The sequence below is a fragment of the Leisingera aquaemixtae genome (genome assembly GCF_001458395.1).
In the GTDB taxonomy this organism is placed as follows: domain Bacteria; phylum Pseudomonadota; class Alphaproteobacteria; order Rhodobacterales; family Rhodobacteraceae; genus Leisingera; species Leisingera aquaemixtae.
On record NZ_CYSR01000027.1, the window covers coordinates 1 to 115,343 of the forward strand.

At 65.4% G+C, this 115,343-nt stretch carries 89 protein-coding genes, 1 tRNA gene and 2 pseudogenes; 35 read left to right on the forward strand and 57 right to left on the reverse strand.

The genetic code is table 11. The features are described from left to right. A partial coding sequence (locus tag PHA8399_RS12790) for an integrase core domain-containing protein (RefSeq protein ID WP_145977036.1) occupies positions 1-406 on the forward strand: 406 nt, incomplete at its 5' end. 39 nt (positions 407-445) lie between these two features. On the opposite strand, the gene PHA8399_RS22345 is transcribed toward PHA8399_RS12790, so the two are convergent. The 4 genes from PHA8399_RS22345 to PHA8399_RS12805 form a co-directional block, all read right to left on the reverse strand. Beyond that, on the reverse strand, positions 446-1,528 hold the full coding sequence (locus PHA8399_RS22345; RefSeq protein ID WP_145977037.1) for a hypothetical protein: 1,083 nt from the start codon (positions 1,526-1,528) through the stop codon (positions 446-448). A 672-nt stretch (positions 1,529-2,200) separates the two neighbouring features. After that, positions 2,201-3,961 carry a DUF1998 domain-containing protein gene (gene drmB, locus PHA8399_RS12795; protein WP_058286535.1) on the reverse strand — a complete coding sequence of 587 codons (1,761 nt, stop codon included), beginning with the start codon at positions 3,959-3,961 and terminating at the stop codon, positions 2,201-2,203. Next, the gene (locus tag PHA8399_RS12800; protein ID WP_208856305.1) at positions 3,958-7,098 is read right to left on the reverse strand and encodes a helicase-related protein; all 3,141 of its coding nucleotides are present in this window, start codon (positions 7,096-7,098) and stop codon (positions 3,958-3,960) included. The genes drmB and PHA8399_RS12800 overlap by 4 nt, the downstream gene beginning before the upstream one ends. Beyond that, positions 7,088-9,394 (reverse strand): UvrD-helicase domain-containing protein, encoded by a 2,307-nt coding sequence (locus tag PHA8399_RS12805; RefSeq protein WP_082649543.1) that lies wholly within the window; start codon positions 9,392-9,394, stop codon positions 7,088-7,090. Before PHA8399_RS12805 ends, PHA8399_RS12800 begins: the two co-directional genes overlap by 11 nt. 105 nt (positions 9,395-9,499) lie before the next feature. Here PHA8399_RS12805 and PHA8399_RS12810 point away from each other — a divergent pair, with 105 nt between their 5' ends. Next, on the forward strand, positions 9,500-12,439 hold the full coding sequence (locus PHA8399_RS12810; RefSeq protein WP_058286537.1) for a hypothetical protein: 2,940 nt from the start codon (positions 9,500-9,502) through the stop codon (positions 12,437-12,439). Continuing rightward, on the forward strand, positions 12,436-15,222 hold the full coding sequence (locus tag PHA8399_RS12815) for an SNF2-related protein (RefSeq protein ID WP_058286538.1): 2,787 nt from the start codon (positions 12,436-12,438) through the stop codon (positions 15,220-15,222). The genes PHA8399_RS12810 and PHA8399_RS12815 overlap by 4 nt, the downstream gene beginning before the upstream one ends. A 227-nt stretch (positions 15,223-15,449) precedes the next feature. On the opposite strand, the pseudogene PHA8399_RS12820 reads toward PHA8399_RS12815, so the two are convergent. From PHA8399_RS12820 to PHA8399_RS12850, 8 genes and pseudogenes are all read right to left on the reverse strand, one after another. Beyond that, positions 15,450-15,842: pseudogene (locus PHA8399_RS12820) on the reverse strand (integrase core domain-containing protein); the annotation flags it as partial. Between the two features lie 261 nt (positions 15,843-16,103). After that, a pseudogene (locus tag PHA8399_RS22920) lies at positions 16,104-16,244 on the reverse strand (DUF6538 domain-containing protein); the annotation flags it as partial. Between the two features lie 157 nt (positions 16,245-16,401). Beyond that, positions 16,402-16,476: transfer RNA gene (locus PHA8399_RS12825), tRNA-Gln, on the reverse strand. Between the two features lie 298 nt (positions 16,477-16,774). Further along, positions 16,775-18,706 (reverse strand): acyl CoA:acetate/3-ketoacid CoA transferase, encoded by a 1,932-nt coding sequence (locus PHA8399_RS12830; RefSeq protein ID WP_058286539.1) that lies wholly within the window; start codon positions 18,704-18,706, stop codon positions 16,775-16,777. A 226-nt stretch (positions 18,707-18,932) separates the two neighbouring features. Then, positions 18,933-20,966, reverse strand: coding sequence for a peroxidase family protein (locus tag PHA8399_RS12835; RefSeq protein WP_082649544.1), 2,034 nt, complete (start codon positions 20,964-20,966; stop codon positions 18,933-18,935). 237 nt (positions 20,967-21,203) lie between these two features. Continuing rightward, positions 21,204-23,585, reverse strand: coding sequence for a hybrid sensor histidine kinase/response regulator (locus PHA8399_RS12840; RefSeq protein ID WP_058286541.1), 2,382 nt, complete (start codon positions 23,583-23,585; stop codon positions 21,204-21,206). A gap of 25 nt (positions 23,586-23,610) precedes the next feature. Beyond that, positions 23,611-24,609 carry a cytochrome-c peroxidase gene (locus tag PHA8399_RS12845; protein WP_058286542.1) on the reverse strand — a complete coding sequence of 333 codons (999 nt, stop codon included), beginning with the start codon at positions 24,607-24,609 and terminating at the stop codon, positions 23,611-23,613. Between the two features lie 121 nt (positions 24,610-24,730). Next, on the reverse strand, positions 24,731-25,924 hold the full coding sequence (locus tag PHA8399_RS12850; protein ID WP_058286543.1) for an NnrS family protein: 1,194 nt from the start codon (positions 25,922-25,924) through the stop codon (positions 24,731-24,733). A gap of 241 nt (positions 25,925-26,165) precedes the next feature. On the opposite strand from PHA8399_RS12850, the gene PHA8399_RS12855 reads away from it, so the two are divergent. Continuing rightward, complete coding sequence (locus PHA8399_RS12855; RefSeq protein ID WP_058286544.1) at positions 26,166-26,861, forward strand: Crp/Fnr family transcriptional regulator; 696 nt, start codon at positions 26,166-26,168, stop codon at positions 26,859-26,861. Between the two features lie 209 nt (positions 26,862-27,070). Here the strand turns inward: PHA8399_RS12855 and PHA8399_RS12860 are convergent, their stop codons facing one another. The 4 genes from PHA8399_RS12860 to PHA8399_RS12875 all read right to left on the reverse strand — a co-directional run bounded on the left by PHA8399_RS12860 (position 27,071) and on the right by PHA8399_RS12875 (position 28,374). Continuing rightward, complete coding sequence (locus tag PHA8399_RS12860) at positions 27,071-27,271, reverse strand: hypothetical protein (protein ID WP_058286545.1); 201 nt, start codon at positions 27,269-27,271, stop codon at positions 27,071-27,073. A 135-nt stretch (positions 27,272-27,406) separates the two neighbouring features. Further along, positions 27,407-27,637: a DUF982 domain-containing protein gene (locus PHA8399_RS12865; protein ID WP_008554123.1), complete on the reverse strand. Its 231-nt coding sequence runs from the start codon at positions 27,635-27,637 to the stop codon at positions 27,407-27,409. A gap of 140 nt (positions 27,638-27,777) precedes the next feature. After that, a complete protein-coding gene (locus PHA8399_RS12870; RefSeq protein ID WP_008553396.1) occupies positions 27,778-27,984 on the reverse strand; it encodes a cold-shock protein in 207 nt (68 codons plus the stop codon). A gap of 177 nt (positions 27,985-28,161) precedes the next feature. After that, positions 28,162-28,374 (reverse strand): hypothetical protein, encoded by a 213-nt coding sequence (locus PHA8399_RS12875; RefSeq protein WP_058286546.1) that lies wholly within the window; start codon positions 28,372-28,374, stop codon positions 28,162-28,164. 124 nt (positions 28,375-28,498) lie between these two features. On the opposite strand from PHA8399_RS12875, the gene PHA8399_RS12880 reads away from it, so the two are divergent. From PHA8399_RS12880 to PHA8399_RS12900, 6 genes are read left to right on the forward strand one after another with little or no spacing between them, the layout of a single operon-like run. After that, positions 28,499-28,951, forward strand: a complete 453-nt coding sequence (locus PHA8399_RS12880) for a c-type cytochrome (protein ID WP_058286547.1) — start codon at positions 28,499-28,501, stop codon at positions 28,949-28,951. 13 nt (positions 28,952-28,964) lie between these two features. Beyond that, positions 28,965-30,308 (forward strand): cbb3-type cytochrome c oxidase subunit I, encoded by a 1,344-nt coding sequence (locus PHA8399_RS12885; RefSeq protein ID WP_058286548.1) that lies wholly within the window; start codon positions 28,965-28,967, stop codon positions 30,306-30,308. A 3-nt stretch (positions 30,309-30,311) separates the two neighbouring features. Next, the gene (locus PHA8399_RS12890; protein ID WP_058286549.1) at positions 30,312-31,106 is read left to right on the forward strand and encodes a CbbQ/NirQ/NorQ/GpvN family protein; all 795 of its coding nucleotides are present in this window, start codon (positions 30,312-30,314) and stop codon (positions 31,104-31,106) included. Positions 31,107-31,110: 4 nt separating this feature from the next. After that, complete coding sequence (locus PHA8399_RS12895; protein WP_058286550.1) at positions 31,111-32,988, forward strand: nitric oxide reductase activation protein NorD; 1,878 nt, start codon at positions 31,111-31,113, stop codon at positions 32,986-32,988. Between the two features lies 1 nt (position 32,989). Then, positions 32,990-33,163 carry a hypothetical protein gene (locus tag PHA8399_RS22660; protein ID WP_167592837.1) on the forward strand — a complete coding sequence of 58 codons (174 nt, stop codon included), beginning with the start codon at positions 32,990-32,992 and terminating at the stop codon, positions 33,161-33,163. Next, entirely contained in the window at positions 33,160-33,384 is a 225-nt protein-coding gene (locus PHA8399_RS12900) for a hypothetical protein (protein ID WP_058286551.1), read from the forward strand. The genes PHA8399_RS22660 and PHA8399_RS12900 overlap by 4 nt, the downstream gene beginning before the upstream one ends. Before the next feature lie 122 nt (positions 33,385-33,506). Here PHA8399_RS12900 and PHA8399_RS12905 read toward each other — a convergent pair whose 3' ends face one another. The 9 genes from PHA8399_RS12905 to PHA8399_RS12945 form a co-directional block, all read right to left on the reverse strand. Beyond that, positions 33,507-33,755, reverse strand: coding sequence for an EF-hand domain-containing protein (locus PHA8399_RS12905; protein ID WP_008554669.1), 249 nt, complete (start codon positions 33,753-33,755; stop codon positions 33,507-33,509). A gap of 384 nt (positions 33,756-34,139) precedes the next feature. Then, a complete protein-coding gene (locus PHA8399_RS12910) occupies positions 34,140-35,282 on the reverse strand; it encodes a M56 family metallopeptidase (protein ID WP_058286552.1) in 1,143 nt (380 codons plus the stop codon). After that, positions 35,272-35,688 carry a BlaI/MecI/CopY family transcriptional regulator gene (locus PHA8399_RS12915; protein ID WP_008555282.1) on the reverse strand — a complete coding sequence of 139 codons (417 nt, stop codon included), beginning with the start codon at positions 35,686-35,688 and terminating at the stop codon, positions 35,272-35,274. Before PHA8399_RS12915 ends, PHA8399_RS12910 begins: the two co-directional genes overlap by 11 nt. 303 nt (positions 35,689-35,991) lie before the next feature. Next, positions 35,992-36,270 carry a DUF2160 domain-containing protein gene (locus PHA8399_RS12920; RefSeq protein WP_027236659.1) on the reverse strand — a complete coding sequence of 93 codons (279 nt, stop codon included), beginning with the start codon at positions 36,268-36,270 and terminating at the stop codon, positions 35,992-35,994. Continuing rightward, positions 36,270-37,067, reverse strand: a complete 798-nt coding sequence (locus PHA8399_RS12925) for a carbohydrate ABC transporter permease (RefSeq protein WP_058286553.1) — start codon at positions 37,065-37,067, stop codon at positions 36,270-36,272. The genes PHA8399_RS12920 and PHA8399_RS12925 overlap by 1 nt, the downstream gene beginning before the upstream one ends. Positions 37,068-37,080: 13 nt before the next feature. Then, positions 37,081-37,944, reverse strand: coding sequence for a carbohydrate ABC transporter permease (locus PHA8399_RS12930; RefSeq protein WP_058286554.1), 864 nt, complete (start codon positions 37,942-37,944; stop codon positions 37,081-37,083). Next, positions 37,944-39,038, reverse strand: a complete 1,095-nt coding sequence (locus PHA8399_RS12935) for an ABC transporter ATP-binding protein (protein ID WP_058286555.1) — start codon at positions 39,036-39,038, stop codon at positions 37,944-37,946. The genes PHA8399_RS12930 and PHA8399_RS12935 overlap by 1 nt, the downstream gene beginning before the upstream one ends. A gap of 7 nt (positions 39,039-39,045) precedes the next feature. Beyond that, positions 39,046-40,110, reverse strand: a complete 1,065-nt coding sequence (locus tag PHA8399_RS12940) for an ABC transporter ATP-binding protein (RefSeq protein ID WP_058286556.1) — start codon at positions 40,108-40,110, stop codon at positions 39,046-39,048. Positions 40,111-40,266: 156 nt separating this feature from the next. Continuing rightward, positions 40,267-42,000, reverse strand: coding sequence for an ABC transporter substrate-binding protein (locus PHA8399_RS12945; RefSeq protein WP_058286557.1), 1,734 nt, complete (start codon positions 41,998-42,000; stop codon positions 40,267-40,269). Positions 42,001-42,279: 279 nt separating this feature from the next. On the opposite strand from PHA8399_RS12945, the gene PHA8399_RS12950 reads away from it, so the two are divergent. Beyond that, positions 42,280-43,398 carry a THUMP domain-containing class I SAM-dependent RNA methyltransferase gene (locus PHA8399_RS12950; protein WP_058286625.1) on the forward strand — a complete coding sequence of 373 codons (1,119 nt, stop codon included), beginning with the start codon at positions 42,280-42,282 and terminating at the stop codon, positions 43,396-43,398. 67 nt (positions 43,399-43,465) lie between these two features. On the opposite strand, the gene PHA8399_RS22665 is transcribed toward PHA8399_RS12950, so the two are convergent. Continuing rightward, the gene (locus PHA8399_RS22665; RefSeq protein WP_058286558.1) at positions 43,466-44,779 is read right to left on the reverse strand and encodes a hypothetical protein; all 1,314 of its coding nucleotides are present in this window, start codon (positions 44,777-44,779) and stop codon (positions 43,466-43,468) included. A 362-nt stretch (positions 44,780-45,141) separates the two neighbouring features. Here PHA8399_RS22665 and PHA8399_RS12960 point away from each other — a divergent pair, with 362 nt between their 5' ends. Together PHA8399_RS12960 and PHA8399_RS12965 are read left to right on the forward strand one after the other, a co-directional pair. Further along, positions 45,142-46,155, forward strand: coding sequence for a hypothetical protein (locus PHA8399_RS12960; RefSeq protein WP_058286559.1), 1,014 nt, complete (start codon positions 45,142-45,144; stop codon positions 46,153-46,155). 91 nt (positions 46,156-46,246) lie between these two features. After that, entirely contained in the window at positions 46,247-47,047 is an 801-nt protein-coding gene (locus PHA8399_RS12965) for a TIGR03084 family metal-binding protein (RefSeq protein WP_058286560.1), read from the forward strand. A gap of 337 nt (positions 47,048-47,384) precedes the next feature. On the opposite strand, the gene PHA8399_RS12970 is transcribed toward PHA8399_RS12965, so the two are convergent. After that, entirely contained in the window at positions 47,385-48,236 is an 852-nt protein-coding gene (locus tag PHA8399_RS12970) for a 2-dehydro-3-deoxygalactonokinase (protein WP_058286561.1), read from the reverse strand. 356 nt (positions 48,237-48,592) lie between these two features. Here PHA8399_RS12970 and PHA8399_RS12975 point away from each other — a divergent pair, with 356 nt between their 5' ends. The 4 genes from PHA8399_RS12975 (at position 48,593) to PHA8399_RS12990 (ending at position 53,205) form a co-directional block, all read left to right on the forward strand. Further along, positions 48,593-49,609 carry an AraC family transcriptional regulator gene (locus tag PHA8399_RS12975; protein WP_058286562.1) on the forward strand — a complete coding sequence of 339 codons (1,017 nt, stop codon included), beginning with the start codon at positions 48,593-48,595 and terminating at the stop codon, positions 49,607-49,609. Between the two features lie 485 nt (positions 49,610-50,094). Next, positions 50,095-50,796, forward strand: a complete 702-nt coding sequence (locus PHA8399_RS12980; protein ID WP_244270224.1) for a sugar transferase — start codon at positions 50,095-50,097, stop codon at positions 50,794-50,796. A gap of 159 nt (positions 50,797-50,955) precedes the next feature. After that, positions 50,956-51,807: a CpsD/CapB family tyrosine-protein kinase gene (locus PHA8399_RS12985; RefSeq protein WP_342027520.1), complete on the forward strand. Its 852-nt coding sequence runs from the start codon at positions 50,956-50,958 to the stop codon at positions 51,805-51,807. A 147-nt stretch (positions 51,808-51,954) separates the two neighbouring features. Next, positions 51,955-53,205, forward strand: a complete 1,251-nt coding sequence (locus tag PHA8399_RS12990) for a GumC domain-containing protein (RefSeq protein ID WP_058286564.1) — start codon at positions 51,955-51,957, stop codon at positions 53,203-53,205. 54 nt (positions 53,206-53,259) lie between these two features. Here the strand turns inward: PHA8399_RS12990 and PHA8399_RS12995 are convergent, their stop codons facing one another. Further along, entirely contained in the window at positions 53,260-54,630 is a 1,371-nt protein-coding gene (locus PHA8399_RS12995) for an oligosaccharide flippase family protein (RefSeq protein ID WP_058286565.1), read from the reverse strand. A gap of 237 nt (positions 54,631-54,867) precedes the next feature. Here PHA8399_RS12995 and PHA8399_RS13000 point away from each other — a divergent pair, with 237 nt between their 5' ends. After that, positions 54,868-56,073 (forward strand): glycosyltransferase, encoded by a 1,206-nt coding sequence (locus PHA8399_RS13000; RefSeq protein ID WP_058286566.1) that lies wholly within the window; start codon positions 54,868-54,870, stop codon positions 56,071-56,073. A 167-nt stretch (positions 56,074-56,240) separates the two neighbouring features. On the opposite strand, the gene PHA8399_RS13005 is transcribed toward PHA8399_RS13000, so the two are convergent. From PHA8399_RS13005 to PHA8399_RS13040, 8 genes are all read right to left on the reverse strand, one after another. After that, positions 56,241-57,077, reverse strand: a complete 837-nt coding sequence (locus PHA8399_RS13005) for a glycosyltransferase family 2 protein (RefSeq protein ID WP_058286567.1) — start codon at positions 57,075-57,077, stop codon at positions 56,241-56,243. Beyond that, complete coding sequence (locus PHA8399_RS13010) at positions 57,074-59,578, reverse strand: hypothetical protein (protein WP_058286568.1); 2,505 nt, start codon at positions 59,576-59,578, stop codon at positions 57,074-57,076. Before PHA8399_RS13010 ends, PHA8399_RS13005 begins: the two co-directional genes overlap by 4 nt. Next, positions 59,575-60,513: a hypothetical protein gene (locus PHA8399_RS13015; protein WP_058286569.1), complete on the reverse strand. Its 939-nt coding sequence runs from the start codon at positions 60,511-60,513 to the stop codon at positions 59,575-59,577. The genes PHA8399_RS13010 and PHA8399_RS13015 overlap by 4 nt, the downstream gene beginning before the upstream one ends. Then, positions 60,510-61,199, reverse strand: coding sequence for a 4'-phosphopantetheinyl transferase family protein (locus PHA8399_RS13020; protein WP_058286570.1), 690 nt, complete (start codon positions 61,197-61,199; stop codon positions 60,510-60,512). The genes PHA8399_RS13015 and PHA8399_RS13020 overlap by 4 nt, the downstream gene beginning before the upstream one ends. Further along, positions 61,196-65,761 carry a MupA/Atu3671 family FMN-dependent luciferase-like monooxygenase gene (locus tag PHA8399_RS13025; RefSeq protein WP_058286571.1) on the reverse strand — a complete coding sequence of 1,522 codons (4,566 nt, stop codon included), beginning with the start codon at positions 65,759-65,761 and terminating at the stop codon, positions 61,196-61,198. The genes PHA8399_RS13020 and PHA8399_RS13025 overlap by 4 nt, the downstream gene beginning before the upstream one ends. Next, positions 65,758-66,774, reverse strand: a complete 1,017-nt coding sequence (locus PHA8399_RS13030; RefSeq protein ID WP_058286627.1) for a glycosyltransferase family 2 protein — start codon at positions 66,772-66,774, stop codon at positions 65,758-65,760. Before PHA8399_RS13030 ends, PHA8399_RS13025 begins: the two co-directional genes overlap by 4 nt. A 5-nt stretch (positions 66,775-66,779) precedes the next feature. After that, the gene (locus tag PHA8399_RS13035; RefSeq protein WP_058286572.1) at positions 66,780-73,229 is read right to left on the reverse strand and encodes a type I polyketide synthase; all 6,450 of its coding nucleotides are present in this window, start codon (positions 73,227-73,229) and stop codon (positions 66,780-66,782) included. Positions 73,230-73,490: 261 nt separating this feature from the next. Beyond that, positions 73,491-74,954 carry a hypothetical protein gene (locus PHA8399_RS13040; RefSeq protein ID WP_058286573.1) on the reverse strand — a complete coding sequence of 488 codons (1,464 nt, stop codon included), beginning with the start codon at positions 74,952-74,954 and terminating at the stop codon, positions 73,491-73,493. A 190-nt stretch (positions 74,955-75,144) separates the two neighbouring features. Here PHA8399_RS13040 and PHA8399_RS13045 point away from each other — a divergent pair, with 190 nt between their 5' ends. Further along, positions 75,145-75,897: a WecB/TagA/CpsF family glycosyltransferase gene (locus tag PHA8399_RS13045; protein WP_058286574.1), complete on the forward strand. Its 753-nt coding sequence runs from the start codon at positions 75,145-75,147 to the stop codon at positions 75,895-75,897. 137 nt (positions 75,898-76,034) lie between these two features. On the opposite strand, the gene PHA8399_RS13050 is transcribed toward PHA8399_RS13045, so the two are convergent. The 4 genes from PHA8399_RS13050 to PHA8399_RS13065 form a co-directional block, all read right to left on the reverse strand. After that, complete coding sequence (locus PHA8399_RS13050) at positions 76,035-76,985, reverse strand: glycosyltransferase family A protein (RefSeq protein ID WP_058286575.1); 951 nt, start codon at positions 76,983-76,985, stop codon at positions 76,035-76,037. After that, the gene (locus PHA8399_RS13055; RefSeq protein WP_244270220.1) at positions 76,982-78,031 is read right to left on the reverse strand and encodes a glycosyltransferase family 2 protein; all 1,050 of its coding nucleotides are present in this window, start codon (positions 78,029-78,031) and stop codon (positions 76,982-76,984) included. Before PHA8399_RS13055 ends, PHA8399_RS13050 begins: the two co-directional genes overlap by 4 nt. A 215-nt stretch (positions 78,032-78,246) precedes the next feature. Further along, complete coding sequence (locus tag PHA8399_RS13060) at positions 78,247-81,876, reverse strand: translocation/assembly module TamB domain-containing protein (RefSeq protein ID WP_082649545.1); 3,630 nt, start codon at positions 81,874-81,876, stop codon at positions 78,247-78,249. Next, the gene (locus PHA8399_RS13065; RefSeq protein ID WP_058286578.1) at positions 81,873-83,675 is read right to left on the reverse strand and encodes an autotransporter assembly complex protein TamA; all 1,803 of its coding nucleotides are present in this window, start codon (positions 83,673-83,675) and stop codon (positions 81,873-81,875) included. Before PHA8399_RS13065 ends, PHA8399_RS13060 begins: the two co-directional genes overlap by 4 nt. 564 nt (positions 83,676-84,239) lie before the next feature. Here PHA8399_RS13065 and PHA8399_RS13075 point away from each other — a divergent pair. Both PHA8399_RS13075 and PHA8399_RS13080 read left to right on the forward strand, forming a co-directional pair. Continuing rightward, positions 84,240-84,506: a hypothetical protein gene (locus tag PHA8399_RS13075; RefSeq protein ID WP_244270221.1), complete on the forward strand. Its 267-nt coding sequence runs from the start codon at positions 84,240-84,242 to the stop codon at positions 84,504-84,506. 64 nt (positions 84,507-84,570) lie between these two features. Beyond that, positions 84,571-85,179 (forward strand): hypothetical protein, encoded by a 609-nt coding sequence (locus tag PHA8399_RS13080; RefSeq protein WP_058286581.1) that lies wholly within the window; start codon positions 84,571-84,573, stop codon positions 85,177-85,179. A 23-nt stretch (positions 85,180-85,202) separates the two neighbouring features. Here the strand turns inward: PHA8399_RS13080 and PHA8399_RS13085 are convergent, their stop codons facing one another. The 3 genes from PHA8399_RS13085 to PHA8399_RS13095 form a co-directional block, all read right to left on the reverse strand. Next, positions 85,203-86,186 (reverse strand): type I glyceraldehyde-3-phosphate dehydrogenase, encoded by a 984-nt coding sequence (locus PHA8399_RS13085; RefSeq protein WP_208856309.1) that lies wholly within the window; start codon positions 86,184-86,186, stop codon positions 85,203-85,205. A gap of 121 nt (positions 86,187-86,307) precedes the next feature. After that, positions 86,308-86,619 carry a hypothetical protein gene (locus PHA8399_RS13090; protein ID WP_244270222.1) on the reverse strand — a complete coding sequence of 104 codons (312 nt, stop codon included), beginning with the start codon at positions 86,617-86,619 and terminating at the stop codon, positions 86,308-86,310. Positions 86,620-86,690: 71 nt separating this feature from the next. Beyond that, a complete protein-coding gene (locus tag PHA8399_RS13095) occupies positions 86,691-87,467 on the reverse strand; it encodes an IclR family transcriptional regulator domain-containing protein (protein ID WP_058286584.1) in 777 nt (258 codons plus the stop codon). A gap of 215 nt (positions 87,468-87,682) precedes the next feature. Between PHA8399_RS13095 and PHA8399_RS13100 the strand changes: the two genes are divergently transcribed. The 3 genes from PHA8399_RS13100 to PHA8399_RS13110 all read left to right on the forward strand — a co-directional run bounded on the left by PHA8399_RS13100 (position 87,683) and on the right by PHA8399_RS13110 (position 90,545). Continuing rightward, positions 87,683-89,131, forward strand: a complete 1,449-nt coding sequence (locus PHA8399_RS13100; RefSeq protein WP_058286585.1) for a glutamine synthetase family protein — start codon at positions 87,683-87,685, stop codon at positions 89,129-89,131. Positions 89,132-89,330: 199 nt separating this feature from the next. Beyond that, positions 89,331-89,690, forward strand: a complete 360-nt coding sequence (gcvH, locus tag PHA8399_RS13105) for a glycine cleavage system protein GcvH (RefSeq protein WP_058286628.1) — start codon at positions 89,331-89,333, stop codon at positions 89,688-89,690. Between the two features lie 138 nt (positions 89,691-89,828). Continuing rightward, complete coding sequence (locus PHA8399_RS13110; protein ID WP_058286586.1) at positions 89,829-90,545, forward strand: flavodoxin family protein; 717 nt, start codon at positions 89,829-89,831, stop codon at positions 90,543-90,545. A gap of 113 nt (positions 90,546-90,658) precedes the next feature. Here the strand turns inward: PHA8399_RS13110 and PHA8399_RS13115 are convergent, their stop codons facing one another. The 3 genes from PHA8399_RS13115 to truA all read right to left on the reverse strand — a co-directional run bounded on the left by PHA8399_RS13115 (position 90,659) and on the right by truA (position 93,423). Beyond that, positions 90,659-91,594 carry a 2-hydroxyacid dehydrogenase gene (locus tag PHA8399_RS13115; protein WP_058286587.1) on the reverse strand — a complete coding sequence of 312 codons (936 nt, stop codon included), beginning with the start codon at positions 91,592-91,594 and terminating at the stop codon, positions 90,659-90,661. A 100-nt stretch (positions 91,595-91,694) separates the two neighbouring features. After that, complete coding sequence (locus PHA8399_RS13120; RefSeq protein ID WP_058286588.1) at positions 91,695-92,432, reverse strand: NYN domain-containing protein; 738 nt, start codon at positions 92,430-92,432, stop codon at positions 91,695-91,697. Positions 92,433-92,655: 223 nt separating this feature from the next. Next, positions 92,656-93,423, reverse strand: a complete 768-nt coding sequence (gene truA / locus PHA8399_RS13125) for a tRNA pseudouridine(38-40) synthase TruA (protein ID WP_058286589.1) — start codon at positions 93,421-93,423, stop codon at positions 92,656-92,658. Between the two features lie 200 nt (positions 93,424-93,623). Here truA and PHA8399_RS13130 point away from each other — a divergent pair, with 200 nt between their 5' ends. From PHA8399_RS13130 to PHA8399_RS13140, 3 genes are read left to right on the forward strand one after another with little or no spacing between them, the layout of a single operon-like run. Continuing rightward, positions 93,624-95,039 (forward strand): YcjX family GTP-binding protein, encoded by a 1,416-nt coding sequence (locus PHA8399_RS13130; protein WP_058286590.1) that lies wholly within the window; start codon positions 93,624-93,626, stop codon positions 95,037-95,039. Continuing rightward, positions 95,036-95,491, forward strand: coding sequence for a GNAT family N-acetyltransferase (locus tag PHA8399_RS13135; protein ID WP_058286591.1), 456 nt, complete (start codon positions 95,036-95,038; stop codon positions 95,489-95,491). The genes PHA8399_RS13130 and PHA8399_RS13135 overlap by 4 nt, the downstream gene beginning before the upstream one ends. Then, positions 95,488-96,480 (forward strand): YcjF family protein, encoded by a 993-nt coding sequence (locus PHA8399_RS13140; RefSeq protein ID WP_058286629.1) that lies wholly within the window; start codon positions 95,488-95,490, stop codon positions 96,478-96,480. The genes PHA8399_RS13135 and PHA8399_RS13140 overlap by 4 nt, the downstream gene beginning before the upstream one ends. A gap of 107 nt (positions 96,481-96,587) precedes the next feature. Here the strand turns inward: PHA8399_RS13140 and PHA8399_RS13145 are convergent, their stop codons facing one another. Continuing rightward, positions 96,588-97,010, reverse strand: a complete 423-nt coding sequence (locus PHA8399_RS13145) for a group III truncated hemoglobin (RefSeq protein WP_058286592.1) — start codon at positions 97,008-97,010, stop codon at positions 96,588-96,590. 159 nt (positions 97,011-97,169) lie between these two features. Here PHA8399_RS13145 and PHA8399_RS13150 point away from each other — a divergent pair, with 159 nt between their 5' ends. From PHA8399_RS13150 to PHA8399_RS13175, 6 genes are all read left to right on the forward strand, one after another. Next, positions 97,170-98,477, forward strand: a complete 1,308-nt coding sequence (locus PHA8399_RS13150) for an SDR family oxidoreductase (protein ID WP_058286593.1) — start codon at positions 97,170-97,172, stop codon at positions 98,475-98,477. 1 nt (position 98,478) lies between these two features. Further along, complete coding sequence (locus tag PHA8399_RS13155; RefSeq protein ID WP_058286594.1) at positions 98,479-98,967, forward strand: DUF2269 family protein; 489 nt, start codon at positions 98,479-98,481, stop codon at positions 98,965-98,967. 234 nt (positions 98,968-99,201) lie between these two features. Next, positions 99,202-102,204: an isoleucine--tRNA ligase gene (gene ileS, locus PHA8399_RS13160; protein WP_058286595.1), complete on the forward strand. Its 3,003-nt coding sequence runs from the start codon at positions 99,202-99,204 to the stop codon at positions 102,202-102,204. 489 nt (positions 102,205-102,693) lie between these two features. Then, on the forward strand, positions 102,694-103,257 hold the full coding sequence (locus tag PHA8399_RS13165) for a hypothetical protein (protein WP_244270223.1): 564 nt from the start codon (positions 102,694-102,696) through the stop codon (positions 103,255-103,257). Between the two features lie 151 nt (positions 103,258-103,408). Then, on the forward strand, positions 103,409-104,488 hold the full coding sequence (locus PHA8399_RS13170; protein ID WP_058286597.1) for a LysM peptidoglycan-binding domain-containing protein: 1,080 nt from the start codon (positions 103,409-103,411) through the stop codon (positions 104,486-104,488). Positions 104,489-104,501: 13 nt separating this feature from the next. Then, positions 104,502-105,524: a transporter substrate-binding domain-containing protein gene (locus PHA8399_RS13175; protein ID WP_058286598.1), complete on the forward strand. Its 1,023-nt coding sequence runs from the start codon at positions 104,502-104,504 to the stop codon at positions 105,522-105,524. 27 nt (positions 105,525-105,551) lie between these two features. On the opposite strand, the gene PHA8399_RS13180 is transcribed toward PHA8399_RS13175, so the two are convergent. After that, positions 105,552-105,908 (reverse strand): hypothetical protein, encoded by a 357-nt coding sequence (locus PHA8399_RS13180; RefSeq protein WP_145977039.1) that lies wholly within the window; start codon positions 105,906-105,908, stop codon positions 105,552-105,554. Between the two features lie 148 nt (positions 105,909-106,056). Beyond that, positions 106,057-106,446, reverse strand: coding sequence for a hypothetical protein (locus tag PHA8399_RS13185; RefSeq protein ID WP_058286600.1), 390 nt, complete (start codon positions 106,444-106,446; stop codon positions 106,057-106,059). Between the two features lie 182 nt (positions 106,447-106,628). Between PHA8399_RS13185 and PHA8399_RS13190 the strand changes: the two genes are divergently transcribed. Next, entirely contained in the window at positions 106,629-107,081 is a 453-nt protein-coding gene (locus tag PHA8399_RS13190) for a methylated-DNA--[protein]-cysteine S-methyltransferase (RefSeq protein WP_058286601.1), read from the forward strand. Positions 107,082-107,216: 135 nt separating this feature from the next. Here PHA8399_RS13190 and PHA8399_RS13195 read toward each other — a convergent pair whose 3' ends face one another. The 7 genes from PHA8399_RS13195 to fsa form a co-directional block, all read right to left on the reverse strand. Next, complete coding sequence (locus tag PHA8399_RS13195) at positions 107,217-107,576, reverse strand: hypothetical protein (RefSeq protein ID WP_058286602.1); 360 nt, start codon at positions 107,574-107,576, stop codon at positions 107,217-107,219. A 194-nt stretch (positions 107,577-107,770) separates the two neighbouring features. Further along, positions 107,771-108,481, reverse strand: coding sequence for a CDP-alcohol phosphatidyltransferase family protein (locus PHA8399_RS13200; protein WP_058286603.1), 711 nt, complete (start codon positions 108,479-108,481; stop codon positions 107,771-107,773). A gap of 39 nt (positions 108,482-108,520) precedes the next feature. Beyond that, positions 108,521-108,733: a hypothetical protein gene (locus PHA8399_RS13205; RefSeq protein ID WP_058286604.1), complete on the reverse strand. Its 213-nt coding sequence runs from the start codon at positions 108,731-108,733 to the stop codon at positions 108,521-108,523. 131 nt (positions 108,734-108,864) lie between these two features. Continuing rightward, positions 108,865-109,092, reverse strand: coding sequence for a GDCCVxC domain-containing (seleno)protein (locus tag PHA8399_RS13210; protein WP_058286605.1), 228 nt, complete (start codon positions 109,090-109,092; stop codon positions 108,865-108,867). Positions 109,093-109,142: 50 nt separating this feature from the next. Further along, positions 109,143-110,063 carry a tyrosine recombinase XerC gene (locus PHA8399_RS13215; RefSeq protein ID WP_058286606.1) on the reverse strand — a complete coding sequence of 307 codons (921 nt, stop codon included), beginning with the start codon at positions 110,061-110,063 and terminating at the stop codon, positions 109,143-109,145. After that, positions 110,060-110,767 carry a DUF484 family protein gene (locus PHA8399_RS13220; RefSeq protein ID WP_058286607.1) on the reverse strand — a complete coding sequence of 236 codons (708 nt, stop codon included), beginning with the start codon at positions 110,765-110,767 and terminating at the stop codon, positions 110,060-110,062. Before PHA8399_RS13220 ends, PHA8399_RS13215 begins: the two co-directional genes overlap by 4 nt. Positions 110,768-111,176: 409 nt before the next feature. Next, positions 111,177-111,830 carry a fructose-6-phosphate aldolase gene (fsa, locus tag PHA8399_RS13225; RefSeq protein WP_039183490.1) on the reverse strand — a complete coding sequence of 218 codons (654 nt, stop codon included), beginning with the start codon at positions 111,828-111,830 and terminating at the stop codon, positions 111,177-111,179. An 81-nt stretch (positions 111,831-111,911) separates the two neighbouring features. Here fsa and PHA8399_RS13230 point away from each other — a divergent pair, with 81 nt between their 5' ends. Continuing rightward, positions 111,912-114,107 (forward strand): primosomal protein N', encoded by a 2,196-nt coding sequence (locus tag PHA8399_RS13230; protein WP_058286630.1) that lies wholly within the window; start codon positions 111,912-111,914, stop codon positions 114,105-114,107. Between the two features lie 141 nt (positions 114,108-114,248). Here PHA8399_RS13230 and PHA8399_RS13235 read toward each other — a convergent pair whose 3' ends face one another. Further along, positions 114,249-115,310, reverse strand: coding sequence for a YeeE/YedE family protein (locus PHA8399_RS13235; RefSeq protein ID WP_058286608.1), 1,062 nt, complete (start codon positions 115,308-115,310; stop codon positions 114,249-114,251). Positions 115,311-115,343: the final 33 nt, after the last annotated feature.

Here is a 115,343-nt window from a genome sequence, read left to right on the forward strand (position 1 = left end):
TGATCTGCTGAATGATCGCGTCCTGCCATTCCACGATGAACACGACCTGCCGGTGCTGCGGATCATGACGGACCGGGGCACGGAATACTGCGGCCGGGCCGACAAGCACGACTACCAGCTCTTCCTGGCCATCAATGACATCGACCACACCAAGACCAAGGTGAAATCGCCCCAGACCAACGGCATCTGCGAGCGGTTCCACAAGACCATTTTGCAGGAGTTCTATCAGGTCGCGTTCCGCAAAAAGCTCTACGACAGCATCGGTGCGCTGCAAACGGACCTCGACGAATGGCTGCATAACTACAACCACCAACGCACTCATCAGGGCAAAATGTGTTGCGGCAGAACGCCGTTCCAGACCATGATTGAAGGCAAGCAGATCTGGAAGGAAAAGTTCGTGAACTGAACTTGGCCTGACAGACGCCGCCGGAAAAACGGCCAACTGTCAGATCACATCTGAACCACTACAGTATATGCGCCGCGCAACTTCACGATAATCGTACCCCAAACGCCCAAACTTATGAAATGATGATGCTGGAAACGACCGAAAACTCACTGTCCCTCTACCTGTATATGTCGTATCCGCTCCAGACCGGCCGGCATTGCCGCTTAGCGCTGCCTCAATATCCACTTTTGTCATCTCACGCCCGATTACAGCAGCCCGATTACGTGCCTTCAGGTCGTTTAACAGGTACATTGACCCCACCTCCTTTGACCAATGAGGTTTCACAATGAGAGTATGCATCGAACGTAGCCCACATTCGACTAAATGCTGGATCAGCCTCAGTTCACCATCATTGATACCGAAGGATAGCCTGCCACCTCGATCCATCGGAAATTTGTGCTTGATTTCGAAATGCCAGAGCTGGTTTTCACTGAGGAAAACGCGATCAACATTCCAGACGTGACGAAACCAAGGCTGAATCCCCCAATTCAAGAAAATCCGCGAGAGCACAACATTTACACCCAGCTCCGACCCATGCCGCTCGGAAAGATAGCCCCAGAAACTCTGATTAATCCGGTTGCGATCTCGTACCTCGTTCTGGATCTTCGAAAATGAGCTGCCGGTCCGGCGTCCGGTGACGCTTGTCACTTCTTGCAAGGGAAGTTTTTCCCCGCGGAGCTCTCCATCAATGCATTTAATAGCAACGAACTCACCTTCGAGAAATTCGACAAACCACACAGGCATGCGAGAGTTTAGCGCTTGAAGATATCGGCCCAACCCATTGCCACGACTGCGCGCCCATACAAAAGCAGCAACACCTGCGTTCTGACCTGGAAGGCTCACCACTGCGGTGTCTACATCGACCAATTGAAACGTTTGACCTGTTTCCTCAGTCAAGGACAAGAGATATTGATCGAAGCAACTTTCGAAAACCAAGCCTTCGATGAGCTGGTGTTTATCCTCAGATAGAATGCGGGCGCATGTACCGTGATCTCTGAGGTCCAGGTCCTTCAATAAGCCAAATGGTGTCTGCATAAGTCTGTCTTGGGTACGCCGCTCACAAAGTATCAGCAGATATTTCATGGCAAAATCAGGGACGCAACCCAAGGCTGTTCTATGTTATTGACGAAATCACTGACAATCGGCGTGGAGCTTTGGCTCTGAAGCAGATTTGGTGCAGACCAATATGCCAAGGGCCATATTTCGGAGGGCTTTGGATGAGGTTGCCGATGGCGTCACAGTTTTAACGGCGAGATTTCCTGCCGACAGGTCTCAAGGCCAATCGGCCGAGGTTGTCGGGAGCACGGTCCGGATCCACTCCCATACCGCCAAAGCCGCGTCGCTGTGCCGCGCTGCGGCACGGTTTACGCCACGTTCACAGCAGGTACCGTCGCCGACCTGCCGATCTTCCTGCGCATGGCCGGAAGGTGGAACTGGTCCCGTGATGCCCGCGGGCCGTAGGCCGCCGCTTCGAGGCCGCGTTCCTAAATCTTGCGCACTGTCTTGCGGTCACAGCCAATTTTCCGCGCAATCGCGGAATTTCTGAGACCCTGTTTCTTCAGATCATGGATCAAAACGATCTCCCTCAGCCCCACTACCTGCCTGCCCCTGTCACTCTCTGTTTGGAGCATCATGCCCCGCCGCTCATGGCTGGGGATTTTTCAAACGGCGGATTTTGGGGAGATTACGTCCGGCGATTACAGTGCATGGCCGTCCGGGAAACCGGACGGCAGCCAAAGCCAAGGGTGCTCAGCTTCAATCGAGCAAACTCTTGAAGAAAGACAGCGGCCCGGCGCTCAACAAGCTGCGGTCAAGAAAGCCGTTCCAAGCTTCGCAACTGGTCTCTGGTAAGAACACGCAATTGTGACAGGCCGCGTGGTTTCCGTTCGAGCCACTCCGCGCCACCCCCTCGGAACAGAGCGGATCAGCGGAGCAGAGCTCATGGTCAGCCAGCGCCTGCAATACCAGTTGTTCCATCCTCGCCGGTCGTGCCTGCCGTGAAAGCCCGCCCATCGTTCCGTCTGCGTCTGGCGTCGAGGTGTAGATTAGAAGTCCCGCCATGTCCGGCCCGACATACAGGCGTTCACGCAATGCACTTGAAGAATAGCCGCTGTCGAGTGACAGGCGCGCGATGAGTGCATGCGCCAGGGTGTGGACCAGCATGTATCGCGCGTTGAGTTGGGACGGCGCACCATCCGCCTGCTTCCCCTCGGCTCGAGCCGTGTCCATGTGTGTTTGAATGAGCCGCTGAAGGTGCTCGACCACATCCGGCCGCCCCTCCCAGTTGGCAATGGCCTCGAGGTTCAGCGAGAGGAACACGCCTTCACCATGCATCGTAACCGCCGGCAACCATGACAGGTCAGACCGGGACAGCGGTACCGCATCCGGGTTGCCGCCAACCTGCGCCTTCAGCCTCGTGAACCCCGTCAAGGCCCGCACTTCCCGCAAGCGTTCTACCGAAGAAATCCAGGAAATCATTTCTGAGAATACGTCGGGCACAGGTTGTTGACGGTTCAGCAGGGTCAGCGCGTTTTCGTCGGAAGATGACGTGTCAGTCAGCAGCATCCGGAACTCGTCGCTTCGAAGGTTCTCTTCGGTCCCCAAATTGTCTTTCTTCATCTCCTTGAAACGACGGGCGATTTCCTCTGCACTCTCGGTGCCGTCCCAATTCGGCAGGACCTTCTTCTTGATGAAGGCGATCATCATGTCCTCGTCATCAAGGAAATCGAGCATGTCGATAAAGTCCGTGATCTTTTCCCTGAAGGGCACCTTCCAGTCCGGAAGAGTGATCGCGCTCTGCTCGATCGAGAAGTAGACATTGCTTGCGCCCCGCTGAGTGATTCGCGGCGCGGCCTCGCATCCAGTCTCGCGAACGCCAAACCACGGCCTGCCGCCTCGACACGCATGGTTCGGAATACCCTTGGGCGAGAATGCCTCAGCCATGGAACGCCCCGCACCGCAGGACTTGCAGGTCAGCAGCAGTCCGCCAATGCCGGCGCCGACCGTCTTCAACGCCAAGACTGGCTGGGAACATCCGGTCTCGTGCGTCAGCCACGACGTCCAGGGGAAATCGTCGAGGTGGCCATTCTCGCAAATCGTGACGAAACGGACAGGCACTACCGCAGGTTTGCCACGGCATTGGCCGCAATGCAGGCTGTCGCCGTTCCGCGAGGGTGACCATTGCCCGGAACGGTTGATGACATGGCACCTGGGACAGGAGAGCCAGTCGGGAAAGCGTTCGATCGGAAGCACACGGTCTTTGGTCTGTCCGTCCTTAAGGTAGGTTCCGACTGGGGGTGCCCTGAAATGATCGACGCCCAAAAACGCCTCGAGGCGTGGTTCCCGAACGATATCCTGCTTGTAGCCGCCTTTTGTGTAGGCCTCCCAGGCTTCCAGGCCTTGCATGACCCCTGAAAGCAGTGCTCCGCTTCCGGGCAACCGGAAGTCGACAATTGCCCCCGGACCGAAAGTCGAGATGATCTGGCTGCGGCGGATGCTGCCGACATTCTTGCTCATTGGATTTCCTCAGCCTCCGACGACGCAATTTCCTTGATGACGAAGCCTGTTGATGGCTCGACTGCGCGCAACGTTCCCGGAGTGGCCCGTGCGAGCCCCTTGGTGAATCCGGATGCATTCGATGTCGCCTGTGCGTCAGCCGAGACCAGCAGAGCGTTGTCCGACCAGTTGTCCCAGTATTTCGGCAGCGATCCGCGACGCAACCAAAGTTCCAAGAATTTATCGAGTTCATGGCGGGCGGCGGCGGCTTCACCCGGGTCTACGTTGGATATCCGCTGACATATCATCTCGATCAGTGCTTTGAGTTCGGCCTTGTGTTTCGCCGCGGCCGACGGTGTGTCCAGCATGCCTGGCACCAAGTGCCGCGCCATGGCAACGAAGGGAGCATGGAGCGCCTTGTCGCGCGCCCTCGGTGCGAAGGGAGTTACCCCCGTCGCTTCTACATCCCGATAGAGGGCACCATGCCAGGTCGGGAAGGTCTCATAGCGGCTTCGGTCGCGGGACTTGCTTGCGTTGTAGAGCGTCACGACCAGCCCAGGCACCTTTCCGCGCCCGACACGGCTCGTCGCCTGGATGTATTCTGCGATGGTCTTTGGCTGACCGTTCACCAGCATTAAGCCCAGACGCCCGACGTCGAGACCGACCGAGATCATGTTTGACGCGAGTACGACATCAGCCGCCTCGCCGCTGTCTCGGGTTGCATCCAGTTCCAAGAGCTTTTCACGGATCTCGTCAGACTTGACCCGACTCGTCAGTTCGGTCGGCGGATGAAGGTGGCGGGGCTCTTCGTCACGCCGTGCCGAAACCAGTTCGAGGCCGTGTGTGACGTCGTCCTGCATTATAATCGACGCACTGCCGAGTTCGCGCAATGAGTTGAAGTAGCCGACGAGGGTCCAGTAGTGATCCTCCTCCACGCTGGAGAATGAAGGATCGGCAGCCGCCTGGAGGAGCGACGACGCGATGGCCTGATAGATGTAGCTGCCGGTGCGGCCCGCCGTGGTAATGCCCAAGTACAGCCGAGCGGGGCTGTCCTCTTCGACACAGGCAAAGCCTGAATTGGAATGATGCAATCCTGGTGGTGGAAATTGCATGACAGTGCGGTCGAACAGGTTCAGTACCTGATCCGCCGCGCGCCGGATCGTGGCCGTTGAGCCAATGACCTTTGGCCGTCGGTCGTCTCTGGTACACATTGCGTCGATGGCCGTCTCAAACAGGCCCGCCATGCTGCCCAAGGGGCCGGAGATGAGGTGCAGTTCATCTTGGATAATGAGGTCAGGCGGCAGGCGCCCAGCGTCACCAAGTCCGAAGAGACGACCGGTTTCTTTCTTCGTCACGATTTGGACGAACTTGTCTGCTGTTCCCAGAAGCAGCGTCGGAAGCTCGCGGTAGATGTCCTCGTCGACAGTCCAGAACGGAAGGTGATCGCGCGCCTGGCCCGATCTGCATGTGGTGTCGCGACAGCATGCATGGATCCGGTCGCCGCTTTCAGCTATGTTCCAGTCCAACTGTGACCCACAGTCCGGACAATGTTCGATCTGTGCCGGGGAGCCGGTTTTTTTCGACTCAATTACCTTGTTCGGTGTCGTGTCCCTGCCGACCCAGAGGCCGATGGAGATGGGCGCACCTTGCGCGAGTGACGGTGGAATGCTGATACCGGGGCAGTCACAGTCGCCTGTCCGCAACAAATCGCAGGCGAGGATCATTGCTGCAGCCCGCTGGAACTGCTGTGCCGTCAACAGCCGCAACGTGTAACGCATCAACACGGTTACGCCATCCGTTTCCTTTGCGCCCTGCTGGCGACGAAGGAAAATTGTGTAGGCGGTCAACAGAAGATAGGCTTCTGTCTTGCCACCTCCGGTGGGGAACCAAAGAAGGTCCATCACACCTCGTTCCGGGTGATCCCTATCTCCTGTAGATGCCATGCAAAGAAGGACGAAGGCCATCTGAAACGGCCGCCATACCAGCGGAGAAACTTGGGAGTCCCGTTTCCGCTTCCATTCGTTCTGCTGCCACAGTGCGCGATTGGCGAGACGGAATGCGAGCATCTCTGGCCCATCTTTCTTGAGGAGATCGACGCCCCCTCGCATCCTCTTGAGCACGTTCCGACACTCATCCATATGTCGGCTCGCCGTTTTCTGAAACGTTGATAGCAGTGTGCCCACCTCGGGCTCACGGGCCGAAATCCAGTCGTCGTAACATGCGCAGAGCTCTTCGAGCGCAGCACATACATCAGCAGCGGGCGCAACGGACAGCCACTCGGACCCCAAGGCTCCCTCCAGCTTCGTCGCAACGAGCTTTGCAAAGTAGGTTGGATCTCCCTCCAGGCCGGGCGACCTGACCAGCGTTGACGGCAGCCACTCGGTCGAGAGCCTTACCGTTCCATCCGGAAGATTTTCGCTTCGGATAGAGCACGTGTGTCCAGCACCATAGTCCGGCGCATCGCGATACAGCAGTGCCGCTGTGGCGCGGTCTTCGTCGGGCACCCGCTGCAACGGATCCGGGCGTGGAACGATAGCGGCAAAATCCGGATCGGCTTCGACGCTAAACCCGACCTGATGCAGGTTTCCAACATCCCGAAATCCGCGCTCAGGTATGTCTGGCATCACGTTCTGGTTCAGAAGGATAATCGTTACAAGGTACAGGTCGCCATGCCTGCGAGCGCGCAGCCAGAGAGCCAAATCCGGGATGTCAGGGACATCGTATTTACCGTCCCTGTCGCCAGGAAGTTCGATGGACATCAGTGCCGTCAGGGGCTTTCGTGTCCAGTCAAGACGCGGCCGACCATCTTCGGATTCGGCACGTGGACTGGCCTCGTACCGGGATGCCGAGATGTCCAGGCTTAGCAGGACATTTTCGCCATCGTTGGGGCGCACCGCGAATGACAGTCCAGCCGAGCTTGGGCGAAACGTGTCCGGCGGCACGCGGGAACCAGCATCATCTTCCTCATCAGATGCAAATACCGCGCCCTCCGTCTCATCTGCCCTATGGGGGCTTTTCTGGGCAAAGAGGATGCCGGTCATGTAGATTTCTGACGGGCTGTCATGCAGGATCTCGTTTACGGAAAGAGGTCCCATCAGATCCTGTCTGAGGCGCTCGACCATACGCTGGCGTGCAGCGTCTGCGACGTTACCTGTCATTTTCAATTCCCTCATTTCCAATGCTTCGCGCAACGCCCTGAAGCACCGGCAGCAAAGCCACCGCATTGATTCTGCCGTCGCTCCGACGGTCAACAACCGTTGATGCCCCGACAACCCGAATGGTGCCAGAAGCGATACCTCCCCTCGTGGCTTCGATATGATCGAGGCCATCAGCCAGCGTTCCTTGCACCTCGGCCAAAGGCTCTCCACCTTCGGAGACGAGATGCCAAGGCGCGCCCTCGGTAAGCGCAGCCCTCCGGAACGAGCAGCTCGGTTGCCGGAATGCTGCTTCCCAGACAGACAGGGCCGGTGCGACCCCGGAAAGAGGGCGTAAACCCTCCGTGCCGGACAAAAGAAGGCCTCCAGAACTGCCGCGCAACCATCGGCTGCCGTTCCGCCCGGGCCGAACAATGGCTGATTGCGCTCTGCCAAGATAAAGGTTCGTTGACGCCCTTGTCGCACCTACGAATAGAACCCGGGCTTCCTCCTGCCAGTCGACATCGTCACCAGATGGAACAGGTGGCAGCATGAGGAGGACGTTTGACGCCTCTCGGCCTTTCGCACCGTGGATCGAACCCAGCAACGGACCTGCGGTGCCGACATGATCACATGTATGTTCCACCGGTTTCCGATCAATTGTTTCGCCGATGTCCTGTAGGCGCGTCGCAGGTCCATTCCCGAGGGCTTGGAGGTCGGAGAGCACGTCCTCTTCGGACAGCTCGAAAGGCGCAGGGTGAAGGCTTGCAAGTCGCCGTCGCACATGCTCGAGACGAACTGTCGAGCCGGGAGCAAGTCCAGCACAGATCGCGCCCAACAGAGGATTGCAAACCGTGGTCTGGCCAGAAAGTTTCAGGCGATGCGTACGGGCGGCCCGCGTCAACCGAACTGAAGCTGCCTCTGTTGCGGCGCGTCCCCGAAATAGGATCAGGCTGTCATCCCGCCACGGGAACACCGGCCCGGTCAGGCTCACGTTCGGGTCCGTCGCCACATCCTCGAGCATGTCCCGGAGTTCGAGGTAAGTCGAACGCGGGTCACCTCCGGCCTCAAGCAAAGCCCGGGCATACCCAAAGAACTGTCGCAAGGCGGCCGACCTTGTCCGATGGTTCGCGGTCAATTGGCGGCCTTCCCAACCGCGTCCATCCCGAAGGTCGGCGTGAAGGGATCCTCCGCCCTCTTTGTCACCCGCCCACGATCCGTAGATTGCCTGTGCACTGTCGCCCAGTATAGTGACGCCGACGCTCGCAGGTAGGGCGTCGATCATGGCGTGGCAGAACATCCGCCGTTCGCCGACGATATCCTGCGCCTCGTCAATCACCAGATGCGCTATGTGCGACAGCTGATCCAGCATGGCCTGCTCACCTTCAGCGATCGACTTGCGCGCGGTGCGGATGATCCGCTCATGTCCGCCGGGAGGGGCATCGCCGAGTGTCGTCACAAGGTTCCACGCCAGCGAGTCGATGGTCCCGCACATGACGCCGCCCGAGTAGGTATGTTCGCCCAAGGTGTCTGATATACGACGACCCACCTCTTCCGCTGCGACCCGGGTGAACGTGATGATTCGGATACGTGCGGGAGAAAGCCCCTGCTGCACAAGATGGATGACGCGTTCGGTGGCCGTGTGTGTCTTGCCGCTGCCGGGCCCCGCTGTGACGATCTGCCGAGCGCTTGCGGGGCGCTCGATGACGGCTGACTGCGACAAATCGGCGGCATTTTCCTCTGCCCGAGGCCGAGGAAAATGCTCGCGCAACCAGGTTGATGCGTTCTCAGGGACCGGCTGGCCAGGCACGACGCCAGCCAGACACAGTACGCGTGTTACTGCATCAGAGGGCCCAGCATCCAAGGACCAGACACACGTATCCAGAATCTGCCATAGACCGGCAACATCAGCATCGGAAAGTTGCCCGACCAAATCGAAGAAACTGACTGCATCGGTCGGAACCAGATCCGTTTCGCGTAATAGTCCATGAGGCTCGCCTTGCGACGGATCGCCACCCAGTAGGATGCATCGGTCCCCTTTGCACAGTACCGACACCGCTCGCCGTTTGACGAGGACCCTGTCACCGTAGGACCGGCCGGAACCGAGATCGCCACACTTCACCAGCGCGGATACGACAACTTCGGCCTGCCGCTTTGCTTCTGTTTCAGCCATTCCGTCGGCAACGGCAGCGGCGCTCAGACCTGTGATTGCCCGCGATGCAGCCACGGCGCCCAGATCAAAAAGATCCCTGCGCAACTGTGCCGCGAGTTTCTGTCCCAGGGCGAGAGTGTACAAGGTATCGGCATCGGTATTTTGCATTCCGCGTTCTACTCGACCTAAAGTAATGACACGCCTATTGAAAAGTGCCTCGAACCGCTCCAATCATGTGCCATATTATTGGCGTCTGCGTGACGAAATGAAAAGATGAATGACTTGATCGCCGGTGAAAATCTGCTGGCGCAGATTTTTTCAGATCTGTCCCGGCAACGGGACGGTAGAAATATCTACCTGATAGAGCACGGGCTTGACCGCGACAAAATCGAGGAATTGCTATACCTTGTCGGCCTTAGGGCCGGGCTGCACCAATTCACGAAACAGGCCTGGCAAGACTTCCCACTGTCGCTATGTGTGACCGTGACCGAAATTGGCTATGAATACAGGGGAACCGGAACTGACTTCTGGCCAATGATTGAATCAGCAATCAATGTCGAAATCCCAATCCCACAACGTGGTGTGATCTCCGATTTGTTCCGGGACTGCGCCAGACGCTTCGGAACAGTGCGACCACTTGACGATGCGTGGTCCTCGGTCTTCCCACACATTGCATGGCCGATCCGCAATGCCATGGTTCCCCGTGAAGTCCACGGCCCCTTGGCACGCCTTGTCAGGGAATTCCTGAGCCAGACCCGAAGCATGAGCGTGACCCGGACCATGCTGCCTGGCCTTTGGGAACTCGCGCGCGGCTTCGATTCCCGACGACTTGAGTCCTGGCTCCAGGATGATGACCTTGCGCTCGCGGTGATCGGCCATCTCGTCACTGGACGGGCGGGCGACCTGAGCATGGAACCCGGTTTCATGCAGCGTCTCAGTGAAGACCTCCGCTCCGAGAGCGAAGTTAGACGCCTCGAACGCGCCATTAAAGCTCGGCGGCTTGCCCGGTATCAGGGGCTGGGAAACCTTCCCAAGGCAACCTACGAGCTTCTGCTTGATGAGGCTGAAGCATACGGTCTGGCCGTCAGGGGGCCGTGCCTCACCCCCGCAGAAATCGAAGCCGTCAGGTCCGAGCTCGATACTCCATTGTCTAATTTAACCGTAACCGTCGGAGCGAGATCCACGACACTCGAGCGTTTCCTCAGTGGCGATGCCGTCTTCATCGGGCGGCCCATTAGCGAGGTTCCTCAACCGCAAGTCACCGGAATTGATGAGCCCGAATGGTTGGAAGCCGTCATCGTTCCTGCTCAAGGTCTGCTCTTCCGAGATGAAGGTGACGACGGGTACCAGACGCAACTCAGACCCACTGACAGGGTGACTTCGGGATTGTCATTCTACGAACTGGTTCTTGAAGGGCTAACCTCCAATGAATGGGGAGACGGGCTGTACCATTTTGTGAGCGGAACTCCGGAGGGCGATGACGTGCTGGCCAGGCATGGGATCCATGTCAAAGCCGAGCCTCTTATTGATTTTCTCGGAGGCCTGACCCTACAAAATGACGCAGCCACCGTGAGTCAGGCTTTTGGACGCCCGGTTCAGGCGCGGACCAGGATCCCAGTTGCGATCATCGCAGAGCGCCTTGACCAGTCGGAGAGCATTGAGTTCCGGCTTGATGACGACCGTTGGCACACATTGCCGATGACAGAGGGGATCTGGACCCTATCCCCAATCGACACCTCGAAGGCCCCACCAATCGATCTTGTGTTCCGCGATATCGAGCCACCAGCCCCCGTGACCCTGTCTCTTCAACCGAATGGCATTGGCCTTTTGGAAATCGCGCGCGGAGCTGGTGTGCTGCATCTCTCGACGCCGATCACATTACACGATGTCGACATTGACATCATGCTGGAATCCAGTGACGGCCAATCCAAAACTGTGCGCATCCGCACACCGGGCTCGCCCACGAGGATCACATTTGACCAACCCGAGTTCTCCGAATTCCGGTCCGCGGCACGTCTTTGGACCGGAGGTGGAATGCATGCCCGTCTGCGGGTCCATGCAGAAGAGCTGGACGCCCGATCTTGGATCTTGGCGGCACCGGAGCCGGAATGGAAGTATGATCGCCGAAGCAGAAAGTGGATAAGGGAAGGCCAGGAACCGGTGGAATCGCTGGTCTGCGATCCCGTGACATCGTGTACCACTTTTCTGCTAAGCAGTCCGTTCTCCACCAATCTGTCGTCGGGATATGGGCTCCTACGCCCGACCGCATCGAGCGATGCTGCGTTGCGAAGTTGCGTGCTGGAAGAGCCGGAAGCGGGCACGATCCTTGAAGGACTGCCCCATTGTGTTGGAGATCAAATTCTTCGCCTCGCGGAAACCCAGGATGATGCCTGCGGCTTGACCAACGGGTTTGAAGCTTATCTCAGTTGGAGCCTCGCCAAGGCTAAAACCGCGATTGGCGAAAGCCTCAGATCGAACGCCTGCCGATGCCTTGAGGATCGGCTGGTCGCCGCGCTCTGCGGTGATCTCTGGATAAACACGGAAAAATCCTGTCGCGGCCTGGGAACCGGTTTCCACCGGCGGTTGGTCGCAGAAGCCTTGAGGGCAGGTCTCGCTTGTGACACCACCGCTTTCTCGCCGCTGAACGAGGATGAGAAGCTTGAGTTGACCGGCTTTCTGGAGGACGGCTTTCGACGCGCTTTGCCCGCACCAGATCTCATCGTCATTCCCGACGGCGAGATGTGGCCGGAAATGGACGATGCGGTTATTGACGCGTGGGAGCGGCTTTCGAAGAAGGCTACATCCAACGGCACTTCGGAGCTCGAATTCGACGCAGGTAACGCCGATGGAAGCTGGCAGAAAGTCGTGGTCCGCGCCCGTGATGCGGCCCGCCTTCCTGAGTTGACCGCGCTCCTGCTACCATCAAAGCGCGCTGCCAACCTCGAAAGGGTTCTGTATGAAAGCAGCCACCTGGACGATCTGATCGCCGCCCTTGTTTCCAGCCACGCAGACGCTCAGTCCCGCAGCGGTCGGTGGATTGCCCCTGCTGACCTGCGCGCCCTGTTGTATCTGTTCCTTGCCCCGGAACGCGTCATGGATGACCCAGAATGGCGGGGCAGATTGCTGCGTTTCGGGGCGGACCGTTTCACTGCACGCGCCGTGCGATATACAGCCCTGCGCTACCGTGCGATGGCGAGAAATGGCCTTTCATGAACACCCTTCATCTCACACAATCGGGTTTTCACGCCCTTGAGCGCTTGGTCGCAGCCGAATCTTGGGAGATGGGTGGAGCCCTTGGCGTCGCGGCTGACCCCTATCCGCATCAGATAGAAAACCTGCGCCGCATCCTTGCTGATACGGAAATCCGCCACCTGCTTGCTGATGAGGTAGGCATGGGCAAGACAGTGCAGGCATTGATGGTCCTGAACGTCCTGCGACGGCGCGATCCGTCGCTGAGGGTAGCAGTCGTCGCTCCGGAGCGGATCTGCTATCAGTGGCAGGTCGAACTGTCAGCTCGTGGACACATCGCAGCCCGCATTCTTTCAGACGCAGATGAAGCCGAGGAACACCCGGATGGCGAAGGCCACGTCCATCTGATCAAGGCTGACATGATCCGCAGACAACCGGCACGCCCTTCGCCGGAAGACTATGACATGCTGATCGTGGACGAGATCCACGCCATGAACCTTGACGACGCAGCTTTCCTTTCCAGCCTTTGCCGTGAGCGCCGTGATGCTCCTCGGTTCAGGCATGTGCTTTTGTTGACTGCAACGCCGCGACTTGGAAATCCTTCTTGGGCGCGTGCTGTCATCGGCGCCATCGAACCCGAACGCACAGAAATCGCCAGTATTCTCGGCCTCGAACCCCTCGACTTTCTTGCTGAAGACGCCGCTGCGGCGCAGGAACGTGTGTTGGACGGAACCCTTTCGGCTGAGGCGTACAAGACGGCGTTCGCGGGAGATCGCCGAATCCTGCGCCAGACACGCACCCAATGGCCGGGCATTGCGCCGTTGAGAAAGGTGCACACTGTCCGAACCGCGCCTTCCGATGCCGAGATGCCGAAGATCTTGCTGCAAAACGCAGTCTGTCGCGACGGTCGGGACAACCCTCTCGAGTCAGCACCATGGCTGCAGTGCCGTCAGATGTTCCGCGCTGCATCCAGTTTGCGCGACGTGCTGCGCCACCGGACGTTCTCGGCGCATTCGGAGCTGCGCGACGAGGTGGAAACGACCCTTTCTCGCAATCCCGGCAATGCGCTGTTTGATGATCTCTGCGATGTATTGCTTGGCTTCTGGCGCAGGGACCCTGAGCGGCGTATCATCATTGTCGCAGGAGACACGCCAACCGTGGATATGCTGGAACGGCGCCTGACCGACATGTTCCCGCACCTTTCAGACGACGGCTTCGCGACCATGCGCGGTCGCCACAACACGGATATGGTGGACGTTGTGGGGGCAATTCAGAGCCAGGCGACGGTGCTGATCATGGAGGAGTTCGTCGAAGCGGGTCTCAACCTGCACAACTTTGCCGCCGACATGATCTTCTTCAATCTTCCATGGCAGGCAGCGCGGATCGACCAACTCATCGGCCGTCTCGACCGGCTGCGTTCCGGCGGGCTCAGCGCCTACTTGAAGTGTCGGAGCGTGGGCACCATCGGTATATGGCGGATGGTCGTCGCCGGCTCGGCAGATGAAAGGGTACTCGAGGCGCTCGACCTCCTTGACGTCTTCGAACATCCCTTACCTTACCTCGATGAAGCGCTGTCCCAACGCATCGACAGGATCATCGCTGATGCGGCGGCGGGACGGGCTGACTTCAGGGAGGCTGCTGTTGCACTGAAAGAGGAGCTTTCCTTCGGTCTGAAGGCGTCGGCAGTAAGTGCTCCCTTGGTCGAACCAGAGGGCGAAGATGAAATCACCAAGATCGTAGACAGCATTCGTGCTGCGGAGCATGCGGGGAATGCTTGGCTGCGCCTCCTGCACGCGAGTGGTGCGTTGAAAGGCGGATTTCCGAAAGCCAACGATGGCGAGCGCGTCGCGACACTATCATTGCCGGAACTCGTGGAAATCTGCCCTTACAACCTTGGTGCAATGACGACGCGGGAAACCGAGGTATTTCGGTGGCGTCGGGACCGACTAGGACGGCCACCAAAAAAGGACGTCATCCTGCCAAGGGATCGGCGGGGCAAACGTGCGCGTTTTTTCTCGACAGGCGATGAATTGCACGACGACCTGGTCCTTCAGGCTTACAATGCGTCCAGAACCCAAACCGTTTCTCCAGTACCTGTTGGTGTCTATTTGTCCGAGGAAGCGTTGGCGGCAAATTTGGTCGGCAAGACGCTGCTCCTCGTTCGCACCGCCTGTAGACCATCGCTGATCCAGGATCGGAAACTCAAGGCCGGCGAAGACAACTCTCCTGCCGTCCGGATAGGACGCGCTGCTGACCGTCGCTGGATGTCCACACTGTTTCCGGACACAGTCAGGACCCGGTGCATTGTGGTCTCTGATGATGGCGAGGTACAAGTCGGTTCGGACAAAATCATTCGGGCCCTCCTGAGCGAAGAGTGCAGACCGACAACGAACCGGCAGATTCAAAAGACTCTTCAGCCGTTCCACGCAGCCCAGAAATTTATCACCGTTCTTGAACGGAAAATGGCGCAAGAGGAGCGCCAGCGCCTTGCCACTTTGCGCGATGCGGCGTTGATCGCGCTTTCGGATAGAAGGCAGATCCTCACGTCCGAAACCGAGACTTACGTTCGATGGAAGCTGCGCAGAATCGAACAGCTGCGGTCACGCAATATTCAGGACCAGCAACAAATCCAGATGAACGAAGGGCAGATTGCCGCTGAACAGCGACGCATGGAAACGCGTATCGCAGGGATGACCGATCGGTTGCGGCTTCTGGAGGACGGAGTACTGCGACACTCGGAGCATCTGTCGCCGGAAACCTTGATGATACTTGTTAGAGTGCTGCCGCAGGACCATCTCGGAAACTGAACACCCAGCCCGAGGCACCGGGGCCGGAGTAGACTTTCCCTGCAACACAGTATGTGGTCAAAGGATCGGCACGATCCCGCGACAGGTCCAGATGGCCGCTTGGCCTTTGGTGAAGCGGAAATGGTTTCCACGCGAGTACCCGTCACAGAACCTGTAGGGTAAGTTGTAGTGGTTCAGATGTGATCTGACAGTTGGCCGTTTTTCCGGCGGCGTCTGTCAGGCCAAGTTCAGTTCACGAACTTTTCCTTCCAGATCTGCTTGCCTTCAATCATGGTCTGGAACGGCGTTCTGCCGCAACACATTTTGCCCTGATGAGTGCGTTGGTGGTTGTAGTTATGCAGCCATTCGTCGAGGTCCGTTTGCAGCGCACCGATGCTGTCGTAGAGCTTTTTGCGGAACGCGACCTGATAGAACTCCTGCAAAATGGTCTTGTGGAACCGCTCGCAGATGCCGTTGGTCTGGGGCGATTTCACCTTGGTCTTGGTGTGGTCGATGTCATTGATGGCCAGGAAGAGCTGGTAGTCGTGCTTGTCGGCCCGGCCGCAGTATTCCGTGCCCCGGTCCGTCATGATCCGCAGCACCGGCAGGTCGTGTTCATCGTGGAATGGCAGGACGCGATCCCCGGCCGCGCAAAGGGCAGGCTGCACGAGAGACCAGTCCTTGAACTTCATTGCGTCACGCAATGCCTGGTTCTCGGCCTTGAGGGCCGCAATTCTTTCATCGATTTCCTGGTCGGACAGGGCTGTCTCTGAATTCTGCTCCTGCAGGATGCGATTGAGATCCTTTCGCAGTATTGCTTTCAGCAGAGCCTCTGCTTCACTCGGCGAAATCTCATTTTGTTTCAGGGCGTCCACGATTTCCGGTTCCTTCTGCTCGTAGACCGCGAGCAGGCTTCCGGCCCGCACCACGGCGTCGAGCGGGAACTCGGTACGTAAAGAGAGACGCAAAAACCGGTTTGATACGCCGCCAGAAATTTTTCGGGGCAGGCGTTTCATGAAATAAAACGTACGGCCGCGGCGCATGAGATAAGGGCCGGCGCGGGTGCGTCCCCGGGCGCGGTATCCGATTTTGGAACTGGAGGGGTGTATCCCACCCTGTATCCCATCGTCAGCAGACTGGGATACACGGCGAGTGCAAGGGAGCGATTTTCCCTTGTTTTCCTGAGTTTTCAGAGAAAGTTGGCTGGGGTGGTAGGATTCGAACCTACGGTACACGGTACCAAAAACCGCTGCCTTACCACTTGGCTACACCCCATCGGTGAGGCGCTGTCTAAAGTTTGTTGCGGGGGCGTGCAAGAGGGTTTTTGAAAAAAAATGCAGTTCTTCTCCAAAGGCCCGCAAATAACCCGCCGGCAGGTCTCTGAAGGACCTTGCAGCCAGAGGGTGCCGGGCAGGAAACGGGAATGAATATAAGGAGTTGCCAGCTCCTATGCGATGGTTTTCGGGGTGTGCTCCGGTCCCGGGAGCGGCGCCATCGGGGGCGGGAAGGGCGGGGTGCGGCCGGAGAAATGCGGCGCCGGCCCCATCATGGGCTGGCGCCGGTCGCGGCCGCCTCAGGAGCCCCAAATGGCCTGATGCGCTTCCTCGCCGCTTTCGAAGATATGCGGCTGCACACTGCGGCTGGCGAGCTCGCCCTGCATCTTCAGGCGCATGAAGGCGCTGGTGGTATAATGAGCGATCGAGGCGCTGTTCCTGTCCAGCGTTTCGCCGACTGAGGCGGCATAGTCGTCCTGCAGATCCTCGGCGATGCGGAAGCCGTTCTGGTTCATCACCATATTCACGTCCCGGCCGCTCCGGGCGAAGGCGTCCTGCAGCACGCGGGCCAGATCCTCGACGTCCTGCTTCTTGCGAACGGTCCAGCCTTCGAGGTTGAGGAACATGGTGTGGCGGGCGGCGTCATAGGTGACGCGTTCGGAAAGGTTGAGGTTCAACAGGTCTTTCATCAGCCCCATAGGCTCCTCCCGGAAGATGCGCGCATCCATCAGGGTGACGTTTTCGATGATCGGCTTGAACTCCATCTGATCCAGAATGTCGCGCTGCAGGTCGATGCCGGGGGCGATCTCGATCAGCTCAAGCCCCTTGGGGGTCAGCTGCAGTACGCAGCGTTCGGTCACGTAAAGCACCGGCTGCGAGCGCTGCGAGGCGTAAGGCCCGGAAAAGGTGATCTGTTCGATCAGCCGCACGAATTTCTTGTTGCGGCCTTCCTGAACGATGCGCAGCTCGCCGTTTTCCACCGCAACCTTCAACCCGCCCGCAGTGAAGGTGCCGGCAAAGACCACGGCGCGGGAGTTCTGCGAGATGTTGATGAAGCCGCCGCAGCCGTTCAGGCGGCCGCCGAAGCGGGAGGCGTTGACGCTGCCCTCGGCGTCGCATTCCGCCATGCCGAGGCAAGTGAGGTCCAGCCCGCCGCCATCGTAGAAATCGAACATCTGGTTCTGGTCGATGATGGCGTCAGCATTGGCGGAGGAGCCGAAGCTGGAGCCGCCTGCCAGCACTCCGCCAACGGCGCCGGCCTCGGTGGTCAGGGTGATGTAGGGGGTGGCCTTTTCCTCGTTGGCCACAGCCGCGACACCGTCGGGCGCACCAACGCCGAGGTTCACGGCACCGTTGGGCGGCAGCTCAAAGGCGGCGCGGCGGGCGATGATCTTGCGCTGGTCCAGCGGCATCTTGGGGATGCCACCCAATGGCACCCGGATTTCGCCGGAGAGCGCCGGATTGTGCTGCACGCCGTAATTCATCCGGTGCATCTCCGGGTCATCGGCGACACAGACGCAGTCCACCAGCAGGCCGGGGATCTTCACGTCCTTGGGTTTGATCGAGCCGTCCTCGACGATGCGCTCCACCTGGGCGATGACGATGCCGCCGTTGTTGTGGGCCGCCATCGCCTGGGCCAGGCAGTCCAGCGTCAGCGCCTCGCGCTCCATGCTGATGTTGCCGGAGCGGTCGGCGCTGGTGCCGCGGATGAAGGCAACGTCGATCTTGGTGGCCTTGTAGAACAGCCAGTCTTCGCCATCGACCTGGACGTATTTGACGATGTCTTCTTCGGTCACCTTGTTGACCTTGCCGCCGCCGTGGCGCGGGTCGACATAGGTGTGCAGTCCGACCTTGGAGAACAGGCCGGGCTGGCCGGCGGCGCAGGCGCGGTAGAGCTGGGAGATCACCCCCTGCGGCAGGTTGTAGCCGCATATCTTGTTTTCCTGCGCGGCCTGGGCGACCTTGGGCATGCGGCCGAAATTGCCGGCGATCACCCGCCGCAGCAGGCCGTCGTGATGCAGTCGCCCGGTGCCCAGCCCCTTGCTGTCGCCGGCGCCGGCGCACATGATCAGGGTCAGGTCGCGGGGGGCGCCCTGGTCCAGAAACCGCTTTTCCAGCGCCGCGTGCAGCATCTCCGGGATGCAGCTTTGCACGAACCCGGTGGTGGTCACGACATCCCCGTCCCGGATCAGCGCCATCGCCTGTTCGGTGGTGGTTGTCTTGTCTTTCATGGCGGCGCGTCCTCCCCGATGCCGGTTGCCGTCCGGTCAGGATCGGTGTCCTGACGGCGGGATGATCGGGAATGTTAGGCCCGCGCGCAGGCGCGCCTGTCCTTCGATTGCGTCAGCGGACCGGGGACCTGCGACATCGGCCGGCGCTGGCTGGCGGAAAGTTTCCGATCGGCGCCTGCAATTTCCGCGCTGGGGGCTTTTTGTATACTGCGGCCGGCTGACGGGCTTAGAAAAAGCTTGCCCCGGCGTCCTGCCAGTCGCTTAGCGTGATACCTTCGAACGTCACGGAGCAGCCGTCCGCGAACGCAAAGACCAGCCCGTCGTCCGTGTCCATCGCCTGTGCGCTCCACGAATGCGGGCCGATGATTTTGGTCCGGTCGACGCCAAGCTCGAAGTCTGTAATCGTGTCCGCGCCTGATTTCCGGGTGTTGAACACGAAGCAGTCCGCGCCCTCACCGCCGGTCAGCACATCATTCCCCTTGCCGCCGGCAAGTGTGTCGTTTCCCGTGCCGGCTTCCAGGATGTCGCGGCCTGATCCGCCCCTCAGAACGTCATTGTGGCTGCCGCCTGACAGGAAGTCGGCTGCGCCGCCGCCCTTCAGCCTGTCCGCGCCGCTGCCGCCGTCCAGGCAATCGCTGCCCCGGTTTCCGGCCAGGATGTCCCTGCCGCCGCCCCCTTGCAGGTCGTCATCACCGGACTTGCCGGAGAGGACATCCGCACCCTTGCGGCCAAAGATGAAATCCTGCCCGGAGCCGCCGCTGAGAACATCATTGCCGGCAGTGCCCGCGATCCTGTCCATTGCGGCAAAGGCATCTTTTTGCAGGTTCTGAACATCCGTATTGCGCAGGATAACGTCTGACAGCGTCGTATCCCAAAGCGCCTTCAGCTCGTCTGCCGGGATGCCGTCGCGGCCCTCGCTCCAGAACGGGTCGCCATCGCGCAGCCGGGTAAATTGATCAATCATGACAAGCGAGAACGTCTGCCCCAGCAGCCCGCTGCCAAAGGCGTCCTCGGCCAGGCCGCCGATCCAGGCGTCCACGAGATCGGTATCGCCATAAGCCTCTTCCAGCTTGGCGGCCAGCACCGCGTCGGAGGTAATGTCAGAGAAGCGTTCCGCGCGCGGCAGGCCCAGAGCCTCGCGCAACTCATTATAGCTGGCCACGCCCATGTCGCGCCCGCGCTGGATGTTCAGCGCCGCCAGATCCAGCCCGCCCGCGCCCGGCGGCCCGAACAGGAAGGAGCGCACGTCCTCCACCACTTGGGTGTCGATGGCTTCGGAAGTCTGGGTGGCCGCCCCGCGCAGGACATTTTCGACCATGCCATTCTGGCTGACCAGATGCGGCTGAAAAAACGCATCGCGCAGCGCCAGCGGGTCCAGCTGGGTGCCGTTTTCGGTGACCCGCTGCAGGTTGGCCGACAGCAGGGTGTGCCCGAGCCGGTAGACGGCGCTGGAGAATTCGATCGCAATCCCCGGGTTCACATCCGGGTCATGGCCCTGGTAGGCGCCAAAGGCATTATCGCCCAGAAGGACCGGCAGAAACTCCTTGAAAGTGATGGCTTGCACCAGCGCTTCGACCCGGGCGCGGGCGGCCTCAAACAGCTGATCATCCGTCAGCGACGGATCCCTGTCCGCCAGTTCCTGGACCAGCCGGTTGTGTTCGCGGGTGAACAGCGTGTGCATCGATGTCAGCGCGACGTTTTCAGCGGCGCGGACATCGCCGGTCAGGAAACCGTCGCCTTCGAGGTTCAGAAACTGGTCCTCGGTCATCTTCAGTTTGCCGCCTTCGCCCCGCATCGCGGCAACCATCTCTGCGGTTGAGCCATAGATCATCGAGGCGTCGATGCAGGCGGTGATCTCATTGAGGAATTCACCGTTGTGCTGTTCCACCCGGGTGAACGGAATGATGGCGTTGCCGGTGCCGAAGGGATCAAAGAATGGATCGCCTGCCGGGACTTCTATATCTGCATGCTCGCCGCTCTCGGTGCCGGTCAGCGACAAGTCATGGTCCAGGAACTGGCCCCAGATCCAAAGAAAGTCTGATGCTCCGGCGGCGTTTGCCGTTTCTCCGGTTTGGGCTGACAGTATGTTGGACAGTTCGCGCGGGTTCAGCCGGTCCGCACCCGCCATTTCGCCATCCGGCCCCAGCCCGCTGCCCGCCAGTCTCAGCAGTTCCGTGCCGGTTGCGCCCCAGTCAGGATGGTCTGGATTTGCGGACGTGCCATCGGAGGGCCGTGCGGCCCCAATCTGTAAACTGGACATGTGATCCCCCAATCACTCGTAAAAAAACACTGTCACCGGAATTGCCGTCGCGCGGCCCGAAAGCGCTGTGCCCCCCGTGCCGCCGAACGCCGATATCCCCCGCACATGCACCCCTGCGGGACTGCAGGTTTCAGGTAGTGCTTCACGATTTCGTGTCAAACCGTGTGATCGCGTGATTGCGCGGCGCTGGCAGGGCAAGGCTGCCAAGGGGCAGCTGCCGCACGGAGCGGGGGAGGGTCAGGCTTGCCTGGCTTGCAGTGCGGCGCTCCCGGCGTCCGGGGTGCCTGTCCATTTGGCGATCTGATCCAGCAGTTCCTGCTTGCGCACGGGTTTGGACAGGAAGCCCACCATGCCCGCCGCGCGGCAGGCGGCCTCATCGGTGCTCAGCACATTGGCGGTCAGGGCCAGGATCGGGCAGGGCGCGCGGCCGTTCTCCTGCTCCCACGCCCGCAGCCGGCGGGTCGCCTCAAGCCCGTCCATCACCGGCATCGACATATCCATAAGCACCAGATCGAACGGCTGCGCCGCAAAGGTCTCGACCGCCTCCTGGCCGTTGCTGCAAATGGTCATCTGGATGCCGGACGGGCCGAGCATCTTCTTCAGAACCAGCTGGTTGGTGCGGTTGTCCTCCGCCACCAGCAGCCGCAGGCGGCTGAACCCTGTGCCCGCTGGCGCGGCTGCCGCAGCCAGCGCAGCCGGGGCAGCAGGCTCTGCGCCGGGCTGCAGCGCCTCTTGCAGCATCCGCAGCAGCACCCTGTTGCGGGCTGGTTTCATCAGCACGTGCAAGGTCCTGCACTGCTTGAGCGCCTGGTAGTCCGAGATCAGCCGGCTGCCGACGCAGAACACCACCGGCAGTTCCCGGCAGCCGGGCAGGCTGTGCAGCCGCTGGCACAGCTGTTTGGCCTGTTCCAGCGGCACGCTGTTTTCCACCAGCACCAGATCCGGCTGCTGTTGCCGGGCGGCCAGCGCTTCCACCTGCTCCAGCAGCTCTGCCGCCCCGGGCGGGACCATCGTGTCCGCCCCCCAGTAGGCCAGCTGGCGCAGCCGCACATCGCGCGAGAACGGCAGATCGGCCACCACGGCAACCCGTTTGCCGGCCAGCGGCCTGGAAGGTGCCGGTGACGGAGCCGCAACCGGCAGCGTCAGGCACACAGTGAAGCAGGAGCCCTTGCCGGCCTGCGAGACCACGTCGATGCGCCCGCCCATGGCCTGCGCCAGCCGCGACGAGATGGCCAGCCCCAGACCGGTGCCCTCAAAGCGCCGGGCGGTGGTGCTTTCGACCTGCTCGAAGGCGTGAAAGATCTGGCCGATGCTGTCTTCGGGGATGCCGACGCCTGTGTCGCGGACGTCGATGCACAGCGGAATGTTGTGGCTGGGATCGTAATTCAGCGTGATGCTGATATGGCCTTCCAGCGTGAATTTGACGGCATTGCCGACCAGGTTCATCAGGATCTGCCGCACCCGGCCGCTGTCGCCGATGAACTCCGGCGGCGTGTGCTCGGGGATGTCGATGCAGATTTCAACGCCCTTGGCGGTGGCGCTCGGCGACATCAGCGTGGCCACATCATAGATCAGATCGCGCAGGTTGAACGGCTGCTGCAGCATCTGCGCCTTGCCGGCCTCCAGCTTGGAAAAGTCGAGAATGTCATTGACGATACGCAGCAGCGCCTCGGAGGAGGCGAGGATCGTGCTGGTGCAGGAGGTCTGCTCCGGGGTCAGCCGGGTTTCGTTCAGCACCTCAGCCATGCCCAGAACGCCGTTGATCGGGGTGCGAATTTCATGGCTCATGGTGGCCAGGAAACGGGACTTCGTCTCCGTTGCGGCCTCTGCGCGGGCCTTTTCCTGCTGCAGACGCTCGGCAATCCGCTTCTTTTCCTGCAGGCTCGCGGCCAGCGTGTCGAGCGCTGCGAATACGGCGCGGATCTCGTCTTCGGCCTTTGGCCGGCCGGATTGCTCGCCGCTGGCCAGCCGCTGCAGCTTGGCGGCGGCCGATTGGATCGCCGCTGAAATGGCGTGGGCCTTGCGCATCGAAAATATCAGCGCCGCGGCCATGATCAGCGCGGTACCGGTCAGCCCGAGCACAAAGATGCGGGACAGCGCCTGGTTGGTTGCCGCCACGGTCTGCTCCGCGTGCGCCGCCGCAAGGGCGGTCACCAGCGCGGCCTGCCGGGTGACGGCTTCGCTGCTCATCATCAGCGCGCTGAGCGTGGGGATCTCTTGGGCCGGTTTGATGCTGAGCAGAACCACTGCCATCTGGCACCATTCCGCCAGCGCCTGGTTCAATGCTTCAGCTTCACCGCGGAGCGGCGCCGGAAGGGGCTGCTGCAGCAGGGCGCTCAGATCGCGGTTGATGACCTGAAGATGCGCCTGGAATTCGGCGGCGACGCCCTCCTGCGGGATCAGCCGGGTCATCGCCAGCACGTCCTGGGCATAGGTTTGGGCGGCAGTGATGCCGGTGCTGACGCTGCTGGTGCGGCGGGTGACTTCCAGGGCGGCCTCCAGCACGGCGTCCTTGCGGCTGGACGCATAGACCGCCATGCCGCCGACCAGCAGCACAGCAAACAGCGCCGCAACCGTAATCACAAGAACCGGCAGGACGATGGATCGCTTGATGATCATGAACGGATGCCTTCAGCCGCGCGCATCAATTGGCCGGCAGGATCGGGGTGGGCACATTGGTTTCATTGTCCGTCAGTGTCTCAAGAAAGGCGATCAGGTCTGCAATGTCGCCCTCGCTGGCGGCAAACCCCTTGATGTCCGTATGCCGCTCAATTCCCGCCGCGCCGCCATCGGCGTAATGGCGGAGGACCGCAGGCAGCGACGGCAGCGAGCCGTCGTGCATATAGGGCGCCCGCAAGGCGATGTTGCGCAGGCCCGGGGTCTTGAAGCGGAAGTACCCGGCGGGATCCTGCGGTGACACGCCGCCGCTGCCCAGGTCCGAGGCAGGCAGGCCGATGTCGTGCATTTTGTTGTCGGTGAACATCCAGCCGGAATGGCAGGAAACGCAATTTGCCCGCCCGGTGAACAGCGCAAAGCCGCGTTTGGCGGCCTCCGGCACTGCGGCGTCATCGCCGCTGACCCAGCGGTCAAAACCGGCAACGCCGCTGACAATGGTGCGCTGATAGGTGGCGAGGGCGGTGAGGATGGTTTCCTTGCGGATGCCCTGGCCGGGAAACAGCCGCTCGAACCAGGCCTTGTATTCGGTCACTGCCGTCAGGCGGGCGGTAATGTCCTCAAAACTCGCGTTCATCTCATCCGGGGCGGTGATCGGCCCCACTGCCTGTTCCTCCAGGCTGGCCGCGCGCCCGTCCCAGAACAGCGGCGTGATCCAGGCAGCATTCAGGATCGTCGGCGCATGGCGGTGCACGGGGTTGTCGGCGGCGCCGATCGCCTTGGGTACCGGAGTTTCCCAGCCGAAAGAGGGGTTGTGGCAGCTGGAGCAACTGATGTTCTGTGCGCCGGACAGGCGCGGGTCGAAGAACAGCATCTTGCCAAGGGTGGCAATTCCGCGGTCATAGGGCGCGTTCTCCGGAAACGGCACGGTATCCGGACGCCGGAACGCATCGAGCCCGGCGGGTTGCGCCAGGCTCTGGACGGCCCAAAACAGCAGCGGCACCACGGCGGCGGCAGCTTTCCACTGCATTCAGGACCTCCTCTTGCAATCCATTCCTACCTATCCGGAATGGCAGCTTCTGAGAAGGCCGTTAATTTTACGTGAGCCATGCATGTTTGCTGTGTCAGAGGAGGCGGGCATCCGCCCGGTTTCATGGCTTGCCGGACACTTTCTTGGGGCCGATGCGCCGCGTGATCAGCCAGGGGCCGGTCTTCAGGACCATCAAAGCAAATCCTGCGGTCCACACCACGGCGGAAACCGTGATCCCGTCCCAACCCGCGGCAAGCTCTGCACTTCCCGCAAGACGCAGGGCGGCCGCGCCCAGCAGCAGCATGAAGGCAAGCGTCAGGGCCGGGCCTGCCACCAGCGGGCGGCCGCTGTGACCCATGGTGGCGCGCATCATCACTGCAAGGGTCATGCCGCCGATGGCGCCGATGCCCAGGATATGCGCCGCCGCCGCGGGCTGCAGCAGGCCGAAGGGCACGCCGCCCGCCGCGATCAGCCCCGCGGGCACCAGCGCATAGGCCAGGTGCAGCATCAGCAGCAGCGGATCCGGCAGGGTGGCAAGGCTGCGCCAGCGCGCCAGCCGCAGCAGGTGCAGCAGGCCCGCGGCCAGCAGGAGCGCGCCGCTGACGGCGGCCCAGGGCGCTGCGGTCCAGGCCACCAGCGCCGCCGCGCCAAAGACCAGCGTCACCGCGTCGAACTTGCCAAAGGGCGCGAGCATTTTCGCAGCCCCCTGTTTCGCCAGCCAGTTGCGGGTGAAGCTGGGAATGATCCGCCCGCCGATCAGCATGATCAGAAAGATCAGAACCGCAATGCCCAGGCGGCGCGAGAGATCCGCCGCGCCTTCGGTCATCGCCTCAAGGTGAAAGCATAGGTTGGCGAGGCCCAGCAGGGTGACCGGCACCACAACCTTGAGGTTGCGCCAGTTTTCACCGGCGATGATCTCGCGCGCGATCATCGCGATGACGGCGGCCAGAAAAGCGCAGTCGACCAGCAATACCCCCAGCGCGGGCAGGTCCAGCCAGCCGGCCATCGCCAGCCGCCCCAGCAGCCACAGTCCGGAAAGCAGCGCCAGCGGCCAGCCGCGGGTAGGCATCCGCCCGGTCCAGTTCGGCACCGCAGTGAACAAAAAGCCCGCAACCACGGCGGCGCCGTAGCCAAAGATCATCTCGTGAATGTGCCAGTCTGTTGCCAGGAACGGCCCGCTATACCCCAGGTCGCCGCGCCAGATCAGCAGCCAGGCAGGCACCGAAAGCAGGGCAAACAGGCAAGCACCCAGAAAGAACGGCCTGAAGCCGAAGGAAAATAGAACAGGTCCGGTATATTCGGTTCGCGCAGCCATGGTGGCCTCCTTGCGTCCGGTCAACGAAGGGCGGGCGGCACTGGTCAGGTGCCGCCCGCCGGTTCAGCGCAAGGGACGCAATCTTTCGCCGAACCCCGTGGATCAGCTCCGGCGGGCAGGGTCGAGGGAGGCTTCCCCGGTTCCGGGTGCCGGTTTTTCCCGCACGGTTGTTTCCTCTGGCCTCACTATGCGATAACGGCGGGGAGACCTCTTTGTCCTTCAGCAAACTTGCGGTGCATTCTTGTCCAAGCTCGACGAAAGCCTTCTGACCGGGCTGCCGCCCTTCAGCCTCCTGGAGCGCAGCCAGATCCGCGAAATCCTCGATCAGGCGCTGCCCAAGCGCTATGACGAGGGGGCGGAGATCTTTCATGAGGGCCATGACGCCGAACGCTTCCACCTGCTGCTGGACGGTTACATCCGGGTGGTGAAGACCACTGAAGGCGGCGAGCAGATCATCGCGCTGCATATCTCTCCCGGCCAGCTGTTCGGCATCGCGCCTGCGCTGAACCGCGACACCTATCCGGCCACCGCCATCGCCGCCTCGGAATCGCTGGCGCTGTCCTGGCCGGTGCGGTTGTGGGGGGAGTTCACCGCCAAGTACCAGGGCTTTGCCACCGAAAGCTACAACACCCTGGGCCAGCGGCTCGGCGAGATGCAGACGCGGATCACCGAACTGGCCACGCAGGCGGTGGAACAGCGGGTGGCAGCGGCGCTTCTGCGGATGGTGACCCAGTCGGGCCGCAAGGTGGAGGAGGGGATCGAGATCGCCTTCCCGGTGACCCGCCGCAATATCTCGGAGATGACCGGCACCACGCTGCACACGGTCAGCCGCTTGCTGTCGGCCTGGGAGAAAGACGGCGTGGTGAAATCCACCCGCAAGCACATCGTGGTCACCGCCCCGCATAGGCTGGTGGTTTTGAGCGGGGCGCAGGGGTAGCAGCAGGGGGAGCAACGGGCGGCAGACCGGCCAGTGTTCCGCTATCCGGCTGGTTCCATCACGGACAGAGCGCGGATCAGCCCAAGCATCCCCGGTGGCAGACATGCCTGCGCAACAGCTGTCAGGCCACTTGCAGCAGGTATTGCCGGCGCCGTCTGGCAGCCTGGCTATGCCTTGTGTTCAGGATGGTTGACCGTTCCGGTGCGGACTCACGTGTCTTCGGAGTCCTTCGAGGGCGGGTTGCCGCGCTCATACTGAAGCCGGGAACGTCTCAGGCGCTCAATCTTGTTGCGGCGCATTTCGTTTTCGTCCTCCAGGATTTCACGCGCTGCACGCGCGGTCTTTTCCATCGCCGTCTCCTTGCGGGTCAGGCCGGCAAGTTTCAATTCCTCAGTGTTAAGCTTGGACATCTGTTCACTCCTGCGAGGCTGATTTTGGGAGAGTTCCATTGCGCGCGCGAAAGCTCGGTTCGGACCTTCTCCCGGGTGCGGCAAGGGGCCGATGGAAGCGGCGCAGCTGCGGCGGCGCCGGTAAAGCGTCGCAGGTTACGCGGCGGCGGGGAGATCCGCTTGGAAACCGGCGGTGTTAACGGCCGAGAGGAATGCGTCACGGGCGGCGCCGACAGGCGCCAGACAGTCCATGGCTGCATCGATCTTTTCAATCGCAACATCTCTATTGCGGTCGGAAACCGGCCAAGCTTTCTGCAGCCAGAAATGGGCTTGTTCGATTGTGGTGATTTTTCGGGTCCGGCCCTCGGAAGGCAGGAAAATGGTCATGGGAGTGCCCCAGGAAATTTCTATCAAGTTCTATCTTTCTGTGCTTTTTGGAAAACCGCGTCTGACAGACAGTTTTGGCAGATGCGGGAAACGGGAGCATTGCAACATGCTCCCGCTAGAGGTCTCAGGCCGTCAGCGTCTTATGCGAGGGCAAGATTGCTGGCGGACTCACGTCCGTCGCGGCCGCTTTCGATGTCGAAAGTCACGGCCTGGCCGTCGTCAAGCTGCTGGATGCCAGCGCGTTCCAAGGCGGAAATGTGGACAAAAATGTCCCGCGATCCGTGCTCGGGCGCGATGAAACCAAAACCTTTTTGAGAATTGAACCATTTCACGGTGCCATTGGCCATCGTGTCGTCTCCTTTTGAAATGCTATCCGCAACACGCGATAGCCCGGCCCAGTGTCAACATCGGAACAACTGGGGCCGTGAGGAAACAGAAGGTCGTAGGAAGCGCTTTGCTCCACCAAGGTGGGGTATGCGACTCGCGATTGCAAGGGACCATCAGTGATATCTTCAAAATAGTTTTTATATGGCCCCCATCACGCCCCTTAACTGCTCGCGGAACGCCATCTCCTCCAGCCCGTATTCCTCGCACGCATCAACCAGCGTGTGGAACGGCGCGATCGGGCAGCCGGGGCAGAGCATCTGGCGGTTCATGAACTCGCCCGCGCAGGCCGGCCAATGGTGGAACAGCTCGGAAAGCGGCAGGTCGGGATTGTCGAAATCTGGGCGTCGCATGGCCTGTCCTCCTTTTCCTGCATTTTGCGTGCAGCAATGCGCCCGGTCTTTGCGCTTCAACAACATATCCGGCAGTGCGCGCAGTTAGGCAGGGCCTATCCGCAACTGTACTCAGGACCGCGATATGTCAGAGATACTTACCAAGTCGCGGGCCAGGAACGTGTTCTACGGGGGCTCCTTGTTCTTCGTCGTCGTGTTCGTGGCCATGACCGCGCACAGCCACCGCTTCATCGTGAACACATCCACCGCTGGCATGGAGCTGACCGACGAGGTGCGCCAAGGCAAGCATGTGTGGGAGCGTCATTCCTGCATCAACTGCCACACGCTGCACGGCGAGGGCGCCTATTTCGCACCGGAAGTGGGCAACGTGATGACCCGCTGGGGCGTGCTGGACGACCCAGAAGGCGCCTATGAAATGCTCGATGGCTGGATGAAGGCGCAGCCCTCCGGCGTCGAGGGCCGCCGCCAGATGCCGTACTTCGAACTGACCGAGGAAGAGACCAAGGCCTTGTCCGAATTCCTGCGCTGGGCGGATCAGACCGACACCCAGAACTGGCCGCCGAACGACGCGGGCTGAGGGGAGAAAAGCAATGAAATATCAATCTCAAAAAGTGGCCTATGCCTATTTCATGGTGGCAATGGGCCTGTTCGCCATTCAGGTTCTGGGCGGCCTGCTGGCCGGCTGGATCTATGTCTGGCCCAACACGCTGAGCGAGCTTCTGCCGTTCAACATCGTGCGGATGCTGCACACCAACGCGCTGATCGTCTGGCTCTTGCTGGGCTTCTTCGGTGCCGCCTATTACCTGGTGCCGGAAGAGTCCGAGCGTGAGCTGTTCTCGGTGAAACTCGCCTATATCCAGCTGGCAATTCTTGTCGTTGGCACCTTGGGTGCAGTCGGCTCCTACCTTGTTGGCATCCACGGCGGGCGGGAGTTCCTGGAACAGCCCCTGTGGGTCAAGTTCGGCATTCTGGTTGCGGCGGTGATCTTCCTCGTGAACATCTCCCTGACCGTGCTGGCAGGCCGCAAGACGGCGATCACCAACATCCTCTTGATGGGCCTGTGGCTGTTGTCGCTCCTGTGGATCTTCGCCTTCATCAACCCGGACAACCTCAGCTTGGACAAGATGTACTGGTGGTTCGTTGTCCACCTGTGGGTCGAAGCCACCTGGGAACTGGTGATGGCCGCGATACTTGGATACCTGATGCTGAAACTGACCGGTGTTGACCGCGAGGTGGTGGAAAAATGGCTCTATGTCATCGTGGCACTGGCCCTGTTCTCCGGCATCCTCGGCACCGGCCACCACTTCTTCTGGATCGGCACGCCCGGCTACTGGCAGTGGATCGGCTCGATCTTCTCGACCCTCGAAGTGATCCCGTTCTTCGCGATGATGAGCTTTGCCTTCATCATGGTCTGGAAGGGCCGCAAGAACCACCCGAACAAGGCCGCGCTTCTGTGGTCGCTGGGGGCATCCACCGTGGCCTTCTTCGGCGCTGGCGTCTGGGGCTTCCTGCACACGCTGCACGGGGTGAACTATTATACCCACGGCACACAGATCACCGCCGCCCACGGGCACCTCGCGTTCTACGGCGCCTATGTGGCGATGAACCTGGCGATGTTCACCTATGCGATGCCGCAGCTAAAGAACCGCGATCCCTATAACCAGGTGCTGAACATGGCGTCCTTCTGGCTGATGACCGGCGGCATGGCCTTCATGACCTTCGTGCTGACCTTTGCCGGCACCATCCAGACCCACATGCAGCGTATTGTCGGCGACTACTTCATGGACGTGCAGGACCAGCTGGGACTGTTCTACCTGATGCGCCTCGGCTCTGGCGCGGTGGTGGTCCTGGGCGCGCTTCTGTTCATCTACGCAACCGTTGTGGTCCGCCGCGAAGTCATCAAACCCGGCCCCGTGGCCGTACCGGGAGAGTAAGCCATGAACGCGATGAATATGCCTTCCGTGCCCTTCTACCGTCCTGCAGGCGATGAATGCACCGTCTTTGAGATGGCCCAAGCCAACGGTCTGCCCCTTCTTCTGAAGGGGCCCACCGGCTGCGGCAAGACGCGGTTCGTGGAACATATGGCGGCCCGGCTCGGGCTGCCCCTCCACACCGTTGCCTGCCATGACGACCTGTCCGCCGCCGACCTGATCGGGCGCTACCTGCTGAAGGGCGGTGAGACGGTTTGGGTCGACGGCCCGCTGACCCGGGCGGTGCGCGAGGGCGGCATCTGCTACCTGGATGAGGTGGTCGAGGCGAGGAAGGACGTGGCCGTGGTGCTGCACCCCTTGACCGACGACCGCCGCCGCCTGGTCATCGACCGCACGGGTGAGGAGCTGGCCGCGCCCAAGCCCTTCATGCTGGTGGCCAGCTACAACCCCGGCTACCAGAACATCCTGAAGAAGCTGAAACCCTCGACCCGGCAGCGCTTCCTGTCGATCGGCTTCGACTTCCCGGAGGCTTCTGCCGAAACCGCGGTGGTTACGTCTGAGAGCGGTCTGGACGAGGACCGCTCCGCCGCGCTGGTGCGCTTGGCGGGCCATATCCGCAAGCTCTCCGGTATGGATCTGGAGGAAGGGGTGTCCACCCGCCTCCTGATCTATGCCGCCACGCTGATCGCCAAGGGCATGGGCGTGGAGCGCGCGGTGGAGGCCGCCATCATTGAACCCCTCAGCGACGAGAGTGACGTGCAGCAGGCGCTGCGCGACCTTGCCGCCAGCGTCTACGGGTGATGCCATGATCCACGCTCTCGACCTTCTGGAACCCGAAGAAACGGTTGGCAACCTGTGGCACGGCATGGCCACACGGATCGGCGCCGCAGAGGATGGGGCCGAACACACCGTCCGGTTCGAGGACATGCGCGCCAGCGCGGCGGCGCTGTTCCGGGCGCTGGGCGGGGCCGGGGGCGTGGAAATCCAGGTGGCGCCTGCGGTGCTGTCGGACCACCGCCCGGACCGGCTGCGCCGCATCGGCACCCCGCGGGAAATGGTGCATGTGGCCGGCTTTGACGGCGAGCGCCTGCGCCTGCCGCCGGAAATGGCAGCCTTCCCGAGCCGCGTGCTGAACCGCAAGGCCTACCTGTGGCTGGCCGCAATGGCCGCCATGATCGCACTGCCGGACCGCAACGAGGACCGCTATCAAGCCGACCAGCTGGAGATCGCCGCCAATGCCCGCGCCGCGGACAAGGTGTTTGCCGCCTGTCCGGGGCTGCGGTCTGCCTATGGCGACTTTTGTGCCCATATTGCCGGGACGCGCAAGCGCAACGGACTGCCGCGGTTCGAGGCGCGGATCGAGCGGATGGTGCTGGACCAGATCGGTTCCGACTGCCGGATTGCCGAACCCTGCACCTGCACCGCCCCGCGCGGTTACCGGACGTTTCAGCCGGTGCCGTTCTGGCTGCGCTTGGCTGCACCGCAAGCGGGCAGGGGGGCTGCCCCCGAAGTGGAAGAGATGAAAACCCCTGGCCTTGCCGTCTCTACCCGCAAAACGGCGAAACGGCAGGATCAGGACCAGACCACCCGCAAGGACAGCTTCATCGTTCACCGGTTCGAATCCATCCTGTCCTGGGCCGAAAGCCTGAACATCAACCGGATGGTCGATGACGACGACAACGAGAACGCCCAGAAAGCGGCGGAGGATCAGGACAATCTCACCCTCTCGCAGCACATGAAACGCGCGGCGTCGCGGCTGCGGATCTCGCTGGACCTGTCGCCGCAGGATGCCGAGCACGAGCGGCTGGCGGGGCAGTTCACCTATCCCGAATGGAACCACCGGCTGGGCAAGCACATGCCCGCCCACGCGCGCGTTCTGGAAGCCGAGGGCAAGCCCGCGGACAGCTTCCAGCCCGACCCGCGGCTGGTGTCCCGGGTGCGCCGCCAGTTCGCGCCGCTGCACCCGCGCCGGGTGAAGCTGCCGCGGCAGCTGGACGGCGACGAGCTGGATCTGGAAGCGGTGGTGAAATCCCATGTCGATCTGGCCTGCGGCCAGCAGGGCAGCGACCGGGTCTGGCAGGCCAGCCGCCCGATGGCCCGCGACCTGAGCGTGGCGGTGCTGATGGACTGCTCCCGCTCCACCGAAGCCACGGTCGGCGACCGCCCGGTGATTGAGACCGCCCGCGAGGCGCTGGCAGCCCTGGCCAGCGGCATTGCCACCGCAGGCGACCGGCTGGGCATCTGGGGGTTCTCCTCGCTGCGCCGCGACCGGGTGTTCCTGACCCGCGCCAAAGGCTTCGAGGATCCGATGTCCGAGGCGGTCACCGCCCGCATCGGCGGCTTCAAACCCGGCCACTACACCCGCCTTGGCGCGGCAATCCGCCATGCCTCTGCCCAGCTGGCCGAGGAAGGATCCGAACGCCGCCTGCTTCTGGTGCTGACCGATGGCAAGCCCAACGATCTGGACCACTATGAAGGCGTGCACGGCATCGAGGACAGCCGCATGGCGGTACGCGAGGCGCGCGCCCTGGGCCAGTCGGTGCATGGCGTGGTGATCGACGCCGACGGGCAGGACTGGTTTGCCCGCATCTTCGGGCGCGCGGGGTTCACCCTGCTGCCCGACCCGGACCGGCTGCCGCGCGCGCTGCCGGAAATCTATCAATCCCTGACCATGGAGCACTGAGATGAAACGCATCCTCTCTCTGGCCCTGCTGGCCCCCTCCAGCGCCTTTGCCGCCACGTTCGAGCGGCCTATCCCGCAGCCGCAGACCGAAACCGCGGAGTTCTGGTTCCTGATCGGCTCCATCGCCCTGATCGTCAGCCTGGGGTTTGTCCAATACCTGGTGAGCCGGCGATGACACCGCGGCCTTCCTGGCGGCTGCTGGCGGCGCTTTATCCGTTCGGGGCGGGCGCGGCGGCCGTCAACATCTTCTTTGCCTCGCTGATCGCCAGCTGGGTCGGCTGGCGGGTGCTGACCCCATATGAGTCGGTGGCCTGGGGGCTGCTGCTGGGGGTGCCTTTGACCTATGTCTTTGCCCGCCATATCGAGCGGCTGAAGCAACAGGCGGACGGCGGCTGACCCCGCCGCATGGCCAAATGAAAAGGGCCCTGCACTGCAGGGCCCTTGAACCGTTTGAAACCGGCGGGACTTCAGGTGGCAAGGCGGCTCGGGGGGGATGGGGGAGCCGCCTTGCCGCGGGATCAGCCTTCTGCTGCCAGCAAGCCGGCTTCTTCCGCTGCCTGCACCTCAGCCAGGTCGGCTTCGCCATCGGCGTTGGAGTCGATGGTGGCAAAGGTTTCCGCGGTCAGATCCGGATAGGCCGCCTGCAGTTCCTCCAGCGAATAGGTGCCGTTGCCGTCCGTGTCAGCCTCGGTGATGGATTCCATCGCGGCCAGCGGCGAAGCAGCCAGAGCAGCAACAGCGGCGGCGGTCAGCGCGAATTTTTTCATGTGAGACACTCCATTCGTTTGTTTGGTTTTCTACCTGCGGCCACGGTGTTCCGCGTGCCGTGGCATAGAGCTAGGGCGTGCATGCGCCGGGCGCTATCCCCTTGGCCGCAGGAGAGAATTTCAGGCACCGCACCGCCGGAAACGGGCGCCGGCTTCGGCGCTTTGCCGCCCTGGCGGCCGGCTGGTCCTTTCTCCGCTCAAGCCCGGCAGCCGGTCCCGCAGAATTCTGCCAGTGCCGGCGCAGGCACCGGGCCGCGTCTTGAAACGGGGGAGGTCTGATACGCCGGCTAATGCCGGAGACAGCCGGATTGCCGGCGCCAAGAATGCTTCGCCGCAATGCACGCGGCGGATCTGAACATTTGGCAGAGGACCGGTGTTCCCGGTTTACCGGGCCGGAACGGCAAAGCCGCCGTTCAGGGCGCTGACCGCAAGCTCTGACCCCGTGTTGCGGCTGGCCATCCGCTCCAGGTTGACGATGGTCGACAGCATGATGCGGTCATGGCTCCAGTCGCTGGGCCGCTGCAGCAGCATCGCGGTTGCCAGCACCACCCCGGCCATCGCCAAGGACACCAGCCCCCAGCCCAGCGAGTTCGGCCCCCGCGGCTGAACTGCCGTCACCGCGATAATGCGGCGCTGCAGAGACGCGCCGCGGCGGGTTTCCCGGCGGTCGACCAGCGCCACCGCCGGGCTGCGGCGCATGAACAGGCCCGGGCCGCGGGCGGCATGGGCGCAGGCGCGGATCAGGCATTCGCAATAGGCGCGCACATCGAAACCGGGCCGCGCCATCAAGGCCTGATCGCAGGCAAACTCCCGCAGCAGCCGCACTTCGCGCCGCCACATGTAAAAGGCGGGGTTCCAGAACAGCAGCGGGCGCAGCATTTCCAGCAGAAACTCGCATTCGATGTCGCGCTGGCGGAAGTGCTGCAGCTCATGGGCGATGGTCAGGCGCAAATCGCGCGGGTCATTGAGCAGCGCCGAGGGCAGCACCACATAGCGCCGCAGCAGCCCGCGGGTGGAATAGGCGACGCGGATGTCATCGGACACCATCAGCTGCACCCGGCCGATGCGCTTCCAGGTGAAGGCCCCCGCCAGGTTCTGCCGCAGACGGAAGACGGACGCGGCCACATGCGCCAGGCAGAGCAGCGCCCCGGCGGCAAAGGCCGCGGCAACGGCCTGTGCCCACAGCGGCTGCAGGCTGGTGAGCCCGCGCACCGCATCCTCGCGCAGGCCCAGGGTGGCCTCGAACGTGCCGGCGCTCATGCTGACATTGCCCTGCAGGTACTGCGACACCAGCATGTCGGAAAAATTCGGCGGATGGGCGATGACATAATGGGTGAAAGCAAGGATCAGCACCGGCGAGGCCGCCAGCAGCACAGTCATCCCATTCAAGAGCCGCAGCTGCGGCCGGTAGGCGCGGCCCAGCGGGCTGCGTGCCAGCGCCTTGCGGGCGGCGAACCACAGCAGGGTGCCCGCCAGCAGCAGGATATTCAGGTCAATATAGGCGTTCAGCAGAACATCAGTTGGCATTGTCCCCCAGCCTTTCCTCCAAGAGCGCCCGCATCTCCTCGAGCATCTCGTCGGTCACATCCTCATCATCGACCAGCCGCGCCACCAGGGCGGCGGGCGCGCCGTTGAAAAGCTTGCTCGAAAGGTTTTTCAGAGATGTTTTCTGATACTCTGCCTTGGGAACGGCGGGGCGGTAGACCAGGGAGCGGTCCTTGCGCTCGCTGGTAAGAAAGCCCTTTTGCTCCATAATCTTGAGAACCGTGGCCACTGAGGTATAGGCGCGTTCCTGCACCTTGTTCAGCTCCGCCAGGATATCGCGCACGGTGCCGCCGCCCAGGTCCCAGACGACAGTCATGAATTCCAGCTCAACCTCGGTCAGCAGGGAAGTGTCGTGTTTCTTGCGCATCGCCTCGGCAGTCCGGCTCATTTGGTGGTTCCAGTCATGCTAGGGGAAGGGGGCTCCCGTGAAAACTATTTTCTTAGAAGATGCGCGGCGGCGGGGGGTCTGTTGTTAAAATGTGCGCTGCCGCGCGAGTCTATTCAGCAGGATTGCGGGGTGATGGGCCAGTCTTTGGGACAGCACCTGGCGCATCTGTTCAGGGGGTTGGCTGAGACGGCCTTGAAGGGCAGGTTTGCCTTCAAGGCCTGTCTCCAGTGTGTTTAAGGGTTCCGCGTCAAGGACAAACCGCCCTCGCGGGGCCTTCTGCCTCCTTGACCCGCGGGGGCAAAGTCAGACCTTCCAGAAGCAGAAGATGCCCCAGGCGATCGACAGGCCCAAGGGCCACCAGAGCGGCATCCCCACCAGACCCAGCCAGGCCAGGAAGATGTAGGAGGTGCCCAAGAGGCTGATGAACAGCCGGTCGCCGCGGGTGGTGGTGAGGCCGAGCACGCCCTTGCGGGCCGCGCCGCCGGGGTGGCGGATCTCAGCGATGATCAGCACGCCAATGGCGGTGAAAATACCGATGAACAACAGGGCAGTGGGCCAGGTCCAGGCCATCCATGAAAGCATTACACCCTCCCCATCGCGAAACCCTTCGCGATGTAGTTGCGGACAAACCAGATCACGATGGCGCCCGGAATGATTGTCAGAGTACCAGCCGCGGCCAGCAGCCCCAGTTCATAGCCCGCGGAGGACGCGGTCTTGGTCATGGTGGCGGCAATCGGTTTTGCGGCGACGGCGGTCAGTGTCTTCGCGAGCAGCAGTTCCACCCAGGAGAACATGAAGCAGAAGAAGGCTGCCACACCCACGCCGGCCTTGATCGAGGGCACGAAAATCGTCGCAAAGAAGCGCGGGAAGGAATAGCCGTCAACAAAGGCTGTCTCGTCCAGCTCCTTGGGAACGCCGCCCATGAAGCCTTCGAGGATCCAGACCGCCAGCGGGATATTGAACAGGCAGTGCGCCAGCGCCACCGCGAGGTGGGTGTCGAACAGCTCCACCGCGGAGTAAAGCTGGAAGAACGGCAGCGCAAACACCGCGGCCGGCGCCATCCGGTTAGTGAGCAGCCAGAAGAACAGCTGCTTGTCACCCAGGAAGCGGTAACGGCTGAAGGCATAGGCGGCCGGCAGCGCCACCGCGATGGAGATCACGGTGTTTATCGACACGTAGAGGATCGAGTTGATGTAGCCCCAGTACCAGCTGGGATCGGTGAAGATGGTCGCGTAGTTGTCCAGCGTGAATGTCTGCGGGAACAGCGAGAATCCCGACAGGATTTCATTGGTCGTCTTGAAGCTCATCGCCACCAGCCAGTAGATCGGCAGCATGAGAAACAGGATGTAGACGATGGGGACGATGGATCGTTTTTGCATCGGTCTCCCTCCCTCAGTTCTGATCGTCTTTGGTCATCAGCGTGTAGAACAGCCAGCTGACCAACAGAGTGATTGCGAAATAGATGAGCGACATGGCGGCTGCCGGGCCGAGATCGAACTGGCCAAGCGCGATTTTCACCAGGTCGATTGACAACAGCGTGGTGGAGTTGCCGGGACCGCCGCCGGTCAGAACAAACGGTTCGGTGTAGATGTTGAAGCTGTCCATGAAGCGCAGCAGGATGGCGATGGTCAGCACCGTCTTCATCTTGGGCAGCTGGATGAACCGGAACACCGCCCAGTTGGTGGCGCCGTCGATCTTGGCCGCCTGGTAATAGGCGTCGGGGATCGAGACCAGGCCCGCATAGGACAGCAGCACCACCAGCGAAGTCCAATGCCAGACGTCCATGGTGACAATGGTCACCCAGGCCGCGACGGGATCCTGCGTCATGTCATAGTTGATGCCCAGCACGTGGTTCAGGAAATAGCCCAGCAGACCGATGTCCGGCAGGGTGAAGATATTCCACATCGCACCGACCACGTTCCATGGGATCAGCATCGGCAGCGCCATCAGCACCAGGCAGACCGGCACCCAGAAGCCTTTGCGCGGCATCGACAGCGCAATGGCGATGCCCAGCGGCACCTCGATGATCAGGATCAGGAAGGTGAACAGGAACTGGCGGCCAAGCGCCGCGTGGAAGCGGTCAGAGCGCAGGATCTGCTGGAACCAGTCCAGCCCCTGCCAGAAGAACACGTTGTCGCCAAAGGTCTCCTGCACCGAGTAGTTGACCACCGTCATCATCGGGATCAGCGCGTTGAAGGCGACCAGCGCCAGCACCGGCAGGACAAAGAACCAGGCTTTCTGGTTTTCGGTTTTCATCAGGCCGCTCCTTGTTCGTCTGCAGCGGGGGAGGTGGCAAGCCAGCCGTCCACGTAAAGCCGGGTCATGTCCTGGCGGAAGGCGAGGTGCACGGCACTGCCTTTTTCCGGCGCGGCGCCATCTGTGATGGCGTTGATACGGTGGCCGCCGGCCTCGCATTCCACCACCGTGTGGCGGCCGATGTCAGAGACCTTGGTGACCGTGGCAGGCAGGCCGTGGCCTGCGAGCGAGACAAACTCCGGGCGGACGCCGATTTCGGTCTGGCCGTTTGCAGCACCCTGAATGGGGCCTTCCAGCGCAATCTGCTGCCCGGCGAACAGGGCGGCACCGTGCTGCACGACGCAGGGCAGGATGTTCATCCCTGGCGAGCCGATGAAATGGCCGACAAAGGTATGCGCCGGGCGCTCGAACAGCTCCACGGGGGTGCCGATCTGCACCACCTCGCCCAGCTGCATCACCACCACCTGATCGGCAAAGGTCAGCGCCTCGGTCTGGTCGTGGGTGACGTAGATCATCGTCGCCTTCACCCGCTGGTGCAGCTCCTTCAGCTTGGAGCGCAGCTTCCACTTCAGATGCGGGTCGATCACGGTGAGCGGCTCGTCGAACATCACCACGTTCACATCCTCGCGCACCAGCCCGCGGCCCATCGAGATCTTCTGTTTATTGTCAGGTGACAATCCGGCCGCTTTCTGATCCAGCATCCCGGTCACTTCGAGCATTTCGGCAATCGCCATCACCCGTTTGTGCACCGTGGCTTCGTCCCGGCCGCGGTTGCGCAGCGGGAAGGCCAGGTTGTCGTAAACCGTCATGGTGTCGTAGATCACCGGGAACTGGAACACCTGCGCAATGTTGCGCTGATCCGGGGGCAGGGCGGTCACGTCCTTGCCGTCGAACAGGATCTGGCCTTCAGACGGCACCAGAAGCCCCGAAATGATGTTGAGAAGAGTGGATTTGCCGCAACCCGAGGGGCCAAGCAGCGCATAGGCGCCGCCGTCGGTCCAGTCGAGGTCGATTTCCTTCAGCGCGTAGTCCGAGTCGGACTTCGGCGTCGAAAGATAGCTGTGGCGCAGTTTTGAGAGAGTTATTTTAGCCATTGATGCCTCACGCCGCGCGGCTGCCGTCGGGGGCAAAGAAATATGCCTGCGCGGGGTCCATGTAGAAGTCGTGCAGCTCACCCACCTGATAGGGGTGGACGCCGTGGGCGAGGGACACCCAGCTGCCGGAACCCATGTCGAAATGGGCGGAGCTTTCGGAGCCGGAGAGTTCGGTCACCTGCACCTGTCCCGACAGCTGCACATGGGCGCCGTTCTTTGCCACAGGCAGCACGTGGTGCGGGCGGATGGCGATGGTGTAGGTGCCATCGGCCAGACCGGCGGCGGCGCCGCTCAGCTCCCAGGTGACGCCGGCGCCCAGGCGGGCCATGCTGCCCTGCTTGGTGATCTCGGCGGTGTTGATTGGCGGATCGGAGAACACCCGTGCCGCATCGACGTTGCCGGGGTTGCGGTAGATTTCGGCGGTGGGGCCGAACTGGGTCACCCGGCCGCCGCGCATCAGTGCGGTCTTGCCGCCCAGAAGCAGCGCCTCCTCCGGTTCCGAGGTCGCATAGACCACCACTGCGCCGCGGCCTGCAAACAGCTCGGGCAGCTGGTCGCGCAGCTCCTCGCGCAGCTTGTAATCGAGGTTGGCCAGCGGCTCATCCAGGAACACCGCGCGGCTTTCCTTGGCAATCGCGCGGGCCAGGGCGCAGCGCTGCTGCTGGCCGCCGGACAGCTCATGCGGGCGGCGGTGCAGCATCGGCTTCAGCTGCAGGATCGCAGCGGCCTCTTCCACGCGGCCTTCGATCTCCGATTTCGCCATTCCTGCCACTTTCAGCGGCGAGGCGATGTTTTCGAACACCGTCATATGCGGATAGTTGATGAAGAACTGATGCACCAGGCTGATGTTGCGCTTCTGGGTGCTGAGACGGCTGACATCTTCGCCATCCATCAGCACCTGGCCGCTGGCCATCGGGTCGAGGCCCGCCATCAGTTTAATGAGTGAGGTCTTTCCGGAGCCGGTGGCGCCGAGGAGGACGTTGAAATGACCGGGCTCCAGCAGCAGGGATGTTTCCTTGATGTGCTGAATGGCGCCGACGCGCTTGGTCACACCCTTAAGTTCGAGTGCCATCTTGCTTTGACTTTCCGGCAGGCGGCCTGTTTGCGCGCGGGGGCAGGGCGCGCGGTATCTTGGGGAAGAAGGCCCCGGAAGACAGGAAAGGGTCTCCGGGGCCTGATGCAGCCCGGCCAGATGATGGGGATCGCTGGCCGGACCGGGAGGAGGGGCTTAGTTGGTTGCCCAGCGGGCCACCAGCTCGTCATAGTTGACGGTCTGGCCCTGCGGCTTCTCGTTCTCCAGCGGCGGCTTGGCGCCGCCATTGGCGTGCCACCACTCCGCGTCCTTCTCTTCGTTCAGGCGCGGGCCGCAGCCGCCATAGACATTCGCCTGCTCGTCTGCGCGCTGCATACGGGCCATGGTGATGTCCATTTCTTCAGCCAGACGGTCCATGGCTTCCTGCGGCGTGAAGGCGCCGGAGTTCACGTCACCGATCTGCTGCCACCAGATCTGGGCCAGCTTCGGATAGTCCGGCACGTTGATGCCGGTCGGCGACCATGCCACGCGGTCAGGCGAGCGGTAGAACTCGACCAGGCCGCCCAGCTTGGGTGCGCGCTCGGTGAAGCTTTCGTGGTTCACGGAGGAGTCGCGGATGAAGGTCAGGCCAACGTGCGATTTCTTCACGTCCACGGTCTTGGACACCACGAACTGGGCATAGAGCCAGGCAGCCTGTGCGCGGTCCAGCGGGGTGGACTTGAGGAAGGTCCAGGAACCCACGTCCTGATAACCGACCTTCTGGCCTTCTTCCCAGTAGGGGCCGTGCGGGCTGGGCGCCATCCGCCACAGCGGGTTGCCGTCGCCGTCAACGGTGTTGTTGCCTTCGGACTGCGGTTTCACCATGTCGGCGGTGAAGGCGGTGTACCAGAAGATCTGCTGCGCCACGTTGCCTTGCGCCAGTGCCGGCAGCGACTGGTAGAAGTCATAGGAGGCCGCGCCCGGAGGCGCGTATTTGCGCAGCCATTCGTCCCATTTGCGGATCGCATAGACCGCCGCCGGGCCGTTTGCCGCGCCGCCGCGGGTCACGCTGGCACCAGCCGGGTTGCAGGAGCCTTCTTCCATGCGGATGCCCCATTCGTCGATCGGCACGCCGTTCGGCTCGCCCTTCGACCCAGCACCGGCCATCGACAGCCAGGCGTCGGTCATCCGCCAGCCGAGGTCCGGCGCGCGCTTGCCGTAATCCATGTGGCCATAGATCGCGGTGCCGTCGATTTCCTTGACTTGCTCGCTGAAGAATTCGGCGATGTCCTCATACGCGGACCAGTTGACCGGGACGCCCAGGTCATAGCCGTATTTTTCCTTGAACGCGGCCTGCAGGTCTTCGCGGTCGAACCAGTCCTTGCGGAACCAGTAGAGGTTCGCGAACTGCTGGTCGGGCAGCTGGTACAGGTCGCCGTCCGGGCCGGTGGTGAACTGGGTGCCCATGAAGTCATCCAGGTCGAGGCCGGGGTTGGTCACGTCCTTGAACTCGCCCGCCATCATGTCGGTCAGGTTGTAGGCCAGCTGCAGGCGCGAGTGGGTGCCGATCAGGTCGGAGTCATTGACGTAGGCGTCATAGAGATTCCGCTTGGTCTGCATCTGGGTCTGCACGGCCTGAACGACCTCACCTTCGCCCAGGATCTGGTGGTTCACCTTGATGCCGGTGATGTCCTCGAACGCCTTGGTCAGCACCTCGGATTCGTAGGAGTGCGTCGGGATGCCTTCCGACAGCACGTTGATTTCCATGCCCTTGAACGGCTCAGCCGCCTGGATGAACCACTGCAATTCCGACAGCTGTTCGTCCTTGGTCAGCACCGAAGGCTGGAATTCCTCATCAATCCATTTTTTGGCCGCCATTTCATCGGCATAGCCAATTGATCCCGCAACCATCGCGCAAACGGCGGCTGCGGACAAAAGATACTTCCGCATCTTTTTCCTCCCTGAAAGTCGCTTATAGCCAGCTGTGCATAAGCTGCATCTGACTGCCATAGAGCTTTCATAGGTTGGAATATGTTGTCAAACTAATTTTTTAGTAAGATTCAAGTGGCTGATTTTGTTGGTGAAAAATACGCCTTGAGGCGGCCGCTTTCAACGTGCAGAGGATGCCGCGGCGCAGCATTTCCGGGAGTGACGCAACGCAAATTTTTCGCCGTGCCGGCGGTGAAAAAAGCGGTCGCCGCGCCAGGGCATTCCCGCTACAGAGGCGGCATGACGCAAGACAACACATTCGAGATTTTCCTGACCGCGCCGCCGGGTCTGGAACAGGCGCTGCTGGCTGAGGCCAAGGAGCTGGGATTTGCCGCGCCCAAGGCGGTTCCGGGCGGGGTCACGGTGCAGGGAGACTGGCGCGAGGTCTGGCGCGCCAACCTGTCTGTGCGCGGAGCCGCGCGGGTTCTGGCGCGGATCGGCGAATTCCGCGCCTTCCATCTGGCCCAGCTTGATAAACGCGCGCGCAAGTTCCCCTGGGGCGATGTGCTGCGCCCGGACGTGCCGGTGAAGGTGGAGGTCGCCACCAACAAGAAGTCCAAAATCTACCACGCCGGCGCCGCCGCGCAGCGGGTCGAAAAGGCCATTGCTGAAACCCTCGGCGCCCCCGTCACCAAGGATGCTGCGCTGACAATCAAGCTCAGGATCGAGGACAACCTTTGTGTTTTCAGCGTCGATACCTCGGGCGAGGGGCTGCACAAGCGCGGCCATAAATCCGCCGTCGGCAAGGCGCCGATGCGCGAAAACCTCGCCGCCCTGTTCCTGCGCGAATGCGGTTTTATTGGGACAGAGCCGGTGGTGGATCCGATGTGCGGTTCCGGCACCTTCGTGATCGAAGCGGCAGAGATCGCCAAAGGGCTGCTGCCGGGCCGCAGCCGCAGCTTTGCGTTTGAACAGCTGGCAACCTTCGATGCGGACGCCTGGGCAGAGCTGAAGCAGCAGGGCGGGGCACGCGCAACCGCTCTGCTGTTCCACGGCTCCGACCGCAACGCAGGCGCCGTGGAGATGTCCGCCGCCAATGCGGAGCGTGCAGGTGTGGCGGATTGCACCCGTTTCGCTCAGGCGGCGGTCAGCGATCTGCAGCGCCCGGACGGCCCGCCGGGCCTGGTGATCGTCAACCCGCCCTACGGCGCTCGGATCGGCAACAAGAAACTGCTCTTTGCCCTGTACGGCGCCTTGGGGCAGGTGCTGAAGGAGCGGTTCTCCGGCTGGCGCGTGGGGATCGTCACCTCGGAAACCGCGCTGGCCAAGACCACCAGCCTGCCGTTCTTGCCGCTTGGCGCGCCGGTTGCCCACGGCGGCCTGAAAATCCGCCTGTTCAAGACAGACCCGCTGCCTTGAACAGGCCCGGGAACGCTAGAGGGCGCCCCGCGGCGCCCTCGACAAGGTTCGCATTGTTGAGGCTGGTTCAGCCGATATCGTAGATATCGCCCGTCCCGCCCTCGGTGCCGCCACCGGGCACAGTGCCACCCGCTGGCTGGGTCATTAGCGCCATAAAGTCCTCGGCACCGGGCTCGCCGCTACTGCCCTGAAACTGGCCTGCCAGGTTGGCGTCATACCAGTTACTCAGGCCGTCGCCGGTGACGCCGCCATTGGCATAAGAGCTGCCGCTGCTGGCCGCCCCCGCCGGATCATAGCCGCCTTCCAGAACCTGTTGCGACCCGTCCGGGTTGCTCACCACCAGAGACATGCTGCTGAGGTCGATATCCTCCAGCGTCAGCCCGGCGTCGGACCACAAGGTGAAGTTGGCATTGGTGACGGTGCCGTCGGTGCTGTCCGGTACTTGGCCGAATTGCACCATCGCGTCAAAATTGCCGGGCACGGTGGTGCCGGTGTCCAGCGCATTGACGGAATTGGCATTGGCCTCATGGCCGGTAACCGGCAGCGCGTTTTCGTCCGGGAAGAAGTTCAGCCCGCCAACGCTGGCATCCTCCGCCATGTTGAAGAACAGCCCGTCGATGTCGGCCAGCTCGCCGTCCCAGGAGGTGGGCTCCATCTTGATGAACAGCTGGTTTTCCGGCGTCTGCAGCACCTCGACGGTGACCCGCGGGTCGCCGTTGCCGCCGATCTCGAAGAAAACTGAGGTCTTGCCGGCGGCACCACCGCCATTGCTGCCGTCACCACCGGTCCCCTTGGTCCCGCCGGAGCCGCCGGTTCCCCGGGTGCCTCCGCTGCCTTTGGTCCCGCCACTGCCGGACCCTCCGGTGCCGCCCGAGCCCTTGGTGCCGGATCCGCAGCCGTGCGTTCCGCCCGAGCCGCCGGTTCCGCCGGAGCCGCCGGTTCCACCAGACCCTCCGGTTCCGCCAGAGCCGTTCCAGTCATCTTCCTCGCGGTACCACCAGTGCTTCTTGCCGTGATGGCCCTTGCCGCCGAAGCCCTTGGTGCCGCCAGACCCCCTAGTTCCGCCAGACCCCCTAGTTTCGCCAGATCCCTTGGTGCCGCCCCAGCCCTTGGTGCCACCGGAGCCCTTGGTTCCGCCAGACCCTTTCGTGCCGCCAGATCCCTTGGTGCTGCCAGACCTTTTCGTCCCGCCGGAGCCGTCTTCTTCATCTCTGTCGTCACGCCAAGCCTTGTAGCCCTTGCCTTTCCAGCCAAAGCGGTCTGACAGGTGGCTGTCGTACCAGCGGCCGAAATGCCCGCCTTGCACGCCGCCGTTATAATAGCTGGTGCCGCCGCAAGCCTGCTTACCGCCCCAGCCCCATGAAAAATGTCCCCGGCCCATTTCGCCCCCCAAGCAAACCCTTGAATCCCCATTGCGGAGTGGCCGGCACTTGGGCCGCTTCCGCGCAATTGATCACAGTAGGGAGACGCGCTGGAAGGGCCAAATTTTCGTCACATTTTAGGCGAATTTCATCGTTTCTGGGGGGGCTTTGCGGAAACAATCCGCGGGCGCAGGTTTTGATTGTGCGGCGTCTCCGGCCAATTGCCCTGCGCCGCCCTATCCCGGAGAGCGCGACTCAACCCGCGGCGCGCAGCCGTTGCCCAAATCTGTCCCGAAAATTGCCGCCTTTATCCCTTAGGGCGTTAACCGAAGAGGGGTGAGCTGGCCGGGGCAGGGCAGCGTTCGGGGAAGAGGTGCAGGCAATGGCTGATGGAAAATTCGACGACCGCACCGCGTATATCGCGGCGGCGGCCTGGGAGGTGCTCGGCGAGGAACCGGTGGAAATCACCGCCCCTGGCGGCAAGTCGCGCTCCTCGCTGCGGCTGCATTTCAAGGACCGAACGGCAATTGCCACCCTGCGCGCCAACTTCCGCCGCACCCATCTGGAGGCTTATGTTCTGGAGCAGCTGGCACCGCATTGCGATGACATTCCGCGGGTGCTGGGGGTGCATAAGGACGTGCTGTTCCAGTCCGACACCGGCGAGACACGGCTGAGTGAGGAGATCGTTGAACATGAGGAAGCCGACCAGCTCGACCTGGCGGCTGAGGCCTGCGCTGCGGTTTTCCGCATCCAGGCGGCGGCGCGCAAAACCGCGCTGCATACGGTGCTGCCGCATCTGGGCGCCAACCGCAGCTGGATCCGCAACTTCGTCGGCTCAGTGGCGGCGCTGGAAGCCTGCTCCATGGGCATACCCGATGCGTTCGACTACCCGGCGGTCGCCGGATACATGGAACGGTCGGGGGTGCAGTTCCTGAAGTGGGACTGCCGCGCCGGCAACGCGGCGATCGGCGAGGACGGGTATGTCCGCTGGTTCGATTTTGAATATGCCGGCCTGCGCCACGGCGCGGAGGATTTTGCCTGGCTCATCGGCGATGAGACCTGGCCCGTGGCGCCGGACAAGATGGCCGACGTGATGATCGAAACCTTCGATCCCGGCTGCGGCCATGAGATAGGCGAATACTTGGAGTATCTGTCGGCCTACACCGCCCTGCACTGCATTCAGCGGCTGGAGCTGATCCAGAAAGAGGTCATAAGCCGCGGCTGGCTCAGCCAGGAGCGGGTGCGCAAGTATGACGATGCCGGGGTGCATCCCGCGTTTGCCGCGCAGCTGTGCCGCACCGGCGCCTATTATGCCGCCCAATCCCGGCACACCGCCCCCCTCAGCCGCAACTTCGAGGCGGCGGAGCGCGCCTTTAAGGCAATGTCCGCGGGCTGACGGTTTCTCCTTCCTGTGACGTGCCGTCCGGGGTTCCGGCGATGAGATCCGCGCGGCTATCCTGTTGCCGGTCACACAGGGGGGAGAAGACATGCAGCAGGCCGAAGATTTCCGCGCCGAAAGCCGCGCCTTGGCGGCCATTCTGGAAGATCTGCCAGAGGCGGCGTTCCATGAGGCGACCCAGTTCAAGGACTGGACCATCGACCATGTTCTGGGGCACCTGCACCTGTTCAACGCCGCGGCGGAAGCATCTCTGCAGGGGGAAGATGAGTTCGCCGCCTTCATTGCGCCGGTGCTGCAGGACATGCAGGCGGGAAAGACGATCCTCGAATGCCAGTTCCCCTGGCTCGGCGGCCTGTCGGGCCGCGCGCTGTTTCAGGCCTGGCGGGACGGGGCGGAGCGCTGCGCCGATGCCTATGCTGCGGCGGATCCCAAAAGGCGGCTCAAGTGGATCGGGCCGGACATGAGCGCGTTGAGCGCCATCACCGCCCGGCAGATGGAAACCTGGGCGCACGGCCAGGAAGTGTTCGACCTGCTGGGGCTGCAGCGGCAGGAACACGACCGCATCCGCAATATCGCGCATCTGGGAGTGGCCACCTATGGCTGGAGCTTCGCGAACCGCGGGCTGGAGGTGCCGGAGCCAGCGCCGTTTGTGCAATTGACGGGACCGTCGGGCGCGGTCTGGGAGTGGAACACGCCGCAGGCTGGAAATTTCGTCAAGGGCAGCGCTGTGGAGTTTGCGCAAGTGGTCACGCAGGTCCGCAATGCCGGCGACACCAGCCTGCAGGCGGAAGGCGCCGCAGCGCAAGACTGGATGCGCATCGCCCAATGCTTTGCCGGCCCGCCGGAAACGCCCCCCGGCAAGGGCAGCCGCTTCACCGCAGAGACGTGATGCATGAGTTTTAGGCGCGGGACTTATGTAAGGGCCTGATCCGCCTTGTTCCCTGCTGGATAAAGTCCCGGTTCAAGCAAAATGCAGCCCCGCTGCCGGGCAAGGACAGCGGCGCGCTCCCGCCCGGCTTCGGCCGTCCTGGCGGACGGCCTGTGCCCGTTGGGCGTAGCGCCGCGCCCTGCGCGGCGCTACGCCCAAGGCCGCCAAGGGGGCGCGGCGCAGCCGGGGTCCCTGCGGGCGCGGGAGCGTTTCGCTTTTCCAGGCGCGGGCCTTTAGCGGGCGCCTGATGCGGCACCCTCAAAAGCATCAGTTCCGGCCGGGAGAAAGCCGCCGCCGCTCAGCGGCGGTTCCAGGCGCGGCTCAGCCCCTCCAGCGCCATGCGGCCGGGATCGGCGAGGCTGACCGGCAGCGCCTGCGCCTCCAGTGCCGCCCCGTAGAGCGCCTGCAGCGGCGGCTCTGCGATCAGCGCCAGGTTCTGGCCCAGCCAGTAAGGCCGCGCTGCCGCCAGTTCGGCGCCAAGCAGCAGCCCCCAGATCCGGGCGCGCGCAGCGGCCGCGGGCATCTCATCCAGAACCGACGAAGCCTGGACCGACGCCAGCCGGGCCGCCAGCTGCTCCGGCCTCGCTATCCCGTCCGCTGCCGCCTCGGCCAGCACCGCCTTGTCCCATCCGCCCGCCGCCGCCAGCCCCATCGCCTGCGCCGCTGCCTGCGCCATCTGGCCGGTCAGGGCGCTTTGGAAGCTGACTGCCTCGCGGGCGCTGACCTGCACCCAGTGAGTCACCGCTCCAGGCAGGCACACCACCCCGTCCCAGTCCAGGTTCAGCTGCAGAAAACCGCTGAGCCGGACCAGGGCACCCTGCATCACGCCGCAGGGCGCCGCCTGTCGGAGACCGGGCAGGGCGTGGATTTCCAGCCCGTCCAGCCGGGTTTCGCCCAGCGGCAAACCGGCGGGCACTGCCGGGACCGGATGCGGCGGCAAAAGGGAGCTGCCGCCCAGCACCACCGGGCAGATCGCGCCGCCCAGGGCCTGGCGCAGCGCCGCGGCCAGCGCAGCAGGGCGGCTGTCCGGCAGCTGCAGCACCTGCGCCGGAGCAGCGGCCGGCGCGCCGGGGATCACGGTCCAGGCGGTGAGCGTCAGCCCGTCCAGATTGGCAACCAGAAAGCCGGCCGCGCTTTGGGGAGGGTGCATAATGTCCTCATTCCTCTGCCATGGCTTTGCCTGCGGTTATGGCGGTGATTCCCGGTCCCGGCAAGGGCGCGGCGCGCAGCCGTACAGCCGCAAATACCCGTAAGGAGAGGTGTCTGCCCGCTGGTATGCGCGTCATAGGCTAAAACGCACGCCATTTCTGCAAAAGACAGGCCGCGCAGCGCTGCGCCCGGCGCGCAATATCCAGTACGGTGAGAGCGCCGGGTCCGGGCACTGCCTGTCCTCCTGGCCGGCTGCCGCACCGGACGGCCGCGCGTGACTGACCCCGCCAATCCGGAACACGGTTTGCACCGTAAACACTGAAACCGGCCGTGACAGCAACAGGAGAGACCGCAAACATGCCCGCCGCACCGGTACCGCACAATGCCATATTTGCCCAGCTCGCCGCGCGTCACCTGCTGACCCAGGGGTTCACACCCGCCGCCGTGTTTGCCGGCACCGGTTTCGGCCAGGCCCTGCTGGACCAGGAAGAGCCCGCCGCCCCCTTTGCTGCCATCGCCGGCTTCTTCAGCCGCGCTGCGGAGCTGACCGGCGATCCGCTGTTCGGCTTCCGCCTCGGCTGCGCCAGCGACCTGCGGCTGGCCGGCCTGCTGGGCTATATCGCCCGCACCTCGCCGACCGCGGGTTGTTTCCTGCGCAACATCGCGCGCTATGCCGGGGTGATGAGCGACGCCTGGGACGTGGACACATCCCGTCTCGCCTCGCACGGAGAGTTCGCCTGGTCCTGCACGGCGGCCTCCGGCCAGCAGGCGGATCAGTATACCGAATTCCTTGCGGCGCTGTTCTTTTCCGCCCTGCGCGAGGCGGCCGGTACGCGGATCGAGCCGCAGGAGGCGGCCTTTGTCCACCAGCGCCGCCGCGGCGCCGAAGAGATCGCGGCCTTTTTCGGCTGCCCGGTGCGGTTCGCGGCTCCGGCCAGCCGCATTGTGTTCAAACCCGAGGATCTGGACCTGCAGCTGGCCAGCGGCGACCGCCTGCTGCTGCGGGTGCTGCGCACCTTTGGCGACCAGCTGCTGCACGGCCGCGGGCTGGGGCGCAAAAGCACCGACCTGACGGCGCAGGTCGAAGAAGCGGTGTCCGCCCGGCTGTCCGGCGGCACCGCATCGCTGGCGAATGTGGCGGCGGATCTGGGCATGAGCCCGCGCACCCTGTCGCGCAAGCTGGCCCGGGCAGGCACCAGCTACTTCACCGTTCTTGAGGAATTGCGCAAGGCTCTGGCGATCCGCTATCTCCGGGAGAGCAGGCTGCCGCTCTCCGAAATTGCCTTTCTGCTGGGCTATTCCGGGCTGAACAGTTTCAGCGAGGCTTTCCGGCGCTGGACAGGGCAAAGCCCGGGACAGTTCCGCGGCGGCTGACCGGCTCAGACCGGGCTGAACCGGAAGCGATTCTGCACCTGATCTCCGCAGTTCGGGAACAATTCCGTAGCTTGGATGGAAATTGTTTCCGCTCACGCGGCCGTATTGAGGCTTTTTCCGGGCTTTTCCGGCGCCTTGCCACAATTTGCGCAAATTTCCTAAAATTTGGTTTAATTAGGGGTGACTGCAGAAATGCAGTGTCGCCAGGGGATTAGGCGACCAACAAGAACGGCGCGGGCGCGTGGGGGCGCGCCCCGTTTTGGAACCTGAAAATCAGTAGTGGTGTTCTGCGGCCGATGGCGCGCGGGAGGCCGGTTTGAGTTTATACACGGCCGCCTCGTCAATGAGGGCGGTCCAGCCGGTTTCAGGCTGGGTAGCGGGGGTTTTCGATGAAAGACTTGGTTCCCGGAGGGGCGGGGCTGTCTTTTGCGCAGTTTGAACAGGATACCGGGGGCGCCACTCTGCCTCACCGGCCTCTGCAGCATCTGCGCTTGCAGCCGATCAACATGAATGCAGGCCTGACCGGCTTTGCGGCGGCGGGGCGGCCTATTGCCCGGCCCGGCCGCCGGGCTGGCGGCAGCGGCTACCGGATAGCGGGCAAGCGGGTACTGGACCTGCTGCTGGTTATCCTCATCCTGCCGCTGACGCTGCCGGTTATCTTACTCTGTGCCGCGGCGCTGTGGCTGGAGGGCGGGCGGCCGTTTTACACTCAGCCGCGTCTGGGCCGCGGCGGCAAGGTGTTCCGCATTCTGAAGCTGCGCACCATGGTGCGCGACGCCGACGCCTTGCTGCAGCACTATCTGGACAGCGACCCCGCCTTGCGCCGGGAATGGCAGGACACCCAGAAGCTCAAGAACGATCCGCGCATCACCCCGGTCGGGCGGCTGCTGCGCATGACCTCTCTGGATGAGCTGCCGCAGCTGTGGAACGTCTTCAAAGGCGAGATGAGCCTGGTCGGCCCGCGCCCGATGATGCCGGAACAGCTGCCGCTTTACGGCGATGCTGCCGCCTATTTCGCGCTGCGTCCGGGGATCACCGGCATCTGGCAGGTCTCTGTGCGCAACGAAGGCAGCTTTGCCAGCCGCGTGCAGGCCGATTTCGATTACCGCGACGGGCTGTCGCTGGGCCGGGACCTGGGGCTGCTCTGGCGCACCGTCGGCGTGGTGATGAAGGGGACGGGATATTAACCTCTGTCTGATCCTATGCAGGCCCGCCGTCCGGGCCTGGCAGCAGATCAGCCAGCCATTGCGGAGGGCAGGGTTGTGAAGCATTTTGCAATATCAGGGGCGTGCGGCGCCATCCCGGCCCGCGGCCCGCTTACGGGACTGGAAGACGATGAGGACGGCATGAGCGAGCAAAGCTTCAAGCGGTTCCGCCGCCGCCGCGCGCCGGCGGCGGCCGCGCCGTCTGCCGATGGCGGCACCGGCGCGGCAGAGCCGCCGCAGAGGACAGCGCCCGCCGCACCGCCGCAGGTGCAGCTGCCTGCCCGCCTGCCGGAACCCTGGGACCGGATCCGCCAGGTGCCGTTTGACACCGGCGCTGAGCAGGCCGCGCGGCTGCCGCTGGTCAGCCGGTTCCGCACCTCGCCTGCGGCCAAATCCTTTGACCTGCTGCGCACCCGGCTGCTGCACAGCCTGAAGGCGCGCGGCTGGAACAGGATGGCGGTAACCGCGCCAGCGGCGGGCTGCGGCACCACATTCTCGGCGATCAATCTGGCGCTCAGCCTGGCCCGGGTGCCGGGCAGCCGCACCATTCTGATGGACCTGAACTTCCGCCGCCCCGGCATGGCCCGGGCGCTGGGGATAGAGGCGCAGGGCGATCTGTCCGCCTTCCTGTCCGGCAGCACCCGGATCGAAGACCAGTTCGTGCGCCCGCTGCCGTCGCTGGCAGTTGGCCTCAACCGGAGCGCGGATCAGGATGCGGCAGAACTGCTGCACAGCGGCAGCTGCGCCGAGGCGCTGGACGCCATGATGCTGCGCTCGGGCGCCGATACCGCGCTGTTCGACCTGCCGCCGGTGCTGGAGCATGACGACACCGCGGCCTTCCTGCCGCAGGTGGACGCGGTGCTGCTGATCTCCGACGGCACCAGCACCACCGCCGCGCAGCTGGCCGCCTGCGAGAAAATGCTGGCCGGCCATACAGAGCTTCTGGGCGTGGTGCTGAACCGGGCCCGCGATACGGACAGCCCGCTGAACTGACCATCCCGGCGTCATAGTTTTGCCCGGTTGCTGTGGTCAGACTCCGGGCGCGGGCCGCTGCCGGGCCGATCCGGCACAGGCAGCGGGCAGGGGCAGCCGGCACAGGCAACGGGCACGGGCAACGGGCAGGGGCAAGAGAGCAGACAGATGGGGCCGATTTACTCGCTAGGCGATTTTTTGGACATGGTGCGGCGCAGGCTGTTCACCATTGTCTGCGTCTTTATCCTGGGCTGCCTCGGCTCGCTTTGGTTCGCCGCCAGCCAACAGCATCAGTATGAGACCGCCGAGGTGCTGCAGGTCACCCAGCCGCAGATTGCGGGCGAACTGGCCAAGTCCACCGTCGAGGGCTCTTCCGCCCGCCGCATACAGCTGATCGAGCAGCGCCTGATGGCCCGCGGCGCGGTGCTGGAAGTCATCGAAAAATTCGGCCTTTATGCGGATATGGAGGTGCTGACCCAGCTTCAGAAAGTGGCGCTGCTGCGCGAGTCGGTGCGGATCACCGGCGTCGCTGCCGCCCGCGAAGGCTTTGCCGACGATGGCACCATTTCGGTGCTGACCATCACCGCCCGGATGCCCACCGCCGAACAGGCGCAGCAGGTCGCCAGCGAATTCGGCCGCCGCACGATTGAGCTGAGCGTCGCCACCCGCATTGATCAGGCCCGCGAAACCCTTAGCTTCTTTGCCGGCAAGGAATCCGCGCTGGCCGATCAGGTCGCCGCGCTGGAAGATGAAATCGCGGCCTACCGCAATGAAAATGACGTGACCCTGCCGGGCACCATCGAATTCCGCCGGGCAGAGATCGCAGCCCTGAACGAAGGCCTTCTGGAAATCGCCCGCGAACGGATCGAAATCCGCCGCGCCGCGGACCAGGCGCTGGCCACCGAACGCCCCGCCACCGCCCGCCGGATGCAGGAGGAAGCGGAGCAGAAGCTGGCCACGCTGGATGCGCAGGAGCAGCTGCTGACCCGGCGCAGGGCCGGGCTTGAGGCGTCCTTGCAGACCACCCCGGAGGTGGAGCGCCGGCTGGGCGCCTACGACCGGCGGCTGGAGCAATTGCAGGCAGAGCTTGCGCAGATGACCTCCCGCCGCAACGAGGCAGAAGTGGGCTTCCGCCTGGAGACCGGCCGCCAGGCAGAGCGTCTGACGGTGATTGAGCCGGCGCCCTTGCCGGATTACCCGGTGACCGGCGCCCGCAAGACCAAAGCGCTGATGGGGGCCGCGGCCAGCCTGCTGGCCGCCTTTCTGGCCGCCTTCCTGCAGGAGCTGCGCCAGCCGGTGCTGCGCACCGCCGCGCAGATGGAGCGGGAAACCGGCCTGGTGCCCGTGGTTTCCATCCCGGTGATGGACACCCGCCCGCCGCGCCGCGGAGTGCTGGACCTGATCAGGCGCAGAAGCTAGCCATCAGGCGCTGTCCTCGGCGAACAATCCCAAGCCTGCCATTTATGCCCGTGCCTAAGGTGCGCCAAGAGCAGCTGCCATTGCAGCGACTTCCGGCCAGTGCCAGCTCAGCGCGGCTCCGCCTGCCGCCACCGTCAGCAGCGCATAGCCCGCATCATGCAGCGGATCCCAGACATGGTGACGCCGCGCCAGCCGCACCAGCACCGGATAGGCCGCCAGCATCGCCAGTCCCAGCGCCGCAATGCCGCCCGCCAGCCCGAACCAAGCCACGCCGCCCAGAAACAGCGCCGTCTGCAGGCAGGCCCGCACCGCGGAAAACACAAAGAACCCGCGGCTGTCGCCTGCCGCCAGCGCCGCCTGGTCATAGGTCATGGTGATCACCGCCGGCGCCAGCGCCAGCGCAATCAGCACGATCATCGGCCCGGCCAGCACGTAACGGTCATCATAAAGCAGCTGCACCAGCCACGGCCCGGCCCAAGCCATCGCCAGCAGCATCGCCAGGATCGCCGCCGTCAGACCGCCGCGCAGCTGCCGCTGCCGCCGCAGGTTCTCCGGCGCTGCCCGCACAGGCTTGTCGCGGTAGACCGGGATCATCAGCCGCTGGTTCACCGCATGGCCCAGCAGCATCGGAAAGCTCGCCAGGAAATAGCCGATGTTGTAGACCCCCAGCACTTCAAGCGGCACGAACTTGCCCAGGATCGCCCTGTCCCCCTGCGAGGTCAGGAACCAGAAGGCGGTCGACAGGAAAATCCACTTGCCGAAATGGATCAGCTCCCGCGCGGCGGCTTTCTCCCAGCGGAACCGGTTGGCCGCGCCCGGCAGGCCGTAGTGGCACAGCGCCAGCTTGGCCGCAGCCTGGATCACCCCGCCCAGCACCAGCGCAATCACCGACTGCGTTGCCAGCGCCAGCGCAATCATCGCGGCCAGCCCGATCACCTGGCCGCCCAGGTCCAGCACCGTGACCCGCCCTGCCAGCAGATGCCGGTGCGCGGTTTCGATCCGTGTCGGGTTAAAGCCGGCAATCGCCAGCCCGGCACCGGCAATAGGCAGGTAGACCAGCAGCTCCGGCGCGCCGTAAAACGCCGCCGCGGGCCAGGCCAGCAATGCCGTCAGCGCCCACAGGCCAAAGCCGCGGATCACCTGAATGGTCCAGGCAGTATCCAGAAACGCCGGATCATCCCCCCGTTTGTTCTGGGCAATCGACGGCCCAATGCCGACATCGGAAAACAGCGACAGCCCCACCGTCACCACGGCGACCAGCGCCATCAGGCCGAAGGCCTCGGGAAACAGGATGCGGGTCAGAATCAGGTTCGAGGCCAGCCGCAGGGCCTGGCTGCCGCCATAGCCGATCATCAGCCACGAGGCCGAGCGCAGCACCCGCGCCGCCATCCCCTGGCCTGCAAAATGCGATGCAACCCGCTGCATGTTCTAATAGATCCCCCAACGTCCGGTACCGCAGGCTAGGGAGGCGGGGCAGGGGCGTCAATCGCGGGGACGCCTGCGGTGGCGCAGACAGCTTCCGCAGGCCGGAACCGCAGGACAATCCCGCAACCTGTGCCGCATTCTCCACGCCTGCGCGACAAGCGGACGGCGGTGCTGGGCAAGCCGCGAAACCGCCGCTAACCTGCGGCGGACAAACCTTTTTGCACGGATTTTTCAGCGTTGAAGATCGCCTATGTCCTGAACACCTATCCGCAGCCGTCGCACAGCTTCATCCGCCGCGAGCTGCAGGCGCTGGAGCGTCAGGGCGTGGATATCCTGCGCCTGGCGATGCGCCCCTCCGGCGCGGCCCTGGCCGATCCCGGCGATCAGGCTGAGGCGGCCCGCACGGAGTATGTTCTGAAGGCAGGGGCCGGGCGTCTGCTGGCAGCCTTGGCACGGGAAACGGCGGCGCCGGCCCGGTTCGGGCAGGCGCTGAAGCTGGCGCTGAAACTGGCGCGGGCCTCGGACAAGGGCATCCTGCGCCACCTGGTCTACCTGGCCGAGGCGGCGTTAGTGAAACAGCGCTGCGCGGCAGAAGGTGTGCAGCACATGCACGCGCATTTCGGCACCAATTCCGCCGCGGTTGCGATGCTGGCGCATGTTCTGGGCGGCCCCGGCTACAGTTTCACGGTGCACGGGCCGGAGGAATTCGACGCGCCGCACACCCTGTCGCTGGGTGAAAAGATCAACCGGGCCAGGTTCACCGTGGCCGTCAGCCGCTTCGGCAAAAGCCAGCTCAGCCGCTGGGCTGCGTTCGGCAAATGGGACAGCCTCAACGTGGTGCATTGCGGCATCGAGCCGGACCGCTTCGCCGATCCCGCGCCGCTGCCCCAGGGGCCGCTGCGGCTGGCCGCCATCGGGCGCTTTGTCGAGCAGAAGGGCCAGATGGTGCTGGTCCGCGCCATGGCCCGTCTGGTGCAGGAGATCCCGGACCTGCATCTTGCGCTGATCGGCGACGGCGGGATGCGCGCGGATCTGGAAGCGGAGATTGCCAGGCACAGCTTGGGCGGCAACATCACCCTGACCGGCTGGCTGGCGGAGGACGGCGTGCGGGCCGAGCTGGCCCGCGCCCACGCGCTGGTGATGCCCTCCTTTGCCGAAGGCCTGCCGATGGTGGTGATGGAGGCGATGGCCGCCGCCCGCCCGGTGGTCGCGACATATATTGCCGGCACGCCGGAACTTGTGGTGCCGGGGCAGACCGGCTGGCTGGTGCCGGCCGGGGATGAGGCCGCGCTGGCAGAGGCGGTGCTGGCGCTGGCGCACACTCCGGCAGCGCGGCGGGCGGCCATGGGGCAGGCGGGCCGCGCCCGGGTGCTGGAGCGTCACGACAGCGCGGGCGAGGCGGCCAAACTCGCCGCGCATTTCCGCAACGCCATCTCAGGGTAGCCGCCGGAGCCCTCCCGCCCGTCGCCGCCGCATCCGCGGGATGCGCCGCTCCCGTTGGGCCAGGCTCAGCGCCCTTGGCGCTGAGCCTGGCCCAAGGCCGCCAAGGGTGCGCTGGCGCAGCCAGGGCATCCTGCGGGCGCGGGAGGGCTTTGCCTTGGCAACCGCACTCAGCGGCCGCGGGTCCAGCGGGATTGCGAGGTGTAAAGCGGGGATTTGACCGCCAGGGCCACCGAGCCGTAGACCAGAAATCCGGCCGGATCCGCCGCCAGCAGCTTCAGAACCGCACCACCGCCAGCGGGCGGCTTGTCGTCATTGCCCAGCAGCTGCGGATACCGGGCGGCCACTTCCGCCACCCCGGCGTTCTGACGGCGCCGCACCCGCACCAGATTGCGGAACCCCTCCACCATCGGCCAGCTGTAGCCTGCTGCCACCTGCACCCGCTCCGCCGGGGCAAAGTTCAGCCGGGCAAAGGTGTCATCGGCGATGATATCCGGCCAATCCCCCCAGCGCTCCCGTCCGGCGCGGCTCATGGCAAAGACGCCGAACCCGGGCACCCCGCGGGTGAAGAACGGCAGCCGTGTCCACAGCCGCGCATAGGCCCGGGTTACCGCGCTGCGGGCAGGGGCCACCTGCGGGCGGCCGCTGGCATACCGCGGCGCGCCATTCGCCAGGGCCTCAGCCAGCTGCGCAATCAGTGCGGGCGAGACCGCCACGTCGGCATCCAGATAAATCAGGATATCCCCGCGCGCCGCGCCATCGCCCGCCGTCAGCGCCCGCAATTTCCCGCCCTCCGGCAGTTCCAGCACCTCAAGCGTCCAGCCGGGCGGCGGCGCAACCGCCCGGGCCAGCGCCGCGGTTTCGTCAGTGCAGCCATTGGCCAGAACCAGCACCTCGCCCGTCATGCCCTGCGGCAGCGGCGCGGAGGCAAACACGCCCTCCAGGCAGGCCCCGATATAGCCCGCCTCATTGTGGGCCGGGATCAGCACCGACACCCGGGGGCTCACTTCGCCGCCTCCAGCGCTTCCCAGCGCGGGTTGGTATCGCTCAAGGTGCGCAAGGCGCCCCAGCTGCCCCATTTTCCGGGCGCGCCCGCATCGGCGTAAGCGGTGAACAGCGCGCCCCCAAGCGCGCGCCAGCCCGCCAGCAGCTCGCGGTAGAGCGCCCCCATTTCGGGCGTGTAGTTAAAATGAGTGAAAAAGCCGGTCAGCGCGCCGTCCTCCACCATCGGGCCGATCCCGACCACATGGCTGCCGCCCTCATACATGATCAGCTCCAGCCCGTGCTTTTGCGCGACGCCTGCATGATAGGGCAGCACCCGGCCCAGCAAATCCGCCAGCGTGTCGGTGCTGTCACCCGAGATCAGCCCGTCGCGCAGCTCCGCACCGGCCTGGGCTGAGGCCGCATCATACTGGTGCTGCTCGATAAACTCCGCCGCTGCGGCCCCCGCCAGCCCCCGCTCCGCAGCTGCCGCCCGGGCCTGGTCCCGGCTGGCGGCAATCCAGGCCCGGACCTGCCCGGCGCGCTCTTCCAGTCCCAGGATGCCGCCGAAGTACCCGGTTACCGCATAGGCGTCGAAATAGGCCGCAGGCGCCAGCCTGTCCGCCCGTTCGGCCTTCCACAGCGGCGCCGCCAGCACCTGCTCCTCCAGCCCCAGCCAGCCGGTCTGCGAGGAGATCACCCGCACCAGCCGCTTGCTGTCCGCCCCGAAGACCTCTGTCCAGATCTGCGCCACTTCCGCCGCGCGGCCGCCATAAAACTGCATCCACAAGCCGTCACCGCCCCAGCGCGCCTGGGCCTGCGCATCGGCCCAGGGCGCCTGCTGAAACTGCCAGTTCCAGACCTCGTTGGAATATTCCGCATAGGCGCGCAGTTCCTCGTCCAGCCCTTGCTCCGCCAGCCGGGCAAACTGCCGGACGTAAGTGTCATCCGCCATATGCGGCATGGTGAACCAGGCATCGGCCCCCAGCCTATTGGCCAGCGCCAGCATCACCTCGGCCGGAACCCCCTTCAGCGCCCAGGTGTAGTCCTGCGGCAGCGGGCGGTCCTCCCAGCCGGTCTGGGTCGAGTCATTGGTGGCCATCCAGTCCATGAACCGCAGCGCGGCAAAGCCGTCCAGCCGCTCCAGCCACAGCGGGTTGAACAGGGCGCCGCTGTCAAACGCCTCCAGATGCTCTTCCTTCACCACGGTGATATTGCGGACGTATTCTCCCTCCCGGCCCATGCGCTGGATGCGGATTTCCACCGGGCCGGGGCCGGGGGTGTAATCGAACCGCACCTCGCCCTTGCCGTAGCGGACGTTTTCCGCGCGGCCCGCGACCTCGACGATGCCCTCGCCCTCGAACCGCAGCACATAGCGGCCCTTCAGGGACACCGCCTCCTGCGGCAGGTCGGTCAGGATCACCGTGCCGATGGAGCCCAGCTCTGGCGGGATCGCGGTGGGCCAGCCATCCGGATCGAGATAGCCCGCAGCCTGCAGCTCACCGTGATCCGCGCCGCCCCACTGGCCGGGAAGGTGGCCGATCCAGGGCCGCGCGGTTTTGAAGTGGTCCAGGAACGGGGCCTGGGTGCTCCAGTCGGCAATGCCCGCCAGATTGATGGCGACGGGCTGGCGCACGGGCGGTCCCGCCAGTACCGGCCCTTCTGACAGCAGGGATGCGTTCAGCACGGGGAGCACCGGATCCTGCGGCAGCGCCGCCGGCTCCGCAGGCAGGGCTGCGGTGCGCAGGCTGCCGCCTTGCGCTGCGGCCCAGGCAATGTCCTGCAGCCGCGCTGCCAGCTCTGGCGCCGGCGCGGGATAGGGCTTGCCCCAGCGGTCCGTCAGCCGGTGCGGCAGGCCCGAGGGGTTTTCCCCGGTCAGCACCGCGTACTGCAGCAGCGCCAGGAAGTAGAAGCCGGTGGCGTTGGGGTGGATGTCATCGGCAAAGACATCGCGGATACTGGCAAGCCCGGGCATCGTGCCCGCCTGAATGGCATCGTCCAGCCGCGCCATCGCCTGGCCTGCGGGCAGCAGCTTCACATCGCCGCCGGTTGCGGCATTGACGCCGTCCACCACCGCCTGCCAGCTTGGCAGATCCTGTTCCAGCCGCTGCCGCCACGGCACACCCGCACCGTCATCAAAGGGCACCGCCGTGCCGGTGCCGCTGTTCAGGCTGTGCCAGGTTTCCTGCAAATAGAACTGCACCTCCGGGTTGGCGGCGCGGGCCAGCTCATAAAACTGCGTCACCGCCTGTTCCGTGCCGCTCCATTTCAGGTGATTGGCCAGCGGAATCGCCTCCGTCACGATCACCGCGTCCGCTGGCCGGCGCAGCCTTTCACGTGAATCAACACCCTCCGCGGTGGCGCTGTGCTGCCAGTTATAGCTGAGCGGCGCACCGTTGATGATCTGCGCCTCCACCGTGGCCTCGGCGCGGGTATCCAGCAGCTGGTCCAGCATCTGCGGATTGTCCGGCCCGAACAGCGAGTGGCCGATCATCACAACCGAGGTGATCAGCGCCTCCGGACTCATGCCGGGCCCTCTGCCGCCGCCAGACCGGTGCGGGGCAGGGCGCGCACGGTCTCCCACACGATTGCCTGCACTTTCGCCGCCGCCGCGGGGCTGAACGCTTGCGCCGCGCTGCCGTTTGCCCGGGCCAGCTCATGCGGCAGCCCAGCGGGAGAGCGCTGGTACAGCACCGCGTAATGGGTCAAGGCAATCACATAGGCCCCCAGATCGTTGATATGGATCGGGTCCAGCCCGCCGTCAGGCGTGCGCGCGAACAGCGATTCACGTGAAGCCAGTCCGGGGATCTCCCCGGCCTCCGCCGCCCGCGCCACCGCAGCCAGCACTTGCCCGCCGGGGATCAGATACACCGGGTGGCCCGGATTGCGTCGGCTGTCCGGCGCCAGGAGTTTGCCCGCCCACAGCGTTTCCAGATCACTGCCGATCCGCTCCAGCCAGCCCTCGGGGTCATCCAGCCGGTGCCAGGTCTCATAAAGGTAAAGCCGGGTCTGTGCTGACCCCTGCCGCGCCAGATCTGCCCATTTTCCCAGATACTTGGCCGCCTCGAAATACTTGACCGCATCGCGCAGCTCGACCATTTCGGTCAGCACCACGGCGCCGTAGTCGCCCGACCCGATGGCGTCCTTTGCCGCCCGGAAGGCAGGCGCGCGGTTGGCCGCTTCGAAATCGAGGATGTCTTCCTCCGGCTCCCAATGCGCCCGCAGCGGCGTGCCCGACCCCAGCTGGCTGTTATACTCATGCCCCTGTGGCGCCAGCTGCGCCAGCATATGCGGCATATCCGGCCCGACCAGCGAATGGCCCAGGTGAAACACCTTCAGCGGCTCCTCCGGCGGGGTCAGCGGCGGCGGCACCGGCACGCTGCGGCTGCGGGTTGCAAACACCATCAGCCCCAGCGTGGCAGCCGCCGCCGTCAGCGCCAGAAACCCGCGCCGCCCCATCATCCGCGCCCCCGGATTTCCGCTGTGGTCATGATCAGCCCGGCCCCGATTGCAAACCGCCCGCCGACAGACTCGCCGCGGGCAAACGGCGGCCGGTCGGCAGTAAAAAACGCTTGAAAAGCTCCCGCCGCCAGATCGAATTCCAGCTCCATCCCGTCAAAGCCGTAAAACGCCCGGCTCAGCGTGTACTGGCATTTATAGGCCGCTTCCTTGGCGGAAAAGAACACCTTGGCCATCTGTCCCGGATTGTCCTGCCCTCGCAGCCAGGCCTGTTCCCGCTTCGAGCAGATCGCGGGCAGCAGGTCGTCCTTCAGCGGCGTGTCTTCCTCCACGTCGATGCCCAACGCCTGCACATCGCCTGCGCGGGCCAGCACCGCCATGGCGCAGCTCTTGGTGTGGGTGATCGAGCCGACCACCCCCGCAGGCCAGACCGGCGCCCGGTCGCTGCCGACCTGCACCGGGGCGGGGGGCATCTGCAACTGCCGCATCGCCTGATGCACAGCGGAACGGCCGGCAGCAAACTCGTTGCGCCGCTTCTCCACCGCGTTGGGCGACAGCCCGGCGGCCTCATCAGCCAGCGGCGGCGGCGGCGTGCCCAAGGGGTCCGCCCCGGCCAGCGCCACATCGGCGGCAAAAAGCGGCCGGACCAGGGCCAGCCGCTCTGCCAGTTTGCTGTTGGTCTCTGTCATCCGGCCCTTGCCCTGCGGTTTGCCCGCATGGCCCGCCGCTTCGACATGGTGTCGGCGCGGTCCGGCCCTGCGGCTGCCTCAGGCTGTTTTTCCGTATTTGCAGGGGTGCCTGCAAGCCCTTCGATATGCGCCGCCAGCCCCGCCAGTGTCGGGAAGCGGAAAATGTCGGTGATCGACAGCGCCGCCGTGCCCAGCTCCGTGCGCAGCTCCCGGTGCGCCTGCACCGCCAGCAGGGAATGGCCGCCCAGGGCAAAGAAATTGTCCTGCGCCCCAATGCCGCTGACGCCCAGGATACGGCTCCAGACAGTGGCGATCCTGGCCTGCGCACCGGCATCCAGAGGCACCGACGGGGCGGCCTCAACCCGCGCAGGCTGCGGGTCCGGCAGCGCCTTGCGGTCGATTTTCTTGTTGGGCGTCAGCGGGAAAGCCTCCAGCGTGACGATATGCGCGGGCACCATCACCGCCGCCAGCCGTGCCTCCAGCGCCTGTTTCAGCGCCTCCCCGGACACCGGCGCAGAGGTTGTGACATAGCCGGCCAGCTGTTCCGCTCCGGCCTCTCCGCGCGGCACCACCACGGCGCCGGTCACACCCGGCTGCGCCGCCAGTGCTGCCTCGATCTCCCCCAGCTCGATCCGCTGGCCGCGGATCTTCACCTGATGGTCGGTGCGGCCCAGGAACATCAGATTGCCTTTTGCCGTCCAGCGCACCAGATCGCCGGTGCGGTACAGGCGGCCAGCAGCGAACGGTGTGTTAACGAACCGTTCAGCGGTCAGTTCCTGCCGCTGCCAGTAGCCCGCCGTGACACCCGCGCCGCCGATATACAACTCCCCCGGCGTTCCCGCGGGGACCGGCGCTTGATTTTCGTCCAGAACATAGACCTGCGTGTTGGCAACCGGCGTGCCAATCCCGGCTGTCCCTGCGGGGACAGCGGAGATTTTCTCGACTGTGGACCAGATCGTGGTCTCGGTCGGGCCGTACATATTGCGGATCTCTGCCCGGGTCGCGTCCTTCAATGCCTGCACCAGATCGCCGGGCAGCGCCTCGCCGCCGACCAGCAGATGCTGCAACTGGCCCAGGCAGGCGCTGGCGTCCGCGTCCGCGGCTATCATCCGCGCCATCGACGGGGTGCATTGCATATGGCTGACCCCATGCCGCACGATCTGCGCCGCCAGCGAGAAGTCATCCGCCGCCAGTTCCTGCGGCGCGTTCGACAGGCGCAGCACCTCGGCCAGCGGTTTCAGCCCCTCCAGCACCACGTCGGGCGCGATGCCATAGTCGATCAGGCAGGCAACCTCATCCATGCCGATGCGTTTCAGCTGCTCGACCCGCTGGCAGGCGTCCTGGATCGTGCCGAACAGGCCGGACTCTTCGAAATACCGCTCGAACGCGAAGTCGAGGATCGCCTCCAGCTCTTCCTCGGACAGCATCCCCAGGTCCATCTCGAAGGGGTTGTTCACGCCCTCGGGTTTCTTGAAGGCGGGGAAGGCCCAGGCGTATTGCTTGATCAGCCCGGCGGCGGAGCGCAGGTAGTCCTTCATCGGCTCGCGCGCTACCTTACGGGCCTCCTCGCGGGTTCCGGCCAGATAGCTGTGCAGCATCAGCGTGACCCTGAAATCCGCGGGGTCATGGCCTGCGTCGCGCAGGGCGTCGTGGTAGATGCGGATCTTGCCTGCCACCTCCTCGATACTCTGCCCCAGGAGGTGAGTCAGCACATTGGCCCCGATCGCACCGGCCACGCGCCAGGTCTCCGGGTTGCCCGCGGTGGTGACCCAGACCGGCAGCTCCTTGGAGACCGGGCGGGGCTGGGTGATGACGCTGTGCGCACCGCCGTCCTTGCGCGGGAAGGCCACTTCCTCGCCGCGCCACAGCTTGCGCACGGTTTCGATGGCGTCAAACATCGCGGCCTTATTGGCGGGCGGGGTGTTTTCGGGGCGCAGGATGAAATCATCCGGCTGCCAGCCGGAGGCAAAGCCGATGCCCGCACGCCCCGCGGTCAGGTTGTCGATTACCGCCCATTCCTCGGCAATCCGCGCCGGATGGTGCAAAGGCGCCACGCAAGAGCCGGAGCGCACGCCGATGTTCTGCGTCACCGCCGCAACCGCGGCGCCGGTGACCGACGGGTTCGGATAAGGCCCGCCAAAGGCGTGGAAGTGGCGCTCCGGCGTCCAGACCGCGTTGAAACCGTGCCGGTCAGCGAACTTGGCGCCTTCCAGCAGCAGATGGTATTTCTGCGGCCCCGGCCCGTCGTCATTGCCCCAGTAGAACAGGTTGAAATCCATCTTCCGGGTGCTGAGCGCCACGGGGCCCTTGGACAGCTCCAGCCGGCTTTCGTCGCTGGACAGAACCAGCTTTAAGCCGCGCGAGAGAGTCCAGAACAGCTCCAGCACTGAAATGTCGAAGCTGAGGCTGGTGACGGCCAGCCAGGCGTCGCCCTCCTGATGCGGGATGCGGGCGTCCATGCCGGTGAAGAAGTTCGACACATTGGCATGGGTGACCATCACCCCCTTGGGCAGGCCGGTAGAGCCGGAGGTGTAGATGAGGTAGGCCAGATCGCTGCCGGTGGCGCCGCCGGAGGTGTTTTCCCCGGCTGTCCCCGCGGGGACGGTTTCGATGTCCAGCACCTCAGCGTCCGAGGCCGGCAGGCTGCCCGCCAGCGCGCTTTGCGTCACGATGACCTGCGCCTGGCTGTCTGCGATGTAATGCGCGACGCGGTCCGCGGGGTAGGCAGGATCCAGCGGCACATAGGCGCCGCCGGCCTTCATTACCCCAAGCGTGGCAAACACAAGGTCCGGCGCACGGCGGATGTAAATGCCGACATGGCTGCCCGGTTTCACGTTCATTTCACGCAGGCGGGCGGCCACCGCATTGGCGCGGGCGTTGACTTCGCCGTAGGTGAAGCTCTGGTCCTCGAACACCAGCGCGGTTACGTCGGGGGTCTTGGCGGCCTGCGCCTCAAACGCCGCGTGGATGGTCAGACCGGCGGGGTAGTCCGCGGCGGTCTGGTTCCAGTCCTCCAACAGCAGCTTGCGCTCGGCTTGCGGCAGGATGGGCAGCTCTGCAACCGGGCGGTTTGGGTCTTCCGCAATGGCAGCCAGCACCAGTTCCAGCCGGGCGGCGAGCAGTCCGGCGGATTTAGCGTCCAGCCGGGTGCTGTCGGTGTGCAGCCCCATTTTGCCGCCGCAGAAGGCGACGGTGGCGATGCAGCCGCCGACCGGCAGATCCTGGTCCAGAGACAGGCCGATTGCGGGCTGCGCCTGCGCCGGAATTGCCGGATCGCGGGCCACCAGGTCCTCAGGGAAACCGCCGTATTTCCGGGCCTTTTCAATTTCTTCTGCCATGCGGCCGGTAAGATCCTGCAGCATCTGGCCGCGCCGGGCCTGTATCGGCACCCAAGGAGAGATCAGGCCGGGCAGGGCCTCCGTGCTGCCAGCGGCGAGCGCCACATCGGCGGCGTTTTCCCCGCTGCTGAGCAGCGCCCAGGCCAGCACCCCAGCCGCCGCCTGGCTCTCACTGAGGGCGGCCGGCAAGGCGATCGCATAGCGGTCAAACCCGTCCCCCCCGGTATCCGAGGCCAGCGGCACCTGCACCGGCTGCATCACGGCAAGCCGCCGGCGCCAATGGCTTTCGCCGCCCTGGGCCGTCGCGAGGCGTGTGGTGAGCGTCTCTGCCTCAGCTGCAGTCAGGGAGGGCACCATGTCCCCCGCTTGGGCCAGTTTGGTGATGTCCAGCGGCTGGCCTGCGGGCGTGGTCAGGCGGGAAAGGGTCAGGGCGCCGTCGCCTGTGGCGATTGTTATGCTGGTTTTACGGGCTTCGAGCACCGTCCCCGGCGCGTCGCTGCCGTCCGCAACTTCGGCAGCGCCAGCCAGAACGACCGTGCCGCCGATGCGCAGCTTGGCGGCGCACAGCGGGTTCCAGTAGCCGCCGGTATCCAGCGCGCGCACCAGCCGGGCCAGCTCCGCCGCGGGGCGGGTGAAATCGAGCATCCCGCCCGCTGCCGGGCGGTCGGATTTTTTGAACAGGCGGCGCTGGCTCAGATCCTGCTTCTGACGGGCCAGCTCACCGGTTTCCAGCTGCGTGACGACCTCGCCAAAACTGTCCATCGCCGCGGCGTAGCATTTGGAGTTGAGGCTGAAGGCGGATTCATCCGCCGCTACATCGAACAGGCGCTGGGCCAGGATATCGCCCTCGTCGACGCCGCCTTCGATCAGATGCCAGGTGATGCCATGCTGCGGCTCGCCGTTGATCAGCGCCCAGTTCGGGGTGTTGAGGCCCGCGTAATGGGGCAGGGGGCCGTCGTGGAAATTGACCGCGCCCTTGGCGGCCAGGGCCAGCACCGCGTCCGGGATCACGGTCAGGTTGGCAACCGACAGCAGCCAGTCAAAACCGCCGGTCAGGTCGCCGGGTTTATCCAGCAGCGTCAGTCCCTTGTCCGCGGCCCAGGCACGGATGTCCGCGTCGTGGGAGACCACAGCCCGGATCTGGTGGCCGCGGGCCAGCAGCGCATCGGCGCAGCCGATCAGGAGGGATTCATTGCCGATCAGGGCACAGGTGAAAGCGGTCATTTCTGCTCCTTTGCAAGCGGAGAAGGGAGGCGCGTTTCCGAAGAGGGTGAGCGGCGCGGCGCTAGAAGCGCGCGCAGGCTGTGCAGGCACAGATCGCGCAGGAAATGCGGCGGATCCGCCTGCGGCTTGTTCTGGATCAGGCGGCGCAGGCCATAGATCAGGCTGCCGCTGATACGGGCCAGCGTGGCGGCGGCGGCATAGGCGCGGCCGTGGTTCTTGGTGAAGTAGTGCAGCCGCGAGTCGAACCAGTACTGCGGCGTGCGCTGCCAGCCCTTCATGCCGGTGGAGACAGAGCCGATGTGGGCCACCTCGCTGGCCGGCACATAGTGGGTGCGCCAACCGGCGCGGGCGGCGCGGCGGCACAGGTCGGTTTCCTCGAAGTAGAGGAAAAAGGTCTCGTCAAAGCCGCCCGCGGCCTCAATCACCTCGCGGCGGATCATCAGGCTGGCGCCGGCGGTCCAGTCCACCTGCACTTCGCCCTGCGGCATATCCATCGCCACCACCCAGGGCTTCAGGAGGCGGGTGAAGATGCCGGTGCGCACGCTGGCCTCGAACTCCCCCGCGATCGAGGGGAAGCGGAAGGCGGTGCGGTGCGGTTCGCCATCGGTGCCGCGCACGTAGGAGCCGGCCAGCCCGGCGCCGGGATGCTCCAGCAGGAAGTCGCGCAGGGTGCGGATGGTGCCGCCCTGCACAAAGGCGTCGGAATTCAGCAGGTAATAGAACTCCGGCGCGCTGCCGCCGGCCAGGCCCGCCTGGATGCCGATGTTCATGCCCGCGCCAAAGCCGCCGTTGACCGGCGAGGCCAGCAGCCTCAGCCGCCCGCTGTCCAGCCAGCCGCGGGCCTCTGCGCCGGCGCGGATCTGCTCAAAGGAGCCGTCGCCGGAGCCGTTGTCGATGATCAGCAGCTCGCCCGGCAGGTCCTCCATTTCGCGCAGCGCGGCCTCGGCCGCCTGCAGGGTCATCTCCGGCGTGCGGTAGTTGAGAAGGATGGTGAGGATACGCTGCTGGCTCATCAGGGTCACTCCGCGGCCTGGTCGTAACGGGGCCGCCCGGCGGCGGCGTCGGCGGCGTCCAGCCGCGCCTTCACGCCTGCCGCCAGCACGCTGACATTGGGCACCAGCACCATGCTGTCGTGATCGCCGGGCACCTCGGCCACCTCGGTGGCCGGGGCCCATTTGGTCCAGTCGTTGTCGTCAAAGACATATTCGCGCTCGCCACTGACCCAATGGCCGTTTGAGACCTGCCATTTGCGGTCCAGCGGCGGCCTGAACAGGGTGAGCGGCCCGTCCCAAGGCCTGAGGCCATAGGTCCCGACCGCGGTGCGGAAGGCCAGTTCGATCTTGCGGCTGTTGAATTCCGGCCGGGCGCCGGTCTCCGCCGGGCTGGCGCGGCGTTTCTCTAACTCCCACGCGATGCGGTTTCTGGCCCATTCGGCCAGGTAGCCCGGCCCCTTGCGGCGCAGTTCGGCGAGTTTAATCAGGGCCTTGTCGCGGCGGCTGAGAGGCGGGCGCACCGGCAGCGGCGTGTCCAGCAGGATCAGCGCGGCGGTGTCCTCGCCCTGGTCCTTCAGCTGCTGCGCCATCTCATAGGCGGTGATGCCGCCGCCGGAAAAACCGCCCAGCAGATAGGGGCCCTGGGGCTGGATCTGGCGGATTTCGGACAGGCAGCTGCGGGCGGCGTCCTCGATCCGGCTGTGCGGCGCGGCGTCGCCCACCAGCCCCTTGGCCTGCAGGCCGTAGACCGGCCGGTCCTTGCCGACTTGCAGCGCCAGATGGCGCAGGTTCAGCACATTGCCGAACATGCCCGCCACCAGGAAGAAGGGCCGCCGCCCGGTGCCATCACCCGGATGCAACTGAACCAGATGGGTGTATTGCGGCTGTTCCTCCGCAGTTTGGGGCGTGTCTCCCGGTTCCGCCACAACCCCGCCGCCGGTGCGGGCGATGATCCGCTCTGCCAGCGCGGCGACGCTGGGCGCCTCGAACAGCACCGACAGCGGGAACTCCACACCAAAGCTGCGTTTTACCTGTGCAAACAGCCGCACCGCGATCAGCGAGTGGCCGCCAAGGTCAAAGAAACTGTCCTCGATCCCGACCTGGCTGACGCCCAAAAGCGCGGCAAAGAGCTTGGCCAGTTCCTCCTCCACCGGGTTGCGCGGGGCGATGTAATCGGTGTCGAGCTGCGGGCGGTCAAAGGTCTGCGCCTCTGCCGCGGCGGGCGCGGCGCTCTGCGACGCCTGTGTAATCAGCGCGGGCAGGTCGAGCGAGGAGACCACCACCTGCGGCAGCCCGGCTGCAAGCGCGCGGGCCAGCGCCTCGCCGCCGTCCTCGGCTTTGATACCGTTGGAAATGTTCAGCTGCAGACGGCGTTCCTCCGGTGACAGCGGCTGCGCGCTGCGGGCAGGCTCCAGACCCAGCTCTGCTGCGCTGGCGTCGGGCTCGGCCGTTGCGGCTGCCGCGTCAAAGCCGGAGGCGAGGCGCTGCATCCGGAAGCCTTCGATCTCGGCCAGAACGGTGCCCTCCGCATCCGTCAGGGTCACGTCGAACACGGCAGAGCCGCTGCCAGGCGCGCCGGCCAGCCGCACGTGGCTGAAGATGGTCGCGCTGAGCGGCGCGAAGACGCGGATGGTGCGGTAGGAGACCGGCACCCAAAGCGCATCTGCCCGATAACCGGGGATCAGCTTCATCGCCCAGCCGGTGGCAAGGTCCATCAGGCCGGGATGCAGCAGGGTGCCGTCCTGCGCCGCAGCCTCCGTCAGGGCCAGGCAGGCAACCCCTTCGCCATTCCCCAGGGCCGCACGCTCCAGCACATGCCAGCGCGGGCCAAAGCGCAGATGCGCCTCCTGCGGGGATTGCAGGCGCCCGCCGACAGGCGCCTGCTCCTCCGGGCATCGGGTGAAAATCTTCTGGAGGTTGAGTGCGGCGGGGCATTCTGCCACCGCCGCGGAGGCCAGCATTGCCTGACAGTTCAGAGAGTAACCATTTGTACATGCCGAGTAAACAAACAGTTCATAACCATTTTCTTTAGCTTCTAGCTTAACCAGAAGTTCTTTGGGGTCGCCGTCCTGCACAACCAGAGGGCGCAGGAAATAGAGGTCGCGGATTTCGAACGGCCCTTCGGCACCTGCTGCCGCCAGCGCCTCGGCGGCCATTTCGATGTAGCCGGTGCCCGGAACCAGAGCGGTGCCGTCTGCGGTGCGATGCTCATCCAGCAGCCAGTCTGCGGTGCTGAAGCGGGGCGTGAAGATGCGGTTGCCGGCGGCGTCGAACCGCTGCTGCTGCAGCAGCGGCTGCGGGCAGGGCTCTGGCGTGCTGGCGCCTGCGGCGCTGTTGCGGGCATTCATGGCATCGGCGGCCATGCCGGTGTCCGCCCAGACACCCCAATCCACCGCCACGACACGGGTCTGCCCGCCGGCGCGGTGCTTGGCCCAGGCGTTCAGGTATTCGTTGGCGGCGATGTAATCCACCTGGCCCGCGGGCCGGGTCACGGTGGAGGAGGAGGAAAACAGCACCATCAGCTCCAGGCTGCCGTCCGGAAACACCGTATCCAGCGCGCGCAGTCCGCTCACCTTGGGGGCCAGCACCTGGGCGATCCGGTCGTCGTCCTTGGCCAGCAGCGGGCCGTCGTTGATGACGCCGGCCGCGTGGATCACGCCGGTCAGCGGGCCGTTTGCGGCCTCGGCCTGCGCGCGCGCGGTGCGCAACTCGCCCGCGTGGCAGACGTCGGCGGCCAGCGGCAGCACGGTGCCGTTGCAGGTCTCCTCCAGCGCCATCAGCGCGCGGATGCGCCGCGCGGTGCGGTTGGCCGGGCTGTGGCTGCTGAGATACCGGTCCCAGCTGTCGCGCGGCGGCAGGCCCTCGCGGGAGATCAGCGTGATCTTTGCACCGCGGTCCCGCATCAGATAACCCGCGATGGCCAGGCCGATGCCGCCATAGCCGCCGGTGATCAGGTAATGGCCGCCCTGCTTGAAGGGCGGTGTCTCCGGTTCGGGCAGCGGCTGCGGGCGCCAGGTGAGTTCGAACCGCTTTTCTCCGCGCCAGGCGGCGGAGGTGTTTGCGGGCTCCGCCATCAGCTCTTCCAGCAGCCGGGCGGTGATGTCCGTGTCCGCCGGGGTGCGGCGGGCAAACAGGCCCTGCGCCGCCGCTGGCAGCTCTATGTCCACGGTGGCGCAGGTCAGCCCCGGCAGCTCCCGCGGGATCACGCCGGCAGGGCCTGCGATCATCGCCTTTTCCGGATAGGGCAGGGCTTCGTCGCGGACCTGCGCGGCGCCGGTGGTAAAGACCGTGATGTGCAGCGGGCCGGGCAGATCGGCATTGCCCAGCTCCTGCGCCAGCGCGGTCAGGGAGTGGAAGCCCATCTCAAGGTTGCGGTCAAAGAAGGAGGAGCCGGGGCGGAAGGTTTCCCCCCCGGTCACCAGCCAGAAATGAGCGATCCGCTGCGGCAGAAGACCGGCCTCTGCCAGATCCGCCAGCAGCGCGCCATAGGCGGCGCGGCCCTGTTCGGGCGGCAGGATATATGCGTTCGGCGACAGCTGCGCATAGGTGTCGCCGGCGCGGACGCGCGCGACGGCATGGCCTGCGGCCTCCAGCCGGGCGGCGGCGCGGGCGGCATGGCCGGTTTCATCCTCGAAGATCAGCCAGGTTTGCGGATCCTGGCCCAGGTCCCGGTCCACGTCCCACGCGCAGTCTGCCAGCCGCGGACGCCAGGCCGGGCGGTAGCCCCAGTCGCTCAGATCCGCGTGGCGGGCCGGAGCCTCAGCGTCTTCCTCCACCACAGCTCTGCCGGGTTCGATAAAGTAGCGGCTGCGCTGGAAGGCGTATCCGGGCAGCGGCAGGCGGTTGCGCCGCGCCTCGCCCCAGATCTGCGGCCAGTCGGCCTCGACGCCGCAGGCCCACAGGCGGCCGATGACGCCGAAGAAATAGCTGTCGTCCATCACGTCCTGATCCGGATGGCGCAGGGAGCTGAGCACCTGGCCCTGCTTTACCGCCGGCGACATCTGCGCCAGTGCGCTGAGGGCCTTGCCGGGGCCGACCTCCAGGAACACGCGGCTCGGGGTTTGGGCGAGGGTTTCGATGCAGCCGGCAAAAAGCACAGTGTTGCGCAGCTGACCCACCCAGTAGTCGGCGCTGGCGGCCTGTTCTGCGGTCAGGGCCGTGGCGGTGCGGTTGGAGATCACCGGCAGCTTCGGGGCGGACAGGGTCAGGGAGCGGATGAAGTCTCCGTACTCCTGCAGGATGCCGTCCAGCATCCGGGAATGGGCGGCAATGTCGATCTGGATGCGCTGGTGGTCCACCTCGCGGGCGCTCAGGTCTGCCGAAAGGCGGTCCAGCGCCTCCTGCGGGCCGGACACGGCGGTGAGCGATGGCGCGTTGACGCTGGCGATATCCAGGTCATCGCCGATGATGGCCTCGACTTCGGCCAGCGGCAGCGCAATCGACAGCATCCCGCCTGCCGGCACGGTATCAAACAGCCGTCCGCGCAGCAGGACAAGGTCGATGCAGTCCTCAAAAGACAGCACACCGGCGAGGCAGGCGGCGGTATTTTCGCCCATGGAATGACCGACCAGCGCGGCGGGCTTCACGCCCCAGCTGATCCACAGCTGCGCCAGCGCGTATTCCACGATCATGATCAGCGGCAGCTGCACCGAGGGCTGCTGCAGGCGCGCATTCGCCGCGTCCTCTTCGCCGTCTTCCGGCAGCCAGAGGGCGCGGATGTCGTAGTCCAGGCTCTTTTGCAGATGCTCCAGCCCGCGGTCCATCCACTCGGCGAAGACCGGTTCGGTCTCGTACAGGTCGCGCGCCACGCCCGCATATTGCGCGCCGCCGCCGGGGAACATGAATACGACCTCCGGCGCGTCGCCCAGGCGGTCGTGGGTGAAGACCTTGCGCGGATCGTTTTCCTCAATCAGCCGGGCGGCTTCGGCAGCGGTCTCCGCCACCAGCACCCGCCGTTTGGCAAAGCCGCGGCGGCCTTCCTTGAGGGTATAGGCCACGTCGGCAAGATCGGCCTCCGGGTTGGCCTTCAGATAGGCAGCCAGCGCCTGGGAGTTGGCCTCCAGCGCTGCCTTGGACTGTCCGGAAACGCAAAGGATCTGGAACGGGAAATCGCTTTCCTCCGAAGACGCGCGCTCCGGCGCTTCCTCCAGGATCACATGGGCATTGGTGCCGCCGACGCCCAGCGAGTTGATGCCCGCCCGCCGCGGACCCTTGTGCGGCACCCAGGGCGTCAGGGCGGCGTTCACCTTGAACGGCGAGGTGTCGAAATCTATCGCCGGGTTCGGTGCCTCATAGCCCAGCGAGGGCGGGATTTCCCGGTGGTGCAGCGCCAGCGCGGTCTTGGTCAGGCTGGCAACGCCCGCCGCGGTGTCCAGGTGGCCGATGTTGGTCTTGACCGAACCGATGCGGCAGTAACCGGTGTCCTGCGTGCTGGCGCGGTAAGCGTCGGTCAGCGCCGACACTTCGATCGGGTCGCCCAGATAGGTGCCGGTGCCGTGGCATTCGACATAGTCAATGGTCTCTGCCGGGGTGCCTGCCGCTGCCAGCGCCTTTTGCACCGCTGCTGACTGGCCGCCGACGGAAGGCGCCAGATAGCCCGCCTTGTCCGCGCCGTCGTTGTTGATGGCGGACCCCTTGATCACCGCCCAGATGTGGTCGCCGTCGGCAATCGCATCCTCAAGCCGCCGCAGCGCCACCGCACCGGCGCCGGAGCCGAAGACGGTGCCTTGCGCCCGGTGGTCGAAGGCGTGACAGTGGCCGTCCGGGCTGAGGATCTCGTTTTCCTTGTAAAGGTAGCCGCGGCCCTGCGGCATCTCGATGGTGACACCGCCCGCCAGCGCCATGCCGCACTCGCCCTCGCGCAGCGCTTTGCAGGCGTAATGCACCGCCACCAGCGAGGTGGAGCAGGCGGTCTGCACGTTGACCGACGGCCCCTTGAGGTCGAACACATGGCTGACGCGGGTCGACAGGAAATCCTTGTCGTTGCCGGTATGGCGGAGCAGGAACATGCCCACGTCATCGACGAGGGCCGGGTTTGAGCAGATGTTGAAGTAGAAATAGCTGCCCATGCCGCAGCCCGCATAGACTCCAATTGGGCCGTTGATGCTTTCCGGCGGATGGCCCGCGTTTTCCATCGCGCCCCAGGCAACTTCCAGAAACTTGCGGTGCTGCGGGTCGAGGATGGCGGCCTCTTTCGGGCTGAAGCCGAAGAATTCCGCATCAAACTCGTCAAACCCCTGCAGCCGGGCCGCGGCGGGCACATAGTTCGGGTTCGCCAAGGCTGAGGCGCGCTCGCCATGTGCCAGCAGCGTCTCGCGGTCCAGAACCTCAATCGATTCGATCCCTGCGCGCAGGTTTTGCCAGAACGCCTCGGCAGAGCCTGCGCCCGGCACCGTCACCGACAGCCCGACAATGGCAATATCACCGGGCGTATTCTGTTCAGCAGCGCCCGCCGCTGCGGAAATCCCATCTTGCATCGTCAATACCTGACCCCACTGGCCCTTCGCAAACAGCCCGGCACGCCGCAGCCAGTCCGCTTTGCGAAAATGGCAGGGCCCGCCGGACGGGTTTATTATCCGGTGCCGGGATTTTTCCCGGCGGCTGCTCCGGCCTGGCGGCATAGATCCCCATCTGCTCCGCGGGGCCGGATGAATTCTTGTTTATCTTCGTCAATCCATGCGGCTGTCCTATGGACGCATTGTGTTGAATTGGGCCGGAAAAGCGGAAAGATTGCGGCATCACAGGACGCTGCGCCGCTCAGCGCTGGCGGTGTCAGGCAGCATTGCCTGCGCGCCGCCGAACAGCGCAGGGCGCGGGCGGAACACATCCGGGTACAGCAGCCGCTCGGCATAGCCCAGAACCGATCCCGCGCACATCCAGGTGATCGGGATCAGCGTCGCGTTCAGCAGCATGTCCACCATGGTGGCCGCCAGAATCAGCGCAATCGGCGCGGCATAGGGCGAGACGCTGCCGGCAGGCGCCCGCCGCGCGGCAAAGGCCAGCAGCATCAGCGGCGCCGCCAGCAATCCCATCTCGGCGATATAACCTAGCCAGCCGAAGGTGCCGAAGACGATGATCCAGCGCCCGTCCGGGACCGACAGGATCTGCCCGGTCTCCTCGTGCCGCACCAGGTTGCGGCCCCAGCCGCCCCAGCCGAACCAGGGTTTCTCCGCAGCCCTGGCAAGCAGCTGCGCTTCGTTCTCGAACCGGTAGTTCAGCGAATGCGCCCGCTCGGCACTGATCACCTCGGCCTGCGCCACCAGCGCTTCGGTCGGCACCAGCCCGGTGTTGCGCAGCATCGGGTAGACCACCGCGATCACCGCCAGCAGCAGAGCCGCCCGCAGCTGCCAGCGCAAGGGCGCCAGCGCCACGACGGGCACAAACGCCAGCGCATAGGCGAGCGAGGCCAGGCTCTTGCACAGCACCAGCACCGCAAACAGATAGGCAGCGGCCAGCGCCAGGCGCAGCCGCTGCCGGCCGGCGGCTGCACGGGCCAGGGCGGTTGCCGCCAGCAGCGCCGACAGCATGAAGAACGCCAGCCACAAGGCATGCGGCAGGAACACGATGGGCCGGAACCCGCCCTGACGCATCATCTGGCTGAAATCGTGCTGGAAGAAGCCATAGACCCAGACATTGACCTGCGGGCTGAGCCGGATCTCAACCAGCGACGGGATGGTATAGGCCAGCGCGCCGATCATCAGCGCCAGCAGCAGCTCGCGCTGGGCCTCGGGCGTGGACAGGTAGCGGCGCGCCAGCAGGAACGGCATCAGCACGATGATCTGGTTGATGATGACAGAGCCCAGATCGCGCCAGCGCAGCCCGGGCAGCTGATCGGTCAGGAAAACGATCGGGTCGGAATTGGCGATCTTGCGGAACAGGATCGGCTCGCCATTGGTCAGCACCGTGGGAATGACGCCGAATACGAACAGCAGCGCCAGCAGCCGCACTGCCGGATGCCGCGGCAAGAGCGGCACCGGCTTGCGCAACAGCCCGGCGCACAGCACAAAGGCCATCACCGAGGGGATGGCGAATTTGTCCATATCCGGCACCAGCGGCAGGTCGAACTCGGCCAGCGGCGGCAGCAGCAGATAGCCCGCAATCAGGCACCACAGGATCGCCCGCTCCAGCGGCAGGCGCCGGAACAGCACCAGGCTGACCAGCGGCCAGGCCAGCAGCATCAGATAGGCCAAGGCATTGGGCACAGGCCAGTTTCTCCTCGTTCCCCATTATTGGTTCAAAGTTTAACGGTTGCCGCGGGCGCTGTCGCGCGGATTTGCAAGAACCGGTAAACGGTGTGCAGCGAAGCCACGCTGGCGGCAGGGGCCGGCGGGCTGCGCTGGCCTGACGCGGATGCCGGATGTATCAGGGAATTGTCTAAGACCTGGGGATGCAGTGTATTTCGATTTCAACGGCCGCCGGGTGGCGGTGAACATGCCCCGCCGGGCGCTACTGGAGGCGGAGATCCGGGCGCGGTTCAAGGCGCGTCAGGGCTTTGCCCTGGCTACGGTCAACTTGGACCACTTGGTCAAACTGGCGCAGTCGCCGGAGTTCCTGGCTGCCTATCAGGCGCAGGATCTGGTGGTGGCGGACGGGCGCCCGATTGTCTGGCTGTCGCGGCTTGCGGGCCGCCCGGTGGAGCTGATGCCGGGCTCGGATCTGGTGCTGCCGCTGTGCCGCCTGGCGGCCGGGGCCGGGGTGCCGGTGGCGCTGGCCGGCAGCACCGAAGAGGCGCTGGCAGACGCCGCGGAGGCGCTGGCCGCCGAAGTGCCGGGGCTGGATATCGCCTGGTGCCACGCCCCCTCAGGCCGGTTCGACCCGGAGGGCGAGGAGGCCGACCGGATCCTGCACCGGCTGGATGAGACAGGCGTGGGCCTGTGTTTCCTGGCGCTGGGTGCCCCCAAGCAGGAGCGCCTGGCGCAGCGCGGCCGCCGGCTGGCGCCGCGCACCGGCTTTGCCAGCATCGGCGCCGGGCTGGATTTCCTCGGCGGCCATCAGAAGCGCGCCCCTGCCTGGGTGCGGGCGATCGCGATGGAGTGGCTGTGGCGGGCGCTGTCCAGCCCGACCCGGCTGCTGCCGCGCTATGCCAGATGCCTGGCCATCCTGCCTGCCCAGATGCTCAAAGCCTGGCGGATCCGGACCCGTTGAGCAGCCTGATGCGAGGCTCTGCCTCGCGCTCCGGGATATTTGCAGCCAGATGAAGACCGGATCCGTTATTCATCTGGCTGCAAATATCCTGGGGTGAATTGGCCGGAAGGCCAAGAGGGGCAAAGCCCCCGGCAATGCTACTTGTACTCCAGAATGCCGCGCGCCGTGCCGCGCCGCCGCCGCCAGTGGTATTCCAGCGCGCCGGAGGCTTCGGCAAATTTGCCCAGTACCGAAAACAGCGCCCGTTCATAGCCCATGCGGCGGGACAGGCGCAGGACCTGGACCGGGTAGATCAGCGCCGCCAGCAGCAGGGGCGGGGAGACCAGCCCGGCGGCCGCGATGGCGGCGGGCAGCGCCGCGCCCCAGGTGAGCGCGCGGCGGGTCTCGGTGCGCCAATGGCGCTCCGGTCCCGCGCCATGCAGCGCAGCCCCCTCGGCAAAGGCGTGGCCTGCGCGGCGGCTGCGGTTCCACCACTGGCCAAAGCGCAGCATCTGCGCGTCATGCAGCGTCATCTCAGCGTCCAGCCGCCAGATCTGCCAGCCCGCCCGCCGCAGCCGCAGGCACAGTTCCGGCTCCTCGCCGGCAATCAGGCTCTCGCGGTAGCCGCCCGCGGTATAGACCGCCGCCACCCGCATCAGCGCATCGCCGCCGCAGGCCGCGGCCTCGCCAACGGGGGTGTCCCATTCGGCGTCGCACAGCCGGTTATAGACCGACGCCTGCGGAAACCGCTCCCGCCGCCGCCCGCAGGCCGCCGCGGCCCGGGGGCGGGTTTGCAGGAACGCCGCCGCGGCTGGGATCCAGCCCGGGTCCACCTCGCAGTCGCCGTCCACGAATTGCACCAGCTCGATCCCGCTCCTCAGGGCGGCCAGACCGGCATTGCGGGCGCGGGCGGCGGTGAAGGGGCGGCTGAGGTCCAGATCCACGACCTCAGCGCCCAGGCCCCGCGCCGCTTCCGCCGAGCCATCACTTGAGCCGCTGTCCACGTAGATCAGCTGCTGCACCTGCCCTTGCAGGGAGCGCAGGCAGCGGATCAGCCGCGCGCCTTCGTTGCGGCCGATCACCACCGCGCCGATGGACGCCGCACTCATGCGCCGTCTCCGGCAAGGTGGGCGCTGTACTCCGGCGCGCGGCGCAGGAAGCCCAGGCGCTGCAGACCGGCGATGCTTGCGTCTTCCAAGGCCGCATCGGACCACAGGCTCAGCTCCGGCTGCGCCTGCATTGCGTCGCTGCGCAGCCTGTCCTCGCCATGTTCGGAGACCGCCTCGGCCCGGGTCTGCAGATCGCGTGCCAGGCTGTCGCCGGCGAACTTGTAGTGGCGGATCAGCCCCTCGACGTCCGCCACCGCCACCCCGGCAGAGACATGCGGATGCACAGCCGCCTGCACGCCGGGGCCGTTGAACACCAGCGGGTGCTTGCTGAGGCAGCAGCGCTCGCCGAAGACCTTGCCGCGGACCCCGCCGAACAGTATCCGTGCCCCGCCCGGCGGCAGGCTGTTCTGGCGCAGGTAATAGGCCAGCCCGGTCTCCGCGGCGGCGTAATCCAGCGCCTGCACCGTGCTGATGTCGCAATAGCGGAAGGCCTTTACCGCGCCGGCATAGGACAGCCCGCGGGCCGCCGCCAGCGGGCCCTTGGGGAACATCTCCAGCATCTGCGCGTGCATGGCGGTGTAACCCTGCTCTGTCAGATAGGCGGTCAGCCCGGGCAGCCCGGCGGTGCCGCTGCCCTCGAATTCGAGCAGTTCGTCCATGTCGGCAAACAGACACCAGCGGTCCTGGCCATACCGGCTGGCGGCATAGGCGCGGAAAGTGTTCTCAAACTCCAGCCAGGGCAGGGCAGAGCGCAGCACCGCGGTGCCCGGCTCCTGCCGGATGCGCTCTACCGTGCCATCCGTCGAGCCATTGTCGATGAAGACAAAGCAGGAGACGCCAAGCCGCCGGTAATGCTCAAAAAACATGTCGAGGTAATAGGCCCCGTCCCGCACCAGCGCGATCAGCACCGCCTCCTGCGGGGCGGCAAACCGGCGGGCGGGGCCGTGCAGATGCTGCAGCGACCTGTGCAGGCTTGCGCGGTGCAGGGCGTCTTGCGCCATCCTCCCAGCGCGGGCCGCCAGCCTGTGGCCGAATGATTTGTGCACGCGGGGCTCCGTTTTGCGCCTGCCGGGACTGTCGCTGTCAACCTGCAAGGTTCCGCCGGCGGCTGCAAGCGCTGCCTGCCGGCTCAACTGCAATTGCGGCGGGATTGCTGCAGTCCCAGGGGCGGCAGATGGCCGCAAACAGGCCCTCGGCGGATGGCGGCCCGGCGGCGCGGACCGGACGGCGGTGCGCCCTGTCCGCGGCCAGGCCGCCGCCGTCAATAGTCGCGTTTGAAGAACAGGCCGAACCCGGTCTCGCCTTCGCTGTCCACCGTGCCTTGCACCGTCAGGCTTTTGGTCACATCCAGATTGATGCTCAGCTCGCTGTCGCCGCGGGTGTTGACGTTGAAATCGGTATAGACGTTCTCCGCCACATAGCCGCCAAGGCCCAGCTGGCCAGCGCCCAGATTGTCGGCGCCGATATCGACCGTGTCGGCGCCGGTGGCCTGCCGCACCTTGCTTTGCGCCCCGCCGCCGCGCCCGCTGAGCGTCAGCGCGGAGCCGGCCAGCCGGGCCAGCGCCAGGGGCGAGATATCCTCAATATTGTCGCCGAACAGCAAGAGCGCCAGCGCCTCCTCCGACGGGCGCGGCGGCTCCGACGTCACCTTGATCTCCGGAGCATCGACCCGGCCGGAGATCTCCAGCGTGGCGGTGCCCTCGCCGGTGGCGGCGGTGGATTTGAACTCCAGATAGGGTTTCAGATCGCCCAGTAGGGTGATCCGCCCCTCATCCAGCTCCAGCCGCCGGCCCAGGATGTCGAAGGTGCCGCGGATCAGGCTGATCTGGCCGGAGGGCGACAGCCGCGCGGTGGTGCCGCGCAGGCGGATTTCGCCGCCCAGCTCTGCGCGCAGGCCGCGGCCGCGGGCAAAGACCCGCGAGGGGGCGCTGATCAGGATGTCCAGTTCGGTTCTGGCTGAGCCGCCCCCGCCGCCGCCATTGTTGCCCGTCAGCCCCGCCCGCGCCAGGGTCTGGCGCACATCGCGCGGTGCCCCCACATGGCTGATCGGCGGGATTGGCGCCGACGAGACCGAGCCGCCGGCGGTGTTGAGGTTGATATTGGTCTCGCCCACATTGATCCGGCCGCCGATCCGCTTGTCGCCCGCCATTGCGCCGGACAAGGTGAGGTTGCCGTTCAGCAGGGTCTCGTAAGACAGGTTGTCGGTCACGACCAGATCGCCGATGGCAATCTGCAGATTGCTGCTGAAGGGGGGGCGCATCGCCACCGGGCCGCTGATCTGCAGGGTGCCGCCGTCGCGGCCGCGGGCCGAGGCCTGCACCTGCGCGCTGGAACGGGCAAAGGAGACGGTGGCATTGATGTCATCCAGCCGCTGCGCCGCCGCCGGGATCGCCAGCGAGGCGCCGGGGACCGACACGGTGCCACTCAAGGAGTCCAGCGCCGGCTCCCCCCGCATGGCCAAATCGAAATTCGCAGGCCCCTGCAGCAGGTTGGGAGAAATGAACGGGTTCATCCCCTCCAGCCGCAGGGTGCCCTTGGCGGTCACATCCGCGGTGCCCTCGGCCTCGTTCCAGCTGCCCGCAATGCGGCTGTCGATGCCGGCGGGGCCGCTGGCGGTGCTGTCGACCGTCCAGGTGCCGTCGCGGCGGGCGGCGGTGCCCTTGGCGGCCAGCCGCCCGGCCAGATCCGGCACCAGCTGCTGCAGCCGCCCGATGACGGCGTCAAACCGCAGATCGGTGTCGCCATTGCTTTCGGCAAAGCGGCCCTCGGCCTTGACCGCAAGCTCCGCCGGGCCATCCGCGGTGGCGGCGATCTGCCATTCCCCGTTGCGCCGCTCCGCGGTGCCTTCGGCGGTCAGCCGGCCCGCCAGTTCGGGCACGAACCGCTCCAGCTCATTAAAGGCGGCGGCAAAGTCGAAATCGGCGTCGCCCTCCAAAGTGACAGACCCGTCCAGCCGGGCGCTGGAGGAATGCGGCCCGGTCAGCTCTGCCACGCCATCAAACCGCCTGCCGGTTCGGGTGAGGGTGGTGGCCAGCTCCAGCGTGCCGGGGGCCTGCGGCAGCAGCACCTCCACCCGGGTCAGCCGGGCGCTGATCTTCATCTGGCCGCTGTCATTGTTCAGCGTGCCCGCAGCGGAAGCGGCCAGCGCGCTGCCCTTCAGCTCGAATGTGTCGACGGTGATGCCGATCTCGTCCCGCGACGCCTTGAGCGCCACGGTGGTGGTGCCCGCCAGCAGCTCATCCGCCTTGGCAATTCCGGCAGAGAGGTTCTCGGCGGTGAGGTCCAGATCGGTGTCAAAGGCGCCGGACAGCGGCGTGAAGGAACCCTGGACGTCCGCCCGCACCGCGCCGCCCAGGGGCCGTCCGGCCAGCTCCGAGAAGCGCGCCAGCTCCGAGGCCTCCGCGGTCAGGTCCGCGGTGATTTTCAGCCCCTCTTCCAGCCCGTCCAGGGTCACATCACCCGCTGCCTGGTAATCGGTGCCGCGCAGTTCCATTTCGGTGATCCGCAGCGCACCGGGGCCTTCGGTGCTGAGGGTGCCCTCAAAGCGGATGTCGCTGCCGGTGGCTTTGGCCAGCGCCGGGTCGCGCGGCTGCAACCCGCTGAGCGCGGCCGACAGCCGCCCTTCCAGCGCAAGGCCGCTGCTTTGATCCAGCGTGCCGCGGCCGGTGACCTCTGCCTGATCCACCAGCGCGGCGGGATGGCTCAGCTGGTGCAGAACCCCGTCCAGGGTCCAGTTGCCGTCCGTCCGTTTCCGCAGCTGCAGATCCGCCGCCGCCAGCGTGGTCTGGCCGCCGCCCACGGGCAGGGTGACCGCGGCCTGGCCCGGCGGCGGGGTGATGGCAGCCTTCAGATTGGCGGTGTCCAGCCGGCCGCCCGCCGCCAGCGCTGCGTCGCCGCTCACCTGCAGCGCCCGGGTGCGCAGAACCAGCGTGTCCAGCGCCAGCGCGCCGCTGCCTTCACGGATGCCTTTCACGTTGAGCCGCAGGCCGGGGCCGAAGAAGGGCCGGTGCACCGGCGGCAGCAGCACGTCGATATTGCCGCCCAGATTGGCGGAAAAGCGGATGCCGCGCGGCGTCTCCGGCGCCGCATCCGCGGGCAGGGGCTGGGCCGCCAGCACCACCTGGCCCGCCAGCCGCTCCGCGCCGTTGGCGCTGAAGCTGATGTCAGCGGTGAAATCCGTCACCGGCCCGCTGCCCTTGGCGGTCAGCTGCAGGTCGGGGCTGCCCGGCAGGTTGAGGCTGCGCGAGATCAGCCCGCCCGCAGCCTCATCCGCGGTCAGATCCAGGGTGATCTGCTGGGTTTCATCGGCATATCCCGCCTCCAGCCGCAGGTGGTCGCCGGGCTTGTCCAGCCGTACCGCCTCCAGCTTGGTGTCGAGCGCGCCGTCTGCCAGCCGCAGCGATCCCTCAACCCTGAGGCTGGCTTCGGTGCCGGCCAGGGCCGCGCCCAGTTCGATCCGCTCCGCCTTGATCAGGCCCAGCTCGATCGCCACCGGCAGCTCCGGCAGCGAGAAGGGCGTGGCCGCCGCCTCCGGCAGTTCCGGGTCCGGCGGCAGCGGCTCGGGCGCGCGCTCCACCGCGATGCGCTCCGCCGACAGCTCATTGACCGAGAACCGCCCGCGCAGCAGGTCCAGCCGGTTCCAGTCCAGCGCGGCGCCTTCGATGGTCAGCCAGATGCCTTTCTCGTCAGCCACCGTGATCTTCTGGATTGTGGCCTCAGAGGAAAACGCCCCCTGCAGCCCGCTGACGCTGATATAGCGGCTGTCGCCTGACAGCGTGTCCTCCAGGAAATCGACCAGCAGCCCGCCCGCGTCTTCTTCCGGAGTGTCCTGCGCCGCCAGCGGCGCCGCCGCGAGGCCCATGGCCAGGCTATAGGCAAGTATCTGTTTCAAAACGCCTGTCCTATCCCGATATAAAATTGCAGCCCGTCCTCGGACCCGCCGTCCACCGGATAGGCAAGGTCAAGCCGGATCGGCCCGATCCCCGCCACATCATACCGCACCCCGATGCCGGCGCCGGCATGGCGCGCGGACGATCCCGACACAAAACTGTCCGCATCGACAAAACCGATGTCGTAGAAGCCGACCAGGGAAATTGTTTCGGTGACCTTTCCCCGCACTTCGCCCGACAGCGCCGCAAAGCTGCGCCCGCCGGCGGTGCCGCCGGCAACCGGCACGCCCAGCGACTGGAACTCATGCCCGCGCACCGTGCCCGCACCGCCGGAGAAGAACAGCAGGGTGGGGGAGATCTCGCTCAGCGACGGGCCGGCGACCGAGCCCAGCTGCAGCCGCCCGGCCAGCACGATCCGGTCGTCCGCGCCCAAGCCGTAATAGGCGCGCCCGTCCGCTTCGATCTGCAGCCCGGACTTGCTGCCGCCAAAGCCGATGAAGGGCGTCGCCGTGCCTTGCAGGTAATAGCCGCTGGCCGGGTTCACCCGGCTGTCGCGCTCGTCGTATTCCGCGCGCAGGCGGCCCGCGATGTATTTGAACCGGCGCTGGCCGAACACGTCCTCGGCCAGGATCGAAGACACCCCCAGCGCAGCCTCGGCAAAGAACTTGTCGGAGAAGGTGCGCCGCACCCCGGCCGCGCCGAACACCTGGGTGGCCTTGTAATGCTCCTCGTCCAGCTGTTCGGCCTCGGCGAGGTAGAAGATCAGGTCATCCGGCCCCAGCGCCGCGGGCCGGTCCAGCCGCACTGCCACGCGCCCGTCGATGTCGTTGCTGCTGCCAATGCCGCTCAGCCGCGCCTCGATCCGCAGCTTTTCCGCAGCCCCGAACAGGTTGCGGTGCATCCAGCTGCCCGACAGCTCCACCCCGTCGGAGGAGCTGATCTCGGCCCCGAAAGTGAGGCGGCGCGGCGGCAGGTCCTCGACCACCGCGGTGTAATCGAGGGTGCCGTCCGGGTTCGGCTGCTCTGCCTCCCGCAGCACCACGCTGGAAAAGGTGCCGGTGCGGCGCAGCCGGCTGGCGGATTTGGCAATCAGGTCGGGGTGGAACGCCTCCCCCGCCGGAAAGCCCGCGATACTGCGGATAGCCTCCTCGCGCACCCTTGTGTCGCCGGTCACGGCCATCCGGCCGAAACGCAGGCGCGGGCCGGGGGCCAGCCGCAGCTGGGCATCCAGGCGCGCCTGCAGGTGATTGGCGGTGATCCTCTGCTCTGCCACCGCGGCCTTGGCATGGCCGCTGCGCCGCCAGGCCCGCACCCCTGCAACTGCCGCATCCCGGATCGCGCCGGTGCTGGCGGGCTGGCCGGGAGCGTATTCCTCGGGAAACTCCACGTCACTCTGCCGCGGCAGCGGCGACAGCTCCGCCTTGCCGAAGGCAAACCGCGGGCCGGGCTGGACGGTGATCTCCACCGTGCGGACGCTTTGCGGCGGGTTCAGCGGCTGGATCAGCGCCGCCTCGCGCCCGTCCAGGCGGATATTGACCACCGGCGCGAAATGGCCCGCGTCATAAAGCACCTGCACCAGCGTCCGGTAGTCCGACAGCGCCGCCGCCAGAATCTCCTGCACATTGGTTTCGCCGCTGGCCGCAACGGAGGCCGAGGCGCCGCGCAGCCGGTCCGCAAGACCGGCATTGGCCCCGGGGGCCTGCAGCGTGGCGTCGGCGCCAAAGGCGGCAGGCGGCAGCAGGGTCAGGAAACTGAAGGCAAAGGCGCGCGCGGTCAGGCGCGGGCGGAATGGAAAATTCATGTTTGCTCCCGGTGGCGGGCGTAAAAAAATCCGGCCGTGCGGCCCGGCAGGGCGGCAGGCGTCAGCGCTGAGCCTAGCACGGGAAATTTACGCGATGGAACTGGCAAAGCAGCGGCATTCCGCCTGCCTCCGGCAGCGGCGGATTGCCGCGCATCCGGACGGCGGAGAGGGGCTGCGGCCCCGGCAGCCGCGGGAAAGAGGCGTCCGGCAAGGACATTTTTTCGCCGCTTTGGCGCGAATGCCGGAAAAATGACCGTAAAGGAGATTGGAAAGCGGAATTAAAACTGTACTATTCGGTTCAGCTCCGGCAGGTGGCCCTGCCGGAGCTGGCACTGATTAACAAAAACTACATCGGGTAACGCAGGCACAGCCACCACTCACATGCAGCTAGCCTGTCTGAAATGATACCATCTTGATTATGGCTGTCCATATAATTGTCACTCTGATAATTTAATGTGGTATCATTTCGCCCTGCTCCAGCAGGGCCTGTGCTGAACCAGAAGGTTGAGTTTTCAAGGGGTAACAGTATTGGATGCTTTGAAATCAGTTTTTGAACTGCGCGACATGCTGTTTCAGATGGAGCGCGATATCGGGCTGGACCGGCTCAGCCCGGCGGAGCGGGACGTGCTGCTGGCGGCCCATGCGCTGACCAGCGCGCCGGGCGCCGCGGTGCAATCCGACCAGATTCGCAGCCACCGGCTGGTGCAGGGGATTGCCCAGGCCACCTATCACCGCACGCTGAAATCACTGCTGAGCATGGGTCTGCTGGAGCGGGCCGGCGGCAGCCGGGCCAAGCATTACGTGGTGCGCTTCGATCCCTCTGCCCAGTGATGGTTTGCCGCCGGCGGCGCTGCATGTGATTGCAGCTTCTGCGTCCTCTGGATAAACGGGCGGCATGAGTCGATTTTACCAGTTGCTGTCCTCGGTACAGGGGTTTGCGGTGATCACCGCTGTCTATGTCATCTGCCACGGCCTGACCGCCTTGGTGGTCACACCTGTGCAGAACCTGTTTCTGCCGGAAATCACCGTTTTCGCCAGTCTGGCCTACCTGCCGCACGGGGTGCGGGTGCTGTGCATCTGGCTGTTCGGCTGGAAAGCCGTGCTGCCGCTCGCCGCGGGCGCGCTGCTGTCGGAGCTGCTGTTCACCACGTCCGGCGTGCGGGAACTGATGGAGCCGGTCTTGCTGCAATCCATCGGCGTCGGGGCCTTCTCGGTGTTCGCGGCCTTCGAGATCGCCTGGCTGTTCGGCTGGGATCTGTATGCCGGCCAGTCGCGGCGGATTGCCTGGACCGGGCTGCTGGCCATCGGCGGGCTGGCGTCGGTGATCAACTCGCTGGGGCAGACGGTGGTGTTCTCAGGCCTGATTTTCCCCGACGACCAGCTGCCGGTGATGACGGTTTACGCAGTGGGCGACCTGATCGGCCTTGCGGTCTGCATGTTTGCCCTGATGCTGATTTTCCGCTGGCTGCGGCTGGCAGGACAGGGGCGAAGCCCGCAGGGATAGCCGCCACCAACGGCGGGCGGCTGTCAGCCGGCCATCAGCCGGGCCGCGTCCAGCATCCGGGCGGAAAAGCCCCATTCATTGTCATACCAGCCGAACACCCGCACCTGGGCGGTCCCGGCCATGCGGGTTTCCGGCCCGGCAATCACCAGCGACTCGGTCCGCGCCCGCAGGTCGGAGGACACCAGCGGCATATCGGTCCAGCCCATCACCTGCGAGGCCGCCACCCCTTCGCGCAGGGCGGCGGTGAACTCTGCCTCGCTCATCGGGGTCTTCAGCTGCGCCACCAGATCCACCGCCGACACGCTGGCCGTCGGCACCCGCACCGCGGCGCCGCTGACACGGCCCTTCAGATGCGGCAGCACCTCGTCGATCAGATGCATCGCCGAGGTCGTCGTCGGCACCATCGACTGCGCGCCGCCGCGCGAGCGGGCGAAATCGCCCCGCGGCGCGTCCACCATCGGCTGCGAGTTGGTGTAGCAGTGGATCGTGGTCATATGCGCGGTGTCGATGCCGGCAATCTCGTCCAGCAGCTTGACCAGCGGCGTCAGCGCATTGGTGGTGCAGGAGGCGTTGGAGACGATCCGGGCGTCGCCCAGTGTCTCCTCGTTGGCGCCCAGAACCATGGTCAGCTCAGCCGCGGGTGAGGGGCCGGAGATCAGCACCTTGCCAGCCCCCGCCTTCAGCCCGCGCTCCGCCACGTCGGAGGTGCGGGCGATGCCGGTGCACTCCAGCACCAGGTCGACGCCGCTCAGGCCGACCTTGGTCAGGTCGGGCTCATGGCTCACCGGAATGCTGCGGCCCATTACCTGCAGCGCGCCGCCGCCATGCTCCACCGGATGGGCAAAGGGGCCGAAGGTGCTGTCGTACTGGAACAAATAGGCGCACATGTCCAAGGGCGCGATATCGTTGATCCGCACCACCTCGATGCCGTCTCCGCGCGATGTGGTCAGAATCTGGCGCAGGATGGCGCGGCCGATGCGGCCGAATCCGTTGATAGCAAGTTTCATGGGCAATCTATGGCAGGCGCGCTTGGGCCGCTCAATCCATGGCCCCCGGGAAAATGATCACATTTCCCAAGAGGATGTTTCAGAAAAAGACCGCAAAACCTCACAACCGTCAAAGGCGCTTCTATTTGCGGCAGATGACCTGCGCGTAATAGATGCCGGTGATCGTGCGCACCATCGTATCCAGATTGACGCTGCAGCCAGTGGCCGCCTGCATGGCCCGCACCGCCTGCCGGGCGGTCAGCACCGCAGGCGGGCGGAAGGCCAAGTGTTCCAGGTTCATCCGCGTGGCGCTGTAGCGGCCCGCTGTGCCCTCGACCGGCACCACCAGCCAGTCGCGGCCCAGAACGCTGACCTTGATGCCTTCCACGCCTTTTGCGGATACGGCGGGCGCAAGCGCGGCGCACAGGGCCGCCGCCAGTGCAGTCTGTTTCATCATCGAAATGCTCCTGCGGGGAAATGCCTGCGCCCAGCCTAGCGCCGCCCCGGCACAAAGCAAGACGCGCCTTACAGGTGGTCCACCGCCTCAGCCTGGCGCAGCTCTGCCGCGCACAGCTGCAGCCCGCGCAACAGCCGCTCGGCATCGGCTTGCGGCTGCCGCCCGCGCGGGGCGGAGCAGCCCGCCACGATCGGCGTCTGGCCCGGGCGCGACACCGGCACCGCATAGCCGGTGATTCCGGCCTCGAACTCGCTGTCGGTCAGGCAGTAGCCCTGTTCGCGGGCTTGGGCGACCCGCTCCAGAATGGCGGCAGGATCGGTCAGCGACTGGCTGGTGTGGCAGGGGATCCCAGTTTCTGCCAGCACCGCCGCCGCCTCCTCCTCCGGCAGCCCGGCCAGCAGCATCCGCCCCAGGCTGGTATGGGCCAGCGGGATATGCGAACCGGCGGTGAAGCCATAGGTGATGTGGCCATGATCGACTGTGGATTGCGCCAGCAGCAGCACCCGGCCCTGGTCCAGCATCGCCAGCGTCACCTCGATCTCCATCTGCCGCGCATGGCGGTTCAGCACCGGCTGCACCCGGCGGCCGAACTGGTTGGCCTGAAGGAAGCCGCCCGCCAGCGCCAGCACCCGCGGCGTCAGGGACAGCATCCGCCCGTCCTGGCGCAGATAGCCCGCCTGCACCAGCGTCAGCGCGCCGCGCCGGGCAGTGGCGCGGTCCTGCCCGGTGCGCCGGGCGATCTCGGCCAGAGTCATGCTGGGGGCGGCCGCATCAAACACCGCGAGAACCGCCAGCCCCTTGGCAAAGCTCGACGAAATATTCCTGTCCTGTTCCACCGCTGTCATCTGCGCCGCCCAACCTGTTCTTGAAATGCTGCCGCCGGTTCCGGCGGGTCTGTGCGAATGCTGCACACAATGTTCGCCTGCTGAACTCTGTCAAGCCGCAAAACCTCCGTAATATCCGGATTACGCAACGGGTTACCGGGAAACCTGGCCACGGACTGGACGCTGGGGGCAGTTCCGGTGCAATTTCAATCAGCTCACTCGCCAAGAGGCCGCCCATGGCACAAGATTTCACATCCGGCAAACTGGCCCGCCTGGGACTGCTCAGCGCAGAGGACTGCCGCAAGGCGGCAGAGATCACCTCCCGCGCGCAGTTCGACGGGATCGAGACGGTGCGGGTGCTGTTCCCGGACCAGCACGGGCTGTTGCGCGGCAAGACAGTGATGGCAGAAGCCTTTACCAGCGTTTTCGAACGCGGCCTCAACGTGCCCGCAACCCTGCTGCTCAAGGACACCTCCCACCGCAATGCCTTTCCGGTGTGGGAGGGCGGCACCGGGCTGGCCGGGCCGATGCAGGGGGCGGGCGACGTGCTGCTGGTGCCGCGCCCGGACACCTTCCGCGCGCTGCCCTGGTCCGGCCATTCCGCCTGGATTTTCTGCGCGCCGGTCTACCCGGATGGCCAGCGGATCCCCTTTGCCTCCTGCAGCGTGCTGCAGCATGCGGTGGACCGGCTGGCGGGGCAGGGGATGGCGGCCACCTTCGGGCTGGAGGTGGAGTTTCACATCTTGGAACTGGCGGACCCATCTGCCGCCCACGAGCAGGCAGGCCGCCCCGGCGTCCCGGTGCAGACTCGCAACCTGACGCAAGGCTATCAGTACCTCACCGAAACCCGCTACGGCGAGGTCGAGGGCATCCTGGACCTGTTGCGCCGCAACGCCCAGAAACTGGGCCTGCCGGTGCGGTCCGTGGAAATCGAGATGGGCCCCAGCCAGGTCGAATTCACCTTTGCCCCCGACAGCGCCATGGCGCAGGCGGATGCGATGGTGATGTTCCGCACCATGGTCAAGGAGGTCTGCGCCCGCAAAGGCCTGCACGCCAGCTTCATGGCCAAGCCGCGGCTGGCGGGTGCCATGGCCAACGGCTGGCACGTCCACCAGTCGCTGCAGGATCTGGCCATGGGGCGCAACCTGTTCATGCCCGAAGCCGCCGGGATGCTGACCCCGCCTGCCAGCGGCTGGATGGCGGGCCTGTTGAAATACGCGGCTGAGACCTCGCTGCTGATCGCGCCCACGGTGAACAGCTACAAGCGGTATCTGCCGTTCCAGCTGGCCCCCAGCCGGATCGGCTGGGGCGTGGATAACCGCGGCGCCATGCTGCGCGCGCTGATGCAGCCGGGCGATGCGGCCAGCCGGATCGAGAACCGCGCCCCCGATAGTTCCGCCAACCCCTATTACGCGCTCGCCGCCCAGATCATCGCGGGCGCTGCCGGGATCCGAGAGGGGTTGGAGGCCCCGAAACCCACCCTGTCGCCCTACAGCGAGGAGGCCGCGCGCCTGCCGCGCTCGCTCGGCCAGGCGCTGGAGGGCTTCGCAGGCTCAACCTTGTGCCGCGAGGCGCTGGGGGCGGACACCGCGGATTACCTGCTGCAGCTCAAGCAGTTCGAGTGGGAGCGCTATCTGGACACCGTCAGCGAGTGGGAGCAGGCGGAGTATTTCAACCTGTTCTGAGGCGCCGCGCGGGCCGCCGGGCGATGCGTAAAAATTCCTATTCAATGCGGCTTTGCCGTCTTGATCGCCAGCCCCGCCCATTGATAGCGTATACCCGCGTATGCAGGGGCCGGCCGCGCCGGCCTTTACCATCCGCGGCGCCATTTCCGGCAGCCTCAACCCATTCAAACCCCACGCCTCTTCGAAGGATAAAACCCCCATGAAATACACCGAGGAACACGAGTGGCTGCTGCCCGAGGACGACCTGATCACCGTCGGCATCACCGCCCACGCCGCCGAACAGCTGGGCGAAGTGGTCTATGTCGAGCTGCCGGAGCCGGGCACCGAAGTCTCCAAGGACGACGAGATCGTGGTGATTGAATCGGTCAAGGCGGCGTCCGACATCCTCGCCCCGCTCGACGGCGAGATCGTCGAGGTGAACGAGTCCCTGGCTGACGACCCCGGCAAGGTGAACGACGACCCCGAAGGCGCGGCCTGGTTCTTCAAGATCAAGCCCTCGGACCTGTCGCCGATGGACGATTACATGGATGAAGCCGGCTACAAGGACTTCATCTCCTGATATCTCCCGCCTGCTGCGGCCACCGCAGCAGGGTGCGGGCGGCGGTGATCACGATCCCGCCAGCCCCCTATGCACCTGCCGGTTGCGGGCTACTATCCGGTCATCGCCAAAACACCCATGCCCGGCAGGAGGTGCGCAATGACCGGATTTTCAGGGCTCAAAGCCCTTTTCATCAACACATCGCTGAAAAAGGACGGCAGCAAAAGCCACACCCGCCTGCTGATGGGGGCGTCCTCCGCCATCATGGAAAAGAACGGTGTCGCGGTGGAGCATCTGCACATGCTGGATCACCAGGTGCCGCCCGGCGTCTACCCGGACATGACCGGACAGGGCTGGGACCGCGACGACTGGCCCAGGATCTGGGAAAAGGTGAAGGCGGCGCAGATCCTGGTGATCGGCACCCCGCTCTGGCTGGGCGAGGAAAGCTCTGTCTGCCGCGTCCTGATCGAGCGGCTCTATGGCATGAGCGGCGAACTGAACGATAAGGGGCAGTCGATCTTCTATGGCAAGACGGGCGGCACTGTCATCACCGGCAACGAGGACGGCATCAAGCACACCGCGATGACGATCTGCTATGCGCTCAGCCACCTGGGATTCACCATCCCGCCGCAGGCCGATTGCGGCTGGATCGGAGAGGCCGGGCCAGGGCCGTCTTACGGCGACGAGGTGGAGGGCAAGCCTGCGGGCTTCGAGAACGAGTTCACCCAGCGCAACACAACCATCATGACCTGGAACCTGATGCATCTGGCCGCCATGCTGCGCGATGCGGGCGGCTACCCGAACGAGGGCAACGACCGCAACGCCTGGTCGGCGGGCTGCCGGTTCGACTATGAGAACCCCGATTACCGCTCATAGACGGACGGTCGCGTCCGGGGCTGGCGCGGGATTCCGCCTTGTTTCCTTGAGGAAACAAGGCGGTGCCTCCGGCGGGGATATTTTTAGCCAGAAGAAGCAGGGGGCGTTGCCGCTCAATAACCGCGCTGACGGTCCACCTCATGCAGCAGCGGCTCGCCTGCGTGCAGGCGGCGGTAATTCTCCACCACGTCCCGCAGTGCGCCGCCCAGATGCCAGCCTGACACATGCGGGGTGATGGTGACGCGCGGGTGCGTCCACAGCGGGCTGTCCGCGTGCAGCGGCTCCTGGCGGACCACATCCAGCACCGCCTGACCGGGCGTGCCCGCGTTCAGCGCTGCCAGCAGCGCCGGTTCATCTACCAGATCGCCGCGGCCGGCATTGATCAGCGTGGCACCCGGCTTCATCGCGGCAAGCTTTTCCGCATTCATCAGCCCGCGGGTGGCGGGGGTCGAGGGCAGGATCGAACAGACATAATCGCATTCGCTCAGCAGCTGCGTCAGCGCCGCTTCGCCGTGGCGGCAGCCGACGCCCTCGATCTCCTTGGGCGAGCGGCTCCAGCCCAGCACCCGGAACCGCATGTCCCGCATCAGCCGCGCCGTCCTGCCGCCGATGTGGCCCAGCCCCAGCACCCCGACGGTGGTGTCCGCCGGGCGCTTCGGTGCCAGCGGCTGCCAAGCGCAGCGGGCCTGCGCCGCCGCATGCGCCGCCATGTTGCGCTGGCCGCGCAGCACATAGCCCAGGCAGTATTCGGCAATCTCCTGCGCGGGTTCCTGCGGTTTCAGCCGCGCGATGCGCACATGCGGCGCCAGGCCGGGATGCGCCACGATGGTCTCCACCCCGGCCCCCAGTTTCTGCACCAGCTGTAGGTTCGGCAGCCGTGCCGGCAGGTCGCCCTTCAGCGCTGAGACCGCCAGCATCGTGACTTCCTCCAGATTGCCGGGGGCAGACAGGGGGCGGATGTCGGCACCGGGGTCAACCGCCCGCAGCTCCTCAGCCAACTGGTCTTCGGTGTACCAGCCGTCGTGGCCGATGCTGATCAGAACTGCCATCGGGGCCTCCTGCTTGCCGCATGCGTGATTGTGCCGGGTCAGGCTTCGGTCCGGGGCAAAGCGAGCACCGGATTTGCCCGCCGCTGCCGGTTTTAGGGCGTCAGTCCAGCCGCCGCACCAGGATCTGGTTGCCCTCGCCGCGTTTGGTTTCGAACAGCTTGAGCGAGGCGATCAGGTCGCTCAGCTTGCGCTTGCCATAGCTGCGGGTGTCGAAATCCGGCGAGGCGGCGGTGATGTACTGGCCGATCTGGCCCAGGGTGAACCACTCGTCGTCCTGGTCGATCGCATCCATCGCCCGCACCACCAGTTTGGTCGGATCCACCAGCTCTGCCGGCGCGTCATCTTTGGTCTCTTCCGCTTTCTTCGGCTTGGGCTTGCTCTTGCCCGGGTCCTCCAGCAGGTTCTCCACATAGATGAACCGCTTGCAGGCTTTGACAAAGGCCGCGGGCGTCTTGCGCATCCCCATGCCGTAGACATCCAGCCCCTGTTCGCGGATACGGCTGGCCAGCCGGGTGAAATCGCTGTCCGAGGAGATCAGCACAAAGCCGTCAAAGCGGCCCGAATGCAGGATGTCCATCGCGTCGATCACCAGCGCGATGTCAGAGGCGTTCTTGCCAGTGGTATTGGCAAACTGCTGATGAGGGACAATTGCCAGCGCCGCCAGCTTCTCCTTGTTCCAGCCCTGCGGGCTGCCACCGGCAAAATCGCCGTAGATGCGCCGGATGCTGGCTTCGCCGAAGGAGGCGATCTCCTCGAACATCGCCTCCGCATATTTGGCCGAGATATTGTCGGCGTCGATCAGGACGGCCAGAAGCGGCGGTTTTGTGGTGTTTGCCATTGCGGGTTATGCCTTTTGCAAATCTGAGTGGGGCAGGGCGGCAGCGCATTTGCCTGCCGTTGCCTGGTGCCGGAATGTCCGGGTCGAGTATGGGCCGCGGCTGCCAGGATGCAAGAGCGGCTTGCGGGGGGGGGCGGCCCCCGGCCGCGTGTGCCGGGAGGTGCACAGGGGGTGTACGGGAGGTGCACAGGCTGTGCCGCGGGGGTTCTGCCGCGCTTTGATCTCAGGCGAAGAGGTCTTCCGGGTAGCTCACCCGCGCCAGATACAGCCCGTGGCCAGGGCAGACCGGCCCGCAGGCGGCGCGGTCGCGGGCCTCCAGCGCGGTCTTCACATCCGCCGGCTCCCAGGCGCCGGCGCCAACCCGCTCCAGCGTGCCGACAAAGCTCCTGACCTGATTGTGCAGGAAGCTGCGGGCGCGGACGTGGAAATGGATCTCCGGGCCGGAGAAACCCTGCACCCGCTCCACCGTCAGCTGGTCCAGCGTCTTGACCGGGCTTGCCGACTGGCAGATCGACGAGCGGAAAGTGGTGAAATCGTGGTTTCCGATCAGATATTTGGCCGCTTCCTGCATGGCGTCCGCGTCCAAGTCATGGCTTAGCTGCCAGACCTGCCCGGCGTCATGAGTGGCCGGCGCGCGGCGGATCAGGATGCGGAACAGATACTGCCGCTCCACCGCGGAGAACCGCGCGTGCCAGTCATCGTCCACCCGGGCACAGTCCACGATGGCGACCGGATCGGGCTTCAGGTGGTAATTAAGCGCCTCCGACAGGCGGAACGGGTCCCAGTCCTTGGCCATATCGCAATGGGCCACCTGTCCCAGCGCATGCACGCCGGTATCGGTGCGCCCGGCGGCGGCGATGGTGTGTTCCCCCGGTTCCAGCCGCGCCAGCGCAGCCTCGATTGCGCCCTGCACGGACGGCAGATCCTTCTGCCTTTGCCAGCCGGCAAAAGGCTTCCCGTGGTATTCGACTTTCAAAGCAAAGCGCGGCATGGCCGCGCAACTAGCAACAGGGCCGGGCCGGGGCAAGCCCTGCGTGCGGAGATGCTCCGTCCTGCTTAAGGCACGACGCCCCGTTGTGGACCACCGGCACCAGCAAGGCGGGAACTCAACCGCATTCAGCGGCAGCGGCTGGTATCCTCAAACCATGCTGCCTATCTTGTCAGCAGCAAGAACAGAGCAGGATCAGGGCCTTGGTGATAACCTCCCTTGCAGACGGGGTGATGAGCGGGGTGGAGAGCGTGACCAGCGGCCTCTCCTCGGCGTTGTTTGACCGGCCTTTGCGGCTGGGGGTCACCGGGCTGGCGCGCTCCGGAAAGACGGTGTTCATCACCTCTCTGGTTGCCAATCTGATGGACCGGGGCCGGATGCTGCAGCTGAACGCCGCGCGCGAGGGGCGGGTCGAGGCCGCCTTTCTGCAGCCGCAGCCCGACGACACCGTGCCGCGCTTCGATTTTGAGTCCCACCTCGCGGCGTTGACCGGGCCGTCACCCCATTGGCCGGACAGCACCCGCGCGGTGTCAGAGCTGCGTCTCAGCCTGAAGGTGCGGCCCGCCGGCCTTCTGTCCGGCCTGCAGGGGCTGCGCACACTGCATCTGGATATCGTCGACTACCCGGGCGAATGGCTGCTGGACCTGGCGCTGCTGGACAAGAGCTATGCCGAGTGGTCCTCGGATGTCCTCTCCCGCATCGCCGCACGCCCGCAGGCGGAACACTTCCTGGCGGAGAAAGCCAAAGCGGCCCCCGCCGGGGCACATGACGAGCCGCAGGCCCAGGCCCTTGCCGCCGCATTCACCGGCTACCTGCACGCCGCCCGCGCCGCCGGCTTTTACGATTGCACCCCGGGCCGCTTCCTGCTGCCGGGCGACCTGGAGGGCTCGCCGGTGCTGACCTTCGCGCCGCTGCCGCCGGAAGCCGGCGCCCCCCGCGGCAGCCTCTGGCGGGAGATGGAGCGGCGGTATGAGGCCTATAAGTCCAAAGTCGTCAAACCCTTTTTCCGCGACCATTTTGCCCGGATTGACCGCCAGGTGGTGCTGGTCGATGCGCTCTCCGCCATCCACTCCGGCCCGCAGGCGGTGGAGGATCTGCGCCACGCGATGGCGGATATCCTCAGCGCCTTCAAACCGGGCCGCAACCGTTTCCTGACCCGGCTCTTGGGCGGCAAGCGGGTGGAAAAGATCCTGTTCGCCGCCACCAAGGCCGACCATCTGCACCACGCTCAGCACGGCCGCATGACCGCCATCATCGAGGCGCTGACCCGCGAGGCGCAGGACCGCGCCCGCTTTGCCGGGGCGCACACCGCGGCGCTGGCCATGGCCTCGCTGCGCACCACCACCGAGGAGATGCGCCTCCACAACGGCACTGAGTTGCCCTGCGTCCGCGGCACCTTGCTGGAGACCGGCAAGCAGGCGGCCTATTATCCCGGCGCGCTGCCCGAAGACCCGGCGCAATTGCTCACGCCTGCCCGCCAAGGCGCCGCGCGCTGGCTGGAGGGGGATTATCAGGCGATGGCCTTTGCGCCCGCACCGCTGACCCTCAAACATGGCAGCGGCCCGCCGCATATCCGCCTCGATCGCGCCGCCGAATTCCTGATCGGAGATGCCCTGTGACGCTCTGCCTGCGACCTGCCGTTCCTCTGGATGCCGGGGCAGCCGGCGATATTCTATACCGTTTCCAAAAGGATACGGATTGGATGCCCAAGCTTTATACTTGGGCAGAGGCGATCTCCTTCTGCGGCACGATGATCGACCGCGGCTGGGTCACCGTGGCGGAGCGCCAGGGTGGTGTGCTGGGTTTTCTGGCCCGCGACGGGGCCGAGGTCTGCGCGCTCTATCTCGCGCCCGGCGCCTGCGGGCAGGGCGCGGGCAAGGCGCTCTTGGACGCGGCCAAGGCGGCCGCGCCGCGGCTGATCCTGCGCACGTTTGCCGCCAACACGCGTGCGCAGAAGTTTTACCGGCGCGAGGGCTTTGCCGAGACCGGCCGCGGCGGCGGGGCGGGCAATGAGGAAGGCCTGCCCGACATCGCCTATGAATGGCGCGCCATCCGGGAGGCGGCAGCATGAGCAAGAAGCCGGTTCTGTTCGATCTGGAGGAAGAGGCCGGGGCGCCGCCGGTTGCGGACGCCCCGCCGGTGCCGGAGCCTGCGGCGCCGGGGCTTCCGCCGCCGCCGGCAATGGAACAGGCGGCCCGGATTGCCGCCCGCAAGCCGTCGCGGCTGGCACGCTGGTTCTGGGCGCTGCTGGTTGCGGTGGTTGGCGCCATGGCCTCGGTCGCGGCCTGGGATTTTGCCGCCGGGCTGATCGCCCGGGTGCCGGTGCTGGGCTGGGCGGTCAGCACCGGTCTGGCGGTTCTGGTGCTGCTCGCGCTTGCGATGGGCTTGCGCGAGCTGGCGGCGCTGTCGCGGCTGCGCCGGGTCGATACCTTGCGGCACCAGGCGGCAGAGGTCTCTGACCTGACCGCGGCCCGCGCCTTCTCCAGCCGGCTGGAGGGGTTTTACAAGGACCGCGAGGATCTCAGCTGGCACCAGGCCCGGCTGGCAGAGCGCAAGGCGGACATCATGGATGGCGACGCCCTGTTGCTGCTGGCGGAGGAGGAGCTGCTGGTGCCGCTCGACGCCCTGGCCCTGCGGGAAGTGGAGGCCGCCGCCCGGCAGGTCGCCACGGTGACGGCGATCGTGCCGATGGCGCTGGCGGATATCCTGACGGCGCTGGTCTCCTCGCTGCGGATGATCCGCCGGGTCGCCGGGATCTACGGCGGCCGGCCTGGAGTTTTCAGCTCCTGGCGGCTGACCCGCGCGGTGCTGGCGCATCTGGCTGCAACCGGCGCGGTGGCGGCGGGCGATGATCTATTGGAGCCGGTGCTGGGCGGCTCGGTGCTTTCCAAGCTCTCCCGCCGCTTCGGCGAGGGGCTGGTGAACGGCGCGCTGTCGGCACGGGTCGGCATCGCCGCGATGGAGGTCTGCCGCCCGATGCCGTTTTCGGACCGGCGCAAGCCCAGCACCCGCAAAGTGGTGCAGCGGGCGCTGACCGGCCTGTTCTCCAGAGACAAGTAATGCGCGCGCCCAGGCTCATGCGCAGCATGAGCCGCGCCCAAGGCTGCTGATGCGGGCTGGCGCAGCCAGACCGCCGGCAGGTGCGGGAGCGCTGCGGTGGGGCGGGGTCAGAACAGTTTCGGCGGCTGGTCCTTGGGCTGGCGCATCGCCACGATACCGGTGCGGAAGCCCTCGCCGATGCGGTCGGCCAGGGCCCCCCATTGCAGCGCGGTCTGCGCTGGCAGCTCGGCCCGCAGCACCTCGTGGAACAGGCCCAGCCACAGCGGGAAATGCTCCGCCTTCACGTCGGGGCGGCTGACATGCACCCGCATCGGATTGCCGCTGTAGCTGCGCTCGCGCAGGATCGCATTGCGCCAGAAGTTTGCGATCTTCTCCTCATGCTCCGGCCAGTTGGAGACATGCGCGGCAAAGACCGGCCCCAGCACATCGTGCGTGCGCACGCGGGCGTAGAACACTGCGACCACCCGGGAGATTTCCTCAGCAGTGATCTCAAACCGCGCCAGCGGGTTTTGCGTTTCGGTGTCGGTCATTGTGTGCTCCGGCCTGCTTTTGCCCGCTAGATATGCCGAAGCCGGGACCAGCGGAAGGGGGAAGGCGCATCTGCCGCAGCGCTCGTTCGCGGCACCGCTGGTGCCTGAGGATCCTGCCGTTATGGTGAGCGGGAGATTATTTCAAAAAGGCATTCATTGATGGCGGGGAACACTATGCGGCTGCTGGTTCTGGGCGCCTACGGGTTTATCGGTGCCGAGGTGGTCCGGGCCGTGCGAGCCGCCGGGTTCGATGTTGCCGGTCTGGGCCGCAGCGCCGCGCAGGCGGCGCGGGTATTGCCGGGTGTGCCGTTTGTGAAGGGCGACCTGCTGCAGCTTCTGCGGGCTGAGGACTGGGCGCCTCTGCTGCAGGGGGTGGATGGCGTAGTGAACTGCGCAGGCGTCCTGCAGGACATGGCGCCGGGAGAGCTGGAGGCCGTGCACCATACCGCCATCGCGGCGCTGGGTGCGGCCTGCGCGGCGCGTGGTATCCCGGTTGTGCAAGTGTCGGCAGCAGGCGCGAGGCCTGAGGCCGGGACGGAGTTCATGCGCAGCAAGGGACGGGGCGACGCGGCCTTGCGGGCCTCCGGCGCAGCTGTGTGGATCCTGAAGCCGGGACTGGTGATCGGGCAGGACGCCTATGGCGGCACAAGGCTGCTGCGGATGCTGGCGGCCGTGCCGCTGGTGCAGCCCGTGGCGTTGGCCGAGGCGCCGGTGCAATGCATCGGAATGGCGGATCTGGCGGCGGCGGTGGTTGCCGCACTGAAGGGCGGCCTGCCGCAAGGCACCTATGATCTGGTGGAGGATCAGCCGCACACTCTGGAGGAGGTCCTGGCAGTGACGCGCGCTTGGCTGGGGTTCCCGCCTGCCCGGATGACGGTGCGGTTCCCGTCGTGGCTGCTGCCGCCGGTGGCGGGGTGTGCCGATGCTTTGGGGCGCCTGGGCTGGCGTTCGCCGCTGCGCACGACCGCAATTGCCGAAATCCAGAGCGGCGTGCGCGGCGATCCTGCCGCGTACCGGGCTGCCACGGGGCAGGGGGTGGCGCCGCTGAACAAACTCTGTCACGCGCTGCCTTCGGGGCGTGCCCAGCGCTTGGACGCGCGGATGGCCCTTGTTATGCCAATCGCTGCCGCCGTGCTGAGCGTGTTCTGGCTGGCCTCGGGGCTGATCGGATTGTGGCAGCTGGAGGCTGCGGCAAACGTGCTGACGGATGCCGGCTGGAGCGGCCTGCTGGCCAAAACCAGCGTTGTGTTCTGGTCGCTGGCTGACATTGCCTTGGGGCTGGCAATCCTCTGGCGGCCTTGGGCGGCACGCGCTTGCCTAGGCATGGCGGCGGTCTCCCTGTTCTATCTGGCCGCGGCCACCGCGGTCACGCCGCAGATGTGGGCCGACCCGCTGGGGCCGCTGGTCAAGGTGGTGCCGGGGGTTCTGCTGGCGCTGATCACCCATCAACTGCTGCAGGAGCGCTGAAATGGACCTAGACCTTGTGCTTCGCTGGCTGCATGTGACCGGTGCCTGCGTGCTTTTGGGCACCGGCGCCGGTATCGCCTTCTTCATGCTGATGGCGCACCGCACAAAAGACGCGGTGCTTGTTGCCCATACGGCTTCTGTGGTGGTGCTGGCGGACTTGTTGTTCACCGCCACGGCGGTCATCGCTCAGCCGGTCACTGGCGGGCTGCTGGCCTGGCGGCTGGGCTGGCCGCTCGGCGAAGGCTGGCTGGCGCTGTCGCTGGGGCTTTATGTGCTGACCGGGGCGTTCTGGCTGCCGGTGGTCTGGATCCAGCTGCGGCTGCGCGACCTGGCGCGGGCGGCGGCGGAGGCGGGTCAGGCGCTGCCCGCGCGTTACCATCGCCTGTTCGCCATCTGGTTTGCCTGCGGCATTCCCGCCTTTGCCGCGGTGCTGGCAATCCTCTGGCTGATGCTGGCGCGGCCTGATCTGGGCGTCTGGCTGGCGCGCTGAGCAGGGCGGGTGCCTCCGCCCGCTGCCATCCTCACCAAACTGCGGCGCATCTGCCGCTTTACCCGCCCGCGGGACCGCCCTATAAGGCCCGCATGTCCCTATTCGCGGCCATCATTATTCGAATTATATCCCCGGCGCTCTGAAACCATTGAGCCGCCGGGCAAAGGCGCTTGAGCCATCGCGCCGAACCGAATATCCCAATTTCCGACCTTGATCATCCAAAGGACGCCCCCGATGTGCGCCGACACGCCCCAGACGCCTGACTACAAAGACACTCTCAATCTGCCGAAAACCGATTTCCCGATGCGCGCGGGCCTGCCCAAGCGCGAGCCTGCCTGGCTGGAGCGCTGGGCGCAGATCGGCGTCTACGACAAACTCCGCGAGAAGGCCGCCGCGGCCAAGGGCTCGGACGCGGAGCGCAAACCCTTCACCCTGCATGACGGCCCCCCCTACGCCAACGGCCACCTGCACATCGGCCACGCGCTGAACAAGACCATCAAGGACATGATCGTGCGCTCGCACCAGATGATGGGGTTTGACGCGCGTTATGTGCCGGGCTGGGACTGCCACGGCCTGCCGATCGAATGGAAGATCGAGGAGCAGTACCGCAAGAAGGGCAAGAACAAGGACGCGGTGCCGGTGGTCGAATTCCGCCAGGAATGCCGCGCCTTTGCCGACAGCTGGGTCGAAATCCAGCGCGAGGAGTTCAAGCGGCTGGGCATCACCGGCAACTGGGACGATCCGTATCTGACCATGAACTACCACGCCGAGGCGGTGATCGCGGATGAGTTCATGAAGTTCCTGATGAACGGCACACTCTACCAAGGCTCCAAGCCGGTGATGTGGTCGCCTGTCGAGAAAACCGCCCTGGCCGAGGCCGAGGTCGAGTATCACGACAAGGAAAGCTTCACCATCTGGGTGAAGTTCAAGGTGGCCGAGGCCGGCGGCTTCGTGGCTGCTGACGGCGAGGATGCCGATTATGCCGGCGCCGACTCGGCGATCGTTGCGCAGGATCTGGAAGGCGCCCATGTGGTGATCTGGACCACCACCCCCTGGACCATCCCGTCGAACAAGGCAGTGGTTTACGGTGCGGACATTGCCTATGGCCTTTATGAAGTCACGGGCACCCCGGACGAATGCTGGGCCGCGGCGGGCGACCGTTTCCTGCTGGCGGACAACCTGGCCGCGGATGTATTCAAACGCGCGCGTCTGAGCGAGGACCAGTATACCCGCATGCGCGGGGTTTCCGCCGAGGAACTGTCCAGCTTGTCGCTGAAGCACCCGCTGGCTGGCGCCGAAGGCTCCAACGGCGAATGGGACGGCATCCGCGACTTCCGCGCCGCGCCTTTTGTGACCGACACCGAAGGCACCGGCTTTGTCCACTGCGCGCCGAGCCACGGTATGGAGGAGTTCGAGCTCTACCGTGATCTGAACATGCTGGAGCAGATGATCACCTATAACGTCATGGACGACGGCGGCTTCAGGGCTGACCTGCCGTTCTTCGGCGGCACCTACATCCTCAACCGCAAGGGCGGCGAGGGCGATGCCAACAAGACCGTCATCGACAAGCTGGTCGAGGCCGGCGGCCTGCTGGCGCGCGGCAAGATCAAGCACAGCTACCCGCATTCCTGGCGCTCCAAGGCGCCGATCATCTACCGCAACACGCCGCAGTGGTTCGCCTCCGTCGACCGCAAGCTGGACGACGGCATGGGCGAGATGGGCGACAGCATCCGCGAGCGCGCGCTGCGCTCCATCGACGAGCTGGTGAAATGGTGGCCGCAGACCGGCCGCAACCGCCTGCATTCGATGATCGAAAGCCGCCCCGACTGGGTGCTGAGCCGCCAGCGCGCCTGGGGCGTTCCGCTTACCTGCTTTACCAGGAAGGGCGCGCTGCCGACCGATGCGGATTTCCTGCTGCGCAACGAGGACGTGAACAAGCGCATAGTGGCCGAGTTCGAGGAGCACGGCGCCGATGTCTGGTACGAGGACGGCTTCAAGGCGCGGGTGCTGGGGAACAGCGTGGACCCGGACGATTACGACCAGGTGTTCGACGTGCTGGACGTGTGGTTCGACTCCGGTTCGACCCATGCCTTTGTGCTGCGCGACCGCGAAGACGGCACCGAGGACGGCATCGCCGACGTCTACATGGAAGGCACCGACCAGCACCGCGGCTGGTTCCACTCCTCGCTGCTGCAGGCCTGCGGCACCAAGGGCCGCGCGCCCTACCGCAACGTGGTGACCCACGGCTTCACGCTGGACGAGAAGGGCATGAAAATGTCCAAGTCGCTCGGCAACACCATCGTGCCCGATGAAGTGGTCAAGCAATACGGCGCCGACATCCTGCGCCTGTGGGTGGCCCAGACCGACTATACCGCCGACCAGCGGATCGGTCCGGAGATCCTGAAGGGCACCGCCGACAGCTACCGCCGCCTGCGCAACACCATGCGGTTCCTGCTGGGCTCGCTGGGCGACTTCCGCGAAGAGCAGCGGGTGGCGCCGGAGGATATGCCGGAGCTGGAACGCTGGGTGCTGCACCGTCTTGCGGAACTCGACCAGAAGGTGCGCAGCGGCTACCAGTCGTTTGACTTCCAGGGCGTGTTCTCGTCGGTCTTCAACTTTGCCACCGTGGATCTGTCGGCCTTCTACTTCGACATCCGCAAGGATGCGCTCTACTGCGACGGCGACACCCTGAACGCCCGCGCCGCGCGCACCGTGCTGGACATCCTGTTCCACCGCCTGACCACCTGGCTGGCGCCGATCCTGGTCTTCACCATGGAAGAGGTCTGGCTGGAGAAATACCCGGGCGAGGGCAGCTCTGTTCACCTGCAGGACATCCCGGAAACCCCGGCCGGCTGGCTGAACCCGCCGCTGGCCGATAAATGGTCCAAGATCCGCCAGGCCCGCCGGGTGGTGACCGCGGCGCTGGAGGTGCAGCGCACCGACAAGGTGATCGGTGCCTCGCTGGAGGCCGCGCCGGTGGTGCATGTGCGCGACAAGGAGGCGCTGGCGGCGCTGAAATCGGTCAACTTCGCCGATATCTGCATCACTTCGGATATCATGCTGACCAATGATCCGGCCCCGGCCGAAGCCTTCCGGATGCCGGAGGTGGATGGCGTCTCGGTGGTGTTTGAGAAGGCCGATGGCGATAAGTGCCAGCGCTGCTGGAAGATCCTGCCCGATGTGGGCCGCCACAGCCACGCAGGCGTCTGCGGCCGCTGCGACGGCGCGCTGAGCTGACCCGCCGCTCACCCCGTAATTGAGTGCAGCGCCCGGCCCGATGGCCGGGCGCTGTCGTTTTTGCGATGCTATTACGCAACTCCCTGCACTTTTCCCGGGTGCTGCCTTGTGTCCAAGGGTTTTGGATTCCTCTAGATGTTGACCGGTTTTCCACAACTGGTTAAGAATTCGTTAATTCCATGAAGATTTTCAGCCATTCATTCAAAAACATGGCATGGGGCAGGGGGGCAGTTTTCAATGCTGAAGCTGAAAGCGGACGCGCAACCGGCAGTCGAGCTTGGCACGCCGCGCAAAATGGCGGTCCGGATTGACGGGATCTCTGCGCCGAAAAACATGAAAATCGGGCTGGTGGCTGGCGGTGCGGGCCCAACGGCAAGCAGCGTGACGGACCCGGTCAAGACGCCCGGACCCGTTGTGACAAGCGCAGCGAAGGCAGCACATATACCTGCGCCCGCCGCACAGCAGGCGCTTGGCCGAACCCTAAAAGTTTTGAAGGCGGCAAAAGCCGTAAAGGCGGCCTTTGCCGCCCGGGCGGCGCGGGCAGAACGGCAGCCCTTTGCCGCTGCTGAAACCGGAAGCCCCCTGCCGAAACTGGGCCTGGCCGCTGCCGGGCTGGCGGTGGCTTCTGCCATGCTGCTTTATTTCCAGTTCGGCGGTGGCACCACGCCTGCGGACATTGACCAGGCCAGCCTGGCGCCGGACGCGGTTCTTCCCGCCGGGGCGGCTTCGGCTGCGGGCTTGGCCGAGGGCGCAGGCAGCGGCGAGGACGCTTTGGTTGCCCGTATCACCGCCGGCACGCTGGCCGCGCTGCGCAGCAAGCAATCTGAGCCCGGCCCTGCAACGCCGGCCGCCGCCCCCGCGGCGCTGGCCGAAGGCACCGCGCTGTTCAAAATGGTGATGACCGCCGCCGCCCAGGGCCAGTCGGAGGCCTACATTGACCAGATGGTGAACGGCGCCTATGCGCGCCGGGAAATCACCGTGCCCGCCAGCCTGATTGACGCCGGCGGGCGGGTCGACACCGCCACGCTGCTGGCGCTATTCGTCGGCAATTGACCTTTGCTCCGGCGGCTGCGCCGGAGCTGCCACTGGGATGCCCGCACAGGCTTTGGTGCTGTTAGGCCGGCGGCTTTTCACAACAAAAACAACACAGACCCGCGCCGCAGGCCGAAAACGGCCGCGGTGCACAAGACTTCCGGGGGGGACCATGAAGACCTTTTTCGCTGCCGCAGCCATGGGGCTGTTTGCGCTTGCCGCCAACTCCGCAGCCGCAGAGACCTGCGGCGGGGTGTATACCGTGCAGTCCGGCGACAGCCTGTCGGTGATTGCCGACAAGATGTACAAGGACGCGGGCAAGTGGAGCGCCATCCACAACCGCAACATCGACCAGATCGGCCCCAAGCCGAACGCGATCCGGGTCGGCATGAAGCTGTCGCTGGCCTGCCTGGAAGGGCTGCCGCTGGGCCTGCCGGGCGGCAAGGAGATCAGCGCCGCCGCCCCGGCCGCTGCGGTGCCTGTCAAGGTGGCGCCGGGCAATGCCGCGGTGCGCAAGAAGATCAATCTGCTGACCGGCGACGACTATGCGCCGTTCACCTCCAAGGCCGCGCATAACGGCGGCCTGATCACCGAGGTGGTGAATGCCGCCATGGCCAAGGCGGCGCCGGCCGAAGGCTATGCCATCCACTGGGTGAACGACTGGGCCTCGCACTTCGACCCGCTGCTGTCCAACGCTCTCCTGGACCTGGGCTTCCCCTGGTACAAGCCTGACTGCGAAACCATGCCGGACAGCTACCGCTGCCAGAACTTCCACTTCTCGGAGCCGATGTTCGAAACCCTGATGCTGCTGTTTGCCGACAGCAGCCGGCCCTTCGCCTTTGAGCAGGACAGTGACATCGAGGGCAAGACCCTGTGCCGCCCCGCGGGCTATCTGACCTTCGATCTGGATGAGCGCGGCCGCAACTGGATTGCGGAGAAGAAGATCACCCTGAAGCAGCCGCACAAGGTGAAGGACTGTTTCGACATGGTGGCCGCGGGCGAGGCCGATGCGGTGGCAATCAACGAATTTACCGGCCGCAGCGTGATGAAGGAGCACGGGCTGGAGGACCGGTTCACCGTCCTGCCGCAGCCCTTGTCGGTGCTGGGCATCTATGTGGTGGTTCACAAGACCCATCCGCGCGCGGATCAGATGCTGTCGATGGTCAACACCGGCCTGCGCAGCATCCAGGAGGACGGCAGCTATCAGGCGATTGTCGAAGACCACATGGCCCGGATCTGGGCCGGTTTCTGAGGGGGATGCCATCATGAAACGGCTGTTCTCCCGCCTTCTTCAGCTGGCCGCCTTCTTCAGCTTGGCGCCGGCTGCCGCCTGGGCGATCTGCGATGTCGACTATGTGGCGCAGCCCGGCGACACGCTGTTCTCCATCGCCGAGACCCATTATGGCGACCGCGAGCGCTGGACGCTGGTCTATTACCGCAACCAGAAACTGCTGGCGGGCGCGACGGTGCTGCCGGGCCGCAAGCTGTTCATTCCCTGCATCACCGGCGCCACCGCCCCGGATGCAACGCCGCTGCGCCAGGAAAAGGCAGAGCTGACGCTGCTGACCGGCGGCGGCTATGCGCCCTTCACCGGCCGCGGCCTGCCGGGGCAGGGAATGGTGACCGAACTGGTCAACGCCGCGCTGGAGCTGGCGCCTGCGCCAGTCAGCTATTCGGTGAGCTGGGAGGATGACTGGTCCAAGCACCTGTTCCCGATGCTGGACCAGAAGGAATTCGATATGGGCTTCCCTTGGCTCAAGCCCGACTGCGCGGCTGAGCCGGACAATGAGCGCTGCGCCAGCTTCCATTTCTCGGACCCGGTGATGACCTTGCCGATCATGCTGTTTGCCCGCGCCGGCAGCGGCTTTGACTACCGCGAGGACGCCGACGTCGAGGGCAAGACTTTGTGCCGCCCGGCCGGTTATTTCACCCACGATCTGAACCGTCCCGGTCGCCGCTGGCTGGACGGCGGCAAAATCACTCTGGTGCAGCCGAAGACCCCCGCCGATTGCTTCCGCATGGTGGCAGAGGGCAAGGTGGATGCGGCTGCCGTCAACCTGTTCCTGGGCGCCAGCACAATCGTTGGGGAAGGGCTGCGCGACACCGTCGTGCCGCTGGAAAAACCGCTGTCGGAAGAGGGCCTGCATGTGGTGATTTCCAAGCGCCACTGGCGCGGCACCACCCATCTTTACCGGATCAATGCGGGCCTGCAAAAGTTGCGCGGCAGCGGCCGGTTCGAAGAGATCATGTCGCGCCACCTGGAGCTGTTTTGGGCGCAGCTGCAATAAGGGGCGGCGCACAAAGGGGCGGCTGCGTCAGGCTGACAGGGTTTTGACCGCCTTGTAGGCGTGGCAGGCCGCCTCGCATTCGGCCTCGCTGCCCGGGTCCTGATGTTCGGCGCGCTGCAGCAGAAGGTGCTCTGCCAGGACCGGGTTTTCCTGCGGCAGGCCGGACGCCGGTCCGGTGCCCTGCTGGGCGGCGGCGGCGGGACGGCTGCGGCGGTCATCGCGGCCGGACGGATCCTGCGGATGGCCATGCGGTTCCTGCTCCCGCGGGCTGGTGCTTGCGGATTCGCTGCGGTCCGGGTCATCTGAGCGCACAACCGGACGGGCGGTCAGATGGCCGCGGTTCGGTTTGACAGGATCTACCCTTCCTGAAACTGGCAAAAACATAGAGCGGGTCCTTCGCGTTGGCTGTGAACCGGTCTTAAGCGAAGGTTAACATAAGACGCTTAACAGCAGGTTAATGCGGTTCCGAAGGGCGCTGCGGCCGGGCGGGCGGCCCGCAAATGGGCCTGAAAAACCAGCCTGGAAGCCGGCCTTATGAGCCGGTGATAAGCCGGGCCTTGATATAGCTGGCTTCCGCCTGAAGCGCACTGACCGGTTTGGGGCCGGCCTGGCAGCCATTCATCAGGTCCTGATAGAACGCGGCCATGCCGATGTCGTTCACCTGCTTCAGGTGCAGCGCACCGGTGCGGGCCGCGTCGCGGGCCGAGCCGATATACTGCGCAGTCAGCGCCTCCGTGCGGGCGTCGCTCAGCACCTGCTGCCGCTGCAGGCTGCGGCCGATGCCCCGGGTGGTACCGTCGATCAGCGGCGTATCCACCGGCTGGCCGCCTGCCTCCGCGATCATTGGCTGCTTGCCGTACGCAGCCTGCATCTGCTTCATGCCATTATAGAGGCTGGCGGTGCCGGAAACTGCAGACAGCATTTGATTACCCTTCGCTTCGTTCTTGAAACTCACTTTATGATAATTTGATGTAATTGGGTGAGGAACTCTTAGCATTGGTTAACACGGCATTAACCGCGCTTGCGGCAGCCGGGCGCAGGCCGCCTTGCCAGCAGGGAAATTCCCGGGGATGATGGCGCCTGTGGCAGAGCCGGGGAGACGGGATGATTTCAGCCAGCCTTGAAACACCTGTCGGCGCGCTCAGCGTGACAGAACGGGACGGTGCCATTGTGCGGCTGGACTGGTCTGCGGCGGCAACGGGGCGGTCGGCCTTGCTGGACCGGGCAGTGGCGCAGCTGCGCGCCTATTTCGCCGGGGAGCTGACGGAATTCGATCTGCCGCTGCATGTGGAGGGTTCTGATTTCCAAAAGGCGGTTTGCGAGGCGATGCAGGCGATCCCTTTTGGCGAAACCCGCACCTATGGGGAGATTGCCAAGGATCTCGGCGCCCCGCCCCAGCCGGTGGGCAATGCCTGCGGCGGCAATCCGATCCCTGTGATCATCCCCTGCCACCGCGTGCTCAGCGCCACGGGGCTGGGCGGGTTTTCCGGCCAAGGCGGGGTGGAAACCAAGGTTGCCCTGCTGAAACACGAAGGCGCCGCGGGCCTGCTGATCTGACCTTGCAGGCTGGCCGCTGTGTCTTGCGGGGCTTCAATTGCGCTGAATAAGAAACAGGGGTTCCAGGCCCGCAGGGCACAGCGGGGCAGCGTCCCCGCGGGAGCAAACCGCGCCGCGGGGCGGCACGGAAAGGGGTCAGGCAAACAGGGCCTTCACCTGGTCATACAGCGGTGCGGTGTCCGCGCCGGAAGTTTCGGAAAAATCGCTGATCAGCGCCAGGATCACCGATTCCATATCAGCTTCGGACGGAGCCTCAGAGACGGGTGCGGCGACGGCTTCTGCGGCGCTGTCTGCCGGGGCTGCGCCGCCGGTCTCCGCGGTCCCGGAGGTGCCGCCCGCCGGCGGCTCTGCGGCCTCGGCGGAGTCGGCCTGCTTGGCGCGCCAGCCCCAGGCCTTGGCATGGTCGGGCGGCCCCGGCTGTTTGCTGCCGGTCACTGCGTTCAGGGCGTTGCTCAGCCCGCTTGGGGCGAGGGCAGGGGCGGATACGGAATGCATGGCGGTCTCCTGTGATCGCTGCCGCGAGGGCAAAGTCCCGGTCAGTGTCCGCAGTTGCCCGTTAAATCCGGCTTACCGGCGCGGCCGCTTTCTAATGCAAAACCCATTCAAACTTTCGGCGGTTTGCTAAAGCCCTGGGGCGCCTGCGAAGATGCGCGGCCGGTGCAGGGCCGCGCGTTCGGGCCGCGGCAGGATCAGGGATGCGAGGGCGCGCGGCGGCGTTCGGGAATGATCTGCTGGGCGATGCCGACAAACAGCAGGTAGACCGAGGTGACTACCAGACCCCAATGAGCCCAGCTGGACGGGTGGAAATCGACCCAGGCGGCCCAGCCGGCAAAGAACGTCCAGGCCAGCGCCATCGGCAGCGAGACCTTGCGCCAGCGGGCCGTGCGCACCGGATGGATGAATTTCAGCGGCAGGAACATGGCAATGGACAGCAGCGTCACCAGCACCAGGCTGGTCCAATGGCTGGGCTCCAGCGCAAAGATCACCAGAACCAGCATATTCCAGCAGCCCGGAAACCCGGAAAAGGAATTGTCCTTGGTCTTCATCCGCGTGTCGGCGAAATACATCGCGCTGCCGAAGGTGATCACGATGATCGCGAACCAGCCGGTCCAGCCCGCCATCAGCCCCGATTGGAACAGCGCAAAGGCGGGGATGAACACATAGGTCAGATAGTCGATGATCAGGTCCAGCAGGACCCCGTCGAACTCAGGCGAATAGCGCTTGACGTGGTAATGCCGCGCCAGCGGGCCGTCGATGCCGTCCACCGCAAAGGCGACCACCAGCCAGACGAACATCAGGCTCCACTTGCCCTCCGCCGCCGCCAGCATCGACAGCATGGCGAAGACGGCGCCGGTTGCGGTGAGCAGGTGAACGGAGAGGGCGCGGATCTGTGGTGTCATGGGTCCCTGATGGCGAATTTGCCCCGGTCCCGCAACCGTTCAATGCAGCTTTGAGCGGAATTCCGTGCCGGCAAAAAACTGGATGCGGGCCATGCGGCGGCCAAAGGGGACGGGGTCGGTGATATCGGGGGAGGAGAACGGCGCCCCGCACGGCAGATCGCCCATCCGCTCCCGCGGCTGGCCGCCGGGCGGCGGGGCGGGGGCGGCAGGGGCGCCATCGGCATAGAGGGCGGCAGAACCGGGAATGGTCATAGCGGAATCCTTTCTGGATCGGTTTCCGCCATAAAGCCGCAGCGGCCTTAACACCGTCTTGCCGCGGCGTGCAAAAATAGCGCGCATTTTAGCTAATCGGGCTCAGGCCGGCCGATCCGGCGCCGGCGGGCTCAGCCGCAGCAGCCGCGTCCTGTTTGCACCGGCGGGCAGGGCACGGTGCCATAGGAGCAGAACACGCAGCAGTCGCCGGGCCGGGGCCGCAGCAGGGTGCGGCAGCCCGGGCATTCGTGGAACCATTGGCAGGCGTCTTGCGGCATCCTTTCCGTCGCCTGATGCCCGCAGGACGGGCAGGTGAGCGTGCTGGTCAGGATGAGATCTTCAGGCTGTGAGACTGGCATGGGCAGGCCTCCCTGGTGCCAGCAAAGGCCGGAAACCGCGCCGGGTCAAGTCACGCCTTGGGGTGGGCGCGCATGTAGACATCCATCAGATGAGTGGTGTCCACCGCCGTATAGGCTTGGGTGGTCGACAGCGACGCATGGCCCAAAAGCTCTTGAATGGCGCGCAGATCGCCGCCCGCCTCCAGCAGGTGGGTGGCAAAGCTGTGGCGCAGCGCATGCGGGGTTGCGGTGGCGGGCAGCCCCAGCTGGGCACGGGTCTTGGCCATCACCCCCTGGATCTGGCGCGGGTTCAGCGCGCCGCCGCGCACACCGCGGAACAGCGGCGCCGCGCGTTCCTGCGGGTGCGGGCACAGCGCCAGATAGCGGTCCACCGCGGCGCGGGCGGCGGGCAGCACCGGCACCACGCGCTCCTTCCGGCCCTTGCCCAGAATGCGCAGCACCTGCGGCAGCGGCGCGTCAGCGCCCTTCAGCCCCAGCGCCTCGGAAATCCGCAGGCCGCAGCCATAGAGCAGCGTGACCACTGCCACGTCGCGGGCGGCCACCCAGTCCGTGTCGGATTGCAGCTCCACCGTCTCCAGCACTGCCTTGGCAGCCTCCGGCGCCAGCGGGCGCGGCAGTTTCTTCTGAAACTTGGGCGCGCGCGCCAGCAGCACCGCGGCGGGCTCAAACCCCTCGCGCTTGGCCAGCCAGCGGTAGAAGGTCTTGACCGCCGACAGCTTGCGCGCCAGCGACCGCGCGCCGGTGCCGGAGTTGCGCTCCGACGCCATCCAGGCCCGCATGTCGGCGGTGGTGATCCGCGCCAGCGCGCCCAGTCCCTGCGGGCCGCCAAAGTGCTGCGTCATGAAGGCCAGGAAGGCGGTCACATCGCCGCGGTAGGCCGCCAGCGTGTTGGCCGAGGCATCCTCCAGCCCGCCCAGCCGCTCCAGCCAGAGCTGCAGCGCATCGCGGCAGGCCGGGGAGATCAGGGTCATGACAGCCAGCAGCGCATCGAACGTTCAAAAACGCCGCTGAAAAAGCCCAGCAGATCAGCGCCTTGCATCGGCGAGAACTGATGCGGGTCTTCCGACCCCAGCACCAGCATCCCGGGCAGGCGGCCTTCGCCCAGATCCAGCATCAGGCAGGCCTCGGAGCGGATCCATTCGGCATTTTGCCCATAGACCCGCGGGCTGCCGCCCTGGGTCTGGCGCAGGGTCACGGTGCGCTGGCTGCCGGGCTGGCCGGCATAGCTTTCGGTGAAGCCGGGGCCTGCCAGTTTCAGGGCGCCCGACTTGCGCTCCACCGCGGCGCCGCCGGGCTGCGCGGTTTCCAGCACCAGCGCCAGGGCATCGACACGCAGGATCTCCGGCATGTCCTGTTCCAGGCAGGCGAGGAAGGCGGTGAAATCGCGCGGCTCCAGCAGCCGCAGCACGGCGCGGTGTATGAGGTTGGTGCCGGCCAGGTTGTCGTAAGCCGCGGCGATGACCGAGCGGTGGGTGTCCTCCAGCCGGTCGAGCCGCGCCGCCATCCGCTCCATCGCGATGCCGCGCAGGTCGACGACGTTGGAGCCCATCGCCCGCTCATTGGCGGCAACCAGGGCGTTCATCAGGTGCTGGTCTTCCAGCACCGCGTCGGGTTTGGCGAGGATCGCCTCGCGCAGCTGGTCTTCCAGGCTGACTGAAGGGCTTGTACTGCTCATGGGTGAACTCTTACGGCTCCGGACCTCTGACGGGTTTGGTGACGTGTATAACACGGGATTCGCGCAATGCTGCGGAAAAATTCCGGACCGGCAGAAATTGCCGCGCGCAGGCAGGCTCCCGCCCGTCGCCGGTGCATCGCAATGCCCCGCTCCCGTTGGGCCGGGCGCCAGGCAGATGCCCGGCGCAGCGGCGCAACAGCGCCGCGGCAGCGCGCTGGCAGGCGCGCTGCCGGGCCCAAGCCGCTTCAGGCGGCCCGGCGTCAGCCGGGGGGCTTGGCGGCGCGGGAGCGCTTGGCCCGCAGCGGCCAAAGCAACACATTCCGAAGCAACACCTGCCAAAGAAGCACTGGCCAAAGAAAAAGGCGCCCGCAGCGGGGCGCCTTGTGTTGCATCCGGTCCGGCAGGAAGATCAGAGGATTTTGATCTCTGCCGCCTTGATGTCGGCGAGGAAGGCATCCAGGCCCTTGTCGGTCAGGGGGTGGTTCACCATTGCCTTGATGACCGCGGGCGGCGCGGTGATCACGTCGGCGCCGATGCGGGCCGAATCCAGCACGTGGTTCACCGAACGGATCGAGGCCGCCAGGATCTGGGTCTCAAAGCCGTAGTTGTCATAGATGGTGCGGATGTCCTCGATCAGCTCCATGCCGTCCAGGTTGATGTCATCCAGACGCCCGATGAAGGGAGAGATGAAGGTTGCGCCCGCCTTGGCCGCCAGCAGCGCCTGGTTGGCGGAGAAGCACAGGGTCACGTTCACCATGTGGCCGTCATCCGACAGGGTTTTGCAGGCCTTCAGGCCGTCCCAGGTCAGCGGCACCTTCACGGCGATGTTTTCGGCGATTTCCACCAGCTTGCGGCCTTCGGCGATCATGGTTTCTGCATCGGTTGCGGTCACTTCCGCCGACACCGGCCCGTCGACCAGATCGCAGATCTCCTTGGTGACCTCGATGATGTCACGGCCGGATTTCTTGATCAGCGACGGGTTGGTGGTGACACCGTCCACCATGCCCAGATCGTTCAGCTCGGCAATCGCGTCGATCTCGGCGGTATCTACGAAGAATTTCATGGGGCAGTCCTTTGGATGGGTTGGCCTCGGTCGCCTCAGCCTTTACCTCATGGGATTACGGGCGGCAACATGGGCAGCAGCATGAGCGGGCAGGAGTTCTTTCAGGCAGGCGAAAGGGTCGGGGTTCTGACCACGCAACCCCTTGACCGGCTGCTGGATTACCGCGCGCCGGAGGGCGGCTGTTACCTCGGCGCCTATGTCGAGGTGCCGCTGGGCCCGCGCAAGGTGCTGGGCGTGGTCTGGGGGCCGGGTGCGGGCGGCTTCGATTCGGCCAAGCTGCGCTCGGTGATCCGGGTGCTGGATGTCGCGCCGATGCGCAGCGAGATGCGCCAGTTCCTTGGAAAGGCCGCCGATTACACCCTGACACCTATGCCCGCGATGCTGCGGCTGGCGACCCGCGCGCCGGGGCTTTCCGATCCGCCCTCAATGCGCAAGATCCTGCGCCGCGGCGACGGCGTGCCGGACCGGATGACCGAGGCCCGCACCCGCGTGCTGGAGGTGCTGGAGGAGTTCGGCGGCCTCGCCTTCACTCCGCGTGAGCTGGCGGATATGGCCGATGTCACGCCTTCGGTGGTGAAGGGGCTGGTGAAACAGGGTGCCCTGCGCGAGGAGGAAGCGCCCCGCGACACCCCCTATCCGCATCTGGACCCGGAACTGCCTTCCAAGCAATTGACCGACGACCAGGCCAACGCGGCAGCTGCGCTTGCAGATGCCGTGCACAGCGGGCGCTACGGGACAACCTTGCTGAAGGGCGTCACCGGCTCCGGCAAGACCGAGGTCTACCTGGAGGCCGTTGCCGCCGCCCTGCGCGCCGGGCGGCAGGCGCTGGTGCTGCTGCCGGAGATTGCGCTGACCGCCGAATTCCTGACCCGCGTCGAGGCCCGGTTCGGTGCCAAACCGGCCGAGTGGCACTCCGGCGCCACCACGACCGAACGCCGCCGGGTCTGGAAGATGGTCGGGCAGGGGGCGGCGCAGCTGGTGATCGGCGCCCGTTCCGCCCTGTTTCTGCCGTTCCGCGACCTTGGCCTGATCATCGTAGATGAGGAGCACGACACTTCCTACAAGCAGGAGGACGGGGTGCTCTACAACGCGCGCGACATGGCGGTGCTGCGCGCGGCGATGTGTTCGGCGCAGGTGGTGCTGGCCTCCGCCACGCCCTCGCTGGAGACCTGGGCCAATGCCGAGGCGGGCAAGTACAAGCGGCTGAACCTCACCTCCCGCTTCGGCGCCTCGGTGCTGCCGGAGATGCGCGCGGTGGACATGCGGTCAGAAGACCTGCTGCCCGCCACCTGGATTTCGCCCACCCTGAAGCAGGCGATGACCCTCAGAATGGAACGCGGCGAGCAGTCGCTCCTGTTCCTGAACCGCCGCGGCTTTGCCCCGGTCACCATCTGCCGCGCCTGCGGCGCGCAGGTGGCCTGCGACCATTGCGACGCGCGGATGGTCGAGCACCGTTTCATGAAACGGCTGATGTGCCACCAGTGCGGCGAAACCAAACCGGTTCCCGAGGCCTGCCCCTCCTGCGAGGTGGAGGGCAAGATGGCGCCGGTCGGCCCCGGCATCGAGCGGCTGGCGGAGGAAGCCACCGCCCTGTTCCCGGAGGCGCGGATTGCGGTTCTGAGTTCCGATCTGTTCGGCTCCGCCCGCGCGCTGAAACAGAGGATCGAGGAGATCGCAGCAGGCGAGGCCGACATCATCCTCGGCACCCAGCTGGTCGCCAAGGGCCACAACTTCCCGCTTCTGACGCTGGTGGGGGTGATCGACGCGGACCTCGGCCTGCAGGGTTCCGACCTGCGCGCGGCAGAGCGGACCTTCCAGCTGATGCGCCAGGTGGCGGGCCGGGCAGGGCGCGCCGAACGGCCGGGCGAGGCCTTGATGCAGACCTTTCAGCCCGAACACCCGGTGATCCGGGCGATCCTGTCGGGGGATGAGGAAAACTTCTGGAAGGCGGAAGCCGCCGAACGCCAGGCCGCCGGCGTGCCGCCGTACGGGCGGATGGCGGGGATCATCCTGTCGGGGCCGGATCTGGCGGCGGTGTTTGACCTCGGCAATGCGATGGCGCGCAACGATGGTCCCCTGCGCCAGATCGGCGCCCAGCTGTTTGGCCCGGCCCCGGCCCCCATTGCCCGGGTGCGCGGCCGCCACCGGGTGCGGCTGCTGGTCAAGGCGGCCAAGGGCGTGCCGCTGCAGGACGCCATCGCCCGCTGGATCGCGCCGCTGCGGCTGAAGGGCGACTTGCGGCTGAGCGTCGACATCGACCCGCAGAGTTTCTTTTAGGTCTGCGGCAGACGGGGGCTCTGCCCCCGGCCCCTGCGGGCCTCCCCCGGGATATTTGGGGCCAGATGAAGTGTGGATTCTTCATTCATCTGGCTGAAAATATCCCGGAGCGCGAGGCAGAGCCTCGCCTGAAACACCGGCTCAGGCCGTTGCGGTTTCAGCTGCAGCGCCGGTCAGGATGCTGGTGGCCATCGCCCCGATCCACATGAAGAACAGCGCCGCCCAGGCGGTGCCTGCAAAGATCGAGCCGCCGGTGACGCCCGCGCCAATGGCGCAGCCGCCGGCCAGCATGCCGCCGAAGCCCATCAGCGCAGCGCCGGTCATCGCCTTGCGCATGGTGGCGGCGTCATCGAAGGCCTGCAGCTTCATCTCCCCGGCAAAAGCGGCGGCCAGCATCGCGCCGAGGAACACGCCGGGCACCAGGCCGATGTCGAATTCCAGCACCGCGCCCCGGTCCAGGAAGAACATCAGCGTGTGGGCGGAGGGGCCGGTGAAGGTCGCGCTTTCGATCTGCACCGGGTCAAAGGCCACCTGGCTCAGCGCATAGGTCAGCACCCAGCCTAGCGCGACGGCGAACCCGACGCCGGAGGCAAAGACCAGCCGCGCCGCGCCGATGCGGTTGCGGCGCGCCAGCACCAGGGCCAGCGCTGCCGTGGCCAGCCCCAGGATCACCCCGCCTGCTTGCGGGATGCCCAGGGCCGCCAGCAGGTCCAGATTGCGCCCGCCCCCGGTGATCCACTGCCGGGCCAGCCAGTCCCGCGTGGGCGACAGAAGGCCCGAAAGGCTCATCTGCGCCACCACCGCAAAGATCAGCCCCGACACCACCGAGCGCAGGTTACCGGTGGCTGCCAGCACCAGGAGCCGCCCCGAGCAGCCGCGCGCCAGCACCATGCCGCAGCCGAACATCAGCCCGCCGAGGATGGCGCCGGACCAGCTGCCAGGCACCGCCATCATCCGGGCATCGGCGCTTTCCATCAGCCCCAGCATCTGCGCCGCCTGTACCCAGACCACCGCTGTGGAGAAGGTCAGCAGCCAGACCGCCACCTTGTCGCCCAGCCGGCCGCCCGCGAACTCCACCGTGGCGGCCCGCAGGCAGAACCGCGACCGCTGCGCGGCGATGCCAAAGACAACGCCGGTCAAAAGGCCCAGCAAGGCCGCTGCCGGCGCCTCGCCGATACGCTCAACCAGGGGAACCAGATCCATCACACACCTCCAAATTCACATGTTTGCATATGT

What these genes read in the sequence shown, in the direction of transcription:
- PHA8399_RS22345 (WP_145977037.1), bottom strand. Translation starts at nt 1,528, where the DNA reads ATGAAATATCTGCTGATACTTTGTGAGCGGCGTACCCAAGACAGACTT.
- drmB (WP_058286535.1), bottom strand. Translation starts at nt 3,961, where the DNA reads ATGAGCAAGAATGTCGGCAGCATCCGCCGCAGCCAGATCATCTCGACT.
- PHA8399_RS12800 (WP_208856305.1), bottom strand. Translation starts at nt 7,098, where the DNA reads ATGACAGGTAACGTCGCAGACGCTGCACGCCAGCGTATGGTCGAGCGC.
- PHA8399_RS12805 (WP_082649543.1), bottom strand. Translation starts at nt 9,394, where the DNA reads ATGCAAAATACCGATGCCGATACCTTGTACACTCTCGCCCTGGGACAG.
- PHA8399_RS12810 (WP_058286537.1), top strand. Translation starts at nt 9,500, where the DNA reads ATGAATGACTTGATCGCCGGTGAAAATCTGCTGGCGCAGATTTTTTCA.
- PHA8399_RS12815 (WP_058286538.1), top strand. Translation starts at nt 12,436, where the DNA reads ATGAACACCCTTCATCTCACACAATCGGGTTTTCACGCCCTTGAGCGC.
- PHA8399_RS12830 (WP_058286539.1), bottom strand. Translation starts at nt 18,706, where the DNA reads ATGAAAGACAAGACAACCACCACCGAACAGGCGATGGCGCTGATCCGG.
- PHA8399_RS12835 (WP_082649544.1), bottom strand. Translation starts at nt 20,966, where the DNA reads ATGTCCAGTTTACAGATTGGGGCCGCACGGCCCTCCGATGGCACGTCC.
- PHA8399_RS12840 (WP_058286541.1), bottom strand. Translation starts at nt 23,585, where the DNA reads ATGATCATCAAGCGATCCATCGTCCTGCCGGTTCTTGTGATTACGGTT.
- PHA8399_RS12845 (WP_058286542.1), bottom strand. Translation starts at nt 24,609, where the DNA reads ATGCAGTGGAAAGCTGCCGCCGCCGTGGTGCCGCTGCTGTTTTGGGCC.
- PHA8399_RS12850 (WP_058286543.1), bottom strand. Translation starts at nt 25,924, where the DNA reads ATGGCTGCGCGAACCGAATATACCGGACCTGTTCTATTTTCCTTCGGC.
- PHA8399_RS12860 (WP_058286545.1), bottom strand. Translation starts at nt 27,271, where the DNA reads ATGTCCAAGCTTAACACTGAGGAATTGAAACTTGCCGGCCTGACCCGC.
- PHA8399_RS12865 (WP_008554123.1), bottom strand. Translation starts at nt 27,637, where the DNA reads ATGACCATTTTCCTGCCTTCCGAGGGCCGGACCCGAAAAATCACCACA.
- PHA8399_RS12870 (WP_008553396.1), bottom strand. Translation starts at nt 27,984, where the DNA reads ATGGCCAATGGCACCGTGAAATGGTTCAATTCTCAAAAAGGTTTTGGT.
- PHA8399_RS12875 (WP_058286546.1), bottom strand. Translation starts at nt 28,374, where the DNA reads ATGCGACGCCCAGATTTCGACAATCCCGACCTGCCGCTTTCCGAGCTG.
- PHA8399_RS12880 (WP_058286547.1), top strand. Translation starts at nt 28,499, where the DNA reads ATGTCAGAGATACTTACCAAGTCGCGGGCCAGGAACGTGTTCTACGGG.
- PHA8399_RS12885 (WP_058286548.1), top strand. Translation starts at nt 28,965, where the DNA reads ATGAAATATCAATCTCAAAAAGTGGCCTATGCCTATTTCATGGTGGCA.
- PHA8399_RS12890 (WP_058286549.1), top strand. Translation starts at nt 30,312, where the DNA reads ATGAACGCGATGAATATGCCTTCCGTGCCCTTCTACCGTCCTGCAGGC.
- PHA8399_RS12895 (WP_058286550.1), top strand. Translation starts at nt 31,111, where the DNA reads ATGATCCACGCTCTCGACCTTCTGGAACCCGAAGAAACGGTTGGCAAC.
- PHA8399_RS22660 (WP_167592837.1), top strand. Translation starts at nt 32,990, where the DNA reads ATGAAACGCATCCTCTCTCTGGCCCTGCTGGCCCCCTCCAGCGCCTTT.
- PHA8399_RS12900 (WP_058286551.1), top strand. Translation starts at nt 33,160, where the DNA reads ATGACACCGCGGCCTTCCTGGCGGCTGCTGGCGGCGCTTTATCCGTTC.
- PHA8399_RS12905 (WP_008554669.1), bottom strand. Translation starts at nt 33,755, where the DNA reads ATGAAAAAATTCGCGCTGACCGCCGCCGCTGTTGCTGCTCTGGCTGCT.
- PHA8399_RS12910 (WP_058286552.1), bottom strand. Translation starts at nt 35,282, where the DNA reads ATGCCAACTGATGTTCTGCTGAACGCCTATATTGACCTGAATATCCTG.
- PHA8399_RS12915 (WP_008555282.1), bottom strand. Translation starts at nt 35,688, where the DNA reads ATGAGCCGGACTGCCGAGGCGATGCGCAAGAAACACGACACTTCCCTG.
- PHA8399_RS12920 (WP_027236659.1), bottom strand. Translation starts at nt 36,270, where the DNA reads ATGCTTTCATGGATGGCCTGGACCTGGCCCACTGCCCTGTTGTTCATC.
- PHA8399_RS12925 (WP_058286553.1), bottom strand. Translation starts at nt 37,067, where the DNA reads ATGCAAAAACGATCCATCGTCCCCATCGTCTACATCCTGTTTCTCATG.
- PHA8399_RS12930 (WP_058286554.1), bottom strand. Translation starts at nt 37,944, where the DNA reads ATGAAAACCGAAAACCAGAAAGCCTGGTTCTTTGTCCTGCCGGTGCTG.
- PHA8399_RS12935 (WP_058286555.1), bottom strand. Translation starts at nt 39,038, where the DNA reads ATGGCTAAAATAACTCTCTCAAAACTGCGCCACAGCTATCTTTCGACG.
- PHA8399_RS12940 (WP_058286556.1), bottom strand. Translation starts at nt 40,110, where the DNA reads ATGGCACTCGAACTTAAGGGTGTGACCAAGCGCGTCGGCGCCATTCAG.
- PHA8399_RS12945 (WP_058286557.1), bottom strand. Translation starts at nt 42,000, where the DNA reads ATGCGGAAGTATCTTTTGTCCGCAGCCGCCGTTTGCGCGATGGTTGCG.
- PHA8399_RS12950 (WP_058286625.1), top strand. Translation starts at nt 42,280, where the DNA reads ATGACGCAAGACAACACATTCGAGATTTTCCTGACCGCGCCGCCGGGT.
- PHA8399_RS22665 (WP_058286558.1), bottom strand. Translation starts at nt 44,779, where the DNA reads ATGGGCCGGGGACATTTTTCATGGGGCTGGGGCGGTAAGCAGGCTTGC.
- PHA8399_RS12960 (WP_058286559.1), top strand. Translation starts at nt 45,142, where the DNA reads ATGGCTGATGGAAAATTCGACGACCGCACCGCGTATATCGCGGCGGCG.
- PHA8399_RS12965 (WP_058286560.1), top strand. Translation starts at nt 46,247, where the DNA reads ATGCAGCAGGCCGAAGATTTCCGCGCCGAAAGCCGCGCCTTGGCGGCC.
- PHA8399_RS12970 (WP_058286561.1), bottom strand. Translation starts at nt 48,236, where the DNA reads ATGCACCCTCCCCAAAGCGCGGCCGGCTTTCTGGTTGCCAATCTGGAC.
- PHA8399_RS12975 (WP_058286562.1), top strand. Translation starts at nt 48,593, where the DNA reads ATGCCCGCCGCACCGGTACCGCACAATGCCATATTTGCCCAGCTCGCC.
- PHA8399_RS12985 (WP_342027520.1), top strand. Translation starts at nt 50,956, where the DNA reads ATGAGCGAGCAAAGCTTCAAGCGGTTCCGCCGCCGCCGCGCGCCGGCG.
- PHA8399_RS12990 (WP_058286564.1), top strand. Translation starts at nt 51,955, where the DNA reads ATGGGGCCGATTTACTCGCTAGGCGATTTTTTGGACATGGTGCGGCGC.
- PHA8399_RS12995 (WP_058286565.1), bottom strand. Translation starts at nt 54,630, where the DNA reads ATGCAGCGGGTTGCATCGCATTTTGCAGGCCAGGGGATGGCGGCGCGG.
- PHA8399_RS13010 (WP_058286568.1), bottom strand. Translation starts at nt 59,578, where the DNA reads ATGAGTCCGGAGGCGCTGATCACCTCGGTTGTGATGATCGGCCACTCG.
- PHA8399_RS13015 (WP_058286569.1), bottom strand. Translation starts at nt 60,513, where the DNA reads ATGATGGGGCGGCGCGGGTTTCTGGCGCTGACGGCGGCGGCTGCCACG.
- PHA8399_RS13020 (WP_058286570.1), bottom strand. Translation starts at nt 61,199, where the DNA reads ATGACAGAGACCAACAGCAAACTGGCAGAGCGGCTGGCCCTGGTCCGG.
- PHA8399_RS13025 (WP_058286571.1), bottom strand. Translation starts at nt 65,761, where the DNA reads ATGACCGCTTTCACCTGTGCCCTGATCGGCAATGAATCCCTCCTGATC.
- PHA8399_RS13030 (WP_058286627.1), bottom strand. Translation starts at nt 66,774, where the DNA reads ATGAGCCAGCAGCGTATCCTCACCATCCTTCTCAACTACCGCACGCCG.
- PHA8399_RS13035 (WP_058286572.1), bottom strand. Translation starts at nt 73,229, where the DNA reads ATGCAAGATGGGATTTCCGCAGCGGCGGGCGCTGCTGAACAGAATACG.
- PHA8399_RS13050 (WP_058286575.1), bottom strand. Translation starts at nt 76,985, where the DNA reads ATGAGTGCGGCGTCCATCGGCGCGGTGGTGATCGGCCGCAACGAAGGC.
- PHA8399_RS13065 (WP_058286578.1), bottom strand. Translation starts at nt 83,675, where the DNA reads ATGAATTTTCCATTCCGCCCGCGCCTGACCGCGCGCGCCTTTGCCTTC.
- PHA8399_RS13075 (WP_244270221.1), top strand. Translation starts at nt 84,240, where the DNA reads ATGCTGTTTCAGATGGAGCGCGATATCGGGCTGGACCGGCTCAGCCCG.
- PHA8399_RS13080 (WP_058286581.1), top strand. Translation starts at nt 84,571, where the DNA reads ATGAGTCGATTTTACCAGTTGCTGTCCTCGGTACAGGGGTTTGCGGTG.
- PHA8399_RS13085 (WP_208856309.1), bottom strand. Translation starts at nt 86,186, where the DNA reads ATGAAACTTGCTATCAACGGATTCGGCCGCATCGGCCGCGCCATCCTG.
- PHA8399_RS13090 (WP_244270222.1), bottom strand. Translation starts at nt 86,619, where the DNA reads ATGAAACAGACTGCACTGGCGGCGGCCCTGTGCGCCGCGCTTGCGCCC.
- PHA8399_RS13095 (WP_058286584.1), bottom strand. Translation starts at nt 87,467, where the DNA reads ATGACAGCGGTGGAACAGGACAGGAATATTTCGTCGAGCTTTGCCAAG.
- PHA8399_RS13100 (WP_058286585.1), top strand. Translation starts at nt 87,683, where the DNA reads ATGGCACAAGATTTCACATCCGGCAAACTGGCCCGCCTGGGACTGCTC.
- gcvH (WP_058286628.1), top strand. Translation starts at nt 89,331, where the DNA reads ATGAAATACACCGAGGAACACGAGTGGCTGCTGCCCGAGGACGACCTG.
- PHA8399_RS13110 (WP_058286586.1), top strand. Translation starts at nt 89,829, where the DNA reads ATGACCGGATTTTCAGGGCTCAAAGCCCTTTTCATCAACACATCGCTG.
- PHA8399_RS13115 (WP_058286587.1), bottom strand. Translation starts at nt 91,594, where the DNA reads ATGGCAGTTCTGATCAGCATCGGCCACGACGGCTGGTACACCGAAGAC.
- PHA8399_RS13120 (WP_058286588.1), bottom strand. Translation starts at nt 92,432, where the DNA reads ATGGCAAACACCACAAAACCGCCGCTTCTGGCCGTCCTGATCGACGCC.
- truA (WP_058286589.1), bottom strand. Translation starts at nt 93,423, where the DNA reads ATGCCGCGCTTTGCTTTGAAAGTCGAATACCACGGGAAGCCTTTTGCC.
- PHA8399_RS13140 (WP_058286629.1), top strand. Translation starts at nt 95,488, where the DNA reads ATGAGCAAGAAGCCGGTTCTGTTCGATCTGGAGGAAGAGGCCGGGGCG.
- PHA8399_RS13145 (WP_058286592.1), bottom strand. Translation starts at nt 97,010, where the DNA reads ATGACCGACACCGAAACGCAAAACCCGCTGGCGCGGTTTGAGATCACT.
- PHA8399_RS13150 (WP_058286593.1), top strand. Translation starts at nt 97,170, where the DNA reads ATGGCGGGGAACACTATGCGGCTGCTGGTTCTGGGCGCCTACGGGTTT.
- PHA8399_RS13155 (WP_058286594.1), top strand. Translation starts at nt 98,479, where the DNA reads ATGGACCTAGACCTTGTGCTTCGCTGGCTGCATGTGACCGGTGCCTGC.
- ileS (WP_058286595.1), top strand. Translation starts at nt 99,202, where the DNA reads ATGTGCGCCGACACGCCCCAGACGCCTGACTACAAAGACACTCTCAAT.
- PHA8399_RS13170 (WP_058286597.1), top strand. Translation starts at nt 103,409, where the DNA reads ATGAAGACCTTTTTCGCTGCCGCAGCCATGGGGCTGTTTGCGCTTGCC.
- PHA8399_RS13175 (WP_058286598.1), top strand. Translation starts at nt 104,502, where the DNA reads ATGAAACGGCTGTTCTCCCGCCTTCTTCAGCTGGCCGCCTTCTTCAGC.
- PHA8399_RS13180 (WP_145977039.1), bottom strand. Translation starts at nt 105,908, where the DNA reads ATGTTTTTGCCAGTTTCAGGAAGGGTAGATCCTGTCAAACCGAACCGC.
- PHA8399_RS13185 (WP_058286600.1), bottom strand. Translation starts at nt 106,446, where the DNA reads ATGCTGTCTGCAGTTTCCGGCACCGCCAGCCTCTATAATGGCATGAAG.
- PHA8399_RS13190 (WP_058286601.1), top strand. Translation starts at nt 106,629, where the DNA reads ATGATTTCAGCCAGCCTTGAAACACCTGTCGGCGCGCTCAGCGTGACA.
- PHA8399_RS13195 (WP_058286602.1), bottom strand. Translation starts at nt 107,576, where the DNA reads ATGCATTCCGTATCCGCCCCTGCCCTCGCCCCAAGCGGGCTGAGCAAC.
- PHA8399_RS13200 (WP_058286603.1), bottom strand. Translation starts at nt 108,481, where the DNA reads ATGACACCACAGATCCGCGCCCTCTCCGTTCACCTGCTCACCGCAACC.
- PHA8399_RS13205 (WP_058286604.1), bottom strand. Translation starts at nt 108,733, where the DNA reads ATGACCATTCCCGGTTCTGCCGCCCTCTATGCCGATGGCGCCCCTGCC.
- PHA8399_RS13210 (WP_058286605.1), bottom strand. Translation starts at nt 109,092, where the DNA reads ATGCCAGTCTCACAGCCTGAAGATCTCATCCTGACCAGCACGCTCACC.
- PHA8399_RS13215 (WP_058286606.1), bottom strand. Translation starts at nt 110,063, where the DNA reads ATGACCCTGATCTCCCCGGCCTGCCGCGATGCGCTGCAGCTCTGGCTG.
- PHA8399_RS13220 (WP_058286607.1), bottom strand. Translation starts at nt 110,767, where the DNA reads ATGAGCAGTACAAGCCCTTCAGTCAGCCTGGAAGACCAGCTGCGCGAG.
- fsa (WP_039183490.1), bottom strand. Translation starts at nt 111,830, where the DNA reads ATGAAATTCTTCGTAGATACCGCCGAGATCGACGCGATTGCCGAGCTG.
- PHA8399_RS13230 (WP_058286630.1), top strand. Translation starts at nt 111,912, where the DNA reads ATGAGCGGGCAGGAGTTCTTTCAGGCAGGCGAAAGGGTCGGGGTTCTG.
- PHA8399_RS13235 (WP_058286608.1), bottom strand. Translation starts at nt 115,310, where the DNA reads ATGGATCTGGTTCCCCTGGTTGAGCGTATCGGCGAGGCGCCGGCAGCG.